At 31.8% G+C, this 114,895-nt stretch carries 103 protein-coding genes, 1 tRNA gene, 2 pseudogenes and 1 riboswitch; of the genes and pseudogenes, 10 read left to right on the top strand and 96 right to left on the bottom strand.

Annotated features, from left to right (window positions below):
- The 27 genes and pseudogenes from WY13_RS03595 to WY13_RS03480 all read right to left on the bottom strand — a co-directional run.
- A pseudogene (locus WY13_RS03595) lies at positions 1-677 on the bottom strand (transposase); the annotation flags it as partial.
- A 393-nt stretch (positions 678-1,070) separates the two neighbouring features.
- On the bottom strand, positions 1,071-1,787 hold the full coding sequence (locus tag WY13_RS03590) for a pseudouridine synthase (protein WP_063554341.1): 717 nt from the start codon (positions 1,785-1,787) through the stop codon (positions 1,071-1,073).
- A gap of 373 nt (positions 1,788-2,160) precedes the next feature.
- A complete protein-coding gene (locus WY13_RS03585; RefSeq protein WP_063554340.1) occupies positions 2,161-2,835 on the bottom strand; it encodes a lytic transglycosylase domain-containing protein in 675 nt (224 codons plus the stop codon).
- A 69-nt stretch (positions 2,836-2,904) separates the two neighbouring features.
- Positions 2,905-4,908: a triple tyrosine motif-containing protein gene (locus WY13_RS03580; protein WP_063554339.1), complete on the bottom strand. Its 2,004-nt coding sequence runs from the start codon at positions 4,906-4,908 to the stop codon at positions 2,905-2,907.
- 386 nt (positions 4,909-5,294) lie between these two features.
- Positions 5,295-5,747, bottom strand: coding sequence for a YaiI/YqxD family protein (locus tag WY13_RS03575; protein WP_063554338.1), 453 nt, complete (start codon positions 5,745-5,747; stop codon positions 5,295-5,297).
- Positions 5,748-5,786: 39 nt separating this feature from the next.
- Positions 5,787-5,987: a hypothetical protein gene (locus WY13_RS03570; protein ID WP_063554337.1), complete on the bottom strand. Its 201-nt coding sequence runs from the start codon at positions 5,985-5,987 to the stop codon at positions 5,787-5,789.
- Between the two features lie 116 nt (positions 5,988-6,103).
- On the bottom strand, positions 6,104-7,456 hold the full coding sequence (locus WY13_RS03565) for a glucose-6-phosphate isomerase (protein ID WP_063554336.1): 1,353 nt from the start codon (positions 7,454-7,456) through the stop codon (positions 6,104-6,106).
- A 274-nt stretch (positions 7,457-7,730) separates the two neighbouring features.
- Positions 7,731-8,105, bottom strand: coding sequence for a DUF956 family protein (locus WY13_RS03560; protein WP_063554335.1), 375 nt, complete (start codon positions 8,103-8,105; stop codon positions 7,731-7,733).
- 140 nt (positions 8,106-8,245) lie between these two features.
- Positions 8,246-9,157, bottom strand: coding sequence for a PTS system mannose/fructose/sorbose family transporter subunit IID (locus tag WY13_RS03555; protein WP_063554345.1), 912 nt, complete (start codon positions 9,155-9,157; stop codon positions 8,246-8,248).
- Positions 9,158-9,176: 19 nt separating this feature from the next.
- On the bottom strand, positions 9,177-9,983 hold the full coding sequence (locus WY13_RS03550; RefSeq protein WP_063554334.1) for a PTS mannose/fructose/sorbose transporter subunit IIC: 807 nt from the start codon (positions 9,981-9,983) through the stop codon (positions 9,177-9,179).
- Between the two features lie 35 nt (positions 9,984-10,018).
- Positions 10,019-10,996, bottom strand: a complete 978-nt coding sequence (locus tag WY13_RS03545) for a mannose/fructose/sorbose PTS transporter subunit IIA (RefSeq protein ID WP_063554333.1) — start codon at positions 10,994-10,996, stop codon at positions 10,019-10,021.
- Positions 10,997-11,209: 213 nt separating this feature from the next.
- A complete protein-coding gene (locus WY13_RS03540; RefSeq protein WP_063554332.1) occupies positions 11,210-11,683 on the bottom strand; it encodes a mannose/fructose/sorbose PTS transporter subunit IIB in 474 nt (157 codons plus the stop codon).
- Positions 11,684-11,998: 315 nt separating this feature from the next.
- Positions 11,999-14,779 carry a sigma 54-interacting transcriptional regulator gene (locus tag WY13_RS03535; protein WP_063554331.1) on the bottom strand — a complete coding sequence of 927 codons (2,781 nt, stop codon included), beginning with the start codon at positions 14,777-14,779 and terminating at the stop codon, positions 11,999-12,001.
- A 250-nt stretch (positions 14,780-15,029) separates the two neighbouring features.
- Complete coding sequence (locus WY13_RS03530; protein WP_063554330.1) at positions 15,030-16,181, bottom strand: methyl-accepting chemotaxis protein; 1,152 nt, start codon at positions 16,179-16,181, stop codon at positions 15,030-15,032.
- A gap of 283 nt (positions 16,182-16,464) precedes the next feature.
- A pseudogene (locus WY13_RS20320) lies at positions 16,465-16,557 on the bottom strand (hypothetical protein); the annotation flags it as partial.
- Positions 16,558-16,760: 203 nt separating this feature from the next.
- Positions 16,761-17,252, bottom strand: a complete 492-nt coding sequence (locus WY13_RS03525; RefSeq protein WP_063554329.1) for a hypothetical protein — start codon at positions 17,250-17,252, stop codon at positions 16,761-16,763.
- A 48-nt stretch (positions 17,253-17,300) separates the two neighbouring features.
- Positions 17,301-18,065: a hypothetical protein gene (locus tag WY13_RS03520; RefSeq protein WP_063554328.1), complete on the bottom strand. Its 765-nt coding sequence runs from the start codon at positions 18,063-18,065 to the stop codon at positions 17,301-17,303.
- 3 nt (positions 18,066-18,068) lie between these two features.
- Complete coding sequence (locus WY13_RS20830; protein ID WP_156498958.1) at positions 18,069-18,206, bottom strand: hypothetical protein; 138 nt, start codon at positions 18,204-18,206, stop codon at positions 18,069-18,071.
- 24 nt (positions 18,207-18,230) lie between these two features.
- A complete protein-coding gene (locus WY13_RS03515; RefSeq protein ID WP_156498957.1) occupies positions 18,231-18,539 on the bottom strand; it encodes a hypothetical protein in 309 nt (102 codons plus the stop codon).
- Positions 18,540-18,667: 128 nt separating this feature from the next.
- A complete protein-coding gene (locus tag WY13_RS03510) occupies positions 18,668-18,880 on the bottom strand; it encodes a hypothetical protein (RefSeq protein WP_063554326.1) in 213 nt (70 codons plus the stop codon).
- Positions 18,881-18,897: 17 nt separating this feature from the next.
- Complete coding sequence (locus tag WY13_RS03505) at positions 18,898-19,392, bottom strand: hypothetical protein (RefSeq protein ID WP_063554325.1); 495 nt, start codon at positions 19,390-19,392, stop codon at positions 18,898-18,900.
- A 2-nt stretch (positions 19,393-19,394) separates the two neighbouring features.
- Complete coding sequence (locus tag WY13_RS03500; RefSeq protein ID WP_063554324.1) at positions 19,395-19,613, bottom strand: transcriptional regulator; 219 nt, start codon at positions 19,611-19,613, stop codon at positions 19,395-19,397.
- A 202-nt stretch (positions 19,614-19,815) separates the two neighbouring features.
- Positions 19,816-19,983: a hypothetical protein gene (locus WY13_RS20825; protein WP_156498956.1), complete on the bottom strand. Its 168-nt coding sequence runs from the start codon at positions 19,981-19,983 to the stop codon at positions 19,816-19,818.
- A gap of 12 nt (positions 19,984-19,995) precedes the next feature.
- Positions 19,996-20,373 (bottom strand): Rha family transcriptional regulator, encoded by a 378-nt coding sequence (locus WY13_RS03495; RefSeq protein ID WP_063554323.1) that lies wholly within the window; start codon positions 20,371-20,373, stop codon positions 19,996-19,998.
- 130 nt (positions 20,374-20,503) lie between these two features.
- Positions 20,504-21,319 carry a BRO family protein gene (locus WY13_RS21300; protein WP_192844982.1) on the bottom strand — a complete coding sequence of 272 codons (816 nt, stop codon included), beginning with the start codon at positions 21,317-21,319 and terminating at the stop codon, positions 20,504-20,506.
- Positions 21,320-21,562: 243 nt separating this feature from the next.
- Positions 21,563-22,162, bottom strand: coding sequence for a HEAT repeat domain-containing protein (locus tag WY13_RS03485; RefSeq protein WP_063554322.1), 600 nt, complete (start codon positions 22,160-22,162; stop codon positions 21,563-21,565).
- A gap of 13 nt (positions 22,163-22,175) precedes the next feature.
- A complete protein-coding gene (locus WY13_RS03480) occupies positions 22,176-23,144 on the bottom strand; it encodes a hypothetical protein (RefSeq protein ID WP_063554321.1) in 969 nt (322 codons plus the stop codon).
- Between the two features lie 158 nt (positions 23,145-23,302).
- Between WY13_RS03480 and WY13_RS03475 the strand changes: the two genes are divergently transcribed.
- The 3 genes from WY13_RS03475 to WY13_RS03465 all read left to right on the top strand — a co-directional run bounded on the left by WY13_RS03475 (position 23,303) and on the right by WY13_RS03465 (position 25,925).
- Complete coding sequence (locus WY13_RS03475; RefSeq protein WP_063554320.1) at positions 23,303-23,800, top strand: hypothetical protein; 498 nt, start codon at positions 23,303-23,305, stop codon at positions 23,798-23,800.
- 678 nt (positions 23,801-24,478) lie between these two features.
- Positions 24,479-24,727, top strand: a complete 249-nt coding sequence (locus WY13_RS03470; protein WP_063554319.1) for a hypothetical protein — start codon at positions 24,479-24,481, stop codon at positions 24,725-24,727.
- Entirely contained in the window at positions 24,720-25,925 is a 1,206-nt protein-coding gene (locus WY13_RS03465; protein WP_063554318.1) for a hypothetical protein, read from the top strand. The genes WY13_RS03470 and WY13_RS03465 overlap by 8 nt, the downstream gene beginning before the upstream one ends.
- A gap of 1,100 nt (positions 25,926-27,025) precedes the next feature.
- Here the strand turns inward: WY13_RS03465 and WY13_RS03460 are convergent.
- From WY13_RS03460 to WY13_RS03405, 12 genes are all read right to left on the bottom strand, one after another.
- Positions 27,026-27,760, bottom strand: coding sequence for a hypothetical protein (locus WY13_RS03460; RefSeq protein WP_063554317.1), 735 nt, complete (start codon positions 27,758-27,760; stop codon positions 27,026-27,028).
- A 276-nt stretch (positions 27,761-28,036) separates the two neighbouring features.
- Positions 28,037-28,603, bottom strand: a complete 567-nt coding sequence (locus WY13_RS03455) for a recombinase family protein (RefSeq protein ID WP_063554316.1) — start codon at positions 28,601-28,603, stop codon at positions 28,037-28,039.
- Positions 28,604-29,455: 852 nt separating this feature from the next.
- The gene (locus WY13_RS03450) at positions 29,456-30,427 is read right to left on the bottom strand and encodes a tyrosine-type recombinase/integrase (RefSeq protein ID WP_063554315.1); all 972 of its coding nucleotides are present in this window, start codon (positions 30,425-30,427) and stop codon (positions 29,456-29,458) included.
- 144 nt (positions 30,428-30,571) lie between these two features.
- The gene (guaA, locus tag WY13_RS03445) at positions 30,572-32,104 is read right to left on the bottom strand and encodes a glutamine-hydrolyzing GMP synthase (protein ID WP_063554314.1); all 1,533 of its coding nucleotides are present in this window, start codon (positions 32,102-32,104) and stop codon (positions 30,572-30,574) included.
- Between the two features lie 91 nt (positions 32,105-32,195).
- On the bottom strand, positions 32,196-33,650 hold the full coding sequence (guaB, locus tag WY13_RS03440) for an IMP dehydrogenase (protein ID WP_063554313.1): 1,455 nt from the start codon (positions 33,648-33,650) through the stop codon (positions 32,196-32,198).
- A 113-nt stretch (positions 33,651-33,763) separates the two neighbouring features.
- A riboswitch (purine riboswitch) is annotated at positions 33,764-33,861 on the bottom strand.
- Positions 33,862-34,114: 253 nt separating this feature from the next.
- On the bottom strand, positions 34,115-35,749 hold the full coding sequence (gene groL, locus WY13_RS03435) for a chaperonin GroEL (RefSeq protein ID WP_063554312.1): 1,635 nt from the start codon (positions 35,747-35,749) through the stop codon (positions 34,115-34,117).
- A 62-nt stretch (positions 35,750-35,811) separates the two neighbouring features.
- Entirely contained in the window at positions 35,812-36,096 is a 285-nt protein-coding gene (gene groES / locus WY13_RS03430) for a co-chaperone GroES (protein ID WP_013240324.1), read from the bottom strand.
- Between the two features lie 335 nt (positions 36,097-36,431).
- Positions 36,432-37,148 (bottom strand): TVP38/TMEM64 family protein, encoded by a 717-nt coding sequence (locus WY13_RS03425; RefSeq protein WP_063554311.1) that lies wholly within the window; start codon positions 37,146-37,148, stop codon positions 36,432-36,434.
- A gap of 126 nt (positions 37,149-37,274) precedes the next feature.
- The gene (locus WY13_RS03420) at positions 37,275-38,762 is read right to left on the bottom strand and encodes a 4Fe-4S dicluster domain-containing protein (RefSeq protein ID WP_063554310.1); all 1,488 of its coding nucleotides are present in this window, start codon (positions 38,760-38,762) and stop codon (positions 37,275-37,277) included.
- 229 nt (positions 38,763-38,991) lie between these two features.
- Positions 38,992-39,900 carry a DNA-3-methyladenine glycosylase family protein gene (locus tag WY13_RS03415; RefSeq protein ID WP_063554309.1) on the bottom strand — a complete coding sequence of 303 codons (909 nt, stop codon included), beginning with the start codon at positions 39,898-39,900 and terminating at the stop codon, positions 38,992-38,994.
- Positions 39,901-40,043: 143 nt separating this feature from the next.
- A complete protein-coding gene (locus tag WY13_RS03410) occupies positions 40,044-42,317 on the bottom strand; it encodes a bifunctional dihydroorotate dehydrogenase B NAD binding subunit/NADPH-dependent glutamate synthase (RefSeq protein WP_063554344.1) in 2,274 nt (757 codons plus the stop codon).
- A 389-nt stretch (positions 42,318-42,706) separates the two neighbouring features.
- On the bottom strand, positions 42,707-43,339 hold the full coding sequence (locus WY13_RS03405) for a redox-sensing transcriptional repressor Rex (RefSeq protein ID WP_063554308.1): 633 nt from the start codon (positions 43,337-43,339) through the stop codon (positions 42,707-42,709).
- A 432-nt stretch (positions 43,340-43,771) separates the two neighbouring features.
- Here WY13_RS03405 and abc-f point away from each other — a divergent pair, with 432 nt between their 5' ends.
- A complete protein-coding gene (abc-f, locus tag WY13_RS03400; RefSeq protein ID WP_063554307.1) occupies positions 43,772-45,685 on the top strand; it encodes a ribosomal protection-like ABC-F family protein in 1,914 nt (637 codons plus the stop codon).
- A 388-nt stretch (positions 45,686-46,073) separates the two neighbouring features.
- Here the strand turns inward: abc-f and WY13_RS03395 are convergent, their stop codons facing one another.
- The 7 genes from WY13_RS03395 to WY13_RS03365 all read right to left on the bottom strand — a co-directional run bounded on the left by WY13_RS03395 (position 46,074) and on the right by WY13_RS03365 (position 53,665).
- The gene (locus WY13_RS03395) at positions 46,074-46,868 is read right to left on the bottom strand and encodes an ABC transporter permease subunit (RefSeq protein WP_063554306.1); all 795 of its coding nucleotides are present in this window, start codon (positions 46,866-46,868) and stop codon (positions 46,074-46,076) included.
- An 18-nt stretch (positions 46,869-46,886) separates the two neighbouring features.
- On the bottom strand, positions 46,887-47,804 hold the full coding sequence (locus WY13_RS03390; protein ID WP_156498955.1) for an ABC transporter ATP-binding protein: 918 nt from the start codon (positions 47,802-47,804) through the stop codon (positions 46,887-46,889).
- A gap of 493 nt (positions 47,805-48,297) precedes the next feature.
- Positions 48,298-49,569: a dihydroorotase gene (locus WY13_RS03385; protein ID WP_063554304.1), complete on the bottom strand. Its 1,272-nt coding sequence runs from the start codon at positions 49,567-49,569 to the stop codon at positions 48,298-48,300.
- Between the two features lie 327 nt (positions 49,570-49,896).
- Positions 49,897-50,838, bottom strand: coding sequence for a 3-hydroxyacyl-CoA dehydrogenase family protein (locus tag WY13_RS03380; protein WP_063554343.1), 942 nt, complete (start codon positions 50,836-50,838; stop codon positions 49,897-49,899).
- Between the two features lie 36 nt (positions 50,839-50,874).
- On the bottom strand, positions 50,875-51,162 hold the full coding sequence (locus WY13_RS03375) for a thiamine-binding protein (protein WP_063554303.1): 288 nt from the start codon (positions 51,160-51,162) through the stop codon (positions 50,875-50,877).
- A 51-nt stretch (positions 51,163-51,213) separates the two neighbouring features.
- Positions 51,214-51,984 (bottom strand): LytR/AlgR family response regulator transcription factor, encoded by a 771-nt coding sequence (locus WY13_RS03370; protein WP_063554302.1) that lies wholly within the window; start codon positions 51,982-51,984, stop codon positions 51,214-51,216.
- Positions 51,977-53,665, bottom strand: a complete 1,689-nt coding sequence (locus WY13_RS03365) for a LytS/YhcK type 5TM receptor domain-containing protein (protein WP_063554301.1) — start codon at positions 53,663-53,665, stop codon at positions 51,977-51,979. Before WY13_RS03365 ends, WY13_RS03370 begins: the two co-directional genes overlap by 8 nt.
- 316 nt (positions 53,666-53,981) lie before the next feature.
- Between WY13_RS03365 and WY13_RS03360 the strand changes: the two genes are divergently transcribed.
- Both WY13_RS03360 and WY13_RS03355 read left to right on the top strand, forming a co-directional pair.
- Positions 53,982-55,775, top strand: coding sequence for a carbon starvation CstA family protein (locus WY13_RS03360; protein ID WP_063554300.1), 1,794 nt, complete (start codon positions 53,982-53,984; stop codon positions 55,773-55,775).
- Positions 55,776-56,060: 285 nt separating this feature from the next.
- Complete coding sequence (locus WY13_RS03355) at positions 56,061-57,851, top strand: carbon starvation CstA family protein (RefSeq protein WP_063554299.1); 1,791 nt, start codon at positions 56,061-56,063, stop codon at positions 57,849-57,851.
- Between the two features lie 316 nt (positions 57,852-58,167).
- On the opposite strand, the gene WY13_RS03350 is transcribed toward WY13_RS03355, so the two are convergent.
- The 5 genes from WY13_RS03350 to tsaD form a co-directional block, all read right to left on the bottom strand.
- Positions 58,168-61,089: an insulinase family protein gene (locus WY13_RS03350; RefSeq protein WP_063554298.1), complete on the bottom strand. Its 2,922-nt coding sequence runs from the start codon at positions 61,087-61,089 to the stop codon at positions 58,168-58,170.
- Between the two features lie 22 nt (positions 61,090-61,111).
- Entirely contained in the window at positions 61,112-61,966 is an 855-nt protein-coding gene (locus WY13_RS03345) for a patatin-like phospholipase family protein (RefSeq protein WP_063554297.1), read from the bottom strand.
- Positions 61,967-61,993: 27 nt separating this feature from the next.
- Positions 61,994-62,806 carry a pyrroline-5-carboxylate reductase gene (gene proC, locus WY13_RS03340; protein ID WP_063554296.1) on the bottom strand — a complete coding sequence of 271 codons (813 nt, stop codon included), beginning with the start codon at positions 62,804-62,806 and terminating at the stop codon, positions 61,994-61,996.
- Positions 62,807-62,957: 151 nt separating this feature from the next.
- Positions 62,958-66,404, bottom strand: coding sequence for a pyruvate carboxylase (locus tag WY13_RS03335; protein WP_192844981.1), 3,447 nt, complete (start codon positions 66,402-66,404; stop codon positions 62,958-62,960).
- A 793-nt stretch (positions 66,405-67,197) separates the two neighbouring features.
- A complete protein-coding gene (tsaD, locus tag WY13_RS03330) occupies positions 67,198-68,223 on the bottom strand; it encodes a tRNA (adenosine(37)-N6)-threonylcarbamoyltransferase complex transferase subunit TsaD (protein ID WP_063554294.1) in 1,026 nt (341 codons plus the stop codon).
- 201 nt (positions 68,224-68,424) lie between these two features.
- Here tsaD and WY13_RS03325 point away from each other — a divergent pair, with 201 nt between their 5' ends.
- On the top strand, positions 68,425-69,054 hold the full coding sequence (locus WY13_RS03325) for a RusA family crossover junction endodeoxyribonuclease (RefSeq protein ID WP_431602430.1): 630 nt from the start codon (positions 68,425-68,427) through the stop codon (positions 69,052-69,054).
- A gap of 207 nt (positions 69,055-69,261) precedes the next feature.
- Here the strand turns inward: WY13_RS03325 and WY13_RS03320 are convergent, their stop codons facing one another.
- The 30 genes from WY13_RS03320 to WY13_RS03175 form a co-directional block, all read right to left on the bottom strand.
- Positions 69,262-69,846 carry a DUF1836 domain-containing protein gene (locus tag WY13_RS03320; protein WP_063554292.1) on the bottom strand — a complete coding sequence of 195 codons (585 nt, stop codon included), beginning with the start codon at positions 69,844-69,846 and terminating at the stop codon, positions 69,262-69,264.
- 398 nt (positions 69,847-70,244) lie between these two features.
- Positions 70,245-70,619, bottom strand: a complete 375-nt coding sequence (locus WY13_RS03315; protein ID WP_063554291.1) for a DUF1667 domain-containing protein — start codon at positions 70,617-70,619, stop codon at positions 70,245-70,247.
- Between the two features lies 1 nt (position 70,620).
- A complete protein-coding gene (locus WY13_RS03310) occupies positions 70,621-71,886 on the bottom strand; it encodes an NAD(P)/FAD-dependent oxidoreductase (protein WP_063554290.1) in 1,266 nt (421 codons plus the stop codon).
- A gap of 171 nt (positions 71,887-72,057) precedes the next feature.
- The gene (locus WY13_RS03305; protein WP_063554289.1) at positions 72,058-73,512 is read right to left on the bottom strand and encodes an NAD(P)/FAD-dependent oxidoreductase; all 1,455 of its coding nucleotides are present in this window, start codon (positions 73,510-73,512) and stop codon (positions 72,058-72,060) included.
- A 199-nt stretch (positions 73,513-73,711) separates the two neighbouring features.
- Complete coding sequence (locus WY13_RS03300; protein WP_063554288.1) at positions 73,712-74,554, bottom strand: formate/nitrite transporter family protein; 843 nt, start codon at positions 74,552-74,554, stop codon at positions 73,712-73,714.
- Between the two features lie 17 nt (positions 74,555-74,571).
- Positions 74,572-75,207, bottom strand: a complete 636-nt coding sequence (locus tag WY13_RS03295; RefSeq protein WP_063554287.1) for a DUF3786 domain-containing protein — start codon at positions 75,205-75,207, stop codon at positions 74,572-74,574.
- A 149-nt stretch (positions 75,208-75,356) separates the two neighbouring features.
- Positions 75,357-75,701: a hypothetical protein gene (locus WY13_RS03290; protein ID WP_063554286.1), complete on the bottom strand. Its 345-nt coding sequence runs from the start codon at positions 75,699-75,701 to the stop codon at positions 75,357-75,359.
- Between the two features lie 23 nt (positions 75,702-75,724).
- Positions 75,725-75,919 carry a CooT family nickel-binding protein gene (locus tag WY13_RS03285; protein WP_013240356.1) on the bottom strand — a complete coding sequence of 65 codons (195 nt, stop codon included), beginning with the start codon at positions 75,917-75,919 and terminating at the stop codon, positions 75,725-75,727.
- Positions 75,920-76,115: 196 nt separating this feature from the next.
- Positions 76,116-78,050, bottom strand: a complete 1,935-nt coding sequence (acsV, locus tag WY13_RS03280) for a corrinoid activation/regeneration protein AcsV (protein WP_063554285.1) — start codon at positions 78,048-78,050, stop codon at positions 76,116-76,118.
- 37 nt (positions 78,051-78,087) lie between these two features.
- Positions 78,088-78,462: a glycine cleavage system protein GcvH gene (gene gcvH, locus WY13_RS03275; protein WP_063554284.1), complete on the bottom strand. Its 375-nt coding sequence runs from the start codon at positions 78,460-78,462 to the stop codon at positions 78,088-78,090.
- Between the two features lie 155 nt (positions 78,463-78,617).
- Entirely contained in the window at positions 78,618-80,744 is a 2,127-nt protein-coding gene (gene acsB, locus WY13_RS03270) for an acetyl-CoA decarbonylase/synthase complex subunit alpha/beta (protein WP_063554283.1), read from the bottom strand.
- A gap of 45 nt (positions 80,745-80,789) precedes the next feature.
- Positions 80,790-81,575, bottom strand: coding sequence for a carbon monoxide dehydrogenase/acetyl-CoA synthase methytransferase subunit (acsE, locus tag WY13_RS03265; RefSeq protein ID WP_063554282.1), 786 nt, complete (start codon positions 81,573-81,575; stop codon positions 80,790-80,792).
- 111 nt (positions 81,576-81,686) lie between these two features.
- Positions 81,687-83,039: an acetyl-CoA decarbonylase/synthase complex subunit gamma gene (gene acsC, locus WY13_RS03260; RefSeq protein WP_063554281.1), complete on the bottom strand. Its 1,353-nt coding sequence runs from the start codon at positions 83,037-83,039 to the stop codon at positions 81,687-81,689.
- Positions 83,040-83,077: 38 nt separating this feature from the next.
- Entirely contained in the window at positions 83,078-84,022 is a 945-nt protein-coding gene (gene acsD / locus WY13_RS03255) for an acetyl-CoA decarbonylase/synthase complex subunit delta (RefSeq protein WP_063554280.1), read from the bottom strand.
- Between the two features lie 18 nt (positions 84,023-84,040).
- Positions 84,041-84,814, bottom strand: coding sequence for an AAA family ATPase (locus WY13_RS03250; protein WP_063554279.1), 774 nt, complete (start codon positions 84,812-84,814; stop codon positions 84,041-84,043).
- A 138-nt stretch (positions 84,815-84,952) separates the two neighbouring features.
- Positions 84,953-86,335, bottom strand: a complete 1,383-nt coding sequence (gene lpdA / locus WY13_RS03245) for a dihydrolipoyl dehydrogenase (RefSeq protein ID WP_063554278.1) — start codon at positions 86,333-86,335, stop codon at positions 84,953-84,955.
- 34 nt (positions 86,336-86,369) lie between these two features.
- Positions 86,370-87,251 carry a methylenetetrahydrofolate reductase gene (locus WY13_RS03240; protein ID WP_063554277.1) on the bottom strand — a complete coding sequence of 294 codons (882 nt, stop codon included), beginning with the start codon at positions 87,249-87,251 and terminating at the stop codon, positions 86,370-86,372.
- 22 nt (positions 87,252-87,273) lie between these two features.
- Positions 87,274-87,924: a methylenetetrahydrofolate reductase C-terminal domain-containing protein gene (locus WY13_RS03235; protein ID WP_013240366.1), complete on the bottom strand. Its 651-nt coding sequence runs from the start codon at positions 87,922-87,924 to the stop codon at positions 87,274-87,276.
- Positions 87,925-87,951: 27 nt separating this feature from the next.
- On the bottom strand, positions 87,952-88,806 hold the full coding sequence (locus WY13_RS03230) for a bifunctional 5,10-methylenetetrahydrofolate dehydrogenase/5,10-methenyltetrahydrofolate cyclohydrolase (RefSeq protein WP_063554276.1): 855 nt from the start codon (positions 88,804-88,806) through the stop codon (positions 87,952-87,954).
- A 102-nt stretch (positions 88,807-88,908) separates the two neighbouring features.
- Entirely contained in the window at positions 88,909-89,541 is a 633-nt protein-coding gene (locus tag WY13_RS03225; protein ID WP_063554275.1) for a cyclodeaminase/cyclohydrolase family protein, read from the bottom strand.
- A gap of 21 nt (positions 89,542-89,562) precedes the next feature.
- A complete protein-coding gene (locus WY13_RS03220; RefSeq protein WP_063554274.1) occupies positions 89,563-91,239 on the bottom strand; it encodes a formate--tetrahydrofolate ligase in 1,677 nt (558 codons plus the stop codon).
- Positions 91,240-92,016: an AAA family ATPase gene (locus WY13_RS03215; protein ID WP_192844983.1), complete on the bottom strand. Its 777-nt coding sequence runs from the start codon at positions 92,014-92,016 to the stop codon at positions 91,240-91,242.
- A gap of 300 nt (positions 92,017-92,316) precedes the next feature.
- Complete coding sequence (gene cooS / locus WY13_RS03210) at positions 92,317-94,212, bottom strand: anaerobic carbon-monoxide dehydrogenase catalytic subunit (protein WP_063554272.1); 1,896 nt, start codon at positions 94,210-94,212, stop codon at positions 92,317-92,319.
- Between the two features lie 544 nt (positions 94,213-94,756).
- Positions 94,757-95,167 (bottom strand): universal stress protein, encoded by a 411-nt coding sequence (locus tag WY13_RS03205; RefSeq protein WP_063554271.1) that lies wholly within the window; start codon positions 95,165-95,167, stop codon positions 94,757-94,759.
- A 220-nt stretch (positions 95,168-95,387) separates the two neighbouring features.
- Complete coding sequence (locus WY13_RS03200; protein WP_063554270.1) at positions 95,388-95,735, bottom strand: NifB/NifX family molybdenum-iron cluster-binding protein; 348 nt, start codon at positions 95,733-95,735, stop codon at positions 95,388-95,390.
- Between the two features lie 87 nt (positions 95,736-95,822).
- Positions 95,823-96,278 (bottom strand): DUF134 domain-containing protein, encoded by a 456-nt coding sequence (locus WY13_RS03195; protein WP_063554269.1) that lies wholly within the window; start codon positions 96,276-96,278, stop codon positions 95,823-95,825.
- Between the two features lie 31 nt (positions 96,279-96,309).
- On the bottom strand, positions 96,310-96,462 hold the full coding sequence (locus WY13_RS03190) for a hypothetical protein (RefSeq protein WP_242866316.1): 153 nt from the start codon (positions 96,460-96,462) through the stop codon (positions 96,310-96,312).
- Positions 96,463-96,596: 134 nt separating this feature from the next.
- Complete coding sequence (locus WY13_RS03185; RefSeq protein ID WP_063554268.1) at positions 96,597-97,427, bottom strand: Mrp/NBP35 family ATP-binding protein; 831 nt, start codon at positions 97,425-97,427, stop codon at positions 96,597-96,599.
- Positions 97,428-97,538: 111 nt separating this feature from the next.
- Entirely contained in the window at positions 97,539-97,760 is a 222-nt protein-coding gene (locus WY13_RS03180) for a hypothetical protein (protein ID WP_063554267.1), read from the bottom strand.
- A 100-nt stretch (positions 97,761-97,860) separates the two neighbouring features.
- Positions 97,861-98,736 (bottom strand): LysR family transcriptional regulator, encoded by an 876-nt coding sequence (locus WY13_RS03175; RefSeq protein WP_063554266.1) that lies wholly within the window; start codon positions 98,734-98,736, stop codon positions 97,861-97,863.
- Positions 98,737-98,843: 107 nt separating this feature from the next.
- On the opposite strand from WY13_RS03175, the gene WY13_RS03170 reads away from it, so the two are divergent.
- Together WY13_RS03170 and WY13_RS03165 are read left to right on the top strand one after the other, a co-directional pair.
- The gene (locus WY13_RS03170; RefSeq protein WP_063554265.1) at positions 98,844-99,839 is read left to right on the top strand and encodes a YeiH family protein; all 996 of its coding nucleotides are present in this window, start codon (positions 98,844-98,846) and stop codon (positions 99,837-99,839) included.
- 203 nt (positions 99,840-100,042) lie between these two features.
- Positions 100,043-100,903 carry a 4Fe-4S binding protein gene (locus WY13_RS03165; protein ID WP_063554264.1) on the top strand — a complete coding sequence of 287 codons (861 nt, stop codon included), beginning with the start codon at positions 100,043-100,045 and terminating at the stop codon, positions 100,901-100,903.
- Between the two features lie 198 nt (positions 100,904-101,101).
- On the opposite strand, the gene WY13_RS03160 is transcribed toward WY13_RS03165, so the two are convergent.
- From WY13_RS03160 to WY13_RS21295, 4 genes are all read right to left on the bottom strand, one after another.
- The gene (locus WY13_RS03160; RefSeq protein ID WP_063554263.1) at positions 101,102-101,920 is read right to left on the bottom strand and encodes a class I SAM-dependent methyltransferase; all 819 of its coding nucleotides are present in this window, start codon (positions 101,918-101,920) and stop codon (positions 101,102-101,104) included.
- Between the two features lie 5 nt (positions 101,921-101,925).
- Positions 101,926-102,789 (bottom strand): ModD protein, encoded by an 864-nt coding sequence (gene modD, locus WY13_RS03155; RefSeq protein WP_063554262.1) that lies wholly within the window; start codon positions 102,787-102,789, stop codon positions 101,926-101,928.
- 400 nt (positions 102,790-103,189) lie between these two features.
- Positions 103,190-104,644 carry a hypothetical protein gene (locus tag WY13_RS03150; protein ID WP_063554261.1) on the bottom strand — a complete coding sequence of 485 codons (1,455 nt, stop codon included), beginning with the start codon at positions 104,642-104,644 and terminating at the stop codon, positions 103,190-103,192.
- A 188-nt stretch (positions 104,645-104,832) separates the two neighbouring features.
- Positions 104,833-105,000, bottom strand: coding sequence for a hypothetical protein (locus WY13_RS21295; protein WP_192844980.1), 168 nt, complete (start codon positions 104,998-105,000; stop codon positions 104,833-104,835).
- Between the two features lie 303 nt (positions 105,001-105,303).
- Here WY13_RS21295 and WY13_RS03145 point away from each other — a divergent pair, with 303 nt between their 5' ends.
- The gene (locus tag WY13_RS03145; protein ID WP_063554260.1) at positions 105,304-105,909 is read left to right on the top strand and encodes an HDIG domain-containing metalloprotein; all 606 of its coding nucleotides are present in this window, start codon (positions 105,304-105,306) and stop codon (positions 105,907-105,909) included.
- 244 nt (positions 105,910-106,153) lie between these two features.
- Here the strand turns inward: WY13_RS03145 and WY13_RS03140 are convergent, their stop codons facing one another.
- From WY13_RS03140 to WY13_RS03095, 11 genes are all read right to left on the bottom strand, one after another.
- Positions 106,154-106,855, bottom strand: coding sequence for an MIP/aquaporin family protein (locus WY13_RS03140; RefSeq protein WP_063554259.1), 702 nt, complete (start codon positions 106,853-106,855; stop codon positions 106,154-106,156).
- On the bottom strand, positions 106,843-107,988 hold the full coding sequence (locus WY13_RS03135; RefSeq protein ID WP_063554258.1) for a GTP-binding protein: 1,146 nt from the start codon (positions 107,986-107,988) through the stop codon (positions 106,843-106,845). Before WY13_RS03135 ends, WY13_RS03140 begins: the two co-directional genes overlap by 13 nt.
- A 422-nt stretch (positions 107,989-108,410) precedes the next feature.
- Positions 108,411-109,004: a YdcF family protein gene (locus tag WY13_RS03130; RefSeq protein WP_063554257.1), complete on the bottom strand. Its 594-nt coding sequence runs from the start codon at positions 109,002-109,004 to the stop codon at positions 108,411-108,413.
- Between the two features lie 412 nt (positions 109,005-109,416).
- A complete protein-coding gene (locus WY13_RS03125) occupies positions 109,417-109,998 on the bottom strand; it encodes a hypothetical protein (RefSeq protein WP_063554256.1) in 582 nt (193 codons plus the stop codon).
- Positions 109,985-110,800, bottom strand: coding sequence for a hypothetical protein (locus WY13_RS03120; RefSeq protein ID WP_063554255.1), 816 nt, complete (start codon positions 110,798-110,800; stop codon positions 109,985-109,987). Before WY13_RS03120 ends, WY13_RS03125 begins: the two co-directional genes overlap by 14 nt.
- Before the next feature lie 243 nt (positions 110,801-111,043).
- Positions 111,044-111,124: an ATP-binding protein gene (locus WY13_RS22260; protein ID WP_431602429.1), complete on the bottom strand. Its 81-nt coding sequence runs from the start codon at positions 111,122-111,124 to the stop codon at positions 111,044-111,046.
- Positions 111,125-111,457: 333 nt separating this feature from the next.
- Entirely contained in the window at positions 111,458-111,748 is a 291-nt protein-coding gene (locus WY13_RS03115) for an AlbA family DNA-binding domain-containing protein (protein WP_063554254.1), read from the bottom strand.
- Between the two features lie 332 nt (positions 111,749-112,080).
- Positions 112,081-112,446 (bottom strand): GNAT family N-acetyltransferase, encoded by a 366-nt coding sequence (locus WY13_RS03110; protein ID WP_063554253.1) that lies wholly within the window; start codon positions 112,444-112,446, stop codon positions 112,081-112,083.
- Positions 112,447-112,570: 124 nt separating this feature from the next.
- On the bottom strand, positions 112,571-113,329 hold the full coding sequence (locus WY13_RS03105) for a class I SAM-dependent methyltransferase (RefSeq protein WP_242866315.1): 759 nt from the start codon (positions 113,327-113,329) through the stop codon (positions 112,571-112,573).
- 49 nt (positions 113,330-113,378) lie between these two features.
- Positions 113,379-114,134 carry a class I SAM-dependent methyltransferase gene (locus WY13_RS03100; RefSeq protein ID WP_063554251.1) on the bottom strand — a complete coding sequence of 252 codons (756 nt, stop codon included), beginning with the start codon at positions 114,132-114,134 and terminating at the stop codon, positions 113,379-113,381.
- A gap of 500 nt (positions 114,135-114,634) precedes the next feature.
- A tRNA-Trp gene (locus WY13_RS03095) sits at positions 114,635-114,710 on the bottom strand.
- Positions 114,711-114,895: the final 185 nt, after the last annotated feature.

Here is a 114,895-nt window from a genome sequence, read left to right as displayed (position 1 = left end):
ACTTCCTTTACCCATGTGGACTTACAATATAAAGCATCAGCTACAATAATATCTGCAAAGTGATGATATTCCTTATATAGTTTTTTAATTAGTCGTTTACCACTTGTAATTTCGCCTTCATCTTTATTAGAGCTATCCTTTTTAGGTTCAAGCATTTCCTGACCTAAGACAACATGTGGATCAGAACCAACCATTGCACAAACTACTGACCTGTGGAAATAATGAGTTATACCATTTTTATCAATCCTTGTAAGACAGTTTTTACAAGATTTTTTAATGCTATCAAATAATTCTACACCATCTATGGCGGCTACTTTTAAACCGTCTATAGTTCCATTTCTAAATACTTTATTCTTCATAGTAGTTTTTATTATGTGTTTGTTCATGTTTTTTAAGCCATCAAGATCAAAATCACTCAAGCAACGTCTAACGGCGTCAATGCGCAGCATTTTAGTATTTTTAGGTAATACCTTTTTAAATTTATTCTTTTTAATCCAATGTTCTAATCTATTGAAACTTCTTATTTGAAGCATGAATCCAAATAATACTACGAAAGCTATTGTTGAAACTTTTACTGGAGATCTTACCATTTTATCTTTCAAGGTATTGATTTTTTCACCTATATCATATACCCTGTTAATATAAGTGAGAAACTGTTTTAAATAACTTTTACTCATTTTATCAGCATCCTTTTATTTTTAGTTTTCAGCAAAACCATTATAAAAAGGATGCTTTTATTATGCAAATTTTACTCATATAATTTCCAGTAAAAATCGGAATCTATTAATTCTACTATAAATATTCATAAGGCTTTATAATACAAAGGACTATCGTCCTAAAAATTTTTTAAGTGCTAAACTTCTGTAGATAATTAAATTCAAAAAAGCAAAAACAGCCCATTGGGGCATGGACTGTTTTGCTCATAAATAAAAAGGGGGCTATTCATTCCTTTTATTTATCCTTGCAACTTAATTATAGTAAAACTTAAATAAAATATCAAGTAAAATCTGATACATTTATGCACATATAATTGTAAATTTAATATAATTATGATTGAATTTAATTCATATTTAAATTCTTTTTATACTTTCAATTTCATTTTTAGATAATTCCCTATATTGTCCTAAATTTAGATCTTTATCCAACTCTATAGGTCCAAATTTTATTCTCTTTAAATAAACTACATTTTTTCCTAATGCATTAAACATTCTTTTAACTTGATGAAACTTTCCTTCTTGTATGGTAACTTCTACCTTAGCACCATCTTCATTCGATTCTATAATATGTAATTTACCGGGTAAACATTTATAACCATCTTTTAGTTGTATTCCTTTTTTAAACCTATTTACATCTCTTTCATCCAAATATTTATCTATTTCGGCATAATAAACTTTATCTACATGATTTTTAGGTGATATCATCCTGTGATTTAACTCACCGTCATTTGTAATAAGTAAAAGTCCTTCCGTATCTTTATCTAGCCTTCCCACTGGAAATGGTTTAAATGCCTGGTACTCAGGCTCTAAAATGTCTATAACTGTTTCATCATAATTGTCAAAAGTTGCCGACACTACTCCTTGAGGCTTATTCATTAATAAATATATGTTTTTTTTGTACTCTACAACATTACCTCCAACTTCTATTGTGCTTTTATCAGGATCTATTTTCATGGAACTATCTTTTATAACAGTGCCATCTATTTTTACTTCTCCATTTTTTACTACAGCTTTTATCTCTTTTCTTGTTCCAAAACCTAAATTTGCTAAAATCTTGTCTATTCTATCCATATTTTTGCCTCCTATCATATATTATACCCTTTTCTGTATTTATAGAAAATATACTATTATAATTAAGAATTAATAGTTATGGACAATTTTCTTTCGCTAAAATTTTTCACAGCATAGTGGAGAAAAATCTTCATTCACTATTCACTTTTAATTCTTAACTTAAAATTCAGATAATTGATTTAATTACTGCATAAACATAGTTCTTGGCATCATATGGAGTTTTAACTCCATATGATGCTTATTAACAGAATTATTAGAGCAGGCAGCCATCGGACAAAAATACAGGATATTAATATACTCTACTAATATCCTGTATTTATCATGAAGAAATATTTATTACAATTTTATATAAATGTCATTAGAGAAAATCCTACTATTTTCCGTAATATTTCATAACTTTTTGTACATAATCTCTCGTTTCATAAGGTAATCTTGAAATACCTGAATCACTGCTAACACCCCTGGACTGCAAAGTACCGGGACCCGCATTATATGCAGCTAGTGCAAGTTCCTTGTTGTTTCCATACATATTAAGCATTTCTTTCAAGTATTTAGTACCTCCATCTACATTCTGATCTATGTTATATGGGTCACTGACCCCAAGTTCACTAGCAGTACCTGGCATAAGCTGCATAAGTCCTTCAGCTCCTGCACCGGATGTAGAATTCGGATTAAAATCAGATTCTTGTTTTATAACTGCCTTTATTAAATCAGCATCCACCCCATATTTTCTTGAAGCATTTTGAACTGCCTCATCAATACTTGCAGATCCACTCTGTATGTCACTTTTCACACTATTATAGACAGTATTTAACCTTTGGCCTGCCCCATATCCTAGTTTACTAAGATCTTCTTGTCCCAAATTTAATTTAGACAAGTCAATATTTCCACTGCTGTCTGATAATGCTTTAGTTAAGCTTTCCATTACAAGTTGAAAGGAATCAGAATCTCCAAAGGCTTCTTTAAATATTTGAGTCATCATCTCATATTGCAGTACTTTTTGAAGATTTGTATTTTGATTCTCATTACTTACGTTATTTACACTCATTTTTTCACCTGCTTAAAAACATAATCTACTTATTTTCATCGTGTTAATATATAATAACTTTATAGCTATTCAATTAACTTTAAAGGAAAATATGGTATAATCTTCATAAAACACTTTATTGTACTGACTTTTACTAAGTACAAGCACTTTGTATTCGTCTTTTTCAAAGGGAATAAATGTATAGTAATTTTTTTTACTATAGTTTTGAACTAAATTCCAATCCCCTTTCTCCATTATATAAAATTCATATAGTACATCTTTACCCCCTTCGCTATGAGCTGTAAATATAACTGATTTATTACATAGAAAGTCTGCATTGTCACAGGCTATTCTCGTATTTGTTACAGGTAGTGCTTCATTTACTTTAATTGTAACTTCTTTTTTGCAATCAAATTCTCTGGTTCCTTTAACATTTTTTGCAAGTATATCCACCTTATATCTACCACTGTATTTTGGCATAAACACATAGGTCTTTTCACTCACAAAATCCGTCTCTTCCACCTGGTGATTATTTATACTAAGCACATATTTCATAAGCACATTTCTTGTATTTTGGACTATACAATTTATAGAAATTTTATCTCCTACTAAATAATACTCCCTTAATGGATACAGCACATAATCAATTGCAGCAGGTATATAGCTTAGAACCGTTATATTTATTATGGAATGACAGTCATATTCTCTCTTTGAATATTTATCTTTTACTCTAACTTCCAGTTCATAATTTCCTTCTTTTTTAGGAATAAATTTCATGTGTTTATTTTTACAATAATTTATTTTGTATAACTCTGCTGCCTTTTCCCTTATTATAAATGAGTATCTAAGATCTACTCCTCCTGATGCTTCTACTTCTACATTAATATTTTCATTTATTAACACATGATTATTTTTATCCATTAAAACTTTTTCAATTTTGACAGGTTCATCGCTTCTCTCATCTATAACATAATTTAAATGTTCCATAGCCTCATAACTTCCCTGAAAGGATTTATCCTTCACCATCAAAGTTATCTTGTAATCCCCTGGCGCCTTACTTTCCCAAACATAACTATTAGAATGAATATACCCAGAATCCTCACTGGATTTTCCATAAATTATATACCTGTATAAAAGTTCTCTTCCACCTATAGTTTCCGCCTTTAAAGTTACTTTTGTTCCACATAATTGTGGATAATTTATATCTGTAATAAAATTTTTTATATAAATTTTGCTGTACTTTTTAACTTCAAAATTAAGCATAGCCCTATCGTCAAATTTATTTTGGGAGTACATATCTTTTACCATACATAAGAGCTTGTACTCACCGCTCTTATGTTCCACATAACTTACTGTCCTCTTGGTAGAATAATTTTGTATACACTGTACCTGTCCATTAGAACTTATTTTAAAAAATTTATAAAGTATAGTTCTATCTACATCATACTGTGCATCTACTTGAAAAGTAAGTTCAGAATCTACTAAAATTTCTCCAGTCAGGCACTTAAAATCCATTATCTTAATTTCTTTTAGAGGAAACACCTGAAATTCTTCAATTTTAAAGTCATCGTATTTGTTTTTTGAATCTACATTTTTACACTCTACTAGTACTTGACATTTCCCATCACTTTTAACTGTCCAGGAAAGCGTATTTTCAGTACAATAGTCCTTTATCATTTCCCATTCATCTTTTATTTTTATCCAGTATCTAAACATAAGAGGCATTTTAGATGTATTAACCGTTATATTTAATTTATCACCTAATTTTAATTTCTTCTTATCCATATGTACAGCAGTTATCAGTTTTTCCTCCACTTTCCCTATTACATAGTCCATCCTGGATACATAATCAAAGCTTTTACTTCCATTTACCTTTTTAGCTTGTACCATTAATATATACTTTCCTTCATTCTCCGGAGTCCACTCTACATTCTCACTTTCTGTAAAATCTTTTAATACACTCCAGGTTCCATTACATCCAATCATATACTTATAAACAAGTTTTTCTTTTAAGTTATTATATATATTTATAATAATTTTTGATTTTTGCTCCTGTGGACTTTCTAGATTACAGCCTATAGCAAGTTCATTCATCTACATCATCCCCCATGTAAAATAATATTCCCAGGCACTAATTCCCATAAATTCATTATACTATAGTTCCATATTCTGTAATAGTATTTTTTGTATATTTTTATTATAATTTAACACTAGGTGAATAAATTGGAATATACCAATGTATCACAATATTGAGACTTAGCTAAAATCAAAAATGCTCCCTTTAAAAATAAACTATTTTAAAAGGAGTATCCTATTCTCATTTGTAAAAAATTATCCTTAGGCATTTAAAAGAAAATAACAAGTCAAAGATGCGAAGGATATTTTTTATCCGACAAGGAGGCGGGTTCCGCAGATAGTGAATCCTATCTAAGGGTTCTACCGACGCAGTCTGATAAAAAATAGGCTAGCATACTGACTAGTTATTTCTTTGAAAATGACTTACACCTGTATATTAATTTAAGTAAATTTTTTTCAAGTCTCTCGTCATCTCGCTTTGTCCTTTTCTTAGGGCTGAAAGTTTTTCCTCCTGACCTTCTTATTTTTGAAGATATATGTCTTTCAAAAAGAAGTTGATCCATATTACTATCATCATATATATACCCTTTAGGATTTATGGCATAGGCCTTTTTACCTAAGGCCATAGCTGCTACTCCATAATCCTGACTTATAACTATATCTCCACTTTCAACTTTATTTATAAGAACCATATCTACACTTTGAAATCCCCCATCTACATACTTAATAGTACTATAATTGCTATTTAAAACGTGATTTATATCGCAGTACATTATAACTTCCACATTGTTTTCTCTAGCAGCCTTTTCTATTATTGACTTTCCAGGACAGGCATCTGCATCTACTAATATTTTCATCTAATCCACAACGTATAATTTTACGTATTTTCTCCTTTACTATTGATTTCTTTTTTGTCCCATCTTTCCAAAGGTAACTTTTAGCAAAACCATAAGTCCTCCAAGACACCCACCTGACAATAAAGAAATGCCAATAATTTTAAAAACTGATCCTAAATTTTTATCCTGCAGGTTAATAAAATATAACACAAAAAATATAAGTGTAAATATTACAAATCTTTTTATAAAATACTTTTTCAAATAATCTCCCCCTACACCTATAAAAAATATATTACAACACTTTTTATTATATATTATATTTACACACTTAGCAGTTAATTTATAAAAATCTTTATAGGTTTTCTAACTTAAAAATTCTATATCTGTTTTTCAAGTTCTAATTTCACATTTTCATAACCAGGTTTTCCAAGAAGTGCAAACATGTTTTTCTTATATTCTTCAACTCCAGGTTGATTAAATGGATTAACTCCCATCAAATATCCACTCATGCCACATGCTTTCTCAAAGAAGTAAATCATATGTCCTAAATAATATGGGGTCAACTCTGGTACATTTAAAACCATACAAGGAACACTTCCATCACTATGAGCTAAAACTGTACCTTTAAAGGCTTGATGATTTACAAAATCCATAGTCTTGCCAGCAATAAAATTAAGTCCATCAAGATTGTCTTCATCAAATTTCACTTTAATATCTTTTCTAGGCTTTTCTACATTTATAAATGTTTCAATTAAATTTCTACTTCCATCCTGAATATATTGACCCATAGAATGAAGATCTGTTGAAAAATCTACTGCTGCAGGGAATATACCCTTATGATCTTTACCTTCACTTTCACCATATAATTGTTTCCACCATTCTCCAAAATAGTGTAAGCATGGTTCAAAGTTAGCAAGTATTTCTGTAGTCTTTCCCTTTTTATACAAAACATTTCTTACTACTGCATACTTATAAGCATCATTTTCATTTAATTTTGGATTATTGTATAGACTTGCTGCATCTGCGGCACCTTTCATCAAATCATCAATATCAATTCCAGCTGCAGCTATAGGTAAAAGCCCAACTGCTGTGAGTACTGAAAATCTTCCTCCGACATCATCTGGAATTACAAAACTTTCATATCTTTCTGTGTCTGCAAGAGATTTTAATGCGCCTTTTTTCTTATCAGTTGTAGCAAATATTCTTTCCTTTGCTCCATCTCTTCCATATTTCTTTTCAAGTAATTCTCTTAAAATTCTAAAAGCTATTGCTGGTTCAGTTGTTGTCCCCGATTTTGATATAACATTTATTGAAATATCCTTATCTTTTATAACTTCAAGCAACTCTGCCATATATGTTGAACTCAAACTATTTCCTAAGAAATATATAATAGGTCCATCTTTCTTTTCTTTTGGCAAATCACTATAAAATGTATGTGAAAGCATTTCAATAGCTGCTCTAGCTCCAAGATATGATCCGCCTATTCCTATAACTATCAAAACATCTGAATCTTTTCTAATTTTTTGAGCACATGTTTTTATTCTATCAAATTCTTCCTTATCATAATTTGTTGGTAAATCAACCCATCCTGTAAAGTCATTACCAAGTCCAGTTTTTTTATGAAGCATATTATGAGCCTCATTTACGAAAGGCTGCATAGCTTCTATCTCATATTCTTTTAAATAATTTGTACAACTTTCTAAATCAAACTTTAAATGTTTATCAAACATATTCTTACCTCCAAAAATTATATGTTTTGTCTATATCATATAATATATACTATTATACTTCAAAAAATTAACCAATTTATATTGCTATACCTTCTTGTAACTGATTTCTTATATACTTCTCTATTGCCTTCTTTTTTCTCCTAACTGTATCAACATATATTTTTGAACCCATCGACACAAGTTATTTGCATGAATATAAGACTCTTTATTAACCTCTTTTATAGAAAAGCCTTCTTCCACAATGAACTTAATCTCTGAAAGTTTAAATCATTTATCAACCCTTCTTAAATTTCGATTGCACCCCTCGCTTGACCACATCAAAAAAACTTAATGATTGAACCATATGATTTGGATCAACATATTTTCGAACAGCACGAAGTACTTTTTTTGCTTCTTTAGAAGCAAAAGTATAAGTACCATTTTTCTTCGTTTTGATCGCATATCGTGGAATCCACTTTCCCTTTAGTAATACGGAGGCAATGACATAGTCAACCTCTTTCCAAGGAATTTGAATATATTTGCGAGAATCACGAGAATTATAAAATTCAAAACCTTTGTCACCAATCATAATTTTTCCATAATCTGCAAGGCCAGTAAAGGCTGTTGCATCCATTATTAGATCCACCTTTGTATTAAGTGATTGAACCATATGATCTACCTCTTTTCTACTTATACACATATTTGTTTCTATTATATGTTTTCTATTTGTTTCTATCAAGCAAATGAAATTTAACTTATTTATTTTTTAACAAAAGCCCAAGCTAAGAAGCCCAGGCTGAGTAAAAAATATTACATTAAACCGATTAAGTGGAAAACAATACCGACTACAAACAGACCAAGGATAATGATAATTGGGGATACTTTCTTCTTAAGTAGCCACATACAAATAAGTGTCAATGCTAATCCTGCAAGTCCAGGAATTAATGAGTCCAAGTTATTTTGCAATGTTGTAATCTTATAATTAGTTAACGACAAACCACCTTGTTGTTGCAATAAAGCTTGTTTAATACCGTCTACTCCAGCAGGAAGTTTGCCCCAATCAATGTAAGCACCTTGACTTAACTTAACGGATGATACTGTTGGTATAAATTTAACAGATACCCATCTATTAACTAATGATCCCAAAATGAACATACCAAGGATAGATGCTCCTTTTGTAACATCTTGTAGTAATCCACCTGATAAATCATCGGTAATACGAGAGCCTGCTTTGTAACCAAACTCTTGTGTATACCACATAAATGACATACGTATGGCATTCCAAGCCAAGAAATAGATAATCGGTCCAAGTATGTTACCACTTATAGCAAGAGAAGCAGCTAATGCCCCTAAAATTGGCTTAACAGTAAACCAGAAAACTGGATCTCCGATACCAGCTAAAGGTCCCATCATACCAACTTTAACACCTTGAATAGTTACATCATCGATTGGTAGACCATTTGCACGGTCTTCTTCTAAGGCCAATGTTACACCAATGATTGGTGAAGCTACATATGGGTGAGTGTTAAAGAACTCCAAGTGACGTTTCAACGCAGCTGCACGCTCTTCTTTAGTCTTATATAATTTTTTTATTGCGGGAATTAATGTGAAGGCCCAACCACCGTTTTGCATTCTTTCATAGTTCCAAGAACCTTGAATGAAAGTTGAACGCCACCAAATAGAAATACGGTCTTTTTTTGTTAATTTTAATTTCTTTTCCATCTTCTTATTCTCTCCCTTCTTAGTATCTATCAATAATATCGCCTAACGGGTCACCAGTATTTGAACTTCCACCATTACCTGAACCGCCTTGTTTACTAAGCGATAAGTAAAGAAGAGCTAAGGATACACCGATTGCACCTAATCCAATAAGTGTAATTTGTGAAACGGTTGCTAATACAAAACCAATTGCAAAGAATGGCCATACTTCTTTCGTAGCCATCATGTTTATTACCATTGCATAACCAACAGCTACTACCATTCCACCACCAATTGCTAAGCCTTCTGTTAACCAAGTAGGCATAGAATTAAGTAATTCACGAATTGGGCCAGCACCAATTGCTAAGATCAAGGCTGCTGGAAGTGCAATACGTATACCCTGCATGCAAATAGCAATGATATGCCACATTTCAACCTTTTTTATATTTCCTTCTTTAGCAGCTTTATCCATGAAATGTACAAACGCTGTAGCGATTGTACGACAAATAATAGTTAATAATAGTCCTGCAACTGCTAACGGAATAGCAATAGCGATAGCAGAAGAAACTCCTGCTTTACCTTGTCCACCAAGAACTAGAATAATTGCGGATGCAACAGATGCTAATGCTGCATCTGGTGCTACAGCAGCACCGATATTTGCCCAACCTAAAGCAATCATTTCAAGAGTACCACCTAAGATTAAACATGGTACTAAGTTACCTGTAACTAAGCCGATTAACGTACAAGCAATTACTGGTTGGTGGAAATGAAATTCATCCAAGATACCTTCCATACCAGCTAGAAATGCTACGAAAACGACTAATATCATTTGAATAATATTTAAACTCATGATTATTAATCCTCCATTTCTCTTAAATAGTTAGATTATTTTAATTTATTTAATTCATCTTGTGCTTTTTTAAGTATTTGGTTCATATTTTCTTTTGAATCACCTGGAACTTTACGAACATCAAAATTAAGTCCAGCTCGTTTGAGCTTATTGAAAGTATCAATATCTTCTTGATTGAAAGCAAGCACTTTGTTTGGTTGAACTTTACCTATAGAGTGAGCCATAGAACCAACATTGATTGTCTTCAAAGGTACTCCCCCTTCTACCACTCTAAGTACATCTTCTGGATTTTCAAAAAGAAGTAACGCACGTTGTCCTCCAAAATGTTGATCATCCTTTGCAAGTTTAATCATCTGATTAATTGGAACAACATGAGCTTTAACACCTGGAGGAGCAGCCTGTTGAATCAATTTCTTACGGAGCTCATCTCTGGCTACTGCATCTGACACGACAATAATTCGTGTAGGATTCACAGTTTTTGTCCAAGCAGTAGCTACTTGTCCATGAAGTAAACGAGAATCAATACGAGCTAAAACATATTCGAATGATCCAGGTGCGCCTACATTAGATTTCCCCACCGAAGCTTCTGAAGACTTACCATTATCTGCTGGTTCTAATTCTTCAGGCTTAACTTTAACTCCTTCTTTAGCTGTTTTTAAGATATGAGCCGCAATTTCCTGTGCAGATTTCATTGAAGAACGTAAAGCATAAGCTTCAATCATCATTGGTAGATTCATACCAGCGGCGATTGCCCATTTATCTTTGTGTTCTTCAAATAGACTATTCGCTTGGTTGAATGGTGTACCGCCCCAAAGATCAACTAAGAATAAAACTTCATCTTGGTTGTCAAGGGATGCAATTGCGTCTTTCATTTTTGCTTTAACATCATCAGGACCTTCACTAGGCATCAGCGTAATAGCTTGTACGTTTTCTTGTTTTCCGAAAATCATTGCAGCAGATTGCAAGATGCCTTTAGCAAATTCCCCGTGACTAGCAAGAATAATTCCTACCATTATTTATACCTCCTACTTTTTATTTGTTACAGAAAAATTTATATAAAAGTTCTGAAGAACCCATAACCAAAAAGAATGATTATAATATATTTCAATTAATCTACGAATTATAATGACATTTGGTTTCACTTCAGCAAAGATGCTTGTTTTAGCAAAAATTTTTAGGGCTCATCATAAGCAATAATATGGTTTACAACTGAAATTCATTAAAGCTTATAGTTTTGACATTAAATCTGCTTTTGAATCTGAAGAAACTTTTCTTATTTCTAGTTCAATGCCTTTTTCATTTAATTTTTTGAAAGCTTCAATGTCTGTATCGTTTACTGATATTGCACTAGTTATTTGTTTTTTTCCTTCCTTAAATGACATACCACCAATATTTACACTCTTTATGTCTACTCCACCCTCAACCATTCTTACAACATCAGTTGGATTAGTGAATAAAAATAGCACTTTATCATCTTTATATTTTGGATTATTATAAGCTCTTATCGCCTTATCAATTCCTAAAACATTTGCTCTAATTCCTGGGGGTGAAACTTGTTCCAAAAGTATCTTTCTAATTGAGTCTTTTTCTACATCATCATTACATACAATTATTCTTTGACATTTTGTGTATCTTGACCAAATTGTTGCTACCTGACCATGTATTAATCTGTCATCAATTCTTGCCAATACTATATTCATTATGAATCATCATCCTCCCCTCTCACTGTTATCATCTAATATCTCTTTTAATGAATAAACTTACACTGTAGCTAAACTATATCCATGTTTTCGTTTGCAATTTCTACCGCTTTCTATTCTCCTTTAATTGCGATATACACTTCTTATTAATAGCAAACTTCATACCAAAGATGTGTATTAAAAAACCTTAAAACACTATATCATTGTAAAATCAGTGTTTTAAGGCAATTGCAATTGATTGAAATCATTTTCATTGATACACTTTTTTATTTTTTTAATACTCTAACATATCTTTAGTAATGTTTTTAATATACTTTATTCAAACATTTCAGCAATATAGTAAATTTCATCATCATCCAAAACAACATTCAATGAACTTCTGAATATATCAGCAGACTTTTTAATACTTTTAAGTGTCTTATTATTTAACTTTGAAACATCATCTTTATATACTAAACCATCTTTAATTACCATTCTCTCTAATGCACAACCTACATGAATTATCAGTCTTATACGCATTAAATTGTCAAAATGTAAACCCATCTCTTTTTCTAATACACTTGAAAACCTTATTAATACACTTATTATTTTAGATGGATTTAGAAATGTCAAAAATCTGTTCAAACTATCTTCACATAAATCTTTTACTACTATATTTTGACCTCTGTTTGTTATTAAAATATTATTATTTTGTATTATATTCATTAAATTTTTCTCTCCAGATCCATTAATTAAATCCTCTAATGAAATAAACGGAGCCTCTATCTTTGGATCAATAATTCCAACAGAAGCAACAATATAATAACTTTTTCTTATTGATTTTATTCTTTCCTTAAGTTTATTTATACCTACAGGTATTATATCTATTTTTTCATTTGTCAAATTTACAATAATATCGCTAACTAAATCCTTAAGTTTTTCAGCAGCTCCCTGTCCACTGCTGCAAATAGTTATTATAGCTTTATGTTCATTAGATGTAATATATTCTATATATCTACCATATCCTCTAAATTCCTTAAGTGAATCATATATGCTATCTAAATCCATATCAAAAATATTTGCCTTTCTAACTGCTTCTAAAACCAAAGGAGTAGACACCATATCTATACTTTTAACTTTTATACCAGTTTTCTCTGTAATAACAACATCAAAATTTGCTAGAGATCCCATATCTACTAGAAGTAATACACCCTTACCCATATCCATCTCTTTCACTTTTTCTGTTACATCATCTAATATTTTTTTAGGATTCACTTCAAGCGGCATATCTATAGCTTCTATGCCCCCATCACCTAAAAGTTGTTTTGCAACATTTACCATACTGCTTGCTGTGCTGCTTCCATGTGCAGCGACTATTAGTGCAACATGTTCATTATTTTGAGTGTCCTGAACTGAGCTAAGTAGTAAAGTCAAATATACTACCTCCATATCAGGAACTACTATTTCATATTTCCTTTCCACCAATTCTTTAATTTCAACAGAAACATTATATTCATCTGGGTTATCTTTAATAATGCCTTCCACATTAGCATATTTTAAATTTCTTTTATTTTCGACTCTTTTAAAAAATGCACTTAAATGTAGACTAAGAGCATACAAGAATCTTTCATTAAATCTTTTATTCAGCCTTACTTCAACAAGATCTTTTATTTCTTCTGCAAATTCAAGTACATCTTCATTTACTATCTTGAGTATCTTTTCTCTATCTTTTACATCATTCTTAAATTTATCATAAAAGCATTTTATATGGACATTTATATCTGTAGTAATAAAGTTTTTAATATATTCATTATCTGCACCTTCATCTTTTAATATTGCAGCTTTATCTTCTATAATTTTATACAAGTTAAATGGAGGTTCATAAGGATCTTCATGTATAAGTGCTTTATATCCTCCATCAGGTGTAATAACGAGTTGTGAATCAATACATTCTGATATTTCCTCCATTTCCTTTCTTTTAGCACCTAAATGAAATATTCCATCCTTTATATCTGTTGGAAGAGATTTAAAGTCAATTTCAATACACTTATTACTATCTATACTATTTAAAAAACCTTTTGCACACACAAGTTGAATATTGGATTTCATTTGTCCTACATTACCAAATGTAGCACTGCCCACCAATGCTTTTACAGCTTCATCTTCAATTTTTATTGGTTTATTTACCCTATGTGCTTCATTGGATAATAAAAATTTGATCATTTCTAACTTATCCTTTATAGGTCTTTCTTCAAAGGTAGGAATTGTTATTATTATAGGTATTCTCCTTACAAATGTTTTCAATAGCGATGATTCTGGATCTTCGGTAGTTGCTCCTATTATAAGAACATTAGACCTTCTTTTTCTTTCAGTTTCTCCTAATTTATTATAAGTTCCTGTATCCATGAAATAAAATATCATTTCTTGACCTTCTGGCGGGAGTCTATGTATTTCATCCAAAAACAGTATACCTCCATCTGCTTTCTGAACCAAACCACTTTTTTCATTATCAGCTCCCGTAAAGGCCCCTTTTACATGTCCAAATATTTGTGAAATCAAAAGCTGTGGATTGTTATAGTAATCTGCACAATTAAACACTACGAATGGTGCACTGCTATTAAATTTTTTTGTATATTTTGCATAATTGTACATCATATTTGCAAATAATGTTTTTCCAACACCCGTTTGTCCAACAATCAATGTATGCAAACCATTAGGAGGATATAATACTGCTGCTTTGGCCTGCTCTATTTGATTTTTAAGACTTGTTTGCGCACCTATCAAATCATTAAATGGATCATTATCTTTTTCATGTTTACTACTTAATTTAATTAATTCATCTATGTTCTCAAACACTAAAGATTCATCTTCTAACTTATATCCAATAATATTTTCTACAGTATCTTTTTCTAAAAATAATACCGGCCTTCCTTTAATTTTTATTATTTTTCTATTTCTAAGAAGTAAATTTAATTCCATACTAACATTATTTCTAAGCATATTTAATTCTTTTGATATCTCTGATGCGCTAAATCCCCTTTTTTCATTTATAGCATTTAAATCAAGTTTTGCGGTATTGTCAAGTAAATAATTATATATTCTGTCTATACGCTTCAATTTAAATCCTCCTTTCTATCAAAACATACTAATTAGGCGTTTGTATTAGCCAAAATATTCTTTTAGCTTCCAATATTTTATGCGAAACCTACAAGAACAATATACAAATTCTAGAAATGACAACACTAAAAACAACTAAAACTTTGTTTATGCAAACTTAGGTAATTACTATATTGCATATTAAAAGTGTATCACAACCATATACTGTTATGATACACTCTTAAATACATTTTTATAATACAACGTTCCTTTACAATTTATGTGCAATTTTATTTAATTCTGCTGACATAGAAGTCAATTCTTGTATACTCGCCGTAATTTCCTCTGTAGCAGAAGCTTGTTCTTGACTTTCTGCTAGAGAACCCTGACTTTTTTCACGAGTTTCATCAACTTTCTGTTTGATACTATCCGTTAATTTTTTAATTTGTGGAACTGTATCTTTTGATTGTTTAGATAATTTTCTTATCTGCTGTGCAACAACCTCAAAGCCTTTTCCACTTTCTCCTGCTCTGGCTGACTCTATAGCAGCATTCAAACCAAGCATATTTGTTTCATCAGCAATATTTTTTATAAACACTGATACTTCGTTAATTTCTTCAGACAAATTTATTACTTCCTTAATACCATTATTAAGATCCATTTCATTTGAGTGTATGTTTGTTGCAGATACGGATAACTGCTCAATTGCAGAAGCAATCCCAGAAATACCACTTTCAAGATTAGCAGACATATCTTTTAGATCGCCTGCAACTTTTTTGGGAATCACTATTCCCAATGTGGCCACAATTTCATTTGAATTTTCTTCATCAAACAATGGTAAACATGTAACTAAAGCAGGAATTCCATACTTTGAACTATCAAGTTCTACTGTAACTTGTTTTTTCTTATCTATAACCTCTTTTGCAATGTCGCCTTCTACTAATTTATATCCTACAGTTACAGCAGGCATATCAAACTGTTTTGAGGCTTGTCTATATGCTACTTTGTATAAATCAGTCATATATATAAAAGCTCCTTCTGGAAACATTTCGGATAAAACAGGTGCAAAATTATTAAAGGATTTTGCTACAGGGTGAAGCCTTGGAAATACAATTGAAAGTGCTCCAACAACTTTTCCACTTTCATCAACTAAGGGTTCTGCAATTATCTTTAATCTTACCCCATAAAGAGATCTTGGAACATTTTCCATCAATTTTCTATTTTCTTTCATTGCCCTACTTACTACACTGTTTGAATTTAATTTATCACCAATCTTAAACATATCCAAATCAAATTGCTTTGATGCTTTTCTCCATGTAAATGTATCTCCTTCAATAATTAAATATAACACTCCACCAGGTATCATATCTAATTGCAATTCTAATATAGCTTTTAACTGTTCCAGGATGTTTATAGAAATCATAATAAATTCCTTCCTTCCTACTTCAATTATAAAATATTTGTAAATTTGCGCCCTAATTTCAGTTATAATTGTTTATTCTATCGTAATTTAAATAATCATATATTTTCAGTATATTATAAAAATTTAATTCTATCAATTATAAATATGCCTTATTAATACTTAATTTGGTTGACTTTTCTAGGTAATTTTTTTCATATATACCAAAATAGAGTGCTGCAAAACTACTTAAAAAGTATTTCTACAGCACTCCATTTTACTAATATTAAATTTAAATATATATCCTTTATTCCCATTCAATTGTGGAAGGTGGTTTGGAAGTTACGTCATAAACAATTCTGTTTACTCCTTTAACTTCGTTAACTATCCTTCTACTTACAAGGTTTGAACAGATTTATATTCAGATTTATAATTCAAAATTAGTGAAAAGTAACTTAAATATATCTCTATGTTACCATGTTTTATCACTTCTATCTACAGGTATTATTTAACAGAAAATCTACAAGCAACACAACAGCAAAATAGGTATAAAAAAGAGAGAGCAGACAGCAATGTTATAAGCTATCTACTCTTTATTAACTCTTACATATTTTCTATTTCTTTTAACAGCACATTAATGTCTATCGGTTTTGCTTCTTTTCCAGCTTGCATTGCCAATTCTGCTACAGAAACCGAGTGCTGAAGGATCTCATGTATTGCTTTTATCTTAGTGTTTGGACTGACAGTTTTATCTTTTACAATCTTCTCGAGTTCGTCCAGTGCCATACATCTTAGTGACAGTAATTTATCATTGGTCAACTCTGCTAGTTTCTGTTTGAATAACTCCGATTTCCTATACTTGTTCACTGTCCTTGCGTCTAATCCAGTTCTTCGGGCAATCTCTCTGGAACTAACTGAAATATCTTCATATATATAAGGAAGAATAATAGCTACAACTTCACTCTCACTGTAGTTCTTTCTTTTGCCACCAGCTTTGGAATATTCCTCACTTCTTACAGGCATACCATTTTCATCTACGTTAACTATCTCTGCTTCCACCAGTTCATCCAGTTTATCTTTATCCTCATTGCCCACTGTTCTAACCTCCTTAACATGGAAGCTATAAAACTTCCCCAGTCTCTACTATGCTTTTATTCCTTTTAAAAACTTTTCTATGTCTATATCTTTAAATGTTTTAGCCTGTGGCAACTGCTCCTTTTCTAATCCCATTCTTTCTCTATCAGTATTATATACAGCATTTGATTCTGCTCTACTTCTCATTAAAACATCTTCTATTAATGGAAGGTTAGAACAATTTATTAAAGGGCTGCCATACTCTGAGAAGCTTCTATGTGGCATGAAAAGATTATTGTGGAATGACTGATTGCTTAGTGACCTTTTGTACTGCTCCATACCAGCAAAGTTACAGATTTCATCATATTTAAATATTTCATTTATTACAGTATTATGAGCCACTTGTAGAGTCAGTAGTAACTCCTCTTGCTTCTGCCTTACTTCCATTAGTTGTCTGTATATCTCCTTCTCTACGCAGTCATTATAAGTTTGTAAATCTGCTTGAATTTGCTTTGAAGCTTCTGGAATTAACCTACTTAAACCCTCTGTCATAATTTCTTTAATTTTTATTACCTTTTTAACTTCTGTATCTAACTGACTTTCTAAGTTTGCTTTTCTTGCTTGTAGATTAGACAATATTTTTCTACTACTTGCTGAATCCTCCAGTATATCAGCTTCCATTGCTTTGTCCAGTTCTGCGTCAATCTTCTCAATATCTGATTGTAACGCACTAATTCTATTATTGCTCTGTTGAAGTTTATCCTCGAATTTTCCTATATAATTGTTAACCTCTGCTATATTAAATAAGCCTTTATTTCCTACTCTCATTGCCATTGTTTATTTTCCTCCCTTAAACTTTGTAGTTTTTGTAGTCTTTACGATATTTCCTGATTCCTTAGCACCTTTAAAAATGTCTTGGTACTTCTTTGCTGTTACTCCCTTTTGAGTTATAATTTTCTGTTTATTCTTAGTCATTTTATTCTTCTCCTTTATACTTTTTTACCTCATGTTCTTTCTGTTTCTTCCAGTTTCTATAAGGTCTATTAGCTGATATAGGTTTGACAAGTCCTCGGAATTTAATTCTCTGTCTCTCCAGTATTTATTGAAAGCTTCGTTTAGCTGTTCACTTACTTGGATACTGCCATTTGCCACCTTGTATAATAATGGTTTGCTGTATGGGAAGTCTGGCTCTTTTGCTATTTCTCCCAGTGTAGTCCCAAGATAAACAGCTAAGTATCGGATTAAATCCTGTGAAAACTGTATATTCATTTTTACCCTCCTAACCTCTTCAACAATTCTTCTAAACACAATTTACTAAACTCTTTTGCCAGTTCCTCAGCTTGCTCCTTACCTACAGCAAACTTATCTATTATGAACTGCTCTGCTGTGTCCCCTATACAATATGTGATAAGCTTTGTATCTCTCCTACTTATATCTTATAAAGCTCCTTTTAGTTTTATTTCCAGTCCTTTTACTTCTAGTCTTTCTACAAACAGCTTGTCTATTTTTAGGCTTTCTATTCTAAAGGATATCTCAGTAATTTCTTTTGCTATTTTATCTGTCTCATCTTTAACCTCTGCAATTAATACCCTTAACTCCTGTAGTTCCTGTGATACTTCTGTTATTAAATCCCCTGTATAACTTGACATATCTGCATACCTCCGTTTTATTTATTCTCTGATGTTTCTGTAGTTCTACGTTTCTGTGGAAAATTATAATTCTTTTTATTATCAGCATATTGCAGTACCTCTGCCCCAAGTGTTTGTTCTCTCAAATATCTACGGTGTATCTGTCTAAATGATAGTATTGGATATTCTGTATTAGAAACCTTGTCAACGTCTTTATTCGTTAAACATTCATCAAGCAAAAAATCTGCGAGAGCAGTTAGCATTTCACTTCTAATTTGATAGCTAGTTTGTATACAGTAGTATTCCGAAATTTGTACAACTATCTCGTTCTTTTCTTGCTGAGTGTATTGTGAAGCAGTGTTCAACAGTTCAAAAATATAATCCCAGTATTCACTGTCTACTTGTGAAATTGTCTTGCCTGATAATCTTTTCTTGTATTTCTTAGTAGTTTTGCTGTCTAATTTAATTGGAGTTCCTTTTACTTCTGGGTTACTCTTGTACACCTTATTAAAATCCATAAAACCAATTGCCACGCTTATAACCTCCCTCTGTCATCCAGTCCCTTATCATAGCCATATCGTCTAAACAAATTTTCTATTTCTTGATATAGCCTGTTAGACACTGTGTACTTTCCAGCCATTACAGCATTAAAATGTTCATAGTTATAATTCAGTTCTTTTGCGAGTTCCTTCTGTGTTATATTGTTTTCCCGCATAAATAACATAAGCTTCTGCCGTACATCTGTTACCATCATATTTCCTACCCCTTTAACCCTAATTAATCAGTGCTTTACTGTAAAAAAAGACATACTGTGAAGAATTGAAGTATCCTAGGTAACAACATTAAATCACTCTGTCTCTTTCAATTTCTATAGACAGCTATCTCATTATGAAACAACACATTTTTTGTAATTATTTTCTATTAAATGAGTAAATTAAATAAATCCAAAGTTGTACCTATGTATTCAATATGTGTTCTAATATCTCAACTTCTTTTTCAAGTTTATTTATTTTTCTACTTTTTACACCTGAGTTTTGCAATGCTGTCATTGCTCTTTTCATATCTGCTTTTGACTTTGCTTCTGCTATTCTCTTTGCTTCCTCTGCTTCTTCTTTTTCCTCCACTGCTTTAACTAACTATAGCAACACTTCTTTATAGGTCTGTGGTAGTGCAAATACTGGTTGTTGTTCTTTTAATGCCTGTTCCATTTTATTAAATGCTTCAATATATTTTAGTTTCCACTGTAGAGCCTTTGCTCCTGTGAATCCCATAACTGTTAAAGTGAAACCATCTCTTGTTAGTAGGTACTCTTTTCTTAGTTCCCCTTTTAAATCCTTGTATTCTGTAGGTATAAAGTAACCACTCGAATTTTCGATTGGTTGAATTTCAGTTTCTAATCCAGCTATTTTCTCCATCACATGACCATGTTGCTTACCAAAATTTTCTGCTACCTGTCTACTGCTTACAACTAATTGTCCATCCTGATTTACAACCTTTATTAAACTATTTTCCATTTTATATCCTCCTGAGTTTCTTGCTCTCCAGCTTTAATTTGTTTTCAGTAGTCATGTAGGCAGTAAATTAACTTTGTGACATAAAAGACAAAATAAAAAGAGAGGTAATTTCTACCTCCCCCTGTTTGTTCTATGCAATACCGTATTTTTGCTTATGCTTGTCTATGAATTGGATTATTTCATAAACCCCTATATTAGTCCATCTAAGTTGAGTGGAGCTAGTTCCATCATCAGCTACACCTTGTACATATACGTGCCATCCCATACCAGCATATTTAGTGTTTATAATGTAGTTGCCCTTGTGCTTTGGTTTACCAGTTTTCTTACTTATAGACCAGCCAACCTTCTTATTTAACACACCCATTTCTAACAGCAATTTATTTAAAGTCTGTGCTGACAGTGTAATCCTAAAGTATTGATTAATATAACCAGCTAATTGTGTTGTAGTACCTGTCTTTCCATCACTCATGAAAGCATTAAAATAATCTATCTTCGGTTTCTGCTCCTCAATAAGTGCTGTTTTTTCTGCGTTCTGTTGTTCTAAAAGTAGTCTTGCTTTTCTTTCTTCTGCTAACCTAGCTACAGTTTTTACCAAAAAGTCTGTGTCATCTAATAATTTATCTGTAATATACATTCCATTTTTACGGATAGTAGGAAGCACTTCTGCTGTTACCCATCTTTTAAACTTCTTTGCTTCTGGTTTTTTGCTTCCAAGGATTGCTGAGTAAAGTCCACTTTCATTGATTATTGTTGACAGCATATTCATACCATCCAATTTGGATGACATAAAATCTTCTTCATCTAATCTCTTTAGCATTGCTTGTGTTTGGCTATATCCAAGAATATCTGCTACATCTTTCGCTACAAACCAAGGCTCATTATTCATTGCCACTGTTCTCACTGCCCCAAATTGCTCATTGTTAAATACAACTAAATTATTCTCCATTTTTATATCCTCCTAAGTGTTTTGCCCTTCGGCTTTAATTTATTTTCATAAGTCATGTAGGTATAAAAATAGGTTTGTGACATAAGAGATAAAAAAAGAAGCCACCAGCTATTAGCATTACAGCTAGTTAGCCAGTGGCGTTACTTCTCTTTCTAGTGCTACGAGTATAACAGCAATATCTATAGTATAATCCGTAATAAAATCAGCAATCATAGCTATATTTTAAGACTATTCTTTCTTTTACTATTTTCTTTTTTTCTTTTTAGGAAGTTTTACATCCTCTCCAAAAGATTGCAATTTTCTAAACGCTTCTGTCTGAATATTATAGTTTGTATCTCTAAGCATAATTCTCCATAAAACATCCTTTGACTTCTGACACTTCCATTTACCTAACTCCTTAACAACTTCCAATCGTTTTGTATCATCTGTGCTTCTTGCAGCTTTAACAAGTTCATCAATATCATCTGGTATATTTTCTTGATAACATTTAGGTTTTTCTTTTTTCTTATTTTCTTTTTCAATCTGCTTTTTTATCTCAGTAACTTCTTCCTCTGTTGGGAGCCATCCTTGAGCGTGTTTATTTCTGACTTCTTGAATATACTTTCGCGATACGTTTAATAAATACTTTCTTGGCTCTGGCATTGGAAATGATTTGCCTTTACTTAATTTTACATGCTCATTATATCTCTTAATAATGTTTTCCCAATATTTTGAGTACAGTTTTTTGAATTCCTCAACAAAATCATCATCAGTAAATCCAACAGGCATAATTGAAGCTATTTTAGGTAATTTTTCTTCTTTTTTCATTATAATTTGTCCTTTTGATACTCTTCGTCTTGACATAAGTAATTCCCCCTTAATCTTTTTTATAATCAGGATTTTTTATAACTTTATATGGTGTTAAGAATTTATCATCTTTTGACTTTCCAAAATACTTTATAGATACTTCTTTAAATATACTTAAAATAAGCTTTTCACTTACTGAAAATACATTGTCAAGCAATAAAAAATCTATAGGCAGTTCCTTTCCTTCAACTAACTTTTTATCATTTACCTCTTCTGTTAGCTTTTTATCAGCTATTCCACCCCTATGAATTATACAATGTCTGTACTTTTCTCCTTTAGTAATTATTTTTAATTCATCATTATTAATATCAATATTCAGTTTCAGTTTTTCTTTTAAAAATGTCACACGTTTTGAAATTGACTTCAAACCAAGTCTATAAGAAAATTCATCAATAATAGTTTGTACAATGTTTTCGTAGTTCCCATATTCAATTATTTGTTTCCATGTCATGGATTTTATATTGGATATATCATTTTTACCTTTTTCATCATCAATTAAATTTAAAGCAATTTGAGGGCATATTTTACAGATACTCTTTATGGTATCATTATAAAAAGCGTCTATTCTTGAATAATTTGTTACAAGTGCTTGATATAGAATTATGTTCTTAAAATTGAAAATGTCCTCACAGGACTCCTCTTTTATTCTACCAAAATTAATTAAAGTATTTAGTAAAATATAATATGTATTAGTAAAATAGGAATTACGCTTATCTAAAACATGCAATCCTCCACTTTCCGAAGTCCCTGCCATATTAAGCAAACTATCTGTGGATACCATCATTTCATTAATTATAGGAATTTTTATTTCATCTGGAAAGTTAACTGGAAAGTTTTCAAAAAGAGGTATAGAATAGTATGTTAATAACTTTGCATTGTAAATATATTCAATATAATATGATAGGATTTTTTTGTACTCATCCCAATTCATTAATATTCCTCCATTCTCATCTACTAAAATAGTTCTATTATTTTCCATAATACACCTTTGTATGTGTTTTTCCAATATATTCTTTTTAATTTCTCTGTCACAAAATAAAGTTTTTACCTACATGATCTATGAAAGCGAAAAACAAAATAAGTCGGCGGACATTATACGCACACTGCTGAAAAAAGCAGAAAAAAAAGGAGAACATTATGCACGATTTAGAATTGGTTAGAGGAAACGGAAAAATAAAAGTATACGGGTTAGATTTTCGTACATTATTCGATGGGAAAAAATTACTATTAGAAGTTGAATACAATAAAATAGGAAGAACAAATCAGATTGATGTAGTTAAAACTGTTATAAACCACATATATGAAAATATAGTTAATCCTAAACGTAAATTATTCGGCTCAATCAAAGGCAAATATACAAGAGCTTCAAACTATTTAGCTAATAACTACAGCGAAGATATGTCAATTAAAAAGAAAGATAAATACCTAAGTAAAATCAGTGAAACAAAGGCAGAAATGAATAGACTTGAAGCAGAATTTGAATTTTACAAACACATTGTTCGCGATTTATACCAACTGCTTCCAGAGCATTATTCACGTAAAAGTTATATAAAGAAATTACAGAGGGACAGAGAGTTCTTGGTACAGAAGTTAAAATACTTAGATATTCATATTGAGAGTTTAGAAACAGCTTAAACAGCAAATAAAGTCACAGGATTAATTTCTGTGGCTTCTTTTTATGTCTGCGATATTGCCAGGAGACTCTTTAGTCCCACAGAAATCCCTAAAAATATTGTAAAAAAATGGTCCTCGCTAAATCTCCACCAAACCCAGTTATATCAATGGTTAAGAGGTGTTTTTAGGTACTGATACCATCTTATTCTTACTACAACTTCTTTAATTACAGAATTAGTCCCAGAGATATAAACTGTTAACTAACGCCCTTAGGTTGTTGGGATTCACCTCGTAAACTCGGCTCTCCCTCTCATATTGTAGGACTAGATAAAACTCTTTATAGTATTACAAAATAGGTTACAGGACTGAGCGATAGCGAGGGACTGTGGGGTGTAGGGAACTCCCAACAAGTCTTTAACAGGAATAGCAGTCTACCTTACCCTATATATACCTCTCTTTAAGAGATGGCCTCTGAAGCCTAGTAGTAGAGCCATTCTCTAACTATTTTAGCACTTTTTTTTACAGAAAAGTAGTAAAAGTATATTAGTGCTGCCTATGAATCTGCAAAATGTATAATTAAGTATTGTTAAAAAAAGATTAAAGATAGGTAGTAAAAGATACAGGTACTTGGATAGAGTAGGTAGGAGCAGTGAAAGAGTAATATGCTACTGCTTACTTAATTATTCGGAGGTATCTGTTATGGAACATTTATTAGAGAGAGCAAGTTTTCAATTAGGAAATTTTGAGTTGAGACTATTTGTTTATGCTTTGGGCAATGGTGGAAGTATTGTATTAAGTAAGAAAACAATGTGTGCCTTAACTTCTACACAAATAAATAATGTAAATAAGCACTTGAAAACACTAGACTTTAAAGGAATGGCTAAACTAGACCTTGTGGACGGTACTGTGTTTACATTAAAAGTTGTTGGAGGCACTTCAAATGTCTAAGATAACTGTGATAGATTCAATAATGGGAACTGGTAAGACTAGCTGGACAATTCAACATATGGGAGAAGCACCTTTACTTGAGAAATTCATTTATATAACGCCATTTTTATCAGAGGTGGAGAGGGTTAAAACTTCTCTGCCTGATATGAATTTTAAAGATCCTACAGTTAAGAATAGAAAAGGTAGCAAACTTGAGGGACTAAAGCAGTTACTTTCCAGAGGAGAAAACATAGTAAGCACCCACGCGCTATTTAAGAGATGTGATGAAGAAGTAATTGAACTATTACAGAAAATGAGATATACATTAATTCTTGATGAAGTTGTCGAAGTTGTAGAAAAGTTTGATATTGTAAAAGAAGATATAAGAATATTATTTGATAGTAAAACAATAATAGAAGATGGTAAAAGATGGATTAAATGGGTTGGAACAGATAGAAGCTATGATGGTGGATTGAAGAACGTAATGGAACAGTGCTTCTGTAATAATTTATACCACTATGGAGAGAATTTTTATTTATGGACTTTTCCTATTGAAGTATTCCAGCAATTTGAGGAAGTATTCGTATTGACCTATATGTTTGATGGTTCATTGCAGAAATATTACTTTGATATATTCGATGTAAAGTACATTTATAAAGCTGTAGAAAGATCGACAAATAACAAATACAAGCTTGTAGAGTATACTGGAATTGATGATTTAACTAAAATATCAGAACTACTACACATTTATGAAGGAAAATTAAATACTTGTGGAAATGGAGAATATACTTTCTCTGCTACAGATATGAAAAAGTTAGTTAAGAAACCTGTGCAATTAAAAGCTATTCAAAGTAATGTATATAACTTCTTTAGGAATATAACAAAAACATCAGCAGAAGAAAATATGTGGACAACATTTAAAGACTGCCAAAATTCATTAAAAGGTAAGGGATATACAAAAGGATTTGTTGCTGTTAATTCTCGTGCAACTAATGAATTTAGAGAAAGAACATCAATGGCTTATATTGCGAATAGATTTACTCAACCCTATATAAAACAGTTCTTTAAGGCTCATGACATTGAAATAAATGAGGATAAGCTGGCATTAGCAGAATTATTGCAGTGGATTTGGAGAAGTGCTATAAGGGAAGGGAAAGAGGTACAATTATATATTCCAAGTGAAAGAATGAGAATGTTGTTAAAAGACTGGTTAAGTTAAATTATAGGAAAATAGGAATCAGATGAAGTCAGTATTCGCTGGCTTCTCTTTTTTTATCTGTTGTTATGCTAGGCTCTTTATACCTTTTATACACTGTAAGTCAATACGTAAAGCCTCAGGAACCAAGCCCTGTATGTATCACCAGTAAATTCTTCATTTAACATCGAAAGCCCATTTATCCCAATATATAACTATGTTTACAATTAATTGCTATTGGACACTTTCTGACCCACTTGATGTATTTCTGTAATGCACTGGTACTAATTGCCAACTCTCTATGTCTACTGGTAAGTACTACAAACCCGTTGTCCTCATATCTTATCAATAGTGAGGACACTTTTTTATTACTGGTATCACAAGGATTGACTGGTATCATTAATCAGTATCAAATGTTATATCCAGAATAGACAGTCATATCTCTGCCAATCATTCTCTTAATACTACTTGGCACTACTGCTACTATTTGCTAGTAAATATACATTATGTAGTATTAATCTAACTTATTACCATTTTACTAATTATTATTTAATTTATCATATACTGTGATACTATGCCACATTATACCATTACTAATATCATATACTATTGTATCCAAGTCATACCACTATGTCCATTTATATTTATTATTTTCCTTTATTTAACTTTTGTTTTACTTTTGATTATATTTTACTTATTTAATAATTGCTGTAATATAACCCAGCCAACGGTGGAACTAGGTATCACTGCCATTGGTCTCACCTATAAACCGTATGCACACTATTTTCAACTCTTGTATAAACAGTATAATCAACGGTACTCATACAAGGAAGGGACTTGTTCAGTTTAAATAAAATAGTCATAAAAATTTTCTAGCAGTTTTTAAAACTTTAAGTAACTTTTCAGTATTATTCCTCACTTTTGACTTTTTAATATCTTTCTGTTACTTAACAATATAAGAAGAAGGTCTATCTATCCTAAATTTGCAATACTTAAACATAATATTTGTATTACGACGTAAAAACGCCCCAAAATTCATTTATGAATAATGCGGTGCTTAAGGATTACTATTCGATTTTCTTGATTAGATCTACATATAAGAATAGTGTAAAACAATTAACAAATTAACTTTGTACTAATTCATCAATTCTACATAGTCTTGCTTTTACTTGATTGATCTGATACTTTTTCCCTTCTTCTTGTGTTTCATAGGGAAGAGCTATACGAAATTCATTTTGTTCGTTAAAGAATAAATTCTTACGAAACATTGTCTTATAAAAATTTGAATCATCTATGTATAATTTACTCATTTTCCCATTGTTTAAAGTTACAGTAAACTCTGCATAATATCTTGATTTTTTCTTAGGTTCATAAAAATTCGTTACCGATTTACCATAAAACAGGAAATCAATAAAATTCTTAAGAAACTCATTTTGATAAAATATATCATGGCTAAATGCCCTGTTTCTAAAATTATATCGAATATTCTCAAGAAAAGCGTCTTCATCTTCAATTATTAATGCATGCGTATGCTTAGGAAATTGAACCTTTAAATTATACCGCTCCTTATCAGTAATAATTTCACTTTTGGCTCTCTTGATACAAAATACTGGAGTCTTTAAGCAAGGTTTAACAATAAAATCCACAATTTGATTTTGATTTTCTGAAACAGTACCATCATTAGTATCTAGCCTTACTTTTTTATAAAGATTTGAAATTCCACCATCATTGCTATCTGCCATTCCTTTTTTCATTTGCTCTGCTTCTAAATCACGAAAAAATTTGCATGGATTAAAATATATTAATCCTTTTGACATTAGTTCTTGTAGATGAGATTCTTCTCCGTATTTTATAAACATTTTTCCACTTCCACCCTTCTATTTTACTATAATAAGGATAATTATAGCATATTCTTATTAAATCTCATTATCCCACTTATAAAGCTCTTTTTTAATTCAATATCAAAACAGCGTATTATTCAATTTTCAAAGAACAATTTTGTCTAACTAATTCGCAATAATTTCACTATCCGTCATAAAATCAATGAATATTATCAGTCAAAAGCTACATTAACTATTACTATTACGTCTTAATTAATTATACAGTAAATAAATATTTCACAAAAGCCAACAGTACTAACTGCTGACTTCCTGTAATTCCTTAATCCTTCTACAGAGTGTCGCTTTTGCAATACCAGTTACTTCACATATCTTTCTGATTGACATTGCTTTATCCTTGTATAACTGTAGAGCATATTCCATCTGTTTACCTCCAGTTTTTGGTCTGCCCATCTTTACACCTTTAGAAATAGCAACCTGTCTGCCCTCATTACACCTCTGGATCAACAACCTTCTTTCAAATTGTGCAATACCAGCCATAAGTGTCAGCATTAACTCTCCTGTAGGACTTCCAGTATCTAACCAGTTTTCATTTAAGGACTTTATATAACAGCCTTTCTTAGTAATCTGCTCCACAAGGTTAAGCATATCGGCAGTGCTTCTGGATACTCTGGTGAGTTCCTTTACTATAACCGTATCTCCTTCTTCTAATTCTGACAATAATCTCTGTAACTCTGGTCTATCTATTTTAGTTCCTGTTATCTTTTCCTGATATATCTTTTCACAGCCAATTTCCTGTAAAGCCAGTATCTGTCTATCTAAATTCTGGTCTATCGTTGAGACCCTTGCATATCCTCTAAACATTTTTAATTCCTCCTGCTATCAATCTTTATCTATGTATTATCACTTGACTTCTGATTATAAACTTGTAAAATCGGGTAATGTCTGTGTTCCGAGTGAAATAGTTTATCTACCTTGATATTACAATAAAAAAAACTGTAACATGAAAGTAAGTAAACTATCTTATAACCTTAAAAATCGGTATAAAGCCTTGCGACCTCGTTTCAATACCCCTCTTGTTTACTGCTACTGCAACATTAACTCAAACGTATATATACTTGTCCATATGCTCGCCAATGCCTACCTGTGACTACGTTATTTAAACATATCACACCAAGTAACCTCCGTACCTTTAATGGCTGTACTCGCCTTACACAGAACCACCGAAGAAGGGTACAGTGTTTATGTCCTGTAGTTGATTTATTTGCAGCGGCTCAACTGACCTACTGGATTGTTTATAGTTATTCCAGTGCCTTATAACTGACCTATACCCTTCAATGTAATCATTAAAAAAGGGTATAAGAAACCAAGCCTTTACAAATCCCATTTTTTGAAATATACTTTACGTATGGATTGTTGGAATTGTTAAGGTTTAATTTAACAATATTCAATTTTATTTAAAGTCATCTACTTCGAATAGGTGGCTTTTTAATTTTCTCTATCCCAAATCATTTCTTTTATACTTAATGCCTCCCACCCCATATATTTTCTTAAATGATTTACACTGTTGATTATTGTTTTTAACTCGTAATAGCTTGGACATTCAGAAAACTTCTTATACTTACCTGTTTTCCATTCCTTATAAAAATCACCAAATGCCCAATCAATATAAACATCAAAGTTATCAATTAAATGATCTATAATAATCCACTCCTTTTATTTCTTCTTGCCTTGTGTAGACTTAAAGATACTTTCTCTTTTGTTAACCTTCGGTGCTATATCATCAATAATACCGACCATATCTGTAGTCTTAGCATTATAATATCTGTTTAGTTCTTTCATTGTGCTGTGTCCTGTTATCTTCTGTAATATCAACGGACTAACATTCTGGTTAACAGCATTAGTTATGAATGTATGACGGAATAAATGTAATGAATACTTTTCAACTCCTTTTTTATCGCAATATACCTTTATACATTTCTGTAGTGTACTTTGAGCCATTAATTCACCATAAACTGAAGGAAATAAATAATCGTCTCCATCACCTCTTCTAAATTCTAAATACTCCGTTAACACTTCTGACAATGAATTACTTATAGGCAAATATCTTGCTTTCTTATTCTTTGTAGCATTTACAGTTATACTCCTATTTAATAAATCAACCCCTTTAACTCTCAATTCTCTTAACTCTCTTGCTCTAATTCCTGTACTAGCAAGTGTCCATAATATTGTCCACGTTCTAATACTGGTGAAATCTCTTTTCTTAGGTTTTTCTAACAGCCTATTCAATTCTTCTAGTGTATAAATTTCTTTGAATGTTTCTTGATACTTAACAACTGGTATTTCAAAGTCATCCAGTATATATCTTTTCTTTATACCAAACTTTATTATTGGACTAATATTCCTTAGATAACTATTAATTGTTATACCATTAGTTAACTTCTTCACCTCCTGTATGTATAAAATGTATTCTTCTAATGTCCTTTCTGTAATATCACAGCATAACGTATCTTCTCCTAAAAATTCCATAAAATATTTATTGTGGTGCTTATAACTTCTTAGTGTATATTCGCTCCTGCCTTTTATTTTTATTGACAACATGAATTCCTCGTACAATTCTTTATAAGTCTTTTTTATCTCTGATTTTTGCTTGAATAATTGTCCCCCTTTGATGTCACCTTTTCGCATATACAAATCACCTCCTAAAATACTGCAAAAAACAGAAAAAAGTAACTAAGATATTTCTATCCTAATTACTTTTCATTAACTGAATTATTCTGTTATAAATCTACTGCAACACCTTGCAAATACTAACTTAACAGCATATAACTGCTATTCCCACTCAATAGTAGCTGGAGGCTTAGAAGTTACGTCGTAAACAATTCTGTTTACTCCTTTAACTTCGTTAACTATCCTTCTACTTACCTTATCCAAAACATCATAAGGTATTCTTGCCCAATCCGAAGTCATAGCATCACTGGATACTACAGCCCTTAGTGCAACTGTGTAGCAGTATGTTCTTTCATCACCCATTACTCCAACAGAACGTATATTAGGAAGGCAAGCAAAATACTGCCATATCTTTTCATCCAGTCCTGCATTTGCTATTTCTTCTCTAAATATAGCATCTGCCTCTCTTGTTATTGCAAGCTTTTCTTCAGTAATTTCTCCAAGTACCCTTATAGCAAGCCCTGGTCCTGGAAAAGGCTGTCTCCAAACCAATTTATGAGGAATTCCAAGTTCTTCTCCCACAGCTCTAACTTCATCTTTAAACAATTCTCTAAGAGGTTCTATGAGTTCAAAATCCATGTCTTCTGGAAGTCCGCCTACATTATGATGGCTCTTTATAGTTGCAGAGGTTCCAAGACCACTCTCAACTACATCTGGGTATATAGTGCCTTGAACTAGGAAGCTTATATCTCCTAATTTTCTAGCCTCCTCTTCAAATACCCTTATAAACTCTTCTCCTATTATCTTTCTCTTCTTTTCAGGGTCCGATACACCGTTTAATTTTCCTAAAAATCTATCTTTGGCATTTACTCTTATAAAGTTCATGTCAAATTGCTTTTTAAATACATGTTCTACCTGATCGCCTTCATCTTTTCTCAAAAGGCCATGATCTACAAATATACAGGTAAGCTGCTTCCCTACAGCCTTATGTACAAGAACTGCTGCCACAGAAGAATCAACTCCACCAGACATAGCACATATTACCTTCTTATTTCCTACTTTCTCTTTTATTAATTTTATCTTTTCATCTGCAAAGGAAGACATAGACCAATCTCCCTTTAAATTACATACCTTAAATAAGAAGTTAGAAAGCATTTGTTTTCCAAAAGGTGTGTGTTCAACTTCAGGATGGAATTGAACTCCGTATATTTTTTTATCAGTGTTTTCTATTGCTGCAACAGGACATCCATTAGTCTTTGCTATTACTTTAAATCCTTTTGGAGGTTCTGATACAACATCTGTATGACTCATCCATGAGATTTGATTTTTATCTATATTAGAAAATAAAGTACTATTTGCATCAAGTTCTATCTTTGTCTTTCCATATTCCCTTACTTCTGCACTTTTAACTTTTCCGCCTAATATATTGCATATAAGTTGATGTCCATAGCATATACCTAAAATAGGTACTCCCAATTTAAATATCTCTTCACTTATTCTAGGAGCATTTTCACCATATACGCTATTTGGTCCACCTGTAAATATTATTCCGTTAGGTTTTTTTTCCTTTATCTTATCTATAGAGCAAGTATAGGGAAGTATTTCGCAGTATACATTATTTTCTCTAACTCTTCTTGCTATGAGTTGATTATATTGTCCGCCAAAATCAACTACAACGACCATCTCTTTTTCCATGAACTTCCTCCTAACCAATTATAGAAAATCATTTTATATTAAACATTACAAATACAATTATATTATAAAAACTTCTATTAGACTATAATTTTTACTGTCTAACACTGTAATTTGGAGCTTCTTTAGTCATGGAAATATCATGTGGATGACTTTCTCTAAGTCCTGCTGAAGATTGAACTACAAAAGTAGCTTTTTCATATAAATCATTTAAAGTAGATGACCCTAAATATCCCATTCCTGAACGTATTCCTCCTAAAAGTTGGAATACAGTATCCGCTACAGATCCTTTATAAGGAACCCTTCCTTCTACACCTTCTGGAACTAATTTTTTATTTCCTTCCTGAAAATATCTATCTTTACTACCACAAGCCATTGCACTTAGAGAACCCATTCCTCTATAAACTTTATAACTTCTTCCCTTATATATTTCAGTTTCACCTGGTGCTTCTTCGCAGCCTGCAAACATCGATCCCATCATAACTACTTTTGCTCCAGCAGCTAATGCCTTTACTATATCTCCTGAATATTTTATTCCCCCATCTGCAATAACCGGTATGCCGTATTTATTGGCTTCCTCTACACAGTCCATTACTGCAGTAAGCTGTGGAACTCCTACTCCTGCTACTACTCTAGTAGTACATATAGATCCAGGTCCAATACCTACCTTAATTGCGTCTGCACCAGCTTCAATTAAATCTTTAGCAGCTTCTGCTGTTGCAATATTTCCTGCAATAATTTGTGCCTTTGGATATTTTTCTTTTATAGTTTTTACTGCATCTAAAACTCCCTTAGAATGTCCGTGAGCTGTATCAACATTTAAAACATCAACTCCTACTTGTACAAGAGCATCTACTCTTTCCATCATATCTTTTGTAACTCCTACAGAAGCACCGCATAAAAGCCTTCCCCTAGAATCTTTAGCACTATTTGGAAATTTCTTTACTTTTTCTATATCTTTTATGGTTATAAGTCCTCTTAAATTATTATCCTTATCTACTAAAGGTAATTTTTCTATTTTACTTGTTTTTAATATTTCTTTAGCTTCTTCTATAGTAGTATCTTCTGGAGCTGTTATAAGTTTTTCTCTTGTCATAACCTCGGAAATCTTCTTATCATAGTTTGTTTCAAAAACTATATCTCTGTTAGTAATTATACCAACTAATTTTCCTTCTACGGTTATAGGTACTCCAGATATTCTATACTTACTCATAAGGCTAAGGGCATCATTTATGCTATTATCAGGTGAAAGGAAGAAAGGATCTGTTATTACTCCATTTTCCTGTCTTTTTACCTTGTCTACTTCCATAGCCTGTTCTTCTATAGTCATATTTTTATGTATTATGCCTATGCCGCCTTCTCTTGCCATAGCAATAGCCATTTTTGAGTCTGTAACAGTATCCATTCCTGCACTCATAAGAGGTATGTTTAACTTTATAGTCTTAGTTAGATTAGTAGCTAAAGAAACTTCCCTAGGTAAGACCTCTGATTTGTTTGGTACTAAAAGTACATCATCGAAAGTGTATGCTTTTTTTAAAATTTTTGCCAATTAAAATCACTCCTAAATTATAATATAATATATTTCTACTTAATTATTTTTGATAAAATTTAATAAAAAAGCCATATTAAATTCACATATATATGCGAAATTAATATGACTTGTACCATAATAATTCCGCTCATAGTCAGAAATTTACGGCTTCCGGTAGATACTCCCTTCCTTATTGAGGGTATATATGAGCTGGACAAAAGATATTCACTTTTTACAAATTTTAATGAATTTCTATCTCTTTTAATAACTATTTACACTATTTTATTCAATTTTTTTCTTTTTGTCAATGAAAAGTTCCTCATATATTTAAAAAAGTTCTAAATTATATTATAGATTCCCCTTTAGGTACTCTATATATACATGCATTTAAAAAACTTTCTATTATACTGCTTAATATAAAAATTAAACCCCGCATTTACATAATGCTAGGGTTCAATTTTTCATTTATATTTGCTTTTAAATTAATACATTCCTTCCATTCCGCCCATTCCTGGTGCTCCTGGTGCTGGACCTGCAGGTGCTTTTTCTGGAATATCTGCAACTGCTGATTCTGTAGTTAAGAATGTAGCTGCTACGGATGCTGCATTTTGAAGTGCTGATCTTGTAACCTTAGTTGGGTCTACTATACCCTTTTCTACCATGTTTACATATTCGCCCTTTAATGCATCATATCCAACGCCAACTTCACTATTTTTAACTTTTTCGATTATTACTGATCCTTCAACGCCGGCATTGCTTGATATCTGTCTAATTGGTTCTTCTAATGATTTTCTTATTATGTCTATACCAACTTTTACATCTGGTATATCTGAAGTTAATTTTTCAACTTCTGGAATTGCATTTATATAAGCAGTTCCGCCTCCTGGTACCATACCTTCTTCAACACCTGCTTTTGTAGCCGCAAGTGCATCTTCTATTCTTAATTTTTTCTCTTTTAATTCAGTTTCAGTTGCTGCTCCAACTTTTACTACAGCTACTCCACCTGCAAGTTTTGCAAGTCTTTCTTGAAGTTTTTCTTTATCAAAATCTGAAGTAGTTTCTTCTATTTGAACCTTAATCTGTGATACTCTATCTGCTATAGCTTTTTTATCTCCTCGTCCATTTACTATAGTAGTATTTTCTTTGTCTATCTTTACAGATTCAGCTCTTCCTAAATCCTCTAATTCAGTTTCTTTTAAATCTCTTCCTAATTCTTCTGATATTACCTGTCCTCCAGTAAGTATTGCTATATCCTGAAGCATTTCTTTTCTTCTATCACCAAATCCAGGTGCTTTTACTGCTACACAAGTAAATGTTCCTCTTAACTTATTTACAACTAAAGTTGCAAGTGCTTCTCCTTCTACATCTTCAGCTATTATAAGTAATTTCTTTCCTTGTTGAACTATTTTCTCAAGTAATGGTAATATGTCTTGAATATTTGATATCTTCTTGTCTGTTATTAAGATATATGGATCTTCTATTGCAGCTTCCATTTTTTCTGAATCAGTAACCATATATGGACTTAAATAACCTCTGTCAAACTGCATACCTTCAACTACGTCTAATTCAGTCCCCATAGTTTTTGATTCTTCAACAGTTATGACACCTTCGTTGCCTACCTTTTCCATGGCATCAGCTATTAATTTACCTATTTCTTCATCAGAAGCTGATATAGCTGCAATTCTTGCTATATCTTCTTTTCCTTTTACAGTTGTTGAAATTTTCTTTATTTCTTCTACAGCCTTATCTACAGCTATCTTTATGCCTTGTCTTATAAGCATTGGATTTGCTCCAGCTGTAACATTTTTTAATCCTTCTCTTATTATTGCTTGAGCAAGTAAAGTAGCTGTAGTTGTTCCATCTCCTGCTACATCATTTGTCTTTGTAGCAACTTCTTTTACAAGCTGTGCTCCCATATTTTCATATGGATCTTCTAATTCTATTTCCTTTGCTATTGTAACACCATCATTTGTGATAAGTGGTGAACCAAATTTCTTGTCAAGTACTACATTTCTTCCCTTAGGTCCAAGTGTAACTTTTACTGCATTTGCTAACTTATTTACGCCTTCTTGCATTGATTTTCTTGCATCTTCACCGAATAAAATACTTTTTGCCATAAAAAACCCTCCTTACAACTAACTGTTATATAGATACTTATTTTTCTTTCTCAATTAATTAACTACTCAATTATAGCTAATATGTCATCTTGTTTTAAAATAGTGTACTCTTGTGCATCTATTTTTACTTCATTTCCAGCATATTTGGAGAATAATACTTTATCTCCTACTTTTACTTCCATTTTAACTTCTTTTCCATCTACTGTTCCACCAATTCCTACTGCCACAACTTCTGCTTCTTGTGGTTTTTCTTTAGCACTTCCTGGTAAAACAATACCGCTTTTTGTAGTTTCCTCAGCTTCTAATTTTTTAATTACAACTCTGTCTCCAAGTGGTCTAATTTTCATCTAAACCCCTCCTTAAAAATATTTTAAATGTATTTAAAATTAGTTTTTAGCTTTCATTGTTAGCACTCATTAATTATGAGTGCTAATACAATTATTATAATAATGAATAGCATTTATATTTTCAAATTTAAATTTACCAGTTATTAACCTATTTTACAGTAAAAATATTGATTATACTTTAATTATGTAGCTATTTCGCCTTATTACTATTAATTTCATATATATATTTATATACAAATTCTTTATATGTAAAACCATACCTATTATTATTTTCCAATTAGGCCTTATGTATACAGAATATTTAAAATTTATTAAAAAAGCGATAAACAATACAATTAAAGTTGTTTATCGCTTTCTGAAGTTTTATTTTTTGTTATCTTAACTAATATCTTTTCTCCTTTTAACACCCCTATTACAAATAAAAGTGTCATTGTAATTCCTATTAATATAAGAACTATTTTATTTCCAGTATATATTTTTGATCCAAAATAGGCTGAAATAATTATTCCAGGCAGCCTTCCTAAAGTGGAATAAAGTATAAAATGTTTAAAGCTAATGTTCGATATTCCACATATATAAGCTAGAACATCCTTAGGTATTCCTGGAATTAAATATAACAAAAACACTATAAAATTTATACTGCCCAAGTTCAACATTTTATGAAAAAATTTCAAATCTTTGTCAGATATTATTTTGTTTACAAGCGGCTTCCCATAAATTCTAGATATACTATAAGCTGCCATGCTGCCAAAAGTTATGCCTAAAATTGATATGATACTTCCAAACAACGTTCCATATATATATCCTCCTGCAATTTGGACAATCTCTCCAGGTATAAAAAAAGCAACTACCTGCAAAAATTGAATAAATAGAAATACTACTACTCCATATTTGCCATAGGACATAATCCAATCCTTTATTTTATTTGGATCTCTAAATATATACATGTATTTATTATAATATTCATATGCAGCTACAATTAATATAAACAATATAATTGCTAGCACTATATAAGATTTATATTTTTTTAATATTATTTTTAATTTTTTCAATCTATATCACCTAGTTTAATATAATTAGTATTCATTGTATTCAATTAGCTCTGTTATATACTTTAAATCTTATCATAATTTTTTGTATAATTTATTAAATTTTACTTAACAATATGAATATAGATTTTATCTTTCAAGATCTACATCTTTAAATTCTTCAAGTTTTTCATTAGAAAGCACGGATTTTTTATCAGATTGTTTACTAAATTTAATCAATTGTCCTCTAGCTTTCATAGAAGAAATCATAGTAGCCGGTCCCCCAATACATCCACCTTCACACATCATTCCCTCTATAAAATTACCCGGAAGTCTCCCAATTTTAGCCGAAGTCATGGCTTTTTTTATCTCATCTTTTCCACTTACCTTTACAGGATCAAATTGAATATCTATTTTCTCTTCTCCTATATAATTTTCTATAGCTGCTGTAAGACCTCCATCTTGTGCAAATCCTCTTCCATACACGGAGGCATCATCTACCGGTATATCTTCACAATTTTCTGGATCAACATCAAAAGCATCAAACAAGGCCGCTATTTCTTCAAAAGTCACAGCATAGTCTACTGCTTCTTTTATTGATTCTTTAGTTATCTCGGACTTTTTGGCAGTGCAAGGTCCTACAAAAACTACTACAGCATTTTTATTCTGATTTTTAATCGCCCTTGCTGCTGCAATCATTGGTGAAACCGTGCCTGATATTTTTGCTACTTCACTTGGAAATTCCTTTTCAATATAACCCATGAATCCAGGACAGCATGAATTTGTCATATACTTATCGCCATTTTTCATTCTTTCTACAAATTCATTGCTTTCATTTACAGTTACTGCATCAGCCCCACAAGCTGCTTCCAACATATCTTCAAATCCTACTTTTTTAAATGCATCTTTTACCTGACCTACTGTAACTTTGCATCCAAACTGTCCTGTTATAGCAGGCGCTGCTACTGCATACACTTTATTCTTACCCATAAGTGCCTTAGTTACCTCAGAAATATAGCTTCTATCTGATACAGCTCCAAATGGACATGCCGCCATGCAGGCACCACAATTAATGCACTTTTCTTTTTCTATCATTGCCATCCTGTTTTTTGAGTCTATTTCCAAGGCTCCAGTTGGGCAAGACTTTTTACAAGGCCTCATTACTTCTGCAATGGCATTATAAGGACATACTTTTTTGCACATACCGCACTCTTTGCAAATATCTTGATTTATATGAGCCCTTCCATCTACCTTGGATATTGCTTTTGCCGGACACACTTCCATGCATTTATGTTGGATACATCCCCTGCAAGCCTCTGTCACATGATATTTATATATAGGACATTTATCACAGGCAGCTGAAAGAACATACATTATATGTTCTCTATCTACAATTTTCTTTAGATCCAATGTAGTATTATATGTTGGAACAAATCCTGAAGCCAAAAGAGCCCTTTCATATACAACAGCCCTTTCTTTATACACACAGCATCTATACTCTTCTTTATCACCGAAAATTATTTTATAGGGTATTTTTTTCAACTCTTTTTCAGTTAATTTATTTTCCCTTGCTAAAGAAGAAACCTCCTTTAGCACCAAATACTTTAGTTTTTTTAAGGGTGTTTCAAAATCTTTCATCTTATGTTTTCCTCCTGATACACTTTATAAACTGTTTATTTTATTATAACAGTTTTAAATATAAAATGTAACAGTAGGTGTAACACATTTTATCATGCAATTTGTTCTTATATATCAATGGTTTTTCAATATTCATTTAACAAATAAATTTAAACAGATTACATTTAAAAAACGATACAGGCAAAGAGTAATAATTTTTCACTGAATCTTTAGCATTTATATAGCTATTCTACAACCTTATGTTATTTTCCCTAACATAATAAAATAAATACTGCTGTGCAAATCCTGACAACTTACCAAATTTGCTTATTCCAAAATCCCTTATCTTTTTTAGTGATACATCTGGTGCCAGATAAAAATAGTTCATAGCTCTCTTAACCCATACATCTACAGGGAATGCAGAGTATTTCTGCATAGAGAAAAGCATAATACAATCTGATACTTTAGGGCCTATACCCATAAATTTTTGAAGTTCTTTATGGCATACCTCATCCTCTTGATTTTTAATCCAATTAATATCATATTTTTCATCGTAATTTTCTTTAGTTTTAGTTCCATTATAATAAATCTTTGATACAGTATCTTTAATATATTTATTTCTAAAACCAGTTCCACAAGAAGCAAGTTCCTCTAAAGTGGCTTCTTTTAATTTATCTATTTTAGGGAAGCTGTAATAAACCTTGTTTTTATATTCTAAAGGCTCTCCCCATTTTTTACTTATATTTTTTATAGCCCTCTGTATCATTGGAATTCTATTATTAGCAGATATTATAAAAGAAACTACCAGTTCAAAGGGATCCTGCTTTAATAATCTGATTCCTTCTCCAAATCCTATAGCCTTCTTTAAAACAGGATCTTTACTAAGTATATTTTTTATTTCATTGTAGTCTCTATACAAATCAAAATAATCTGCCCAAATTTCCTTAAAGTCCTGCTGAGATGTGTTATATAAAATCACATCCTCTCCCCTTTTTTCTACCTCTATTACTTTTCCAAAACTTACACCTATATAGTTGCCATTTTCTTCTCTATGCCATCTAAAACACTGCCCGCATTCAAATATATGGGCTAATTCAAAATTTCGAACATTTTTTATTATAATCCCATTTTCAAAATCCTCTACATAATTAAAATCCATATTATACTTCCTTTTCTCCATAAAATTTTCATCAAAATCGTATGCTTATTTCTGATAGTATACCATTTTATTAAGATAATTTTCAATGAATATTAAAAAAGCTATACCAGAAATCTGGTACAGCTTCTTTATTTAATGTATAATTATTTTTTCAGATATTCATCTATAGCCTTAGCAGCTTTTTTGCCTGCACCCATTGCAAGTATTACAGTAGCAGCACCTGTTACTGCATCTCCACCTGCATATATTCCTTCTCTTGTTGTGAGTCCAGTCTCCTCTTCTGCTATTAAGCATTTACGCTTATTCATTTCAAGTCCCTTTGTTGTAGATGATATAAGTGGATTTGGTGAAGTACCAAGAGCCATAATTACAGTATCTACATCTAAATCAAATTCTGAACCTTCTACTTTAACTGGTTTTCTTCGTCCTGATTGGTCTGGTTCTCCAAGTTCCATCTTAACACAGCGTATTCCGTTAACCCAACCTTTTTCGTCTCCTAATATTTCTACAGGATTAGTTAAAAGATTGAATTTAATTCCTTCCTCTTTTGCATGATGTACTTCCTCTGCTCTTGCTGGAAGTTCTGCTTCGGATCTTCTGTATACTATGTATACTTCTGCTCCAAGTCTTAGAGCTGTCCTTGCAGAGTCCATAGCTACGTTTCCGCCTCCTACTACAGCTACTTTTTTGCCAACTTTTATAGGAGTTGCATAGTCTTTTTTAAATGCTTTCATTAAATTATTTCTTGTTAAAAATTCATTTGCAGAGAATACTCCATTTAAGTTTTCTCCAGGTATTCCCATAAATCTTGGTAGTCCTGCTCCTGAGCCTATAAATACAGCATCAAATTTTTCTTTTTCTACAAGTTCATCTATAGTAACAGTTCTTCCAATTATTACATTTGTCTCTATTTTTACTCCTAATTTCTTTACATTTTCAACTTCATGTTTTACTACAGTATCCTTTGGAAGTCTGAATTCTGGAATACCATATACAAGTACTCCACCTGCTTCATGAAGTGCTTCAAATATAGTAACATCATATCCAAGCTTTGCTAAATCTCCTGCACAAGTAAGTCCGGAAGGACCACTTCCTACAACAGCTACTTTTTTGCCATTCTTAGGTAAAGTATTAGATAGGTCGATATTATTCTTTCTTGACCAATCTGCTACAAACCTTTCCAGTTTACCTATCGCAACAGCATCACCTTTTTTGCCAAGTACACATTTGCCTTCACACTGAGTTTCCTGAGGACATACTCTTCCACATACAGCAGGAAGTGCACTTGATTCTGCTATTATTTTAGCAGCTTCTTCAAAATTGCCATTTTTTACCTGTTCAACAAACTTAGGTATAGATATTGTAACAGGGCAATCAGTAACACACATAGGCTTTTTACAATTCAAACATCTTGAAGCTTCTTTTACAGCTTCTTCTTCAGTGTATCCCAAGCAAACTTCATCAAAATTGGTAGCCCTAACTTTAGGGTCCTGTTCCTTTATAGGTACTCTTTTCATTCTTTCAAATTTTTCTTCTGCTCTACACTTTTCTCCTTCCCTACTTCCAGTGTCCCCTTCTTCTTCTTTCAGTAGTTTCTTTCCTTCTTCAGTCTTATACATAGCCTGCCTTCTCATAGCTTCATCAAAATTTACAAGATGGCCATCAAATTCAGGTCCATCTACACAGGCAAATTTTAATTCTCCCCCTACAGTAACCCTACAAGCTCCGCACATTCCAGTTCCATCTACCATTATAGTGTTTAAACTTACTATTGTTTTAATCCCATATTGTTTCGTAACTTGAGTTATAAACTTCATCATTATCATAGGTCCTATGGCAACTACATAATCGTATTCTTTATCTTTTTTGTCAATAAGCTCTTTTAAAAGATCTGTAACAAAGCCCTTATATCCATAACTTCCATCATCAGTTGCTATATATAAATTTCCACAAATCGGTTTTAATTCATCTTCAAATAACAAATAATCTTTTGATTTACATCCAACTATAACATCTGCAGCTACCCCATGTTCATGAAGCCACTTTACCTGTGGATAAACTGGTGCAGTACCTACACCGCCTGCTACAAATATTATGTTTTTCTTTTTAAGTTCTTCAACATCTTCTTCTACAAGTTCTGAGCAATGTCCAAGTGGCCCAACAAAATCTTCAAAATACTCTCCAACTTCATATCTAGCCATTTTTTTAGTTGAAGCTCCTAATGTCTGAAATACTATAGTAACTGTTCCTTTTTCTGCATCATAATCACAGATAGTAAGAGGTACTCTTTCACCTTTATCATCCATTTTGACTATAATAAATTGTCCTGGCAAACAGGATTTTGCAACTCTTGGTGCTTCAATGTCCATTAAGAATATGTTTGGTGATAACTCTTTTTTGTTAACAATCTTGTACATACTTTTATGCCATTTTTTTAGTACATAAATCATAAGATCTATGACTATTTCCCCTTTCATAGTGTCCGATTTTGCTAATTAGCTACTTTCGTTCGGTCTTCCACTCCGAGGGCGTAAATTCGGATGAAATTCACCCTACAGCATCAGTAAATACCCCCCAATAAGATACATCTGACTAAACGGCTTTTTGCCCCTTTCTCAACTCATATTTGACCTAATATAAACCTATATAATTATATCATATAATTATTAAAATTGCACAAGAAAACAATTACAATATGTTAAAAATATAAACTATATTCATAATATTGTTCATTTTTACTAAATATTTATAATTTAAATTTATTTTTAATAAATGAATTTTCTAACTTGAATAATTCATTTAAGTTTTAATCTATATCATTTAAAAGACATGTCAATGTTAATAAACTATCACTTAAATGAACATTTTCAATTTTTATATCTTCTGGGGTAACCAAATCTACAGGAGCAAAATTCCAAATACCTTTAACTTTGTTTTTGACTAAAATATCACAAACCCTTTGGGCATTATTGTTAGGTACACATATAACTCCTATATCTATACTATTTTCCTTTAAATACTCATTTAAATAATCTATATCCCTTATCTCGATATCCCTAATTTTAATACCTATAAGTTTAGGATTTATATCAAAAATAGCTTCTAATCGAAAACCTATTTTTTCAAATCTAGTATAGTTAGCTATGGCCTGACCTATATTACCTGCACCTATTATAACAGTCTTATAAGTTTTTGTAAGGCCAAGTATATTACATATTTGCCCATATAATTCACCTACATTATATCCATATCCCTGTTGTCCAAAGTCTCCGAAACAGTTTAAGTCCTGCCTTATTTGTGAAGCTGTAAACCCTATTTTTTCACTTAATTCCTTAGATGATATTCTATCTACGTCATTTTTCATTAAATCCATTAAATACCTGTGGTATTTTGGTAATCTCTTTATAACAGCCATTGATATATTCTTTTTTTTATCCATACTACACCTTCTTATATATTCTTTGATTTCTCTTAAATACTTTTTGATTTTTAGAATACCAATATTGTATCTAAATAAACTACTTTGATATATATTTAATTATCTTATTCATAAAGACATAAATCAATATACTTATATGTAAATTATATTAATTATTTACATGATTTATACAACATAGTACTCACTTTTTTAGTTACCTTTTAACATTCTTAATTAACATTCTTAAATAATAATCAGTAGCAGCCATTGTTAATTTATATACATTCTTAATACTTAGAAATATGTCTAAAAGTTAACTATAATTTCTTTTTTAAAATAAATTTAAACCAACAATTATTTCATATCATAATTTTCTAATTATAATTATAACATAGGACTACAAAAAAGTTACTATACATAGTAAAATGTTAATGATTAAGGAAGGTGTTACTAATGGTTGTTTTAAGTTGCAATAATATTCATAAAAGTTATGGAATAGAAATTATACTTGAAAATATAACTTTCAACATAAATGATGGAGAAAAAGTAGGATTAATTGGACCAAATGGAGCTGGCAAATCTACCTTATTTAATATTTTAACAGGTAAAATAAATTATGACAGCGGAAATTTATTTATAGATAAAGCTAAAACAGTTGGATATCTAACTCAACATCTGTCATTGGATTCTTCAAATACTATATATGACGAGATGCTTACTGTGTTTCAGGATCTAATTAATTTAGAAAATAAGTTAAATAAATTAGAAGCCTTGATGAACGAACCTTACGATGCCAAAAATGAAGAGTATAGAAATAAATTGATAGATAAATATACCACCTGTTCAGAGATTTATACAAACAGGGGTGGCTATACCTACAAAGCTGAAATAAACAGAGTTTTAAGTGGACTAGGTTTTCAAGAAAATGAATTTCACGATCCTATAACTGTGCTAAGCGGTGGGAAAAAAACAAGGGTTGCACTTTGTAAACTTCTTTTATCTAAACCTGATATCATTCTTTTAGATGAACCTACTAACCACCTGGATCTAGAAGCTATAGAATGGCTAGAAGAATATTTAAAATCCTATAAAGGTACTATCATAATAATATCTCATGATAGATACTTTTTAGATGCTATAACCCAGTCAACTATGGAACTCATAAACGGCCATATAAATTTTTATAGCGGAAATTATACTACTTCTTTGGAGTTAAAACAAAAAAATTATGAAGTCCAGCTAAAAGCCTATAATATGCAGCAAATAGAAATAAAAAAGCAAGAAGAAATCATTGAAAAATATAGATCTTTTAATAGGGAAAAAAGCATAAAGGCAGCAGAAAGCAGACAAAAGATGTTAGACAAAATTGATAGACTAGCTGCTCCTGACAAAGATGAAAAAATTAAAGGCATAACATTTAAAACTCAGATAAACAGTGGAAATGACGTACTTCACGTAGAGAACTTGAGTAAAAGTTTTGATAAAAAGCTATTGTTTAAAAATTTAAATTTTGATATAAAAAAAGGAGAAAAAACAGCTCTAATTGGTGAAAATGGTAGAGGCAAAACTACATTTTTTAAAATAATTCTAGGCAAATTAAAACAAGATGATGGTATTTGCAAATTAGGTAAAAATGTATTGGTAGGCTACTACGACCAAGAACAATCTGACTTAAATATTGAAAAAACAATTATAGACGAAGTATGGGACAGTTTTCCAAAGCTTACCACTACAGAAATAAGAAATGCTCTAGCCAGCTTTTTATTTACAGGAGATGACGTATTTAAAAAAATATCTTCTTTAAGTGGTGGAGAAAAATGCAGGATAAATCTATTAAAGCTTATATTGTCTAAATCTAATTTTTTACTCTTAGATGAACCTACAAACCATCTTGATATATCGTCCCGTGAAGCCTTAGAAGAAGCTTTATTAAACTACAATGGCACCGTGCTTGTAATTTCCCATGACAGATACTTTTTAAACAAATCCGTCAATAAAATATATGAATTAAATGAGAATGGTGCAAAAGAATACTTAGGTAATTACACCTATTATGTGGAAAAGAAAAAGAATCCCTTGAGATTTGAAATGGAAGAGGAACAAAGTTCAAAGACTAAAACTCAAATACAACATGAGAAAAAAAAGAAAAGAGACTTTGAAAAGTCTAAACGTGAGAAGAAATCTAAAGTTAAAAATATTGAAGAAGAAATTTCAAATTTGGAAGATCACGTACTTGAACTTCAGAAAAAACTGTGCCTAGAAGAAGTTTATTCTAATCCTGAAAAAAGCAGTGCTGTAAACAAGGAACTTTCAGATACACAAAATGAAATAGAAATTTTATACGCTGATTGGGATAAAATGTTATAGAGTTTCTACACAAAAATAAACTTATACTAACCATATGCTAACAAATTTCGTTACGTTAAAAACTTTTAATAAGTCTAAAGCTCGGTATTTTGAAATCTAAAGAAGCTTAGATAAACTCGTACCTCAGACATATCTAAGCTTCTAAGGTTTGTAAAATACCTCGCTAAGACTTACTAAAAAGTTTTTAAATGTACCTTCAATTTTGTTAGCATATTTTACGTATAAGTTTATTTTTAAGTTAAAAACAGATATAAATTGTATCAACTGAAAGATCTTATATTAGCAAATATTAGCAAATGAAAATATATGCATAATTTTATAATTGCACCACAATCAGTTTCAGTATATCATGAAACTTAAAATACATTTAAAAATTATAAACAGCTATTTAGATCAATTTCTCAGGAATAAATTTAGAGGAAATCCTTTTTATCAATAGATAATCAAGTACTAAAAGAGCACCACCTGCTATAAGCATTACAAGGTTATTGAGTAAAAGTATACCTGTCATTTGAGCTACTAATACAAGAATCACTGGAATGACAAGAAGGCCGCTTACCTGCTGTGCTTCCTGGAAGGTTTCTGACTTTGCCGATACCATAACAGTAAAGGTTAGTGATAATAAATTGATCGCAGGTGAAATCCAAAGTATGATTATGATCCATTTTATGTCTGGAAAAATAAGTCCTCCAAAATAGATGAAACCACCTATATTACATATGATGCCAAAGACTATAAATGAAATGAAAGTCACGATGTAAGATGGTACAAAAACGCCTAAGATTTTAGCTCTAAGCAGTTGTTCCATAGATATTGGTGTATAAAGCAGAGACTCCAGAGTTTTATGCTCTTTTTCTCCCACAAAACTACTGGCTCCAATAACTCCTGAACACATTATTGGAATTATAAGAAAATATGACGGAAACATAAAGTCTATGCTTACTTTTATTAAAAGCTTAGCTGGAGTATATGCTGCATATTCAGGAGGCAATTTTTTTAGGAGAGGAGCCATTTTTGTAAGCATACTCGAATCATTTCCAATAAAGTTCGCACCAATAAGTATTCCTAATGGTATGATTACAATCAAAATAATCGGTACAATAGTCATAGGCATAATAACACGTTTTGAACTTATTATTTCATTTATATCTTTATAGATCAATGCTTTTTCACTTATATTCATACCCTAACCCCTCCAGACTTATAAAGCTACATCACGAGATGTGCCTTTTATATATTTAAAGTAAAGTTGTTCTAGTGACCATTTCTTCTGCATCGCCTCATAAATTTCCCCACCGCTTGCCAGTATTCCTTGTATCAGAGTATTTACCTCCTTGTCTCCTAAAATAGATTTGCTATATATATCATTACCTTCATGAATAAATCCAAGTTTTTCCGAAATATTTTTTCCTCTAATTTTTAATTGAAGATCTGCATTTTTCCTTAAAGCAAGTTCATCAAATGTACCTAACCCCAGAATACTTCCATTATTTATAAAACCATATAGTGTGCAGATATCTTCAGCATATTTCAATTGATGGGTACAAAGAAATATTGTAACCTCGTTTTCCTCTGCAAGTTCTTTTATAAGCCTTGTAACATTTAATGCATTTTCTGGATCTAAACCAGAAGTAGGTTCATCAAGAAATAGAATCTTAGGATTATGAACTAATGCTACAGCCAGAGAAACTCTCTTTCTCATTCCCGTACTGAAAGATTTTACCTTCTTATTTTTTACATCTAATAACTCCAGCCTTTTCAATATAAAATCAGTACGTTCATTAAGCAACTTTTCATCCATTCCATGCATTTTGCCAAAAAATATTAAATTTTGCTCAGCAGTAAGGTTCTCATAGCAGGAAGAGCTTTCGGTCATAACCCCACATAATCTATGAATCTCAATATTATCTTTTTCCACAGGTATCCCTAAAATTTCAGCATATCCTGACGTTGCTGAAAGAATTCCATTAAGAACTCTAACTGTAGTGGTTTTTCCTGAACCATTAGGTCCAAGAAATCCAAATATCTCGCCTTTTGGTATACTTAGACTTATATTATTCAAAGCATTAATCTGCCCATCATAAGATTTTTTAAGGTTTTTTATATTTATTGCATTCACTTTTTTCACCTAACCTTTCTTTCAGTTTTTTTCTTGATTGTTGTCTCATCTATACGAGTATTTGTTCCATTACAATTATTATCCTCAAATCATTTATCTACCTTATTAAAATATTCATTTTCTTCTATCGCCTCTAATAATATTTTAGATGTTGGCCTATTTCCCGTAAATGGAGTTGTAGTTGATCTTAGTTGAAAAAATCAACTTGCAGGAAACATGATTTCATAATTAAAGCCCTGCTTCTTTTAATTAAGCAAGGCTCATATACATGATCTTTAATTTATACTTTTTACAACTTGGCATTTATTACTTCTATTTTGAGGCATTTCACTTTTTATCCGATGACTACCTGCTCTAATACTCCCACCTCTCCAAGGTGGGAGTAAAGAGCAGCTACGTCCCTGGATAACGATTTCTAAGCATCAGGTGGAGTCAAAACTCCATCTGATGCCAAGAACTCTGTTTATCTATCCTTTATTTCTCAGATAGTACACTATTTCTCGTCTTCATACACAATAGTTCCCTTATATATTGTTCTCTTCACTTTTCCATACAATTTTTCACCTATAAAAGGAGAATTACAGGACTTAGAATAAAAGTTACTTACCACATATTCCTCCTCAGGATTAAATATTACAATATCTGCCCTATGTCCTTCTTTTATATATCCCCTATCCAATCTATACAATCTTGCAGGATTTACAGTAAACTTTTCTACAACATCCATATAGCTTAAATATCCTGGTTTAATCAACTTTGAAATTGCAAGAGAAAGTGCAGTTTCAAGTCCTATCATTCCACTTAGTGTTTTAGAAATCTCACCTTCTTTTTCTTCCCTTGAATGAGGTGCATGGTCTGTAGCTATTATCTCAATTGTGTTGTCTTTCAGTGCCTCTATTATAGTCTTTCTATCACTTTCCATTCTCAAAGGTGGATTCACTTTTGCATTTGCTCCCTTTTTCAAGACTTCCTCTTCCGTTATGCTAAAATGCTGTGGTGCTGCCTCTGCCGTTATATTTGCACCCATTCCTTTTGCCCATCTAACAAGTTCAACAGATAAACCAGAGCTTATATGTTGAATATCAATTTTTGCTTTAGTTGATATTGCAAGTGCTGCATCTCTTGCAACAAGCACATTTTCTGCTTCTTTTGGAGAACCTTTTATATCTAATGCGTCTGCTATTTTCCCTGAATTTATTCCATTTTCACTTATTAGTTCCGGATCTTCTTCATGAAAGCTAAGAACTACATCAAGCTCCCTTGCCATGTTCATAGCCTCAACTACTGTTTTTGAACTTATAATTGGTTTACCATCATCAGAAAATCCTACTGCTCCAGCTTCCTTTAACTTTTTCATGTCTACAATTTCTTTTCCAACCATTCCTTTTGTTATAGAAGCTACTTGAAGTACTTCAATTCTTGCCATCTTAGCCTTGTTAAGTATATAATTTAAAGTCTCAACATTATCTACCACCGGTTTAGTATTTGCCATACATATAACCGTTGTATATCCTCCTCTTGCAGCTGCATTTGCTCCAGTAAATATATCCTCTTTATATGTAAAACCAGGATCTCTAAAATGACTGTGTATATCTATAAAACCTGGAGCAACTATGCAAGAAGAGGCATCTATAACCTTATCTACATTTTCTTCATCTATGTTTTTAGCAATTTTTACTACATTTTCTTTATCTATTAAAATATCCATGTTTTCATTTAATTTGCTCAATGGATCAATTACATATCCGTTTTTTATAAGTATCATTCAAAATCCTCCTACTATGTTCATAAGCTATTTTGAATTAATAGCTAATAATGAAGAATTAATAGTTAATGTGGATTTTTTTCCGTTACACTACAAAAAATCTTTGATTAAGCTTTTCATCACTCGTTTCGCTAAATCGAAACATTGCTGATTTATATAAATTTAAATATTTTTTGCGAGAGCTAAAAATCATCCTTAACTATTAATTCTTAACTATTAATTCTTAACTTGCGAAGCTTTGCTTCGCATTATTTTTATTTTCTGATGTTAGGAAGAAAATTATCCTTATTTGATATTTGAACTTTGTACTTTGCTATTTAAAAAAATCTATTTCTCCTTAGAATCTCTCTCTAAAAAGTCTAAAAGTACTTCTGTACGTTCTTTTTGTTTCTTTTCTAAAGTTTCTGGTGTCCAATTATAAAACCCTTGTCCACTCTTACTTCCTAAATTTCCAGCTTCAACTTTATCCTGCATTAACTTAGAAGGTTTTGTATAATTACATAAATCTTTAAATAAATATGTAGATATATTATGAAATATGTCTAAGCCCCCTAAATCTGCACTGCATAATGGGCCTGTAACAGGTAATCTTCTCCCATGTCCATATTCCATAGCTTTGTCTATCTCTTCTGGTTTTGCCCATCCTTGTTCTACTATATACAAAGCTTCTCTAAGGAGTGCAAGCTGAAGTCTATTCCCTATAAACCCCAAACATTCCTTCTCCATGCGAACAGCTTTTTTACCTATAAATTCAGCCCAGTTCATGATTATTTTCATCGCATCCTGTGATGTTTTTTCTCCTGGTACTACTTCTACCAATGGGATCAACTGTGGTGGATTCCAAAAGTGAGCAATTGCCACTCTTTCAGGGTATTTTGTATTTTTAGCTATAGCTGTTGGACTAAGTCCTGAAGTATTACTAGTTAAAACTACATCGGGTGAACAAATTTCATCCAACTGCCTAAAGATATTCTGTTTTAACTCTAAATTTTCAGCTAATGCCTCTATTACAAAATCAGCATCTTTGGCAGCTTCTCGAATTGTTTTAACACCTTTTATTTTACTTAAAATTTCTTCACATTCTTCATCTGACAATTTTCCTGCAGCCTCTAAACTATTTAAGCTAGATTTTATATTGTTAAATCCTCTTTCCAGGCTTGCATCAGATCTGCCATACATAACTACATTTAATCCTGCCTTTGCAGAAAGTAATGCTATACCATGTCCCATAGTTCCAGTTCCTAAAACTGCTATGTTTTTAATGTTCATCATTTTTCATCCCTTCTTAAATATAGCAATTGCTAACTATCTGTACTTACCAATTTTCTCTTTCATTGTTACTCCTGTTGGTTTATAATCTATTTTCACTACAGATGCAACTCTCTCTGCACCTGCTTCTACACATATACTTTGAGACTTTTCTACTATTTTCAGAAGTTCACTCAATTCACCTTCCATAGTAGTTTCCATAGGTCCTACTTCATACTTTACCCCAGTAGAAGCTATATACTCTATAACCTTATCAACAACACCATACAAATCCTTATCCTTCACTACAGGTAATACTTGAAGACTTACATTTACTAATGCCATAATACATTTCTCCTTTTCACAATTTAATTTTTTACTTAGAAACTCTATAGTTCATATCTTAAGCAATTCTCTCAACTTTTTTACATTACTTCTGCTTATAGGAATTTCTGATTTTTCTTGATCATCCATAACCAGTTTGTAAGTTCCATTAAACCAAGAATATAATTCTTTTATATTATCCATATTTACCAGGTAGCTCCTGTGACATCTAAAAAAATTAGTTTTCTCTCCTATCTGATAAAGAGTTGTTCCAACCAGATACCTGTCATTTCTAGTTTTAACGTAGGTTTTATCATCTTCTATGTAGCAATAATATATATCCTTTACATTTACTAATATTATCTTTCCTTGCCTCTCACAAGGAATTCTCTTTACCAAATTGCTCTCTTTGTCTATTTTACTTACTATTTCATTTAATATATCAGGTATTTTTTCATTTTCTGAACTTTTTTCATGCCATTTGCTAATTAATCTTCTTATAGTAACAGCTATTCTTTTTTCATCAAAAGGTTTAAGCACATAATCAAGAGCATATATTTCGAAAGCCTGAACTGCATATTGTTCATAAGCAGTAACAAATATTATATCTATTGATTTATCAAATTCTTTAATAACTTTTGCCAATTCAATACCATTTTTTAAAGGCATATTTATATCTAAAAATACAGCATTTGGCTTTCTATTTTTTATAAGATCTAGTCCACTTTTACCATCGTATGCAATTCCTTCTATATATAAATCCTCATATTTTGATATTATATAATTCAATTCCTCCGCAGCAGGAATCTCATCTTCTACAATAACACATTTTAGTTTATCCATTTGCCAATGAAACCTCCTTCATTGATATGAGGAAACTAATTTTAGTTCCATTATTTAAAGAAGTCTTTATACTTAGTCCATGGTCTTCCCCATATAATAGTTTTAATCTTTCATTTACATTCTTCAATCCTATTCCAGGCCATTTAGTTAAAATTTCATTTAATCTTTCATTGCTCATACCTACCCCAGTATCTTCTACTGAAAACAATATGTCTTTATCCTTAAAAGATGCCTTAAGATATACACTACCACCTTCAGGTTTGGGTAGTATTCCATGTTTTATAGCATTTTCTACAATAGGCTGTAGTATGAACGCAGGAACTTTCGCTGTCATCATTTTATCTGGTATATCAATAATTAACTTCAGTCTATTTCCAAATCTAGCTTCTTCAATAGAAATGTATGATTTAGTAAATTCTAATTCATCTTTTAAATAGGCAAAATCTTCTTCTCTCTTTAAAGTTTGTCTAAAATAATTTGATAAATCTATAATAAGTTCCCTAGCTTTAGAGGGGTTTGTCCTACAAAATGACGATATGGTATTTAGAGCATTAAATAGAAAATGAGGTTGTATCTGGGATCTTAGTGCTTTAAATTCTGCTATGGATGCTTCTTCTGCCAATTTATTTAGTTTATATAATTCTATCTGGTTAGAGAGTAAATCGCTTAGTTCCTGTACAAATTGTATAAAATAATTGTTAATATCTTTTTTTGACTTCAATCCAAGTCCCAGCACTCCTTCAAAACCAGAGTTTGGTATATTAAATGGTGCACACACAAAAAACATCTGTCCTTCATTTATGATTTTATAAACAGGAAATTTATCACACTTATATATACTTTCTCTTAATCTTATCTTATTTATGTTTTTAACAGAGCAAGTCAAAATATCACTTTTATCCCCTATAAGTATTCCATCAATATTTGCTACTTCATATATTATTCTTGATACATTTTTAGCTGTTTCCTCACCAAGTCCTTTTCTCATATATTTTACAGTTCTCTTTGCAATGTTTAAAGCCTTTTGTGCTTCTATAGCTCCAACTTTATTATATTCTTCCTTAACACTTTTTATTATACTTATAAAAATAACAGTACCTAATGAATTTATAAGTATCATCGGGACAGCTATAATTTTTACTAATATAAGTGCACTTATAAGAGGTCTTGCAAATATTAAAATTATTATCATTTGAAAACATTCTGCAACTATGGCAGCAAAAAATGCGTGTTTTACATTGAGGCTTTCATCCTTGGAATATTTTCTTGCAATACCTCCTATAAACCCTTCTACTATAGTTGCAATAGCGCAAGCAACAGCAGTAAAACCACCTAAAGCATACCTATGAATTCCTGAGATCAATCCTACTATAACTCCAATTAATGGTCCTCCAATATATCCAGAAACTATGGCTGCAATAGGTCTTGTATTAGCTATAGCATCATGCATTCCCAGATACCCCAAAGCCATAGTTTCTGACTTAATATTATTAACTGGTTCTACGTTTACACCCGTATAATTACTTAAAATACCTAAAGTACTAAAAAATATTACAAGTAAAATTTTATCTACGGTTCCCAATTCGTCTTTAATTAATTGTTTTAAAACACTAGAATGATTGTACATATATGCAGATAAAGCAATTAAGGCCATGTTCTGAAGCAATTTAAGGTAAATCAAAGTATATCACTCCTCGTATAATTATCTATGAGAACTAGTAGAAACCAGCTATTTGAACTTTTATTTCTAAAAAATATAATAGCACCCCTTATATTATAATAACAAAATTCAGTTGCTTTGTTAACTTTATTATGTAAATACCACTTACCGATTACCGTCTATTTTCGACTATTTATCATCCTTTTTTACCATTTTAGAGTGCATTAGTATGAAAACGAATAAATTCGGACTATTATCGATATGTAATAACGTTACCATTGTTATTTATTAATCAAGCATTTTTAATTTATCAAAAATTTTACAAGGAGGTACTTATATGAACTCTATAGTACTAGTAATTATAGGAGCTTTAGTATTAGTTATAGGCTACAGACTTTATGGATCATTTTTAGCTGCAAAAGTCCTAGTTCTAGACGAAACAAGAGAAGTTCCTGCTAAAAAATTTGAGGATGGCCATGACTATTTGCCTACAAACAAATGGATGCTTTTAGGGCAGCACTTTGCAGCCATTGCCGGTGCTGGACCACTTATAGGACCAGTTTTAGCAGCACAATTTGGATATCTTCCAGGTACACTTTGGATTTTAATAGGTGGTGTACTAGCTGGAGGAGTTCACGATATGGTTATATTGTTTGCTTCAGTTAGACAAGACGGTCAATCCATAGCCGAAATTGCGAGAAAAAATTTAGGCGAAAGAATGGGTTATATTACAGCAATTTCTGTTATTTTTATACTAATAATTACTATGGCAGGTCTTGGACTTCCAATAGTAAACTCTCTTGCCAGTAGTCCATGGGGAACTTTTACCGTAGGTTTTACTATTCCGGTCTCAATATTCATAGGTATTTATCTTAAATTTATAAGACCTGGTAAAATAGGTGAAGGTACCATAATTGGTATGGCACTTATATTATTAGGAGTTATTTTAGGACCAACTATTCAAAGTTCAGCACTTGCTCCATATTTAACTTTTAATGTAAAACAAATGTCACTTATACTTTCTATATACGGTTTCTGTGCAGCTGTCCTTCCTGTATGGCTCTTACTTATTCCAAGAGGTTACCTAAGCACTTACATGAAAATTGGAGTTATGGCCGCACTTGTAGTAGGTATTATACTTGTAAGACCAACACTTCAAATGCCTGCTCTTACTCAATTTGTAAATGGTGGAGGACCTATAGTTCCAGGTAAAGTATTTCCATTTATATTTATAACTATAGCTTGTGGTGCTCTATCAGGTTTCCATTCATTGATAAGTACTGGTACAACCCCTAAGCTTATTGCCAATGAAAAGGATATTTTAGCTGTTGGTTATGGATCAATGATTATAGAATCTTTCATAGCTTTAATGGCATTAATTGCAGCAACTTGCCTTCCAACTGCTGATTACTTTGCTATAAATTCAACACCAGCTCTATTTGCAAAACTAGGTATGGTTCCAAAAGAACTCCCTATGCTGCAGCAGTTAGTAGGAGAAAACTTAGTAGGAAGAACTGGCGGTTCAGTATCATTAGCTGTTGGTATGTCTTACGTATTCTATAAAATTCCTGGGCTTAAAGGATTGATGTCATACTGGTATCATTTCTGCATAATGTTTGAAGCATTATTTATACTTACTACTATAGACTCAGGTACTAGAATAGGAAGATATTTATTTCAAGATTTATTTGGGAAATTCTATAAACCTCTTTCAAAACAGGACTCCTGGTTTAACATAATATTCTTCAGTTTGCTTATGTCTTTCTGTTGGGGATACTTACTGTATACAGGTAATATATCTACAATATGGCCTCTATTTGGTGTGGCAAATCAAAGTTTGTCAGCTATAGCCTTTGCAATAGGTACTTCAGTACTTATAAGAATGGGCAAGAGAAAATATATACCTATTACAATAATACCTATGGCATTTATAAGTGTAGCTACTTTAACTGCATCAGTTGAAAATATAACAGGAAACTATATTCCAAATCATAAAACTGCACTTACAGTGTTATCTATAATTCTCATAGCTATAGTAATAATTATACTTTATGAAAGCATAAGACACTGGATTAAAGATTTAAAATCCGGAGATTATGATAAACCTCAAGAAGAAAAAGTAGTTGGATAAAGTTTATCCTTAAAAGTTTTATTCACAGTGTGTATGAAAATATATTCACACTGTGAATTTTTTTATGAATTTTTCACACTATAAAATTCAATTATACTATTCAACTTATTATAAATACCATTCGCATGTTATTTTTGGCCATTCGCATCCGTTTTTTTGCACTTTAGAATATTTAGGTATGAAAATCAATAAATTCAGACTATTATAAACATGTAATAAAATTCATATAATTAATTATTAATGAACTATTCATAATTATTAAAAAAATAAAAAGGAGGTTTTTATATGAATTCTATTGTACTAGTAATTATAGGCGCTCTTGTATTAGTCGCAGGCTACAGAATATACGGATCATTTGTAGCAGCAAAAGTTCTAGCATTAGATGAAACAAGAGAAGTTCCGTCTAAAAAGTTCGAAGATGGACATGATTATGTACCAACTAACAAATGGATACTTCTTGGCCATCATTTTGCTGCAATTGCAGGCGCCGGGCCACTTATAGGACCAGTTTTAGCAGCACAATTTGGATATCTTCCAGGTACACTTTGGATTTTAATAGGTGGTGTACTAGGCGGTGCCGTTCACGACATAGTTATCTTATTTGCTTCAGTTAGACAAGATGGACAATCAATTGCCGAAATTGCGAGAAAAAATTTAGGCGAAAGAATGGGTTATATTACATCAATTTCAGTTATATTCATACTCATAATAACAATGGCAGGTCTTGGACTTCCAATAGTAAATTCTCTTAACAACAGTCCATGGGGAACGTTTACAGTTGGTTTTACTATCCCAGTAGCAATTTTTATAGGTATTTACCTTAAATTCTTAAGGCCGGGTAAAATAGCTGAAGGTACAATTATTGGTATGGTACTTATATTACTTGGAGTTATTTTAGGACCAACTGTTCAGCATTCAGCTTTAGCACCATTTCTTACTTTCAATGTAAAACAAATGTCACTTATACTGGCAGCTTACGGTTTTTGCGCAGCTGTACTTCCTGTATGGCTTTTATTACTGCCAAGAGATTATTTAAGTACTTATATGAAACTTGGAGTTATGGCAGTGCTTGCAATAGGCATTATATTTGTAAGGCCAGAACTTCAGATGCCTGCTATCACTAAATTTGTAAATGGCGGCGGCCCTATAGTTTCAGGTAAAGTATTTCCATTCGTATTTATAACCATTGCCTGTGGAGCTCTATCAGGTTTCCATTCATTAATAGGTTCTGGTACTACACCTAAACTTATTTCAAATGAAAAAGATATACTTCCTATAGGTTTTGGTTCTATGCTTTTAGAATCCTTCATAGCTTTAATGGCATTAATTGCTGCAACTTGTCTTCCAACTGCTGATTACTTTGCTATAAATTCAACACCAGCTGTATTTGCAAAACTAGGCATGATTCCAAAAGAACTTCCTTTGCTGCAGCAGCTAGTAGGAGAAAATTTAGCAGGAAGAACTGGCGGATCTGTATCCCTTGCAGTTGGTATGTCCTACGTATTTTATCAGATTCCTGGCTTAAAAGGGTTGATGTCTTACTGGTATCATTTCTGTATAATGTTTGAGGCATTATTTATACTGACGACTATAGACTCAGGTACTAGAATAGGTAGATACTTGCTTCAAGATTTAATCGGTAAGTTCTGCAAACCTCTTGCAAAAAAAGATTCTTGGTTTAACATAATATTCTTCAGTTTGCTTATGTCTGTATGTTGGGGATACCTATTATATACAGGTAATATATCCACTATATGGCCTCTATTTGGTGTAGCAAACCAAAGCTTAGCAGCTATAGCTTTTGCAATAGGTACTTCAGTACTTATAAGAATGGGCAAAAAGAAATACATGCCTATCACTGTAATACCTATGGCATTTATAAGTGTGGCAACTTTAACAGCTTCGATCGAAAATATAACTGGCAACTATATTCCACACGGTAAAACTACACTTACAGTATTATCTATAATCGTTATGGCTATATTGATAGTTATACTTTACGAAAGTATCAGACACTGGGTTATAGATTTGAAATCAGGAAAGTATGACAATACACCTGAAAATAGCGCAGTTTAATAAAATGCTTTAAAGTTAAAAGTTATCCACAGTGTGAATAAATATGTAGAGTTTTATAACTAAAAAATAAACTTATGCGTAGAAATATTTTATAATAAACAAGTACATTTAAATATTTTATATATAAGCCTCAGTGGAAAATTTACGAAAAAAACTTAGGATTTTTGAATTGTCTGAGGTACGAGTTTGCAAAAGTCCTTAGGTTTTTGTAAACTTTCTGCTTAAACTTATTAAAATATTTAATCGTACTTGTGGCTTATCAAAATGTTCGGAGTATAAGTTTATTTTTAATTTAGAAACTCTACAATGAATTTAACTATTCAAACAAACTAACCATATTATTAAAAATATCTTTATTTTCTTTTATTTTTTGTTCATTTCCAAGTACACATACATTATTTTTATTCATTACACTGGAAATAAGTTCTGCAAATCCTGCTATATCCTCAGGCTTAGTACTTAGTATTTCTTCTCTTTCCTTTTGTAGATCATCATAACTTATGTGTCTTATATAGTTTTCAGCAGCACGTTCTCCCTTCATAGAAGGTGACAGTGGAAAATCCAAATCTGATATGGTACCTATTATATATTTAGTCATCTGTCTGCTGTCTGCCTTAAAGTTTGCAAAGAACTTACTTGCATTATCATATACCTCAACGGTATGTTTCAAGTTCGGATCTCTATAGGATGTAAAAAACATATTTCCATTTCTCTGAAAAGATGCAAAGCTTCCATAAGCTCCTCCTTGAACTCTTACCTGATTCCATAAATATTCATAATTAGCTATGGATCTTAATACCTGCAGGCTTCCACTATAAGAATATCCAAGATCTATATAGTTATAGGCCTTAGCTACATATTGGACTTTAGATGAAGTCATAAGTCCTTCATTTTTAGGCTTCAAATCAAAATTATACTCTACTTTACATATCTCATTATCTTTTAATTCATGGAATAAATCCTTAGAAGCACTTTTAAAATTACCATAATCTTTTTCATCACAAGTTATATTTACAGTCAGGTTATTTTTATTAAATATATTATTTGAAACTTCCTCTAATTTTTTGCTTATTTCCTCTGACTTACTATCAAAATTCTTTTCTAAATCTGATATAAATTTATAAAACTCTAAACCACTGAGCATATCTTCATATTTACTTATAGGCGAAAAATAAGATGAAACATGATTTGCAGCTACTACATGGCCTCTTTCAAAAATGGCCATCTCTATTCTAGATTTAGTTTCCTGAATTATTTCTCTCAATCTCTTCTTTTCTTCAAATTTTGTATGATTTATTATATCATTCAATATTGAAATTAATTTTGGTAAATTATCCACAAGAACCTTTGATCGTACTACAAACTTAGGATAAAATTTGTGGCTATTTCCATTTTCTCCAAAGGATTGAGCAGAATAACCTATTCCACCTGTATATATATTTATTTCTTTGGCCAACTCTTCATAATAACAATTTTCAGTGCTGACTTTTCCAAGTACTGCACTTAAAAGTGATACATATGGAATAAGTTCTTCTTTTACTGCATTACTATCAAAATAAAGGTTTAAATAATAAATTCCATTAGTAAACGTTGGATAAAATAGTACTTTTACTTTATCCTCTTCCTTTTCCTCAAGCTTCAACCTCTTTGCCTTTGGATCTATATCTGATATGGACAAAAGCGGTATTTTCATCAAGTCTTCCTTGCTATCCCCACTTTCCTGTCTCTTTTTCAATTTTTGAGTATCTTGTATTATCTTTTCTAATTCACTGTCTGAAAGTTCTTTTTTAAAATTACCTAGCTTTTCCTTTAGTGCTTTTTCCTTCTTTTCTTCAAGACCCTTTTCAGGTTTAACTATTACCATAGACCTATGGTTGTTTTTTAAAATATATTTATCTATAAGTTTTTCAAAATAATTATTGTCTAATTCAGATTTTATCTTATCCAATACCTTTTCATAATTTAGGTGAATCCATGGCTTTTCACCATACAACCAACTGTCCATGGACTTCATTCCATATATTAATCCCTTAGGATATCCCCTATAATCTGCTTCTCTAAGCTGGAATTCCTTTATATTCAAAGAAGCTTCTACAAGCTTTTTATCGATACCCTTGTTAACCATGTCCTTTAAAGTGGCTTCAACTACCTCCTTAAATTTATCTTTTTCACTTTCATTAGAATTTTTACATACTACTCCAAGCATAGGTTGAAGCATACTTGGTTCAAATACTCCAAATACATCCTTTCCTATATTCGCATCGATTAGTGCCTTTTTTAAAGGTGAAGATGGAGTTTCTAAAAGTAAATGCTCCAGTATGTCAAAGGCCAGATACAACTCACTGTCCACAGCTTTCCCAACTGAATAATTCATACTTAAAAATGTTTTATCTTCTTCCCTTTCATTACTTGAAATAGGATATTTAATTGTCATCTGTCTCTCACTACTAAAAGAAGTCTGATTTAATATAGTAGAATCTACATTTTTTCTAGTAAAGTTGCTTAAATACTCTTCATCTAAAAATTTCAGTTTTTCCATAATGTCCATGTTACCGTACAAATATATATAACTATTTGATGGATGATAATACTTATTATGAAATTCTACAAACTGCTGTTGGGTTAGTTCCGGTATCACATCCGGGTCTCCGCCAGATTCTACTCCATATTGAGTATCTGGATAGAGAGATTCCATCATTTTTCTAAGAAGTATAGACTCTGGAGATGAAAAAGCACCTTTCATTTCATTGTATACTACACCTTTATAAGTTAAGTCTTGGTCTTTGCTGTCAAGCTCATAATGCCACCCTTCCTGCATCATGATTTCTGGATATTTGTATATATTAGGATAGAAAACTGCATCTAAATATACGTCCATAAGATTTACAAAATCCTTGTCATTGACACTAGCCACAGGATACATCGTTTTATCTGGAAATGTCATCGCATTTAAAAAAGTATTGAGAGATCCTTTCACTAGTTCTACAAAAGGTTCTTTTACAGGAAATTTTCTTGAACCACACAATACAGAATGTTCAAGTATATGTGGAACACCTCTGCTGTCATCCGGTGGCGTCCTAAAGCTTATTGAGAATACTTTGTTGTCATCTTCGTTCTTTAGGAAAAATAATCTAGCACCACTTTTTTCATGTTCAAAAAGCATTCCCTCAGAATTTATCTCATCTAATTTTTCCTTCTCTAGTAATCTAAAGCCATTGTATGTTTTTCCTAAATCCATACCAATTCTCCCTTCCTATTATTTACCCCACAATCCATTTCTCTAATTTATCATAACACTGTGAAGCTTCTTTATACCCTTGATTATATAGTTCAGTGAGTTTATTTTTATCTTTTTCTATTCTCCTAACTTTAAGCTGCTCTTTAGGTCTTATCACAAATACCCTTCCTTCTCTTTCAAGTTGTTCTATATAGCTCAAAGTATTGTTGTATTTTTTATGTCTGTCTATCATTGCATTCACTAACCCTTTATAATTATAGTATATTTTGTTAGCCAAGAATTTCATCCTAAAAGGCTTTTTTACATAATCCTTATTTCTGGTTAAAATAATTACATTTTTATTATTCCCATCTTTTATAGATTTTTTTATAGGTATGGGATCTGAAATTCCTCCATCTAATAAATTTAGCCCCCTAAACTTTACTATAGAAGCCATAAAAGGCAAGCTGCTGGAAGCTCTTATCACATTAAATATTTCTTCATCTAAACATTGATTTTTATCAAAATATACAGGTTCACCTCTATCGCAGTCTGTAGTTGTTATTATAAATTTTTCATTTGCATTATAGAAAGATTTTTTATCAAATACCTCTAGTTTATTTGGTAGTTCATCAAATATAAAATCTACTCCAAAAAGTCCCCTTTTAAATATCAGGTTTCTGCAGCTCAAATATCTGGAATCATTCACATAGTTTATGTTTATCCTTTTGTTTCTTCCCTTTTGTCTTGAAAGATAGGAACATGCATTACAAGCCCCCATGGATACTCCTATAACATAAGGGAAATATAAATTCTTCTCCATAAAAAAGTCTAATACTCCAGCAGTGTATAATCCTCTCATACCTCCGCCTTCTAAAACTAATCCTATATCTTCCATATGCTCTGCACCTTTCTTACTATAACATCAAATACGCTTTGACATTTCAATTGATTTTTCTGTACATTTTTTCACAGCTTCAATAACCGTTCCTCTAAAGTTATTCTTTTCAAGTGAATAAACTGCATCTATAGTTGTGCCTGCTGGAGAACATACATTATCTTTGAGTATTCCCGGATGCTGTCCTGTCTCAAGTACCATTTTTGCTGCGCCTAAAACTGACTGTGCTGCAAATTCATAGGCCATTTTTCTTGTCATTCCACTTAAAACTGCACCATCTGCCAATGCTTCTATAAACATGTATACATAAGCACCTGAAGATCCACTTACACCTACAACTGCATCCATAAGTTTTTCATCTACTATTTCCGCTTTTCCTAAGCTTTTAAAAATATCCAGTGTAAAATTTAAATCTTCTTCTTTAACTACATCATTAACACATACTGCAGTCATACTCTCCCCTACTTGAGCAGAGGTGTTTGGCATAGTTCTTATTATAGGCAATTTCTTTTCGAACCATTCTTCTACAGATTTAATGTCTACACCTGCAGCTATAGTGACGATAACTACATCTTTTTTTATTTCGTCTTTTATTTCTTCTATAATTTTTTTGTATACGTTTGGTTTTACACTCAAAAAAAGCAAATCTGAAAATCTAGCCACTTCATCATTGCTTTTAGCTGTTAAAATTCCATATTTCTCTTCAGCAGATTTAAGTTTTTCACAAGATCTATTACTTGCCATTATATTTTTACTGTCAATTAATCCTGACTTTACTATTCCGCCAATTATAGCTTGAGCCATGTTTCCACATCCGATAAATCCAATATTTTTATTCATCTTCCTACCTCTTTCCTATAAATTACACCGCTAAATTGTCATTATTAATATATTCTAACATAACTGGTTAAGTTAGTGAAGTTAAGCTATTAGAGTATTAAAAAACAAGGTACTATTAGAAACCCTAATAGTACCTTTAATAATATTTATCCTACTTTAATCTAATTAAAAGTTCTCCAGTTTTAACTCTCTGGCCTTCTTTTACAAATACCCCATCAATCACTCCTGCTTCAGCAGCTGAAACATTTGTTTCCATTTTCATAGCTTCTATTACAATTAAACTCTGACCTTCTTCTACTTTGTCTCCTGGTTTTACAAGTACTTTAACAATGTTTCCAGGTATACTTGATCCTATTTCCTTCTCATTATCTTCATCTGCCATAACACATGAGTTTTCTTTTATTCCTGATCCCGAGAAAACCAAATTATCTTTTATCCTTATGTCTCTCTTAATACCGTTAACCTCAAACACTAAGAATCTGTATCCTTCGTCGTCAACTTTTGTAATCTCTAGCAATTGTACAAATAAACTCTTTCCTTCTCCTATCTCAACTTCACAAAGTTCTCCTTCTGCAAGTCCATAGAAGAATGTTTCACTTTCCATTCTGCTGAGATCACCATATTCATCTATGAATTTAAGGTAATTTTCAAATACATCAGGATACATAGCATAACTCAAAAGCTCTTTATTTTCAAATTTTCTCTTGTATTTTTTAGTTAAATGTTCTTCTATCTTGCCAAAATCTTCTGGTGGCAAAAATTCTCCTGGTCTTCCCTTTAAAGGTTCCTCTCCCTTTAGAACTATTTTTTGAAGTTCTTCTGGGAATCCTCCCATAGGCTGGCCCATCATTCCCTTGAAGAAAGAAATCGTAGAATCTGGAAAAGTTAGATTCTTACCTTTTTCATAAATATTCTTTTCGTCTAAATCATTTTGTATCATAAATATAGCCAGGTCTCCTACCATTTTTGAAGAAGGAGTTACTTTAATTATATTTCCAAGCATTTTATTAACTCTCTTATACATTTCCTTTACATCTTCAAAACGATCTCCCAACCCAAAACTTTCAACCTGAGGTTTTAAGTTTGAATATTGGCCTCCTGGTATCTCATACTTGTATATTTCTGCAGTACTTGACTTAAGTCCTGACTCAAACTGACTATATATAGGTCTTACATCTTCCCAGTAGTTAGATATTTTTTGAAGATTATCTGAATCTAATCTAGTATCTCTATTTGTATTTTTAAGTGCTGCTACTATTGAATTCAAAGCTGGCTGGCTAGTAAGCCCAGACATACTATTGAACGCAGTATCAGCTATATCAAGTCCTGCATCGGCAGCCATAAGTACTGTTGCCACACCATTACCTGTAGTGTCGTGAGTATGAAGATGTATTGGAATAGAAATTTCATTCTTAAGTGCTTTCACAAGTTTATAAGCAGAATATGGCTTTAACAAAGCAGACATATCCTTTATTCCAAGAATCTGTGCTCCAGTCTTCTCTATTTCTTTAGCCAAATTTACATAATACTGCAGTGTATATTTATCTTTACTGTCATCTAGTATGTCTCCTGTATAACACATGCATGCTTCAGCTACTTTACCTTCCTTTAATGTCTGATCTATAGCAACTTCCATTCCTTTAAGCCAGTTTAAAGAATCAAATATTCTAAATACATCAATACCTGAAACTGCAGACTGTTTTATAAATTCTCTAATAACATTGTCAGGATAGTTTTTATATCCTACTGCATTAGCTCCCCTTAAAAGCATCTGGAATAATATATTAGGAACCTTTTCTCTAAGTTTTTCAAGTCTTTCCCAAGGAGATTCATTTAAAAATCTATAAGCTACATCAAAAGTTGCTCCTCCCCACATTTCCATGGAAAAAAGATCGTTTGCCAATACTGATTGGGCTTTTGCTATCTTAAGCAAATCTCTAGTTCTCACCCTAGTTGCCATAAGTGACTGATGAGCATCTCTCATAGTAGTATCTGTAATAAGAAGCTTATCCTGTGATTTTATCCAATCAGCTAATCCATCTGCTCCTTTGGTGTCAAGTATTTGCTTTGTTCCACTTAATTTAACATCTTCTTCTACTTTTGGTACAATAGGTACATTAAATTTCTTCTTCTTTCCACGAGTCTCATTTACTACTTTATTTCCTATAAATTTAAGTACACTCATCTCTTTATCTAGTTTTGGTTTTATATCAAATAAATCTGGATTATCTTCAATAAAATTAGTATCACATTCACCTTTTATAAATTTTTCATGGCTTAATACTTTTATTATAAAGTCTGCATTTGTCTTTACTCCTGATATAACAGTCTCATTTATAGACCTTATTGCTTTTCTTATTGCATCTTCAAAAGTTCTTGACCAAGATACAGTTTTTACTAGCAAACTATCATAATGAGGACTTATTACTGCACCTGTAAATCCATTTCCTCCATCAAGTCTTATACCAAATCCAGAACCAGTTCTATACATATCTATTCTTCCTGTATCTGGTGCAAAATTATTTAAAGGATCTTCTGTAGTAATTCTGCATTGTATTGCATATCCTTTTAACTCTATATCATCTTGAGATTTTATTCCTATTTCCTTAGAGTCAAGTGAATGCCCTTCTGCAATAAGTATTTGATCTTGAACTATATCTATTCCTGTAACCATTTCAGTTACGGTATGTTCTACCTGAATTCTAGTATTCATCTCTATGAAATAGTGATTTCCATTTTTATCAACTAAAAACTCCAAGGTACCTGCACTTGTATATCCTACAGTTCTTGCAATTTTTAAAGCATCTTCACATATTTGTTGTCTTTTTTCTTCTGAGAGAGCTAAAGATGGTGTAAATTCTATCACCTTTTGATGTCTCCTCTGTATTGAACAATCTCTTTCATACAGATGGACAATATTGCCGTACTTATCTCCAAGTACCTGCACCTCTATGTGTTTTGGACTTTCAATATATTTTTCAATATATATTTTTTCTGAACCAAAAGCTTTCCTGGATTCGTTTTTAGCACTGTTATAGGATTCTATAAGATCTTTTTCTTCCCTTACTATTCTCATTCCTCTGCCGCCGCCGCCGTCAGCTGCTTTAATCATAACAGGATATCCACAGAAATTAGCAAATTTTAAAGCTTCTTCTTCTGTCTTTATAGCTTCTTGAACTCCTGGTATTGTTGGAACCCCAGCCTTTTGTGCAACAATTTTAGATTTTATCTTATCACCAAGCATCTCCATCATATCTGATGTAGGCCCTATAAATTCAATACCTGCTTCTTTACACTTTTTTGCCAATTCAGGATTTTCTGATAAAAATCCATAACCCGGATGTATTGCATCTACATTTTTCTTGAGAGCTATATCTATTATTTCATCAATATCTAAATATGCTTCTACAGGTCCCTTATTTTTTCCTATCATATAGGATTCATCAGCTTTAGTTCTGAAAAGAGACCTCTTATCCTCATTTGAATATATTGCTACAGTAGTTATCCCCAATTCTTTGCATGCTCTGAATATTCTTATGGCTATTTCTCCTCTATTCGCTACAAGAACCCTCTTAAACCTCTTTAACAAGTAATCCATCCCCTTTTATAAAAATTATATGTTTTGTATAAATATTAATATTCATTAATATTTATTAATATTTACTATTAAATATCTGAGTCACATTACTATTATATATAAGTATCAAAATTATTTCAATTGAATTTTTATTTTTTTTGCCTTGCATAACGGTTTTATTTTGGAAACCTTCTTGTATAGTGTATGAATACTGTATGTATACGTTACAATGGAATTTGTTATCTATAGTTTATAGTTTGACAATATATATATTAATATGTTATTTGCAATTTTTCTTTATACATAAAATCAATATCGATACCACCTATTATATATCGTGTAACGGGTTTTGTAAATAGTATATTCTATATATTATTTATGCTACTCAATATATTGTGGTAAATTATTCAATGTAATAGAGTTTCTAATTGAAATTTGAACTTATACAAAGCAAATATGCTGCCAAAATTGAAACCACCTTTAAAAACTTTTCCACAAGTCTTAGCGAGGTATTTTAGAAAATCTTATGGGCTTAGATATTGCCTGAGGTACGAGTTTATCCGATGACTACCTGCTCTAATACTCCAACTTCTCCAAGAAGTTGGAGTAAAGAGCAGCTACGTCCCTGGATAACGATTTCTAAGCATCAGGTGGAGTTAAAACTCCACCTGATGCCAAGAATTCTGTTTATCTAAGTCCTTTAGATTTTCTAAATACCGAGCTTTAGACTTATTAAAAGTTTTTATGGTGGTGAAACTTGGCAGCATATTCTGCTGTATATGTCAAATTTTTATTTAGAAACTCTATAACTTCTCTATCTTTCTCCTAGTTTCAAATTTGGAATTGCATTTAAACTTAAAGGGCTTCTGGTCCCTTTCATGTACTCAAAATATGCGGCACTTCCTATCATAGCTCCATTGTCCGTGCATAATATAATCTCTGGAAACAAAACCTCTATATTCTTTTCATTACCTGCATTTTTTAAAGTTTCTCTAAGGCAACTATTTGCAGCTACTCCTCCTGCTACAGCTATTTTACTTACATTTTTCAACTTGCATGCCTTCATGGCGTTATCTACTAAAAAGCTCACCACAGCTTTTTGAAAAGATGCTGCTACATCAGCTCTATTTATGTTTTCATTTTTCATTTCTTTTTGATTCAAATAGTTTAGTACAGCAGATTTTAACCCACTAAAGGAAAAATCAAGGGAACTTCCATCATGAAAATTTGCCCTAGGAAATTTAATTGCATCTGGATTTCCTTCTTTCGCTAACTTATCAATTTTAGGTCCTCCTGGATACCCAAGTCCAATAGCTCTTGCAACTTTATCATAGGCTTCTCCAGCTGCATCATCTCTAGTTTGACCCATAACCTCAAATTTTCCATAGTCCTTCATATAAACCAAATAAGTATGCCCTCCAGATACAACCATACATACAAAAGGCGGTTTTAAATCTTTATATTGTATAAAATTAGCACTTATATGTCCTTCTATGTGATTTACTCCTATTAAAGGCTTGTTAAGTGCATAAGCCAAACCCTTTGCATACTGAAGTCCTACAAGGAGTGCCCCTACAAGTCCTGGTCCATAGGTAACTCCTACAGCATCTATATCATCAAATGTAATACCAGCCTTTTCAATAGCCTGCTGTGCTACAAGACTTACAACCTCTATATGCTTCCTTGATGCTACTTCTGGCACTACTCCTCCAAATTTCGTATGTATATCTATCTGTGAAGATATTATATTAGACAAAACATCTCTTCCATTTATCACCACAGCTGCAGAAGTTTCATCACAACTGCTCTCTATAGCAAGTATTTTTATATCTCTTTCCATAATTTCTTACCTTCCTACATTTCATATAAAGTTATTAAAATTTGTCTCTAATCCACTTGTTTAGCTACCATTGAATTATACTACTTATCTTTTTTATAGTATAGTATATTTCCAACTTATTTCCCGGGACTTAAAATTCATACATATGGTATAATATAGACATATTCGATATAAATTTTATATACTGGAGAAATAAACATGATCAAACCTTATGCAAAAATTGTAGTAAAAGGTTCTCCTATATCCAAGTCAAATTTTAAGCTGTTTAACGTAAATGGAAGGGCCATATTGCCCTATAACTCCGGGAAATATCACGATAGATATGCCCTCTATGAAGAAGAAATCGCTTATGAATGCAGGAGTCAAAATCCTGGACTAGTTATAGAAGAATCCCTTATAGCCCTTTTAAAAGTATACTATAAAAGTAAAAAGAGACATCCTGACACCAACAACATAACTAAAAGTATATTTGATGGTATTGAGAAAAGTGGACTCATAATAAATGATGCCCAAATTAGAAGATTAATCATAGAAGAACATTATGATCAGGATTATCCTAGATTTGAGCTGGAGTTATTTGGTGAGAGTACCTATGACATGGACTACAATGTTTTTAAAAAGACTACCATGGATGAGCCTATAAACTACTCACCTCCTCCAAATAAGAAAAGAAGTTTTAAAAACACTAAAAAAACATACAGTTCCCATGAAGAGCATGAACATCGCGTATGTGAAATTTGCCAAAAGTCAGTAAGTAGTAATGAACTAATATCTGCAAACAAAGGTACAGTCATGATTTGCAAAGATTGTTTTAATAAACTATTTAAATAATTTTTTAAACTCTTATTGTACTTGTACATAAATTTGCAAGTCTGCAAGTTTATCCGATCGCTACCTTTGCTAACACCCCCATCTTCTATCAAAGTGGGGGATAAGCACTGCTACGCGCCTGGATAAGTTCTTCTAAGGTTCAGCTGGAGAAAGTCATCCTTATAAGCAAACTCCATCTGAACCTAAGAATCACTTGATGTACACAATTTATTTTCCAAAGAAATTATCTATTATACTTTCCGCCATTTTCTTTTCTATATTCGCCCTTACGATCAACATAACTACAACTGTTATAAGTTTATTTTGATCCTGTTCTAATTCTTCCCCGTTACAATTAAAGGTATCATTCTCAGTAATTTTGGATTTAAAATCTTTTATAAAACTCTCCACTTGAATTTTTTCTATTTTCAAAAAATCTTGGTATATCTTATCTAAATCTTTTGTATGATCTTCTCCTTCTTTTATGGAGCCAGCTAGAGAAGAAAATAAACTCTGTATATCACCTATGGATAAAATTTGTTTTAAGTAATATGTCAATATAATAAGTATCATATGCTGCTTAGAATACTTTTTCTTTTTAGGCGGCATTAGTATACCTGCTTTAGTATAATTGTTTATCATAGTTTTAGTAATAGCAGTATCTTCTTTATTTCTCTTTAAATATCCTAACTTTTCTTCAATAAAAGTAGTTACCTGATCCATGTATAAATCTATATCTGGTATGCTTTCAAGTTTTAACTGTGTAAAGTTTCCAAGCTCATTTGTCAATTCATCTAATGTAGTTTTATCCATATTATACCTCCTAGCTTTATCCGATGGCTACCATCCGTAATACCCACATCGCACACAGCGAAAGCGACTATCGCCAGATCAAAGATTTGGGATATCTGCTTTTCTTATAAAGTGTGGGATATTAGAACTCTTGAGCTTCAGCGATTTAGAGTTCTTATGCTGTGCATAACGGCTGCTACACCCCTGGATAACGATTTCCCCTAAAGGATAACGCCTTCTAAGTGCTAAAGCACTAAGAATCCTGTTAATAAGTTTCAGATGGAGAAAAACTCCACCTGAAACCAAGAACTCTGTTTATCTCCAGTAAATTCTTAATATTATTATAACATATTCTTCTAAAATAATATTTATTTACTGTTACACTACTGTTTGCTTACTGTAGCAAAAAAGTAAGGAGGTTAGCTTCTCTTACTTCTTTTTACATTTTTCGTAGCTATAATATTTATTCCTGAATTTACTACATTTTTTACTATTATATCTCCTATGTTAATAGGTGCCTTAACTACTTTCCCCTTGAGCAGCTTTATACAATCAAATACTCTGCCTTTATGGATGTCCCTTTCCGTTTTAACCGGAAGTACATATATTTCTCCACCTTCCACATATACAGAAGAAGTAACTATCCTAGTAGGATTAGTACATTCCTTTTCTCCATACTCTTTCCCATTTTTACAGGTGTTTCCAGTAACTTCTACAACTTTATCTTCATTAAGCTTAACTAAAAGTTGACATCCCATAGGACATCCTATACAAGTTAATTCTCTTGTATTCATACTACTGCTCCCTTTCCAGCTTTATTGTTATCTCCCTACAATTCGTATATTTATTCAGCAGCTCTTTACTAATATTAACTGTTTCCATTTTTCCTGGAGTAAGTATCCTCTTTTTTATGTACATTTCTCTCATCTTATCAAAATAAACTGATACAAAACTATCTTTAAATACGTCCCCTACTCTAAATCTAACATCTACTGATTTTTCTACATTTTTAGGATTTATATACTTTGGTACTGTATACCTGACACCACTAGCAGCTATAACTTCTATTTTATGTCCGCTAAATCTTTCTCCACCTTTTACATATCTAGCTGCATTCTTACCTGCATTTATGCTTTCTAATGTTACATTATCAACTAAATCATGAACATGCAATACGTTTCCACAGGCAAATATTCCATCTACATTAGTCTCCAAACTTTCATCGACTATAGGTCCTCCTGTTACATCAGATAAATTTATTTCAGCTTTTCTCGAAAGTTCATTTTCCGGCAAAAGTCCAACAGATAAAAGTAAGGTATCACAAGGTATATATTCTTCAGTGCCCTTGACAGGCTTTCTATCTTTACCTACTGCAGCAATAGTCACGCCTTCTACTCTTTCCTTTCCCTTTATGTCTATTAAGGTATAGCTTAACCTAAGTGGAATTTCAAAATCATCAAGGCACTGCACTATATTTCTCTTAAGCCCACTAGAATAAGGTAAAAGTTCCACAACTGCCTTTACCTTTGCCCCCTCAAGTGTCATTCTTCTTGCCATTATGAGACCTATATCACCAGAACCAAGTATTACAACTTCTTTTCCCGGCATATATCCTTCTACATTTACAAATTTTTGAGCTGCTCCTGCTGTATATATTCCAGCACATCTGCTTCCTGGTATATTTATGGCACCTCTTGGTCTTTCCCTACATCCCATAGATAAAATTATAGATTTAGCCTTTATTTCAATTATACCTTCTTCTTCATTCACAGCCGTTATGTACTTATCTTTATTTAAATCAAGCACCATAGTATTTAACTTATATTGTATCTTTAAGTCTTCTACCTTATCTATAAATCTCTGAGCATATTCAGGTCCTGTCAATTCTTCTTTAAAAGTATGGAGACCAAATCCATTATGAATACACTGATTTAATATTCCCCCCAGCTCATTTTCTCTCTCTAGTATAAGTATATTATCTATCCCTGCTTCTTTAACTGATATAGCAGCTGCAAGCCCTGCAGGTCCGCCTCCTATTATTACTACATCATATTCTTGCATATTTTACCTCCAAATCATTCTAATTTATCCGATGACTACCTGCTCTAATACTCACACTTCTCCAAGTGTACGTTGCGAGCAGCTACGTCCCTGGATAACGATTTCCCCTAAAGGATAACGCCTTCTAAGTGCTGAAGCACTAAGAATCCTGTCAATAAGCATTAGGTGGAGTCAAAACTCCATCTGATGCCAAGAATTCTGTTTATCTTTTCCTACTAATATATTTGAATGATTTCCAAACTTAGTTACTTCTTGTGGTGAGATCTTCAATTCTCTTGCCAAAATTTCAACTACTCTCGGTAAGCAAAATCCTGACTGACATCTTCCCATGCCTGACCTAGTTCTCCTTTTCACAGCATCCAATGTTCTTGCACCAAGAGGTCTCCTTATGGCATCTAATATTTCTCCTTCTGTAACAGTTTCGCATCTACATATAATTTTACCATACTTTGGGTTACTGGCAATCATACGTTTTCTCTCTTCATTTGTCATTTCTCTAAATTTAGGTATTCCTTTTCTCATAGGGTTAAACTTATCGTTCTTTTCCGGTTTTAACTTACTAACTACGATATCTCTAACCATTTCTGCTATAGCAGGGGAACTGGTTAAACCCGGTGATTCAATACCTGCCGCATTTATAAAATTCTCGGCATCCTCTGCTTCTCCAATTATAAAGTCTCCTTCTAGACTATGTGCTCTAAGCCCAGAAAAAGAAGTTATAATCTGTGTCATTTTCAACTTATTTACACTTAAAGCTGCCTTGGAAAGCACGAAATCTATCCCTCTACTTGTAGTAGTTAAGTCTGTTTTATCTTCTATATCTTCTGCATCAGGCCCTATAAGCAAATTTCCATCTATTGTAGGGGTAACTAAAACTCCTTTTCCATTCTTAGTAGGTAATTGAAATACAGTCATTGAAACCGCATGTTCTGCTGCCTTATCAAATAAACAATATTCCCCTTTTCTTGGAACTATTTTAATTTTTCCAGCACTTATCATATTATTAATTTCATCTGAAAACAATCCCGCTGCATTTATTATAAGTTTCGTTTCTATACTTTCTCTATTGGTTTCTATTATATAGAATCCCCTACTCTTCTTTAAAGATATTACTCTTGTATTTAACTTAAATTTTACCCCATTTACAGCTGCATTTTCAGCCAGTGCTATGGTCATTTCATATGGACAAATTATTCCTCCTGTTGGAGCATATAGTGCAGCAACTGCTTTCTTTGATATATTGGGTTCTACTTCTCTTACTTTATCCCCATCTATTATTTCAAGATCAGGAACTCCATTTACAATTCCCTGTTGTTTTAATCTCTCCAGATTTTTCACTTCAGATTTATTAAAGCAAAGCACTAATGATCCAACTTTTTTAAATGTGAAGTCTAATTCTTTAGAAAGCTTATCAAACATACTATTTCCAATCACATTTAGTTTGCTTTTTAACGTATTGGGTTCTGCGTCAAATCCTGCATGAACTATACCACTATTTGCTTTGCTGGTACCATTCCCAACATCAGAATCTTTTTCTACCACACATATATTAAGTTTATATCTGCATAACTCTCTTGCTATGGCACTTCCAACAACTCCAGCTCCTATAATAGTAACATCAAACACTGAATATTCCTCCTTATGTAATAGTAAAAAATAAAAAGAGCCAACCTTAAGGCACCAATTAAATGTCTTAAAACTCTGGCTCTCTTTTTTCTTTGTCATAACCATATTTCTTAATATTAAATTAAGTTTAACATATACGATCACACTATTCAAGAATGAAGAATGATAATTAAATAACAATCGAGGGTATAAAAATACCTTATTTATATACGCTCTCCCTTGGTTTAGAAGATTTATATTTATAAACAACAAAATATGCTAATCCAACAAATAATGATCCTCCAACTATATTACCTAAAGTTACAGGTATTAAATTATGAACTATTCCAGCCACAGATACTATCTTATCTTGTGAAATTCCCGATGCTGCTACAAATGAAGCATTAGATTTTGCAAAAAGTCCAGCTGTTAAAAAGTACATATTGGCAACACTATGCTCGAATCCACAAGTTACAAAAGTCATTATAGGAAACCATATTATTACAATTTTACTTATTATATCTTTAGCTGCAAAAGCACCCCACACTGCAAGACATACTAAAAAATTACACATTATTCCACTACAGAAAGCAGTGCCAAAAGAAAGTGACGCTTTAGTAGAAGCTACTTTTATAACCGTTCCACCAAGTTTTCCACTACTCATCCCAAAAGTTCCTGATTCAAATACTAGAAAGGCTACAAGAACCGATCCTATAAAATTAAATATGTAAACTACTATCCAGTTTTTAATCATAGGCTTAAAAGTTATTTCTTTTCCAGCTAGCGGCACAACCATAAGACAATTTCCTGTAAAAAGCTCTGCTCCACATATAACTACTAAGATAAGTCCTACCGGGAAAACAGCTCCCCCTACAAACTTTGAAACTCCCACATTTGTTATACCATGAGATGCAACAGCAGAAACAACACCACCACATGCAATAAACGCCCCCGCGAGTATTCCAAGTACAGCCTGTTGATAAGTCTTTAGTGCTGCTTTAGAACACCCCGCTCCTACAGCAGCATTACATATTTCATTTGGCTTTAACATATTATTTTCCATTTCGAGACCCCCATCTCTTATTTTTTATATGCTAAATTTGTTATAATTCCTATAGATGTGTCTCCTACCACAGCTAAATCTTCAGCCGTAAAATAAAATGGCACATTACTATTGAATAATATCTGGGACGAAGGTGCAAATTCTTCATCACCTTCCCATAATGCAAAAATAACATATATGTTGTTTAAAAATCTAAATTTATAAGCAGCATCCCCCATGCTTACTTCTTGAGCTCCTAGACTTTCAAACACTTCTTTAAACTTCTTTATATTGTTTCCAAAGGTTTTAGATAATCTTAATAAACATCTCCCATAAAAATTACTATAGTACACATTTCCGCCATCCACTTCTCTATAGGTTATATATTTATCAGAAGGTGCTAATCCTTTGCCCTGCATCAGATATCTCAAAATTAAAGTCTTAGGAGGATATTTTTCTATTTCAGAACCATCCTCATTAAGAACCTCACCGGAAGGATATTTTACTACTACATTTTTCCCCATCAACTTTACTTCTATTTCTCCTCTGGATTCATTATATATACACCCTGCATTTTTTGCCATTTCTTCAGGTTCAAAATTTTTAAATACGCTTTTATAGTGATCATAGGGTATTTCATCCTTTGGTTTTTTGTCTATATCATTCTTGTACATCTATTACACCCCTCCAAAACAAATAGCATTATTATTTTTTTAAGTTTCTAATAACTATATAATTTCCTAATAGATGGTATATAGGACTAAACAACTTCAATCCTATATCTTTCTATAAAATTGAAGTTGTTTAACAAACTTAATCTAAGCTATTCCATATGATTTTCTGCTTCTTCCAACATATTGTCAGCCTGTTTCATAAAGCCGATTGCCTTTTCAATAAATTGTGAAGTTTCTACTTTTCCCATATTTTTTGCTTTGTCTACCCATTCTGCAAATCCTTCTTCATGGGATTTATTATGCTCTACCCAATGACCTAAAAGTATTTTTAATGTTTTTTCTTCCTTACTTTCATCTCCATCTAACATTTCATGTGTATGATGGTGATCATCATCGTGAACATGTGTATGAGTATGAGCTATACCATCATGATAATGTTCATGAGTATGAGGTGTATCGTCATGATGGTGATGGCATTCATGTTCGTTGTTCATTATAGTACCTCCTTATACAATAGCTACATTGCCTTTTCTATTACAATCTTATGCTCCAAAAGCCTTACTTCCTTTAACATTCCTTCTATTATCTCTTCTTCTCCTAAAATGTCTGTCAATGACAACTTACCATTTTCTTTTGGAACTATATCCACTACATAATCCATAATTTTACGTTCACCTTCAGGTGTTACCAAATAAGCTGTTGATTCACACATTTTCAATTACCTCCTCTTAAATTTTACACATAAGCAGGGTGCTAATTCTGATATCAGATAAATAATTTGCTTAATCTAATATCAGAATAAATATTTACCCTAAGTTAAAAATTAACTTTCAAATTAAGTATACTCCTTTTAATATGTTATTAAAATAACATAGCGATAAAATGGCAGCATATTAATTTCAATATGACTAAAGAGACTTATCTAAAAGCTTCTTAACAGTAGGAAATTTTTCTATATCGGTATGCGGCAGGAAGCAAGCTGATACAAACTGATCCATATATAATGGATCTACGCTAAGCTCTACATAGGTCATATGATTTGCTATTTCCTCCAATTTGTGCCTTGCGTCCTCACTCATCAGTGTCAAATAGCATCCCATAAGAGAACTATTACCTATATAATTTATTTTATCCTGATCTATATCAGGCAGCATTCCTATCTTTACAGCATTCCCTATATTTAAACTATTTCCTATGCCTCCTGCTATATAGATTTTATCTATCATTGTAAAATCCATCCCCAGGTTATTTAAAAGTGTAGTAATTCCAGAATAAATTGCTGCTTTTGCCCTGATAAAATTGTCTATATCCACATCTGTTATACTTACATCTCTATCCAAATCATATTGCTCTTTAAAAACTAAAATATATTCCCCAATTCCGTTTTCATCAAATCTAACTCTATTAGTTTTTAAATTTTTTACTATTTTGCCCTTTCTATCGATAATTCCTGCAAACATCATTGAACATATTAAATCTATAATACCTGATCCACATATTCCAAGAGGCTTTTCATCGCCAATAACGCTAATTATAGGTTCATAGTCACTACCTATTTTAACCTTTTCTATGGCACCTCCTGATGCCCTCATTCCACAACTTATTTCTCCACCTTCAAAGGCAGGTCCTGCAGAACAAGCACAGGTCATCAGATATTCTTTATTTCCAAATACAATCTCACCATTTGTTCCTAAATCTATAAATAGTATATTATCTTCAGTATTCCACATTCCCGAAGACAATACACCTGCAGTTATATCTCCCCCTACATAACTTGCTACACAAGGAATCAAATATATAAATGTTTCAGGGTTAACTTCTATATTTAGTTCAGAAGCTTTTATAAAAGGAGTCTTAACAAAAGCAGGTATATATGGCTCCATTCTTAAAAAATTTGAATACAACCCTAAAAAAAGATGAGACATAGTTGTATTACCAGCCGTAACAAAGGATACCACTTGTTCCTTTCTTATTCCTGAATCCATATACATCTTATTTAAGAGGGGATTTATAGTTTCCTGTATTACTGCGTGATTCAATTCCTGTAGTCCGTTACCTTTAGTAGAATACATTATTCTGTTTATAACATCTGCTCCATACTTTATTTGAGCATTTCCAGATGAAGCTTTTGCAATTAATTGGCCATTGTATAAATCCACCAAGCACGCTGCCACAGATGTAGTACCAATATCCACTGCCACTCCATAAATCTTATCTGTCGTATCCCCTTTTTCTATATCAACAATTGTAGTTTTACCTACTCCTCTAGGTATATGAGTTATGGTTACTTTAAAATCTGCCTCTCTCAAAAGCTGAGGTATCTTTCTCAATATGGGTAATCTACAAAATACATTTTTACAATTTAAATGATTTTTAATATGTCTTTTTATCCTTTCAAAATCAGATATATTATCATTTAAATTAGGAGGATCTAGCTCTAAATAATCCTTCCTTACATAAGTCTTAAATTCCATACCACATTTTAGTATTTGGTTTTTAGCTCTTTCAAATATATCATATTCTCTCTTGCTTGAGAAATCTTCTATTTTCATTCCATGCATTGAAGAGGATGCAGTGCCTGGTATTTCTACTACTATATCTTCTTTAACCTTGCACTGACAAGCAAGCACATATCCTTCCTTTTTTTCTTTTTCTGTAATGTGCCTGCTATCTTCTGATATAACATTTCCAGCTGTTACCTTAACTTTACATTTTCCACAGGACCCACTTCCATTACATGGAGTGTCTATAAATACACCTGCTTTTCTGATAATCTCCAGCAGATTTTCTCCTTCCAAAACATCTATTTCTTTGTTGTATGGAGTAAATTTAACTTTTACCATATTTTGTGAATACCTCCTTGTGAAAAGTAACCTTTGTTTATTTCAAACCTGCTTCATATTCAGAAGCATCTACTAAGTTTTTAACTTCACCACTGTCTTTTACTTTTATTTTTACTATCCATGCATCATAAGCATTCTCATTTATATATTCTGGTTCATCATCTAGTTTTTCGTTAATTTCGAGCACTTCTCCAGATAATGGAGATATTACATCTGAAGCCTTTTTAGAGGATTCAACAACTCCAAGAGAAACTCCTTGAGTAATTTCATCTCCTACATCTGGCATTTCTACAAATAATATCTCTCCAAGTTGATCCTGTGCAAAATCACTTATACCTATAAGTGCTGTGTCTCCTTCAATCTTTGCCCATGTGTGTTCTTTGCTATACTTTAATTCTTTTGGAAAATCCATAAATAACACTCCTTTATAAATTAAATTTTTATAATTGGATGAGTAAACGGTTTATATAAAATTTCAGACTTACACTCTCAACTTAATGATTCATTAATTAAAACAATAGTGACAGTTGCTCCTGTCACTATCATTTAAGTATCTAGAAAATTTTACTACATTATTGGATCCATCTTTAATGCAGGATGGCCTTTTTCTTCCAAGAATTTTACTACATCTTCAGATTCTGTAGCTATAGTTTCATCACAGATCATATCTGTAAAATTATCTATATTATATAATTCCTTTGCTGTCTTATTTAATTTTTCTGCAACAAAGTCTTTTAATTCTTTTGGCATCCAAACTATTCTACCAAGTCCGCCTTCACCTTTCATAAACTTCTTTGAAGCTATGAATTGTCTTCCATGTCCCATAAATCCTGGAGTCTGAACTCCACCACCTGTCATAGATGCAAGTTCACCAAATGTCATTCCAAGAGGAGTTGTTGATCCAAATTCTCTGTTTACCATTACAACACCATTTGCTTCTGGCATTATACCTGTAATACACTCAAAACATCCACAGGAAGTCATTGGATCTTGTAATATACTGTATAATGTAACACTCTTTACAGCACCTTGAGAAATTTTTGAAACAGTTTCATTTACTTTTTCCCAAATACCTAAATTTTCATCAACCACACCTTCTTTTGGAACTGCCTGACATGGTCCTGTTGGATTTAATTCAAGTGTAGCTTTAGCATCAAGCCATGAAACTGCTCCACAAAGTCCAAGTCTTTCAGGAGTTACTATACATACATGTGCAGGTGCAAAGGATTGACACAAATTACATGAGTAAAAAGTATCAACTTTTTCATCAACTAATGATTCAAGTCTTGCATCTCTTTCTGCATATCTTGGTACAGCATATTTGCCTTCTAATTCTTCAGCCTTATCTGGATCAGTTATTATAGTTACTTCACATTTATCTACAACTGAGCCAAATTCATCTAACATTTTAGCGTATATTACTTCACCAAAATGTTTTAATCTAAATCCTTTTTCATAAGCTTCTTTGCCTACTCTTACCCAAGTCATATTTCTCTGACCAACATGCATTACTCCTTCTATATAGTTCAAGAAATAGTGAAGTCTTCTTTCAAGCACTGGCTCAAAATCCTTCTGCATATTAGTTCCACTTACTTTAACAAGCATTCCAAGAGGCATCCTTCCAGGAGCCTTATCTATAGTATCTATATCTGGTCCTATAATTTCTATCTTATGATCTTCAATTTCTCCCTGCTCTGCACACATAACTAATTCCCAAGCTTTAGTCTTATTTCCACCAAACTCTGCAAGCATATCATTCTTTCTTATTCTTTCACCTTCAAATGCTGCTGCAAAAGCAACTGGAATTGGGATCTCAGTTATCTTTATCTTTATATTCCTAGCTTCTAATGAAGTTTTAACAACTTTATCAAAATCTTTTTGAGTTAACAACAATGTAGGAACTTCTGGTACAACCTGATCAGTTATTACAGGGAATCCAAGTGCTATAGCTCCTGCACCTGCTGAAACTACAAGTTCGCTTAATGGTCCAAATGCATTTACAAAAGCAGGTACTCTTTCTGCTGTATATTTCAATATATCATTTAACTGTCCGCCCTTAATTCCTCCGAATATAAGTGCAGCTCTTATAGCAAAACTTACAATATGAATTACGGATGTAACATCATATCCAAGTGGAATAACCCTCAGGTCAAGTCCCATCTTAACTTTGCCTTCTATAGCCTGATCTATTACTTTGCCTACCAAACAAGTAAGTAATCCTTTTGATTGGTAATCCTTTATTACTTTTGCTGCAGTTTCAGAATCCGGAAACTCTCCAAGTACAACTGCTACACCTGGGACATCACCTGTAACAAGTGGTACTCCAAATGATCTAATTATTGGATCTGAGATAAATCCTACACATGGTTCTGCATAAGGAGCATCTGAAAGGACATACTTTGCAGCTTCTATAATTTCTGCTGCAACAGCTGTTGCAAGTCCTGAATTTAAAAGCTTATCAAGCATTTCTTCCTCAACTATCAAACTTCTTACTATATCTAATGCACCTTCTAATTCTCCTACATTAGTTATCTTTTTTCCTGTAGCTGCAAAAATTACTGGTAGTGAATATACAGTATCAGGAAATGCTACTTTATAGTCTCTACCCTTCTCGTCAACAGCTTGCTTAACTATGCCTTCAGCAGCTGCTAAAGCCTGCTTTGAACCAGTGAATACAGTTTGAAATAAATTCATTTTTAGCCCCTCCTAATTTAAAATATTATATATTATAACTCTAAATTATAACTCTAAGTAAGAATCTGCATATAAAACAGCACCATTTACAACGTCACAAGTCTTTATTGTCTCCATTAATCTCTTATCACATGGATTCATTATTGCAGAAGTAAGACCACATTGTATTGCCATAGCTGCAAAAGTTGCATCCATTATTGGTCTTATTTCTTTAGGTGCTCCATTTGAAACATTGCTTAATCCACAGCAAGTTCTAAGACCCATATCACTTATTAATTTAATAGCCTCTAATACTTCCTTTTGTTTATCTTGCATGCCCTTTATTACTAAGAATAATGGATCAAACAGTAAATCTGTAGGCTCCATTCCAAGACCCATACCTTTTTCAAGCATTTCTGTACAATATGCTATTCTTTCATCATTGTCTTTTGTTATTCCTTCTTTTGCACAAAGTGCTATACTCATAGCATCATATTCTGCAGCTAAATCTATATTTCCAATTCTTTCTCCTGCATCTGCAGAATTTATGATAGGTTTTCCTTTTGCTCTATTGTAAACTTTAAGTCCTGCCTCTATAGCTTTCTTATTTGTTGTATCAAGTGCTAGTGGAACATTGTCAAATTCACTTTGAAGAGCCTTAACACCCCACTGCATTATTTCTTCTCCATCTTTTCTTGCTGGTCCTATATTAAAATCTAGATAATTAGCTCCTGCATCCAATTGTTCTTTTGCTCTTTTAAATATTGGTTCAGGATTTCTCTCTTCAATAGCCTTCCTTATAGATGGAGATATGCAGTGAATTCTTTCGCCTATGATCATAAATTTATCCATGTTCAGATGACCTCCTATTTACCTTAATCTTTATAAACTAGTATTAACTTATATTGTCAGGCAATAATTAAAAATTTTTAATCATTGCCTATTTTTTACTTATAATAATTTTTACTTAGCAGTTAACTCTTTTAATAATTTAGGAATAAACATAGCTTCTGTACTACTGATTACTATATTCCAATCTGGAAGAAGTTCCTCTAATTCACCTTTTAACACTGCAACCTTTCCTGGGATTAAAAGAGTTCTGTTCTTAGTCTTCTCTGATATTCCACACTTCTTTATTTCATCAGCTATTGCAGCACCAGTAAATTTACCTGCAGCCCAGGATGTAAGAACAGAATATCCGCCTGCATCTGGTATAACCATCCATACTGGAACTTTAGATCTTTCAACTTCTCCTGAAACTAGGAAGTAAGTAAGAGCAAAGTCAACAGTACATAATACTGGTGAGTTTTCATCTGGGTTGTTAATTCCATGTATACCCAAATCAACTGTCATTGGTTTTTGTGGATCTGTAAATACATTCTGTCTTATACTATAAAGAGGAAGTGCTCTTGCATAATCCATATCACTTAAAACAAGTAATGAACCATATTTCAAAGTAAATAATGTAGATAAAGCTACTTCCATAAATTTATCAGCTTTAGTAAGTTCATCTAAGAATAGTATAGAAGGATATCCAAAAGTTCTATCCTGACCTTCAATATTTATTCTTCTGATTTGAACTGTATTTTCAAAAGCTTCTTTAATGGATTTTCCACCTGGATCAAGTACTAAGTTCTTATATCCCAATTTTTGTATTTCTTCTACTAGGCCATATAGAGCTTCCAATCCATCTGCCTTTACACCTAATGCTAATTTATCTCCTTTTACAAGTTCAACCATTTCTTTAAAGTTATCTTTATTAGCTCCATAAACTAATGGATTTTCATCTTTAACGAGTGAAAGAGCTTCTTTCATTACTGCTGCATCCTCACAGACTAAAGCATAAGCTACTTTTACTCCGCTTGCTTTTATTTTATTTATCAAAGCAAGATATTTGTCTTTATTTCCTGCATATTTTATTGCAGCAAATTCGGCTTTCATTTGTTCACCGATTCTAACATAATCTACATCTTTTATATGTTGAATTTTAGCATCTACTTCTGCATCATCCATACTATCGGAAAATGCAACTGCAAATCTATTTCTATTTACAAAAGTTTTTTCATGACGGAATAAAACAGTTTCTCCACCTAATTTATATTCATTATCTCCCTTACCAATAGTTATTGTCTTCATAATTGGTGCAGTAGCTTCAGCTAATTTTTCCATTGCCTCATCACTCATATGAGGACATTTTCCTATTTCCACAGCTCCTGCTGCTACTTTCATTGAAAAAGCTAGACAAGTAGGAAAACCGCAATCCTTACAATTCTTTTTTGGTGTTAATTTAAATATATTTAATCCTGTTAAAGCCATTTTTAATCCTCCTTATTTAATCCCAGTATAAATTTTAATTAACCTAATAATTCCTTAATAAAGTTTCTAATTACTTCTACAGATTTTGGATGACGTAATATTACAGCATCGGTTCCTGATGCTAATACTCCGGATGCTGTTGCAACTTCCATGGAAATTGTTCTTTCTTCCTGACTTCCCCATTGTGGTGAATCTTCTTCTGAATCCATTGCCTCTTTTACTTTGCAAGCTTCGAAAGAAACAGGGCTTATTATAGGAATTTGAAGAGTTTTATCATCTTGACCAAGTGCTGCAAGTTTTACTCTATCTAAAGTTGATATAACATATTCATAACCATATCCACCTGCTGCACATCCTACGTTGTCAACAAACTTTGTATTGTCTATTCCAAGTTGATTCATTAAAATATTTATCTGTTTTGCAAGGTTTATATCAACTGAAGATTCAGCTACAACTTTGTCATTATAAGCCATTACGCCTGCGGCTCCTACTGTCTTATAGTTATCTTCTACTGCAGACATTAAAAGTATATTGTGTCCTTCAGTTTCCTGAGCAACTTTTTCAAATAATTTTGCATCTTTTTCATGATTTCCTGTACCTGCAACTACTAATGGAGTTGTTATAGCTTCAATTACAGCTTTAACTGTTTTAGCACAATCTTCTGGTGCAGCATCTGTACCATTTGGATCAGCACTTATGAGTCTTAGACATATAAAATCTGGACTATATTTTTCTTCTACAAATTGTGCCCATTTAGCAGGGTCTTTTGCAACATCTTTGTATATATCTTTTAAAGGATCTATCCATTCTTCTGGATATACATCTAAAATTTCCATACCTACTTTTGGGCTATTTCCTGTATCTCCATCAAAAGTATAAAATGGTAATACTGATTCTCCTCCTAATTTTAATGCTTTTTCTCCTGTTCCAATTTCAACTTCACCAATTTTGCCTGAAAATTTTTGTGTTGGTTTTTTGAACATAATGTATGCCTCCTTAATTTAATTTTCAAATTGAATTTTTGATAGTATTTCATTCAATGCTTTTCTGCATGAAGAATCCTCTGGCAGCTCTACTAATGCTTTTCCATCTGAATCAAATTGATAGACCATTTGGTCCATCGGCACAACTCCTACTAAATCCAGTTCTTGTTTTTCTATTTCTTCTTTTATTCCTGAATTCAACTTACCTTCTGGAGCTCTATTTACAATAAGAAAGATTTGGCCAACTTTTAACTTTAATTCAGCAACTAACTGTTTTATTCTTCCAACAGCCTGTATACCTCTTCTGGAACAATCGCTTATCAGAAATAGAGTATCAATAGGATCTATAAGTTTTCTACTTAAGTGTTCCATTCCCGCTTCATTATCAACTACTATGTAATCATAATTACCAGAAAGTGAATCCACTTGTGCTTTAAGTATTCCATTAACATAACAATAACATCCTGGCCCCTGGGATCTTCCCATAACAATAAGGTCATAACCGTCTCCTTCAGTTACTGATGCATTTAATTTATACTTTAAATAATCTGCTTTCATCATACCTCCAGGAAAATTATCCCCTGCAAGTGATCTTTTATTTACATCTTCTTTTATTTGTCCAATAGTCTCTTCAATATCTGTTCCAAGTACTTCATTTAAATTAGCATTTGCATCAGCATCTACTGCTAAAATAGGTCCTGAACCTTTCTTTACCAAATAATCTATTAAAAGACCTGTCAAAGTAGTTTTACCGGTACCACCCTTACCTGCTACAGCTATTTTATATTCCATAGTACAACCTCCTTATATTGCTGTGTTTCAGATTACTTATAAAAAGCCTATTACAAATTTTATGCCTCTTATGTAGAAAACATCTATAATTATATATTATATGTATAGGGCACTATAGCCCTATACACATTAAACAATTTAATCAACAGAATGAACACATTGTTTGTGTACATCATGAAGAGCTTCCATCATTGCCTCAGACAAAGTTGGATGTGGATGAATAACTTCACCAACTCGTTCTGCTGTTAAACCAAGCTCACAAGCAACACCTAATTCTGAAATCATATCTGTTGCTCTATCACCTACAATAGCAGCTCCAATTATTACGTCCTTTTCATCTGTAATAATCTTTACAAATCCTTGGAATTTGCCCATAGCTTGAGCTTTTCCAAGTCCTCTAAAATCAAATCTTCCAACCTTGTATTGGATTCCTGCCTTTTCAGCATCTTTCTCTTTCATACCTACAGAAGCTATTTCTGGTTCTACAAATGTACATCCAGGTACTGCTTTGTAGCTCATTTTCTTCTTTTTATCTAAAACTGCATTTTGAACAGCTACAATACCTTCTCTTGAAGCCACATGTGCAAGGGCAGCAGTAGGAATTAAATCACCTATTGCATAAACTCCCTCTACATTAGTTTCTAAATATTCATTTACAATTATTCTTCCTTTTTGATCTTTTTTAATACCTATATCATCCAAACCTAAACCTTCAGTATAAGTTCTTCTTCCTACTGCTATGAGAAGTGTTTCAGCTTCCAAAACTTTTCCGCTTCCCAATGTAGCGGTTACTGTATCACCTTTAACTTCTACATTAGTTATACCATCACCTACAAAGTATTTTATCTTATGCTGTTTAAAAATTCTCTGCAGTTGTTTTGCCACATCTTCATCTTCAAGTGGTGCAAGATGAGGAAGAGCTTCGACAACTTTAACTTCTACTCCCATACTATTTAGGAAATATCCTATTTCACAACCTATAGGACCTCCACCAACTAATATCATTGACTTTGGAAGTTTTTCCAAATTTAAAACTTCATCTGAAGTTATAACCTTTTTACCATCATACTTGAATACTCCAGGTGTAACAGGTACAGAACCAGTAGCAAGTATAATTTTATCTGCCGTTATGGATTCTTTAGATCCATCCTGCTTTGTAACCTCTACCTCTTTATTGCTTATAAGTTTTCCTGCTCCCCTTACAAGCTTTACTCCTCTATGTTCAAACATAAATTCTATACCTTTTACAAGTTGATCTACCACTTTATTTTTTCTCTTCATAATTGCATCAAAATCAGCTTTTACTTCACCTTCAACATTAATTCCAAATTTTGATGCTTCTTTTACTGCACTTAAAATATCTGTAGAAGCAAGTAATGCTTTTGTAGGTATACATCCTACATTTAAACAAGTTCCTCCTACATATTTCTTTTCAACTACAGTAACATCTGCACCTAAAATAGCAGCTTGCAGTGCAGCTACATATCCTCCTGGTCCTCCACCAATTACAACTACTTTCATTTCTAATCGCCCCTTATTTTTTAATCCTATATCTTTATAATCCTGCTTCGTCCAATATTAATGGCACATTTTCTTCCGCACCAATTGCCATTATATGAACTCCATCGCAAAGTCCTGATTCTTTTACAGTCTTTATAAATTCTCCTGCTATCTTTATGCCTTCTTGAACTTTATCCTCAGCATTCTTCATTCTATCTATAAGTTCATCAGGTACAAATATACCAGGTACATTTTTATTCATGTATTTAGCCATACCAGCTGACTTTAAAGGTATTATGCCTACCATAACTTTGGCATCTACACCTTGAGCTTTAGTCTCTTCTTTGAATTTCTTTAAAGTTTCCATATCATAAACAGCTTGAGTTTGAAAGAATTTAGCTCCAGCTTTAATTTTCTTCTTCATCTTTATAACTTGAAGCTCTAACGGATCATATCTAGGTGTAACACAGGCCCCTAAAAAGAAATCTGGTTTCCCTTTTAGTTCAGTTCCACCCATGTCTTTTCCACCATTTAAAATACTTGCCACCTGTAATATTCCAACACTATCTAGATCATAAACTGGCTTTGCACCAGGGTGATCTCCTGTAGCAGTATAATCTCCAGTAAGAGCTAAAACATTTTCAATTCCAAAAACACCTGCAGATAACAATTCCCCTTGAATTGCTATTCTGTTTCTATCTCTTCCTGTTATTTGAAATACAGGTTCTAATCCTGCATCTTTTAATACTTTACAAGTAGCTAAAGATGTAGCTTTTAACGTAGCAGACTGGAAATCCGTTACATTAACTCCCTGAACTCTTCCTTTTATCTTTTTGGCACATTCAATTAAATGAGAAAGATCCGTTCCCTTTGGAGGTGCCATTTCAGCTGTAATTGCAAACTCTCCCTTTTCAAAAGCTTCCTTCAATAAGCTCATTTTTTAATCCCCCTTCTGATTATTACTTAGCATTTAAATTTATTTTTCTAGGATGAGCACTTATTTGATAATCTCTTGGCTTTCTTAATTCTGTCAAATTATCGAGCTGTCCTAGTTCTTTTAATTTATTGTATATTAATATCCAAGCACAATCATTTTCAGGATCAACTTCACATTTACCATCTCTTGCACCACCGCAAGGTCCATTCAAAAGTCCCTTTGCACACATTGTAATTGGACATATTCCCCCTGTCCATCCAAGCTGGCAATTTCCACAAGCTTTACAAGCTTCTGCATATTGTCCAACTCTTTCTACTTCACCTATAAACATAGTGTTATTACCTGGATAAACGGGAATTTTTACTAACTTGGCTACAGTTTGAGTTCCATCCCCACAAGCTAGGGATACTACTGCATCCGCTTCTTTTAATTCAGCTTTTAAAGACTTTAAATCTTTTCTTGTTTTTAAAAGATTGCAGGAAGGATCAAGTATTTTGTATCCTAAAACTTTTTTGCCTTGTTCTTCTAACTTGGCTTTCATTGCTAATACTTCTTCTTCTCCGCCTACTTTACAGGTAGTTGCGCATAAAGAACATCCTGTGATTATTACTTTTTCACTGTCTTTAAGGTAATCCAATAATTCATCAAAAGATTTTTTTTCTGAAATAATCATATTTATTCCTCCATTTATTTCACAGGTTTATAGGTTATTTTGTAACTTACAGGCTTTTACAATATGCTGTGCAAGTATGGATGAAGTAACTGAGCCTACTCCTCCAGGAACTGGTGTTATCATTGAAGCTTTTGATTCACAGTCTTCTGTATCTACATCTCCACATAACTTTCCACTTTCATCTACATTTATGCCTACATCTATAACTACGGCACCATCTTTTACATATTTTGAATCTATCATTTTAGCTTTTCCTATGCCTACTACCAGTATGTCTGCCTGGGAACAAACCTTTGGCATATCAGTAGTTTTTGAATGACATACGGTAACTGTAGCATTTTCATTTAAGAGCAGCATGCACGCTGGTTTTCCAACTACCATAGATCTTCCTACTATAACTGCATTTTTTCCCTTCATAGGAACTTTATAATGCTTAAGAATTTCTATAACAGCAGATGGTGTACAAGGTGCAAATCCTGTCATATCTTTTTCCATCAATTTAGCAACATTTACAGGACTAAAGCAATCTACATCTTTCTCAGGGGCGATTATATATTTTATAACGCTTTCATCTAATTGCTTAGGAAATGGTCTGAATACCATTATTGCGTTTACAGTCTTGTCCGCATTTATTTTTTTCAATTCTTCAATAAACTTGTCTTGTGATATATCTGCTGGTAGCTCTTTAACAACTGCCTCTATTCCAATTTTTTCGCACTTTTTTAGAGCTCCTTTTTCATAAGCAAGGTCACTTCCGTTTGCTCCAACTCTTACTAATGTAAGCTTTGGAGTAATACCCTTTACCTTTAAATCATTAACTTCTTTAGTTAAAGCTTCACTTATAGCATCTGCCACTGGTTTACCTTTAATTATTTGACCCATACTTATATCTCCTTCATATTAAAATTAGCTATCTGTACCATACTAAACTAATTTACAAGTGCCTCCAGAAGAAATTAAAATTTCTTCTGGAGAATAATAATTTTATTTGGAAAGTGCACTAACTACTTTTTCATATACCTTATCTGCAATCTTAATGCCTTCTTCAACTAAAGGTTCCGTCTCTGCTTTTACCTTTTTAACATATTCTGCATCTTTAATAGAATTTATGTTGATTATGACATTAAGCTGCGCTCCAATAATAGCAGCTCTTAAACACTGTACTCCTACTCCAACATCACTTATTGCAAGTTTAGAGCAGTTGTCCACAAGTGCCTCATGGAGTTTTATTGCTTCATAAGCTTGTTTAACAATACTTACTGGAACACCACAGGCTTTCTTTAAACACTTTTCTAAAGTCTCTTCCTTTAATTTTTTCTGCTCTTCAGTATCTTTTGGCATTCCATAAGCCTTTGAAAGTGGTAGAAAACACTCTGCATCTGCATCCACCATCTTTAAGAGTTCTGCTTGAAGCTCATAAGCCCTTTTAAGTATGCCTTTTACCTTTTCATCATACTGTGCATACTTTTTCTTTCCTATTGTAAGGTTACATACCATGCCTCCAAGTGCCATTCCTATAGCACCTGTAATAGCTGATCCTCCGCCTCCACCAGGAGTTGCAGCTTTAGATGCAAGAACTTCTATAAAATCTGTGCAGCTTTTATCTGCTAATTTCATATTGTTTCCTCCTAAATGTTTTTAGAATAATCCGCTTATTACTCCATTTTCATCTACATCTATTTTTTCAGCAGATGGAACTTTTCCAAGACCTGGCATCTTCATTATTGAACCAGTTACTGCAACTACAAAACCTGCTCCAGCAGAAATTGTAACCTGTCTTACTGTAATATTAAATCCTGTTGGTCTTCCAAGTTTAGTCTGATCATCAGTTAAGGAATATTGGGTCTTTGCTATACATACTGGTGTTTTACCAAATCCTAATTTTTCAAGCTCATCAATTTCTTTATCTGCCTGATTTGTGAAAGTAACGTCATCAGCACCATATATTTTCTGAGCTACTGCTCTTATTTTATCTCTGATTGGTAATTTTTCATCGTAAGCAAACTGGAAGTCATTTTTCTCTTCTTTTATAAGTCTAAGTACTTCTTCGGCAACTTCTATTCCACCTTCGCCGCCTTTAGCCCAAACTTCTGATAATTTTACATTTACGCCTAATTCTTTACATTTATCTTCTACTAATTTCAATTCTGCCTGTGTATCTGTAGGGAATGCATTTAATGCAACTACTGCTGGTAATTTGTATACCTTAGTTATATTCTCTACATGTTTTAATAGATTTGGAAGTCCTTTTTCAAGAGCTTCTAAGTTTTCATTATTTAAGTCAGCCTTTGGAACTCCGCCATTGTATTTTAATGCTCTAACTGTAGCAACTATTATTACTGCATCCGGTTTTAATCCTGCCATTCTGCACTTGATGTCTAAGAATTTTTCAGCACCTAGGTCAGCACCGAAACCTGCCTCCGTAACTACATATTCACCAAAGTGAAGAGCCATTCTAGTAGCCATTATTGAGTTACATCCATGAGCTATATTTGCAAATGGTCCGCCGTGTACAAATGCTGGTGTTCCTTCAAGAGTTTGAACTAGATTTGGTTTTAATGCATCTTTAAGAAGTGCTGCCATAGCTCCTTCAGCTTTTAAATCATGAGCTGTTACAGGCTTGCCATCTCTAGTGTATCCTACAACTATTTTAGCAATTCTCTTCTTTAAATCAATTATGTCACTTGATAAACAGAATATAGCCATTATTTCTGAAGCAACTGTTATATCAAATCCATCTTCTCTAGGTGTTCCGTTTGCTTTTCCACCTAATCCATCAACTACAAATCTGAGTTGTCTGTCGTTCATGTCCACGCATCTTCTCCAAGCAATTCTTCTTGGGTCTATGTTAAGTTTATTGCCTTGATATATATGATTGTCTATCATTGCTGCAAGTAAATTGTTAGCAGCAGTGAGTGCATGTATATCGCCTGTAAAGTGTAGGTTTATGTCTTCCATAGGTACTACTTGAGCATATCCACCGCCGGCAGCTCCACCTTTTATACCAAATACAGGTCCCATAGATGGTTCTCTAAGTGCAACGACAACAGATTTTCCCATTCTATTTAATGCATCTGCTACACCTATTGCTGTAGTAGTTTTTCCTTCTCCAGCAGGTGTTGGATTTATAGCTGTACATAGTATAAGTTTTCCATTCTTACTAGGTGTAGTCTTTAACAAGTTGTAATTTACCTTTGCTTTGTATTTACCATACAATTCAATATCATCTTCGGAAATATTTAATTTCTTTGCAATTTCCTTAATGTCCTTCATTGTGCATTCTTGAGCTATTTCGATGTCTGATTTATAAGTCATTTAAAATACCCCCATTTCTAATTTTTGTTTTATATTTTTTACCTCCTGAACGGTTTCCTTATTGGAATCGTAAGGAGATTGATTGACTCTATCAGAACTTCCAACTGTGTCACTATAATGTATAAATCCAAGACATTCTTTTTCATCTACGTTTTCCAATACAAATTCTTCGTCCTTTTTATTCCTAATTTTATTTGCCACCACAAATATCTTTTCTATTCCTATATCCTTAGCTAATTTTTTTACATGTTTGAACGTTTGTATACTCCTTATTCCAGGTTCTACAACAACAATAAATACATCTACACCTTGCGCTGTTCCCCTTCCCAAATGTTCAATACCTGCTTCCATATCCATTATGACGATGTCTTTGTTTTGGAGCATTAAATGTGACGTGAGCTTTTTTAGCAAAACATTTTCCGGGCAGAAACAACCTGTTCCACCTGTATCAACTGTTCCCATAGTTAAAAGTCTTACACCTTTGTATTCCTTGCAATATCTTTCTGGTATATCATCAACTTTAGGATTTATTTTAAACATTTTTCCAAAGGATCCTGGAGTAGAATTTGTTCTCTCTGCTACTAACTTTTTCATTTCTGAAATTGGAACAATCTCATCTGATATCTCTTTTGGAAATCCTAATGCTAATGCCAAATTGGGGTCAGGATCTGCATCCACAGCTAAAACATTATATCCTTCTTCTGCATATATTTTACTCATTATCGCTGAAAATGTAGTTTTACCTACACCACCTTTACCTGTTATAGCCATTTTCATTTTCATATGTAGTCCCTCCCATTTTTGAACAACCATTTTATCTAAATTCATTTAAAATACAAACTTAATATATACTTTTATCTACAAATATATTCCCTTATAATTTATGTATTTGTAGATAAATTATAAACTTTATTCTACATTATGCCATCTATAAATTAAAATTCTTCTCAAAATGATATGTAATCTTGACTTTATATCACTTTGAGAATATATTTTCATATCATATTGAGCCATGCAAAATTAAAATTAGCTTTTAAGCCATTTTAATTTTGGCATGGCAATTGCTTGTCTTTATTATTAGATACCTAATTTTTTACGTTTTTCATTCATCCTATTTACAATCTGTTCAACTGCTTTATGAGGATCTGTTTCTATAAAGAACTTAGCTCCTACCCAGTCTTCCATCTTATTAGTAAGAATATCAACAACTTCTGGACCGCCTGTTACTGGAGGTGTTACTTCAAGCCAAGTATCTATACCTGAAGTTACTACATAAGTGGCTATTGCTACAGCTTTTTCTGACATCCATTCTGGTGCTATACCTGCAACTGGAAGGTCACTCATGTCAGTGCCCAGCAAATTAGCAACTTTTCCAACCAAATCTAATATACGACTTATATCAATACAAGAACCCATATGAAGTACAGGTGGTATATCTACAAGCTTACATACAGTAGCTAATCCTGGTCCTGCATATTTTTCTGCTGCTTCTTTTTGTAATAAGCCATATTTTGCTGCTGCCTGAGCTGCACATCCTGTAACAACAACAATTACATCATTCTTTATTAATCCCTTTATAGTTTCAATGTGGTTATAATCATGTACCGTTTTAGGATTATTACAACCAACTACAGCTGCTGCACCTCTTAATACTCCTGATGTTAAAACATCTGCCAAAGGTTTTACAGTTTGCATTGGTCCTATTTGTGTATTTACAACCTTGTCTAATTTATTTATAATTTCTTCAACACTATATCCAACAATTCCCTTTGATTTTAATTGAGGAATCATTACTTTGCTCTGATCTCTATTTTTAAAGTTAAGTATTGCTTCCTTTAAAATCTTCTTAGCAGAATCAAGTGGGCTTTCTTCATCAAATTCCATATAAATTGAATCTGTGATGTGTGCCTTTGGTGAAGTTGTTATAAACTTAGTATGATATGACTTGGACAATTTTGCTAGTGCTGGCATAATACACTGTACATCAACTATAAGTCCATCTACTGCCCCTGTAACTACAGCCAATTCCTGCTGCATAAAGTTTCCTGCTATTTTAATGCCATGTCTCATGGAAACTTCATTTCCAGTACAGCACATTCCACATAAGTTTATTCCATCAGCACCTACTGATTTAGCAAGTTCAATTAGTTCTGGATCTGATGCTGCTTCTACTATCATTTCTGAAAGAAGTGGTTCATGTCCATGTAAAACTACATTTACAGAATTCTTTTCAAGTACTCCAAGATTTGCCTCTGTATCAACGGAATGAGGTGTTCCAAACATTATATCGCTAAATTCTGTTCCCATGAATGAACCCATCCATCCATCAGTTAGTGAGCATCTCATAGACATTTTAATCATAGCTTCTGCATCTGCATTACATCCCATATGAGTTGAGTGCATAACTGCTGCTATTTCTCTATCAACTGCTCTTGGAAATACACCTAATTTTCTCCACAATTCTTTTCTCTTTTCTGGTAAAGAAGGTGGTAAATAAACTTCTCCAAGCTGTCTACCATAATTACTTAATCCTTCTTTTGCTACATCATGAGCTACATCGTATATGTCTCTGCCCTCAGTTTCAACATTAAATCTCTTTGCAACTCTTTTTAATTTATCTTCATCTTTAACTTTTATATCTCCATCTTTACTAGTACGATACAAACTAAGTGCTATACTTCTACCATGATCTAAGTGTGCTGCAGTACCTCCTGCAACCATTCTTGCAAAGTTTCTAGATACAATTACATCTGCTGTCGCACCACATATACCTCTTTCAACGCCTTTTCCTGGAACTGGACTTACTCTACAGGGACCCATGGCACAAATTCTACAGCAAACTCCTGCTGAACCAAACCCACATTGTACCTTCATGTCTGCTTTTCTATCCAAAGCAGTTCTTACTCCATCTTTTTTTGCCTTGTCCAATAGTTGTAAAGTAGCCTGATCAATTGACTTTGCTTTTTCTTCCATTTTAATAATTCCCTCCTTAAAGAAATAACTTCAATTTTTGTTGTAATTACTTCTTAAAATAACTTAATTTTACCTAAAACCCTATTTTTTTATTTTAATTAATTGTAATAAATACAATTATAATTATAACCTTTTTACTACATAAAATAAATATATTTACTATAAAAATGTTAAAAAATAAACATCCATTTAAGTATAATCCTGGTTATTGATATTATTAATAAATTATTTGTGAATTTAATGAGAAAATAAATATTGTTATTTGAAATATACAATTGTATGTGACATATTTTGGCTTTTTAAGCATTACATGGATGTAAAAAAAATTAAGAAACGTTTACAATATTACTATATAACTTCTTCAATTACATATTACCATAACAATGTATAACTTGAAAAGGATTTTTTTAAAAAAGTTAAAAAAATTTTTTAACTTTTTTAGGCAAGCTGATATTGCTAAAATCTAATATTTAAAAAAATATCTATACTAGTTTGGTATATATTTAACAAGCATCTGGGAATTTAATCCAATTTTTAAATTAAACTATTCTGGAACTATTATGACTATCTTTGGTGAATTTTTAACAACTTTACTAGTAACAGAACCAACCATTCTAGCTAATCCCTTTTTAGTAGACTTAGTCATTATTATAATGTCGAAATTATCCTGTGAAGCTTTTTTTAATATTTCATCTCCAGCATATCCAAAATCAAAAAACTTGTTTACAGTATATCCCTGAAGTTCTTTTTCTCCCCTGTTTAAAACAAACTCCCCTGTTTCACGTGCTCTATCAACTTTATCCGTAATCACCATATCATTTACTATAACTATTTCTGAAATATTCATGAGTGTAACTTCTACTTCATCACTTTTAAACATTTTTTTCAATAGATCAAGAGAATGCATACTCCTGTCAGTTCCATCTAAAGGTATTAATATTTTAGTTTTTGTCATGGCAAACACCTCTTTCTACATCTTAGTAAATATTTATATTTATGTTATTCTATATTAGAACTCATCTTTCCTGCTTTTATAAAATTTTATTTGAATTTTCCTGCTGAACCTGCTGCTGGATAGACTGTTCCTCAATATTTTCTTAAAAAGTCTCTAAACAAAAAATCAACTTCTACATGATCTGTATAAGTTGATTTTCGTTTAGAAACTCTATTTTTGTTTAGTGCTCGCAATGGTGATTGCAAAGTTCATTTTTATCTTCTAATTTTCCGTCAATATAACTTTGAACAACATCTCTGTATTCTCCAGATGCTCCTTTTATTACTTTGAGTCCACACTGCTGCAATCCCATCAAAGCTCCTCCGCCAATACCTCCAGTTATTACTAAATCAACATTATGTTTTACTAGTAAATTTGCAAGTCCCTCATGTTGATGAGCTAACTGAACTGTAGGTACTTCTTCAACATTTCCAATTTTATTATTCTCAACAGTCACAATTACAAAACTCTGACTCATACCAAAATGTTGGTTAACCATATTTCCGTTATTAGGTAATGCTATTTTCATAAACTTTCCCTCCATTTTTGTCATATGCTATTTTCATTATAACATTTTTAATCTTATTTGCAATACTTTCAAATAGTTTTTCCATAATTAGACGTTATTATCATTCTTCATATTTCTACACCATTTCTTACAAAATTTCGCCTTTTTATTACATATAACTCTTTCTGACCCACAATTAGGACAAGTATATCTATTCTGTTCATATTTTATTTCATATATATTGCCACAATGCAAACATTTAAATTTGCAATAGTTTGTTGTATAGTTTCCACCATTTATTCTTATAGCATTTCCTTCTGTTAAGGCGACAGCCACTTTTTTTCTGGCACTATCTATAATGTTTTGAAAAGTTTGCCTGGATACCTGCATTTTTTTCGCACACTCTTCTTGATTCAATTCCTCAATATCCTTTAGCCTCATAGCTTCTAATTCTTCTACTTTTAAAACTGTTTCATCAATCTCACACTTACGTTTTCCCAAAGGTACAAAATAAGTATTTTCTGGGAAAAACTCTACTCTTCTAAATTTTGTTGGTCTTGGCATTTTAACTCCTCCCTGCATTTACTACATAATACTATAAAAAGAGTTCTAAGTCATTTTCTGCTTCTATTTTTTTATTTATTCCCAGATAATCAAAGTTTGAACTTTGACTATCTATATCAATTATACTATTACAATTAAAACATTTAAAATGCATATGCAGGGTTTTTCTACTAAATATTTTCATCTCATAGTAACTCATTCCATATCCTTTTTAAACTATTTTATTTAAATCAATTCCATCAGGATATGCCTAAAAATCTACCCATAGTTACAAAAACGTTTACGGGTAATTTATAATTCATTTATAAGTGTTTGTCTTTATTTTTCTAAACCCTTCATTACGTTATCAACGATAGGATAAAAAACTTTTTCAAGGTCTTCATCTTCATCTTTATATGTAGGGTCTGATAAATTACCTACGCTATTTAAAACAGGAATTTCTCCTAAAAGCTTCAAATTCATTTCTTCTAAAAACTTAGTTGTACTTTCTCCATTAAATAGTTTTATTTTTTTACCGCAATCCGGGCAAGTTATGTAACTCATATTTTCAATAACACCTAATACATCAATATCAATTGCTCTTGCCATATTTACAGCTTTTGAAACTATCATTGAAACTAAATCCTGGGGAACAGATACCATAACTATTCCATTTATGGGAATAGACTGCATAACTGTCAGTGCAACATCACTTGTTCCTGGAGGCATATCAATAACTAAATAATCAAGTTCTCCCCATAGTACATCCGTCCAAAATTGTTTAACTACACCCCCAATCATCGGTCCTCTCCAAATGACAGGATCATTTTCATTGTCCACTAATAAATTTAGAGACATAACCTTTATACCATCATCTGTATCTACAGGATGCATTAGTTCTCCATCTGAAATAACTTTTTTATCTTTTAGTCCAACAAGCCTTGGTACACTTGGGCCTGTTATATCTGCATCTAAGATTCCTGTACTATATCCCAGTTCCTTTAAACGTTTTGCAATAAGAACTGAAATTGAAGATTTTCCTACTCCACCTTTTCCACTCATAACACCAATAATTTTTTTTACTTTGTTTAAAGGATTATTTTCAATCATACATTTCTGCTTATCCTTATCACATCCCCCATTAGATGGGCATGAATTACATTCTGACATGAAATCATCTCCTAAATTTATAATTAGCATTTGCTACTTATATAATAACTCCATTTATAATTATTATCAAATGCCAATTATACTACTCATTTTTCTATTTAAAACAAAATATCAATCACAGCGTTTTTTCCGCAATAATTCTTCTAACTCATTAATGCGTTTATTTATTTGTTCTATCTCTGCTTCATATTTTCCTACTGTAGCACTGGATAAATGAATGCCTCTCTGTCCTAGTACAAGTGATTTTTCTTCTTCTATGTCTTCAAGAAAGTCTTTAAGTTCTGCAATTTTTTTTTCTAATTTAGGAATACTCATTTTTTCAAAATCATACATTATAATCTACACTCCTTTTTATTATTAGTAGCCTGCACAATATCACAATCATTAATTCAAGATTGCTGCTTTTCCCACTAAGTAAAATTCATTGATACCTTTAGCACTTTATTGTGCATAAATCTATAAAACATTTCATTGTTTCTGTTAAATATTTGTTTTTGTGATATATGATTTTAAACTTTCTTTTAAATTTAATACCTTTAACAGGTATTTCGCAAAGGGTACCAGAGGATAATTCATTTATCACTGAATTTCTAGAAATAACCGACACTCCCAATCCTTCTGCAACTGCAATTTTTATGGTATCAGTATTATTACATATCCAGGTAGCCTTCCATGTTAATTGATTTTCTATCATTTTATCTTCAAATGTCTTACGAGTTCCACTTCCTTTTTCACGAATAATAAATTTTTCTTTTTGAAGTTCGCAAGGTTCCACATAAGGAAGTTTTGCAAATCTGTGGCAAGCTCCACAAATAAGTATCAATTCATCATCCATAAATGGTTTGTTTAAAATGTCTGAATTTGTCGTTTCTCCTTCTACAAGACCTATGTCAATTTCATCGTGAAGAAGCATTTTTTCAATTTTTGTAGTATTTTCTTCATACACTTGTATATCAGTCTCTGGATATGCTTTTTGAAAATGTGAAACAAATTTAGGTAAAACATAAGCCCCAACAGTAACACTTGCACCAATACGGATAGAACCATTTTTATACAAAGTTTTCATATCACTTTCTAATTCTGTATTTAATTTGATAATATACCTAGCATAACTCATCAGTTTTTCTCCTGCCTGAGTCAGATAAAGTTTTCTTGAAAGCCGTTCAAAAAGTCGTATGCCATAGTGACTTTCAAGTTCAGAAATTGCCTGACTAACTGCTGACTGAGACATAAAAAGTGTTTCAGAAGCCTTAGTCATATTCATTTTGTCACATACAGCAACAAATATTTTAAAATGTCTTAAAGTCATAATATTCTCCTTACACATTAGTATATACTTATTATATTCATTAAATAATAATATTTTACTTATATAATGTCAAGGTGTATTATGAATTGCAGATAGGGGGAGATAACTTGAAAACAATAACTAATAAAGTATCAGGAATTATTCTTGCACTAATTATAGCTATTCCAGCATGGCTACTTGGAAATGCTTTTCCTATTATAGGAAGCCCTGTGCTCGGAATTTTATTTGGAATGGTTTTAGCATTTTGGAAAAGGCCAAGCTATTTTAACGAAGGTATAACCTATACTGCAAAAAAATTACTACAATACTCCATTATCCTTATGGGTTTTGGCATGAATCTTTTTAATGTTTTTAAAGTAGGAAAACAAACAATTCTTTTAATGACTTTCACACTAACAGCAGCATTTATTACTGCTTATATTGTAGGTAAATTATTAAAAATAAATGGGAAAACGGCAACTTTAATAGGTGTTGGTTCTTCCATATGTGGTGGTTCAGCTATTGCAGCAACAGCTCCTGTTATTAACGCAAATGAACAAGAAGTTGCCCATTCTATATCAACCATATTTCTTTTTAATGCCATTGCAGCCTTTTTATTTCCATTTCTCGGACATTTATTTGGCATGAGTAATCAATGCTTTGGTCTTTGGGCTGGAACAGCTGTTAACGATACTTCGTCTGTAGTAGCCGCTGGTTATTCCTACAGCAACGCAGCAGGCAATCTTGCAGTCATAGTAAAACTTACAAGAACCCTGGCTATTGTTCCAATTACACTGGTGCTGGCTATTTACACTTCTAAGAAGGAAGCTAAAAATAAAGAAGGATCTTATAGTCTAAGTAAAATATTTCCCTGGTTCGTACTTGGTTTTGTAGCTGCATCAGTAATTAGCACATTTATTCCATTACCAGCTGTATTTACTACATTTTTATCACAGGCAGGAAAATTTATTATTGTAATGGCAATGGTATCTGTGGGATTAAATACCAATATTGTAAAGCTTGTAAAAAATGGTTTAAGTCCAATTTTATTAGGCTTTACATGCTGGATAGTTTTAGCACTTACTTCACTTGGCGTTCAACATTTTATAATGGGAATTTTTTAAGTATATGTCAGTAAATATTTATAACTCAACTTTCGCGCATATAAAACTTTGACTTAATATATATTTCTTTATTTAATCACAAGTGATATTATGAAAACAAGTAGTAATTCTAAACAAATAAAACACAAAGATAAGGCATTTCTTATTATTATGGCAATCTTATTAAAAATGAATGATAATTTTAAAGGAGATGTATAATCATTATGGTTAGTGCAAGCAGACAAAAAGAAATGAAAGCATTAGGATTTTTATTACAAAATGACAAAGAACATTATTCCGTAAGATTTTTAAGTAAAGCCGGCAATTTCACGGTAGAAGAATTAAACAACATTAACAAAATTGCAGAAAAATATGGACGAGGATATTCAGGACTTACAACAAGACTTCAAATTGAAGTTCCATGGATCAAGGATGAAGATGCAGAAAAAGTAATTCAAGAAGCTAAAGCTTTAGGGCTGCGCCACGGCGGTACAGGCCAAAAAGTAAGACCTTTAATTTCTTGTAAAGGAACCGTATGCCTCCATGGTAATATTGACACTCAAGCAATTTGCAGAGAATTAGACCGCAAATACTTTGGAACTGATACTCCACATAAATGTAAAATAGGAATAGTTGGATGTGCTAATAACTGTGGAAAAGCTAATATAAATGATATCGGAGTTATGGGAAGATGTGTACCTAAATTTAATTCGGATAATTGTGTTGGCTGCGGACTTTGCGTAACAAATTGCCGACAAAAAGCATTACAGCTAGTAGATAAAAAAATAGTTCATAATAAAAATTTATGTGTAGAATGTGGTGAATGTGTACGAGTATGCAACAGTAATGCTGTTACTGCTAAAGAAAAGGGTGCAGAAATATTTGTTGGTGGAAGATTTGGAAGAGGAATGAGAATTGGAGATTCACTTGGAAAGATATTTAAAAAAGAAGAAATAGTATCAGTTGTCGATACCATTATGGAATATTATAGACAAACCGGCAATAAAGGTGAAAGAATTTCAGCAGTTATGGATAGAATTGGAAAAGAGAAATTTATAGCTGATGTATTAAACAAAATTGATTAATTATTCTATATAAATAAAGTTCAGCTGTTTTAATCAAATCATTATAACCTGTGAAATTATAAAGCATGTCAAGAATATCTTTAAAAAAGGACATTTTTAACATGCTATTTTTTAGTCACTTGCTTTTTTCTTCATATATACTTTCCATATATTTTTTCTTTCAATTTTACCAATTTTTATTTGTTTTATACATCGCTGCTATTTTCTCCAGCAAAACCATGCTACTTTAGAAGTTACCTTTTCTTCTACAATTCCATTTACTGCCTTATTTTCTATGTAATCTCTAATTAAAACTTTATCTTCTTCTGTTAAAGGCTTTTTTCTTCCAAAATTAAGTAAACACTTTTTGTAAAATTTATCTACAGGCTGACTTTTACTCCAATCTGAATCTACATAACTTACCTTTGGATAATAGCCCATATTCCATAGTATATTAAGGGCACTGTACATTTTATTCCCGTAGGGTTTATCATTATGGCATCCTAAAATCATCTCAGAAATCTCATTTTTTAAGCTGTCTTTTCTCTCCACAAATCCACTTAAAAAATACAAGTTTGTACCACAATCAATCATTTTTATAAGATCTTCACAGCTATCTACAGCTGGTGTCATAGATGCAAAAACCAAATCAAATTTTTCTTTCCATTTAAATTCTTCTAAACTTAAGTCTGGCCATGCCTTTTTTACAAATTTTACATTGTCTCTGCACTTTTCCTTTAAATTTTTTTTGGCATACTTCAACATATTTTCAGAAATATCTACAGCAGTAACGCATTCAGATATTTCTGAAAACTTTCTAGAATAAAATCCCGTGCCACATCCTATATCCAATACGTTCTTAAATTTATTATTTTTACTTGCTTCAATAAATTCTAGTATAGAGATAAAATCTCTACTCTCGTTTTCCTCTATGTCTTTGCTATTAAACTCTTCAGCCCTTTCATCCCAAAATTTTTCTTCCATATCATACGATTTCTTTGAAATGCTCCACAAATCAGAAAAAAAGTTTATATTCATTCTTTTCACCACCCTCGTGTATATTCTTCAATAGGTTCTATTTTGCATCCTATATCAATAGGTTTTGCATAATAAACACAGGTTGTTACAATAGCATCGATTCCTGTTTCAACATAATCCTCAATATTGCTTTCATTAATTCCACCGGCAGCCAATATAACCATAGATGGATTAATATCTCTTAGAATACTTACATTTTCTTTTAATTTATCGCAGGGAACCTTATCAAATTGAATTCCATCAATTCCATTTTTACAAAGTTCAACTGCATCTTCTAGTGAATCAACTTCAGCTATTACTTTCTTTTCACAGACCTTACCTTTAATTTTCTTAATCATCTTAGCTAATTCATGAATACCACCTAAAAAATTTAAATGCTGTTTAAAAATCAATACAGTCTCCGATAAACCTAATCTATGAGGAAAGCCTCCTCCTGAAACAATTGCTTTTATAGCTAATTCTTTAGTACCAGGTATGTTTTTCCTTGTAGTTATAACAGAAACATCTGGATTTATATTAGCTGCCTTATCAACTAATTTCCTTGTTTTAGTAGCAATGCCAGAACTGTAGTCAATAATATTTTGGCAGATTTTCCATGCCATATGTAAATCACTGGCGATGCCCTTACCTTCAAGAAAGACCTCATTTTTCTTTATTAAACTTCCGGAAGATTTTATTTTTATCAATTCTATATTTAATTTATGAAATATTCTCGCAGCTTCTTCCGTTCCGCATATCACTGCCTCTTCCCTTGAAAAAAATTGTATCTTGCCTTTTTTATTACCAATTTCTAAAACTAAAGTAGTTAAGTCAATATAAGGAACATCTTCTTTAATAAACTTGTCAATAAGTTCATCTGAAATATACACTTGTAACGTCTCCCTTCTGTTAAAACATTTTAATCACAGACCATGATCTATAAAATCTTCCACATACTTTGATTTAGGATGATTAAATATTTCTCTAACGGGCAAATTAGGAAATAGCAAATAATCCTGATATATAACTCCAATATTTCTATTTTTCGTTGGAATACATTAAAGTAGCTTTATGATAATAGTAAATAAAACTAATTAATACTCAATTTAATTAATTCCTATTATTTATTTTTGTTTATTTATGTTAAGTGTATCAAAAACATAATACTAAATCAATTATACTCAATATCTGTGTTAATAGAAAATAGTCCATACTTTAACTTAAAATATGGACTATTTTATGTGCACTTTAAATAAAATTAAAATTATATACAAAAATTTTTTTAAAACTTCATTGCTGCGTATAATCTTTGTAATTCGGTTTAAACCACTTTATAGATATACTTGCTTTGCCTGTTTCATCCTTAGGGTTTACTTTTAAATTGTCATCACCTATCTTAGATTCATTTATTAATAACACTGTATTTTTAGGATTATCGCAATAAAAAGTAATTCCTCTTATATCATCAATTGTAGGAATATATATTCCAAATATAGGATCACTTATAGAGGTTATGTTAACATAAGTTTTGCCGTTTTGAGTTAATTTCTGATAGGTTAAGTACTTATGACTATTGGCATAGTTTAAAACTCTGGAAGTCTTCGCAACAATTATTTTATTATTGTCCTGATATTCTTTCAATAGTTTCAGTGAACTTATATTATCTTGTGTAAATAAATCTTCGGTGTCAATACCCAAGTGTTGTGCCACTATACTGTATTGTTTATTATTTACTATACTATCAAGATTGGCTTTCGTAAGCTGCCTGTGAATATATTTTGGAGTCCAGATCCAATCTATTTTATTATTTACTAAATCATTTGTATACCTATGAAATCCCCACACTTTTTTTCCATCTCTCAATGAAATTTCATAGAGTGGATAATCGTGTCCAAATTTGTGATCTGACCATGAATCCCAAACATATTTAATACCGCTTTTTAAAGTTATATCTGTATGATAATAAGGTGATTTAGGGTTGTCCCCTTGTTGATAACTCATAAAATTTCCAGTACCATATGCACCAAAATTTTGCTTATTAGCTTTATTACCATGGTTTATCCATACCGTTGGTTTTAAGTTTTCAGAATTCAAAACATTCCATGCATTTTCAGCCAAATTTCTATTAAAAAGAGTACCTCTTTGATTTTCAGTTGAAAAGTCTCCAAAAGTATGGATACAATCTATCCATCCTGACCTAATATAGTGAGTTATTTCATCAGCATTATGTTTTTCAGTTTGACTTGTCCCATTAAAAAATGTCATTATACTTTTCACATTATGTCTTCCATGAACATCAACTACAGAGTTGCTGTTATCACCCATATACATCCAGAAGGAATCTCCAATGTCTAATCCTAATCCTTGTCCATATGATGTCTCAGATCTGGTATTTAAAAATTTATGATACGTTTTAAATTCTTCCAATGTTCCATCATCAATATCAGAACATATTGCAAGCATAGAACTGTAGGGATATGGAAACTTCCTCAAATCTTTATTTTGGGAATCAGTAGTTTCAGGAATTGAATTTAATGCATTTTTAGGTATGGCATCCTGAGTCTTTTTACTTTTATGAGAATTTGCATAAGATGATACTTCTATAGAACTAGTCAATTTTTTTCGAAAGTGAAATTTATAGTTGCAAAAAGAAGCAACTAAAATTATTAGTATAAAACAAATTAAAGTTATAGCCTTAAATTTTTTATTTTTCTTAATTCTTTTTGTTTTTCTCAATCTTGGCATAAGTCACATCCTCATATAAATTGTTTGTTAATAAAAAGAGTATTCTGCTCCTTTTTATTTTTTCATAATTATCAAATTTAGTCTACATTATGTTAAAAATCCTATATAAGTATAAGCTCTGCCAATCTGTATGTCAAACATTTAATATTTTCCTATATTGTGGAATATACCGAAGACAGTCAACTAATTTATTTAGAAGGGCTATTCCAGCATCTTCCACATCTTAAACAAGCTTTAGTAGAATAATCATTACAATGTCCAGGTTTACTTTGTTCAAATTCTTTTTCCACTTTTATTATTCTTTTTAACCAACTTTCCTTATTTGTGCCTTTAAATTTTAATTTCATAAGACCCATAATTAACCCTCCCCTAAACATCACTAAATATCACAGATTATATAAGTATTATATTATAAAACACTTATATAATCTGTGATAAATGTTACCCTCTTTTCTAAAGGTTTCACATTAGAATAAATTTTTTTCATATTGGAATACTGATTAGAGAGGTGAAGGATATGTCTAAAAGTAAAAAAATGAAAACATAAAATCCAAAAACATACAAGAAAAACTAAGCAATGCCGTTAATTCTACTCATAGTGATAGCCAAAATCAAAATCATAATACAAAAAAAGAAGCATTAGGCTCCAACACTAAGAGATGATGAATTTAAATAGATTGTATCTGAATATTGAGTATCACCTGCTGAATGATTCCAAACCATCAGATTATTTGAAGGAACTCTATAATGATCCATTATTTCAGCAGTATCCCTTTGATATGCTGTACAAACTCAATATTACAAAACAATCACCAAAATACCATCCAGAAGGTACTGTTTGGAATCATACTCTACTTGTCGTAGACGAAGCAGCAAATGTAAAATCAAAAAGTAAAAATCAAAAAGTATTTATGTGGGCGGCACTGCTTCATGATATTGGAAAGCCTTCTACAACCAAGGATAGAAATGGTAAAATAACCTCCTATGAACATGACAAGGTTGGAGCAGCTCTATCAAAAGAGTTTTTACTGTTTTTCACAGAAGATACAAACTTCATTGAAGAAGTTTGCGAACTTATCAAGTACCATATGCAGATACTCTTTGTAGTAAATAATTTGCCCTTTGCAGATATACAGGGCATGAAAGAGCACACAGATATCCACGAAGTGGCTTTGTTAGGCTTATGCGATAGAATTGGAAGATTAAATAGTGATAGAAAAAAGGAACAACATACCATTAATCAATTTCTTAAAAAATGCAAATAAAATTTACTTTTTTAAGATATATTATTTCATATAAAAGAGCCATAAATTTTTTTATATGCTCCCCCCTTTCCATTAACAGACTTTTATTTTTAATCTGTCTAATTTAAGGGGAGCATATCATCCACTGACAACCATAAATTTATTTTTTTTCATTTTATCCATTCTCCCAATTTTTTTAGATATATAATATCTCATACTTTGAGTAGTTCGGTAAATCATAACATTTCTGTATTAATCATCAGCTCTATCGCACTGTATCAATAGAAGATTTTGCACTTATATCGTGAAAATTTTTAAGATATTTATAGCACATTGAAGCACATATTGCTCCAAGTATAGGTGACACAATATATAACCACAAATACTTATGGCATCCCGAAACAACTGCTGGGCCAATAGATCGTGCTGGATTAAAAGAACCTCCAGATATAGGACCTGCTACAAGTGCTCCCAAAAAAACTGTAAAGCCTATAGCTATTCCTGCAAAACTACCCTCTGCTCTAGAATCAGTAGCTACACCCATTATGACAAACATAAGACAGAAGGTAAAAACAAATTCCATAATAAAAGAGATTGTCACTGCGTTACCTTTGGGAAGTGTTGGTAGTGTACTTCCTAGATAAAATATATTTCCAAAAATCAATCTTAATAATAGACTTGCTGAAATGGCTCCTAACAATTGACTTATTAAATATTGAATTAGATTATTTAACGGAAAATCTTTACTAGCAATAAATGCAATGGTAACAGCTGGATTAAAATGAGCACCAGATATATGTCCACAAGCATATATCATAACTGTTATAACTAATCCAAAAGCAAATGAAACACCTAGATGACCAATTGAATTATTAGAAATTCCATCAACTATTATGGCACCTGTTCCTACAAACACCAGAAAAAATGTTCCTATAAATTCTGCAATATATTTTTTTATAGATTCCATAATTTATTTCTCCTTGTAAGTAAAGATTTCTTTGCATCTTCGCTTGACATCCTATACTTTGGATTAGGTTGTCCTGGCATAAAACATTCAGTTTTTATATTTTTAAGAGTTATATCCTTTTTAGCAGAAAAATTATTTAACGCACTAATTACATAATCCTCTAGGCTTTCTGGATTAACGTTTATTCTTGCATTAATTATAATGTTTGCCTTACCAGCTATTAATAGAATTTGACCATTAAAATTAATATCATCCGACAATCCAGTAAGACCTGCTTTAACATATTTATTATTAGAAACCCCATATATCTTCAAATGAGCAATTTCAAGTTTCTCATTATTAAATTTACTTTTCAAGACTTCCATAAATTCTCTTATAAAAGCACTAATATCAAATACTTCTGAAGAAAAAAGTTCTGCAGAAGTATTCAGCCAACCAAGATATGCTTCTGCCCTACCATAAGTTTGATAATTTACATCCATAGTAAAATTATCTTTATGTTTTGTTTTCTCTATTTTCTCTAGCCATAAATCCATATTGATATTTTCTTTTGCTGAAATTTCTACCAATTCTTTTTCAGGAAAATTCTTTTTAATGATATTCTCAACGGTAACAAGTTCCTGCTGTGACATTAGATCAATTTTGTTTAGCACAATTATATCAGCTTCTTCAATTTGTTTACGAAAAAGGTATTTTACTTCATCAGGATATAGTGACTGTGCTTTGCTCCCAAGAAATTGCATAACTTTTTTAGGATCAACTACAACAGACAGTGGAGCAAGTGTAAATTTGTTTGCAAAATAATTGTTCATTGGTCTGTAAATAGTTGCAATAAGATCTGTACAACTTCCAACTGGTTCACCTATTATAATATCTGGATTATTTTTTTCAATCATCTGATCAATCCTTTTTGAAAAAGAATCGAAATTGCAGCAGAAGCATCCTCCCGTTACTTCCATGACATTAATGCCTTCTTTAGATAAAAAACTTGTATCTACTAATTGTGTTCCCTGATCATTGGTTATTACCCCAACATTTTTTGTTTCTTGTAGAAGTTTCGTTAAATTCAGTATTGAAGTCGTTTTCCCTGCACCTAAAAATCCTCCAATTATTATAAGATTTGGTTTTGACATAAAATGATCCCCCTTTATTTGTAAATTATTTTTTGTATTGATTTACAATTGCTAATAATACTTTTTGTTCCATTAAAGAACGTTTCAATTGTGCAAGTAAGTGCAACCGTTTTCAACAATTTTAAAAATTAGTTTCCTGGACAAGAATTAATCACATTCCAGATTGATAGCTTTATACAAACATTTTTTAGTTATTAATTAGACTACATCTTTTATTAGACTATATCTAATATTATCTATTCAAAGTTTTCCAAATAGTTGTTGCTATGGGATTTGTAAGATCATTTACCTGTTTACTTTCACAATCTTTTGATGCTAAATTAATAATATAAAGAACATTATTAACTTTTACTTGAACAAATTCTTGTAAGAAGGAGATATTTTCACCAATTGTGTTAAGATTATTTTTTAAAAGTTAATAATTAACTTCCATTTATTTTTTCATAGGATTTTCTCCTTATTAACATCTGCGTGTAAATGTAAAGATAAATAATACCGATAAATATAATTGGGTATTCATAGGGAAAACTTGATTTTTCTACTGTATGATCCATTTTAAGTTTAGTTGCATAAAAACTCGCTTTACGCAAATGCCACGGAGAGGATACAATGATAGATGTTTTTAGATTTCGATTCTGCATAATATACTTCGAATTAATTAAATTTTCATATGTTCCTTTTGCCTCTTTTTCACGAATTATGTTACAATCAGGTACTCCTAATTCAATTAAGGATTGCGCCATAACGTCAGCTTCAACATAATCATTAGCTACAGCTGAACCCGTACAAATAATAGTTTCAGCGATTCCTTCGTGATATAGTTCTGCTGCTTTATAAACTCGCTCTCGTAAAATTGCTGACATACTCCCATCTTTTCTTGCAGGATAGCCAAGTACAATCATGGTCTCTCTCTTTTGCCCATTATTATAGTCTGCCTTCTTAAAATTAAAACAAGTTGCAAGAATGACAACTAAAAAGCACATCAATATTGTACCCACAAAAAATATTATCATCATTTTAACACCTCATAAATTGATTTTATTACCAACAGCCTTATTCTTTATATCATTCGTCATTAATTACTATCGTGAATTATCCTTTAAACCACTAAATGCATAAATACAAATTCATTTTTCTTTAGGGAACTGACTTATCCTACTTTCTTTTTTATCACTATAGAATTTGGAATACCTATCTACTGATTTCCGTCGTGAGCCATCCCACTTAGCTATAATTATTGAAACAATCCTTAGTGATTTTTGTGAAAAATTATATTCAAGTAAATCCTCACTCCCAACGTCAATTGGCTTATAGATTCATATTCACTCCTTATAAAAACTCTCACTTTTCCTTAAATCATTCAATTTCCGCAAAATTAATACATAATTAGTAGACTTTATTGAAAGTCTTCACTAATTTAATTGACACCTACTTGTCCTTAAGCCATAAAAATCTATCAAATATTTTTTCTTGTATGTTATCTGCATTTATATCTATCAATTCTTCAGTGTAACATACTGCTCTTTTTATCCCCCAATAAGAACTATCTGCTACTGACTCCTTTCCTTTTTTAGGAGTCCATATTTCGTAATCATCAATCTTTACATCCTCAAACTCATCCATATTCCTTATCGGCCAATAAAAACGCCAATGATTGGTTGGTGAACATCCATTACTCCAATTCTCTATATTCTTATATTCAAATTTTGAAATATATATCTTTGGAGTATCACCATAATTAAGCTCTATATCTAGCACATAAATCGGCCCATTACGCCATCCATTTTCTAATTCTTCATCATGTTTACTTTGAAAAAGTACTATAAAATCATTAATTAACCATCCATCAACTTCAGCATCAGATTTCCATCTTAAAAACTTAGGAACTGAAACAACATATTCGTTTCCTTCATCTGCGATTGTTTTACAATAATTCATCATTTTATTTATGTTCTCATAAGTTTTATTTACTACCTTAAATGCGTTTCTTATATTCTCAGCTGAATTCATAATATAAATCCTCCTCTATTGTTTCCTTGACATCAAAAGAAATAGTATTTCTTTCTACAGCACAAAAGTCATACCACTTTTCTTCTACATTACCATCAATTATAAAATCTTTAAAACTTTCAAATCCTTTTTTTATTAAAAGATTTTTTAAATCACTTACTATGACTTTTTCATAGACATTATTTATTTTTAAATTTTCAAGACCATGCAAAATGCCTTGCCATGAAATATAGGCAAATTTCACATTATTTTCAATTATATTTCTAGCTTTAATATTTTTATAGACTTCTCTGCAGGCTTCTCCATCTGCTACAAATAGTAGTATCTTATTTTTATTATTACCTGACCGTGAAACAATTCTTGATTCACGTGAAAGTTGGTTTATGCTCTTAATATTATTATCTATCGTAAATTCACCTTCCAAGTCTGGGGAATTGCCTATATCATCATCAGATGAAATGCCACTAAGATACTTTACTTCAATACCAATAATAGTATTTTCAAACTTTATTAAAGCATCAATCTCCCCTTCTTTATCATAAGGCCAAAATTTAATAAATTCGCTCCACTCATCTTCATCAATATTCTCAACAATCTTTGATAAACTTCTAGGATATATCCCTTGAATAAGAATTTGTTTTAAACCGTGATTAAATGACATATATCTTAAGCTGCCAAAAACATTTCCAGTTAAATCATCTTCTAATCTATCATTAAGATTTGAGCCAGTACTGCTTATCTTTCCTTTTATTTCTGCAATCATACTTTCATCTCTTTTCATATATTTTTTAGGCTTAGACATAATTATAGCTCTCTTATTCAATGCTCATTAGAGCCTAAAAATTGTTATCACTATATTGCTTAACATCTCTAATTATTGCTTATATCGTAAATTATGTATAAGTAAGTTCCGGTTATCTTTCCACATTCTGATTTTATTTGAAAACGTACTTTCATATCTAGCTTGTCTCAATTCTGTAGATGCCAAGTATTTAACTTTTGAAGGTTCTTTCCTAACATGTCTTTATGATTATTTCTCCCACTATTAAACTTCTTTTATATTTTCTTTACTTACTATATTGGGAAACTTGCCTGGGCTTATTATTTCCAACCTATCGTCATACACAAATATTTTTATATCATCACCCTGTTATTATACGCTCTATGAGTAACAGCATTAATTATGTCCTCTTGCATAAAGGAGCTTTTCATAATCTTTACTCATATATTTAACTGATTCTGCATAACTTTTAAGTACAGTTTCATCTAAATCTTCCATTGTACATTCTGTAATTATTTTATCTTCAGAAAGCTTTTCACCTTTATCATATTCTAGATTTAATCTTTGTTCGAAATTAAGCTTTTTATTTTCATCTCCAACCCTTAAATAAACTTCATCAGATGCAGTTTTATGTACTTTATCTATACTTGCCTCAACGTGAATAAGAAGTATTCTATCTTATTTACCATTATCCTCAATTACATCTACAAATTCACAATTTGCTTTAACAGGTGGTATACACTTATCAAAGCTGCATTGAATAAAATCATTTATCTTAATATTTCCCTGACCATTTATACCTAATATTTTTCCATCCTCAATTCCTATAGCTATAGTACCTCCATCTGCATTTGCAAAGGCAATTAAAGTTTCTGCTAATTTATTTATTTGTATTTTGGATGACTTTCTATCAAAATACTGGCCTTCTCCCATTTTTATTATTTCTTCTATTGGCATTTTAATATTCATTTAAAAGATTCCTCCTTTCTGTTTCAAGTAACTCTATATTACTTTCAAGTAAAATAACTTTAGTGTTAAGTAAATCTATATTTATTATAAGATAGTAAGGTTTTTTATAATAAATAGCGCTGAAAACTAGTATTTATCTTATATATAATAATATATTTGCTTTCAAGTAACCAAGCTCTCGTGTTAAGTAAAAGTTATTTTGTTTCAAGTAGATTGAAGATATTGTAAATAATATATTCAATATTAAAACTAAAATTCCTTTATAATATTGTAAATATTAGTTTATTAACATTTCTCTCAACTTCTAAGCTATTAAAGAAAATAAACTTCATTTATCTGTTAACTTCTTGTTGTCTTAATATTTCTGTTCCATAACCTTTTCCCTGTTCGGTTACACGAACAGAATAGCCTATACTTCCTTTTCCGGCCATAACTTCCTCCGATAGTTCTGTCCTCAATTGGAATTCACCAACAAAATTATCACCATCGACCGCCCAGTAATGAAAACTTACAGGTTGGCCAGAAATCAATCCCATCTCTTTTTTATCATACCAGCTTTTAGTTCTTTCAAACCAGGTTTCATCAATCAATGCAGGATTTGTGGGCCGAAAATAACGGATATCATGATCCCAAAATTCTTGACAGTATTCTCTATACCCATCTACATATATTGCATTTCGCCGTATTAATTCAAGCATATTATATAACATCACCTTTCACATTATATAAATAATATCTACTATAAATTTACTACTTGTCTGTATAATTTTCACTTCACAATATATGAAAAATGTGAATTAACTTAACTTTACAAATTTGAAATTATTTTTCTAATTCTAAAAACAAATACATCGGTATTTTCTTCAACCAAGCAACTCTCGATGACATTTGAGAGTATTCTTCTGTTGGTATTGGTTCGTTCATATCAATTAATTTAAAACCATTTTTGACAAACGCTTTTATATAATCTGACAAAGTCCTATGTCTATATAAAATTGGAACATTCATTCCTTTGATTTCTCCAATCCATTCTTTTGGATTATGATAATCAGAAACAAGCACCTCTATATTTTCATTATTTAACATCCATTTAGTTTCCTTGCCCTTGAAGCATGGATGCAATATAGAAATAAATACCTTTCCATTTTGCTTTAAAACACGATGAATTTCCTTTAATGTACCATCCAAATCTTCAACATCCATTAACATCATCGAGCAAAGCACTATATCGTAATAATTGTCGTCAATTACATTTAGTGTATTTGAATTAAGAACACAATGCTCAATCCTTAGACCTTCTTCTTTTGCTTTATTTTTTGCGTACTCAATAAAAACTTCTGAACAGTCAGCAGCCGTAACGATTGCTCCCTTATGTGATAATGCTCTCGAATAACCACCTTCGCCACATCCCAAATCAAGAATATATTTATCTTTGACATCTCCAAGTTTTTCTAATGTGTATGGCATTATGTAATATATTCTAAAATCATTTGTTTGGGCTTTTTCAATCCATTCGTCTATATTCACCTGATTCCAACATTCGGTTGAACTGTCTTTTATCATTTTCTTGTTCCTCCACAAATTTACTATTTGTATTACAATCTCTACTACTCAACCTTAAAATTAGAATTTATAGTGGCTTTTGAGCAAGATATAATGGAATAGTATCGTTAATAATGATTTTATTGCCAGTATCCATAATAGCCTTTCTTACTCCCGTGTAAAATTTAGACTTATAAGGTTCTTCTAAAGTTATATGCTCACAATGTGTACTAATATATGAAATATATTCATCAGCATTAAGTGTTCTTACCTTTTTCCAGTCTTTATATTTGTAATTAACAAAGCCATAATTCACAACATTATCATATTTCATTTTACGATTATATCTCTTCTTAACAAAAAAATGTTCTTTATATACCTCGGCTATTCTATTGTACAATTCTTCATTTGCACTTTTCTCATCTGAACGGGTCATAAACATTGCAAGAATGCCACCAGGTTTTAGTATATTGTAGATTTTTGAGAATGCTATTTCTTCAGGTATCCATTGAATTGTAGCTGCTGAATATATTAAATCAAATGTTTGATTTTCAAAATTGTATGTTTCAAAATCGGTATTTACAATATCGAAATTACTATAAGTCCCATATTTGTTTTTCATAAATTCTGTAAAGTTCTCCCCAAGTTCAATTGCCTTATAATTACAGCCAGTTTTTAAAATAGGCTCTGTTGCTTGTCCTGTCCCTGGACCAATTTCAAGTACGTCTTTGCTTGAATTTAAGTCAGATACAGTAATAATTTCTGTAAAGAGTTCATCACAATATCGGGGTCTATATTTATCAAATGTTTCTGGTATTCGGTCAAATGTAATTCTAAAATCCATTATTTAAACCTCCTTCTAGATTACAATTTGTATGAACATTCTTATATATTAAATCAGCCTTTAACACCATAATAGCACCATTTAATACAAAAATGCATCAAAAAGTATAAATTATCCATTACTCCATCCAAGCAACTGCCTCTTAAGCTCCTTAAAATTATAATGCCTGCACTTTCCAACATGATCCCACATATTCTTATACTCCTTAACAGCATAAATAAAATGCTCAAACCTGCCTTAAATCACGCAGTTAAAGAAAAATATATTATAATTAATCCTTGTAAAAATGTAATACTACCTAAAATAGCTGATAAAAAAGATTTTCAAATATTTACTTTAGAAGAAGAAGAAAAGCTTAAAAGCTGGGATATATGTGTAAATAACGATTTAGTTTTTCCTAATGAATTAGGTGAATCTACCGATACAAGGAATTTAACCAGAAGTTATGAGAGGGCATTGAATAAAAAATGCTTTCACGAAATCGTGAAAGCATTGATATCTGGCAGGGGTAGTAGGTCTCGAACCTACAACCTACGGTTTTGGAGACCGGCACTCTACCAATTGAGCTATACCCCTAAGACGATAATTATTATATAATATAAACTAATAAAATGCAAGCTTTTTATTTTTTATACAGAGATTTAGCACCTAAATTCCAGTAAAAATTTTATTTTTACTGGAATTGTATCTTTTTACACTTATTTTAAGTAATGGTAAGTTTTTAGACCGATAGGTCGTAAAAATATGTACAATTCCCTTAA

Source organism: Clostridium ljungdahlii (assembly GCF_001636845.1).
Classification (GTDB): domain Bacteria; phylum Bacillota; class Clostridia; order Clostridiales; family Clostridiaceae; genus Clostridium_B; species Clostridium_B ljungdahlii_A.
This window is presented reverse-complemented; position numbering and strand designations above follow the sequence as displayed.

Bases quoted from the DNA above. Each gene is read 5' to 3' on its own strand.
- WY13_RS03590 (WP_063554341.1), bottom strand. From the start codon at position 1,787: ATGGATAGAATAGACAAGATTTTAGCAAATTTAGGTTTTGGAACAAGA.
- WY13_RS03585 (WP_063554340.1), bottom strand. From the start codon at position 2,835: ATGAGTGTAAATAACGTAAGTAATGAGAATCAAAATACAAATCTTCAA.
- WY13_RS03580 (WP_063554339.1), bottom strand. From the start codon at position 4,908: ATGAATGAACTTGCTATAGGCTGTAATCTAGAAAGTCCACAGGAGCAA.
- WY13_RS03575 (WP_063554338.1), bottom strand. From the start codon at position 5,747: ATGAAAATATTAGTAGATGCAGATGCCTGTCCTGGAAAGTCAATAATA.
- WY13_RS03565 (WP_063554336.1), bottom strand. From the start codon at position 7,456: ATGTTTGATAAACATTTAAAGTTTGATTTAGAAAGTTGTACAAATTAT.
- WY13_RS03560 (WP_063554335.1), bottom strand. From the start codon at position 8,105: ATGGTTCAATCACTTAATACAAAGGTGGATCTAATAATGGATGCAACA.
- WY13_RS03555 (WP_063554345.1), bottom strand. From the start codon at position 9,157: ATGGAAAAGAAATTAAAATTAACAAAAAAAGACCGTATTTCTATTTGG.
- WY13_RS03550 (WP_063554334.1), bottom strand. From the start codon at position 9,983: ATGAGTTTAAATATTATTCAAATGATATTAGTCGTTTTCGTAGCATTT.
- WY13_RS03545 (WP_063554333.1), bottom strand. From the start codon at position 10,996: ATGGTAGGAATTATTCTTGCTAGTCACGGGGAATTTGCTAAAGGCATC.
- WY13_RS03540 (WP_063554332.1), bottom strand. From the start codon at position 11,683: ATGAATATAGTATTGGCAAGAATTGATGACAGATTAATACATGGTCAG.
- WY13_RS03530 (WP_063554330.1), bottom strand. From the start codon at position 16,181: ATGATTTCTATAAACATCCTGGAACAGTTAAAAGCTATATTAGAATTG.
- WY13_RS03520 (WP_063554328.1), bottom strand. From the start codon at position 18,065: ATGGCAATGAGAGTAGGAAATAAAGGCTTATTTAATATAGCAGAGGTT.
- WY13_RS20830 (WP_156498958.1), bottom strand. From the start codon at position 18,206: ATGACTAAGAATAAACAGAAAATTATAACTCAAAAGGGAGTAACAGCA.
- WY13_RS03510 (WP_063554326.1), bottom strand. From the start codon at position 18,880: ATGTCAAGTTATACAGGGGATTTAATAACAGAAGTATCACAGGAACTA.
- WY13_RS03500 (WP_063554324.1), bottom strand. From the start codon at position 19,613: ATGATGGTAACAGATGTACGGCAGAAGCTTATGTTATTTATGCGGGAA.
- WY13_RS03495 (WP_063554323.1), bottom strand. From the start codon at position 20,373: ATGGAAAATAGTTTAATAAAGGTTGTAAATCAGGATGGACAATTAGTT.
- WY13_RS21300 (WP_192844982.1), bottom strand. From the start codon at position 21,319: ATGGAGAATAATTTAGTTGTATTTAACAATGAGCAATTTGGGGCAGTG.
- WY13_RS03485 (WP_063554322.1), bottom strand. From the start codon at position 22,162: ATGTCAAGACGAAGAGTATCAAAAGGACAAATTATAATGAAAAAAGAA.
- WY13_RS03480 (WP_063554321.1), bottom strand. From the start codon at position 23,144: ATGGAAAATAATAGAACTATTTTAGTAGATGAGAATGGAGGAATATTA.
- WY13_RS03475 (WP_063554320.1), top strand. From the start codon at position 23,303: ATGCACGATTTAGAATTGGTTAGAGGAAACGGAAAAATAAAAGTATAC.
- WY13_RS03470 (WP_063554319.1), top strand. From the start codon at position 24,479: ATGGAACATTTATTAGAGAGAGCAAGTTTTCAATTAGGAAATTTTGAG.
- WY13_RS03465 (WP_063554318.1), top strand. From the start codon at position 24,720: ATGTCTAAGATAACTGTGATAGATTCAATAATGGGAACTGGTAAGACT.
- WY13_RS03460 (WP_063554317.1), bottom strand. From the start codon at position 27,760: ATGTTTATAAAATACGGAGAAGAATCTCATCTACAAGAACTAATGTCA.
- WY13_RS03455 (WP_063554316.1), bottom strand. From the start codon at position 28,603: ATGTTTAGAGGATATGCAAGGGTCTCAACGATAGACCAGAATTTAGAT.
- WY13_RS03450 (WP_063554315.1), bottom strand. From the start codon at position 30,427: ATGCGAAAAGGTGACATCAAAGGGGGACAATTATTCAAGCAAAAATCA.
- guaA (WP_063554314.1), bottom strand. From the start codon at position 32,104: ATGGAAAAAGAGATGGTCGTTGTAGTTGATTTTGGCGGACAATATAAT.
- groL (WP_063554312.1), bottom strand. From the start codon at position 35,749: ATGGCAAAAAGTATTTTATTCGGTGAAGATGCAAGAAAATCAATGCAA.
- groES (WP_013240324.1), bottom strand. From the start codon at position 36,096: ATGAAAATTAGACCACTTGGAGACAGAGTTGTAATTAAAAAATTAGAA.
- WY13_RS03420 (WP_063554310.1), bottom strand. From the start codon at position 38,762: ATGAAAGATTTTGAAACACCCTTAAAAAAACTAAAGTATTTGGTGCTA.
- WY13_RS03415 (WP_063554309.1), bottom strand. From the start codon at position 39,900: ATGGATTTTAATTATGTAGAGGATTTTGAAAATGGGATTATAATAAAA.
- WY13_RS03410 (WP_063554344.1), bottom strand. From the start codon at position 42,317: ATGTACAAGATTGTTAACAAAAAAGAGTTATCACCAAACATATTCTTA.
- WY13_RS03405 (WP_063554308.1), bottom strand. From the start codon at position 43,339: ATGGATAAAAAAAAGAATATATCAATGGCTGTTATAAAGAGATTACCA.
- abc-f (WP_063554307.1), top strand. From the start codon at position 43,772: ATGGTTGTTTTAAGTTGCAATAATATTCATAAAAGTTATGGAATAGAA.
- WY13_RS03395 (WP_063554306.1), bottom strand. From the start codon at position 46,868: ATGAATATAAGTGAAAAAGCATTGATCTATAAAGATATAAATGAAATA.
- WY13_RS03385 (WP_063554304.1), bottom strand. From the start codon at position 49,569: ATGATACTTATAAAAAACGGATATGTAATTGATCCATTGAGCAAATTA.
- WY13_RS03380 (WP_063554343.1), bottom strand. From the start codon at position 50,838: ATGAACATTAAAAACATAGCAGTTTTAGGAACTGGAACTATGGGACAT.
- WY13_RS03375 (WP_063554303.1), bottom strand. From the start codon at position 51,162: ATGGCATTAGTAAATGTAAGTCTTCAAGTATTACCTGTAGTGAAGGAT.
- WY13_RS03370 (WP_063554302.1), bottom strand. From the start codon at position 51,984: ATGGATAAACTAAAATGTGTTATTGTAGAAGATGAGATTCCTGCTGCG.
- WY13_RS03360 (WP_063554300.1), top strand. From the start codon at position 53,982: ATGAACTCTATAGTACTAGTAATTATAGGAGCTTTAGTATTAGTTATA.
- WY13_RS03355 (WP_063554299.1), top strand. From the start codon at position 56,061: ATGAATTCTATTGTACTAGTAATTATAGGCGCTCTTGTATTAGTCGCA.
- WY13_RS03350 (WP_063554298.1), bottom strand. From the start codon at position 61,089: ATGGATTTAGGAAAAACATACAATGGCTTTAGATTACTAGAGAAGGAA.
- WY13_RS03345 (WP_063554297.1), bottom strand. From the start codon at position 61,966: ATGGAAGATATAGGATTAGTTTTAGAAGGCGGAGGTATGAGAGGATTA.
- proC (WP_063554296.1), bottom strand. From the start codon at position 62,806: ATGAATAAAAATATTGGATTTATCGGATGTGGAAACATGGCTCAAGCT.
- WY13_RS03335 (WP_192844981.1), bottom strand. From the start codon at position 66,404: ATGGATTACTTGTTAAAGAGGTTTAAGAGGGTTCTTGTAGCGAATAGA.
- tsaD (WP_063554294.1), bottom strand. From the start codon at position 68,223: ATGGAAAGAGATATAAAAATACTTGCTATAGAGAGCAGTTGTGATGAA.
- WY13_RS03320 (WP_063554292.1), bottom strand. From the start codon at position 69,846: ATGGATAAAACTACATTAGATGAATTGACAAATGAGCTTGGAAACTTT.
- WY13_RS03315 (WP_063554291.1), bottom strand. From the start codon at position 70,619: ATGAATACAAGAGAATTAACTTGTATAGGATGTCCTATGGGATGTCAA.
- WY13_RS03310 (WP_063554290.1), bottom strand. From the start codon at position 71,886: ATGCAAGAATATGATGTAGTAATAATAGGAGGCGGACCTGCAGGGCTT.
- WY13_RS03300 (WP_063554288.1), bottom strand. From the start codon at position 74,554: ATGGAAAATAATATGTTAAAGCCAAATGAAATATGTAATGCTGCTGTA.
- WY13_RS03295 (WP_063554287.1), bottom strand. From the start codon at position 75,207: ATGTACAAGAATGATATAGACAAAAAACCAAAGGATGAAATACCCTAT.
- WY13_RS03290 (WP_063554286.1), bottom strand. From the start codon at position 75,701: ATGAACAACGAACATGAATGCCATCACCATCATGACGATACACCTCAT.
- WY13_RS03285 (WP_013240356.1), bottom strand. From the start codon at position 75,919: ATGTGTGAATCAACAGCTTATTTGGTAACACCTGAAGGTGAACGTAAA.
- acsV (WP_063554285.1), bottom strand. From the start codon at position 78,050: ATGGTAAAAGTTAAATTTACTCCATACAACAAAGAAATAGATGTTTTG.
- gcvH (WP_063554284.1), bottom strand. From the start codon at position 78,462: ATGGATTTTCCAAAAGAATTAAAGTATAGCAAAGAACACACATGGGCA.
- acsB (WP_063554283.1), bottom strand. From the start codon at position 80,744: ATGAATTTATTTCAAACTGTATTCACTGGTTCAAAGCAGGCTTTAGCA.
- acsE (WP_063554282.1), bottom strand. From the start codon at position 81,575: ATGGATAAATTTATGATCATAGGCGAAAGAATTCACTGCATATCTCCA.
- acsC (WP_063554281.1), bottom strand. From the start codon at position 83,039: ATGGCTTTAACAGGATTAAATATATTTAAATTAACACCAAAAAAGAAT.
- acsD (WP_063554280.1), bottom strand. From the start codon at position 84,022: ATGTTCAAAAAACCAACACAAAAATTTTCAGGCAAAATTGGTGAAGTT.
- WY13_RS03250 (WP_063554279.1), bottom strand. From the start codon at position 84,814: ATGGAATATAAAATAGCTGTAGCAGGTAAGGGTGGTACCGGTAAAACT.
- lpdA (WP_063554278.1), bottom strand. From the start codon at position 86,335: ATGAAAGTAGTTGTAATTGGTGGAGGACCAGGAGGATATGTAGCTGCA.
- WY13_RS03240 (WP_063554277.1), bottom strand. From the start codon at position 87,251: ATGAGCTTATTGAAGGAAGCTTTTGAAAAGGGAGAGTTTGCAATTACA.
- WY13_RS03235 (WP_013240366.1), bottom strand. From the start codon at position 87,924: ATGATTATTTCAGAAAAAAAATCTTTTGATGAATTATTGGATTACCTT.
- WY13_RS03230 (WP_063554276.1), bottom strand. From the start codon at position 88,806: ATGGGTCAAATAATTAAAGGTAAACCAGTGGCAGATGCTATAAGTGAA.
- WY13_RS03225 (WP_063554275.1), bottom strand. From the start codon at position 89,541: ATGAAATTAGCAGATAAAAGCTGCACAGATTTTATAGAAGTTCTTGCA.
- WY13_RS03220 (WP_063554274.1), bottom strand. From the start codon at position 91,239: ATGACTTATAAATCAGACATCGAAATAGCTCAAGAATGCACAATGAAG.
- WY13_RS03215 (WP_192844983.1), bottom strand. From the start codon at position 92,016: ATGAAAATGGCTATAACAGGTAAAGGTGGTGTAGGTAAAACTACATTT.
- cooS (WP_063554272.1), bottom strand. From the start codon at position 94,212: ATGGAAGAAAAAGCAAAGTCAATTGATCAGGCTACTTTACAACTATTG.
- WY13_RS03205 (WP_063554271.1), bottom strand. From the start codon at position 95,167: ATGACAAAAACTAAAATATTAATACCTTTAGATGGAACTGACAGGAGT.
- WY13_RS03200 (WP_063554270.1), bottom strand. From the start codon at position 95,735: ATGAAAATAGCATTACCTAATAACGGAAATATGGTTAACCAACATTTT.
- WY13_RS03195 (WP_063554269.1), bottom strand. From the start codon at position 96,278: ATGCCAAGACCAACAAAATTTAGAAGAGTAGAGTTTTTCCCAGAAAAT.
- WY13_RS03190 (WP_242866316.1), bottom strand. From the start codon at position 96,462: ATGAAAATATTTAGTAGAAAAACCCTGCATATGCATTTTAAATGTTTT.
- WY13_RS03185 (WP_063554268.1), bottom strand. From the start codon at position 97,427: ATGTCAGAATGTAATTCATGCCCATCTAATGGGGGATGTGATAAGGAT.
- WY13_RS03180 (WP_063554267.1), bottom strand. From the start codon at position 97,760: ATGTATGATTTTGAAAAAATGAGTATTCCTAAATTAGAAAAAAAAATT.
- WY13_RS03175 (WP_063554266.1), bottom strand. From the start codon at position 98,736: ATGACTTTAAGACATTTTAAAATATTTGTTGCTGTATGTGACAAAATG.
- WY13_RS03165 (WP_063554264.1), top strand. From the start codon at position 100,043: ATGGTTAGTGCAAGCAGACAAAAAGAAATGAAAGCATTAGGATTTTTA.
- WY13_RS03160 (WP_063554263.1), bottom strand. From the start codon at position 101,920: ATGAATATAAACTTTTTTTCTGATTTGTGGAGCATTTCAAAGAAATCG.
- WY13_RS03150 (WP_063554261.1), bottom strand. From the start codon at position 104,644: ATGCCAAGATTGAGAAAAACAAAAAGAATTAAGAAAAATAAAAAATTT.
- WY13_RS21295 (WP_192844980.1), bottom strand. From the start codon at position 105,000: ATGGGTCTTATGAAATTAAAATTTAAAGGCACAAATAAGGAAAGTTGG.
- WY13_RS03145 (WP_063554260.1), top strand. From the start codon at position 105,304: ATGATGAATTTAAATAGATTGTATCTGAATATTGAGTATCACCTGCTG.
- WY13_RS03140 (WP_063554259.1), bottom strand. From the start codon at position 106,855: ATGGAATCTATAAAAAAATATATTGCAGAATTTATAGGAACATTTTTT.
- WY13_RS03135 (WP_063554258.1), bottom strand. From the start codon at position 107,988: ATGTCAAAACCAAATCTTATAATAATTGGAGGATTTTTAGGTGCAGGG.
- WY13_RS03130 (WP_063554257.1), bottom strand. From the start codon at position 109,004: ATGATGATAATATTTTTTGTGGGTACAATATTGATGTGCTTTTTAGTT.
- WY13_RS03125 (WP_063554256.1), bottom strand. From the start codon at position 109,998: ATGAATTCAGCTGAGAATATAAGAAACGCATTTAAGGTAGTAAATAAA.
- WY13_RS03120 (WP_063554255.1), bottom strand. From the start codon at position 110,800: ATGTCTAAGCCTAAAAAATATATGAAAAGAGATGAAAGTATGATTGCA.
- WY13_RS03115 (WP_063554254.1), bottom strand. From the start codon at position 111,748: ATGAATATTAAAATGCCAATAGAAGAAATAATAAAAATGGGAGAAGGC.
- WY13_RS03110 (WP_063554253.1), bottom strand. From the start codon at position 112,446: ATGCTTGAATTAATACGGCGAAATGCAATATATGTAGATGGGTATAGA.
- WY13_RS03100 (WP_063554251.1), bottom strand. From the start codon at position 114,134: ATGGATTTTAGAATTACATTTGACCGAATACCAGAAACATTTGATAAA.